This is a genomic window from Pseudoalteromonas sp. ABE4_541 (assembly GCF_056312285.1).
This window is the reverse complement of the sequence record NZ_JBSVEM010000001.1, coordinates 344,831-460,173: the sequence shown is the minus strand read 5'-3', so window position 1 is coordinate 460,173 and position 115,343 is coordinate 344,831. Positions and strand designations below refer to the sequence as shown.

Sequence of the window (115,343 nt, the reverse complement as noted above, 5' to 3'; positions counted from 1 at the left end):
CCTGTTGAAGTAATAACCATGTTTAATGCCGCACTACGACCACGACGCTCAGCTTTGTGGTAGTTGTCGATTAAGTTTTGGTCATTGGTATATGAGTGAACTGTTTCAACGTGACCGTTCTTAATACCGAACTTATCGTTAATCGCTTTTAATACTGGTGTAATTGCGTTAGTTGTACAGCTTGCTGCTGATACAATTTTATCTTCGCTCTTAACATCTTGGTTATTTACACCATAAACGATGTTTTTGATCTCACCTTTTGCTGGTGCAGTAAGTAGTACTTTAGCAGCACCTGTCGATTTAAGGTGTAAACCTAAACCATCTTCATCTTTCCAAATACCGGTATTGTCTACGATAAGCGCATTTTCAATACCATATTTAGTGTAATCCACTTCATCTGGAGAGTTTGAATAGATAACTTGAATGTAGTTACCGTTTGCTTTAATCGCGCTCTTTTCATGGTCAACTGTAATTGAACCGTTGAAAGGACCGTGGATTGAGTCGCGACGAAGCAAGCTTGCGCGTTTTTCTAGGTCACCATCACGGCCACCACGAACAACGATAGCACGTAAGCGTAAATCAGCGTGAGAGCCGCCACGTTCAATAAGTAGGCGCGCTAATAAACGACCGATGCGGCCAAAACCATAAAGAACCACATCGCGAGGCGCTTGACGATCACCTTTATTGATAAGCTCAACGAGTTCTTCGTTTAGGTATTCTTCAATTGAGCGGCCTTCTCCTGCGTTTTTATAAATATAGCCATACGCTAATTTACCCAAATCGATACGTGCAGGCGCAAGATCCATTTTGCTGATCGCTTCTAAGAATGGGAAGCTTTCACGAAGACGAAGTTTACGCTCTTCAAAACGGGCAACCGTTTTGTGTGCTTTGATCACGTCAATGGTGCTTGAGTTAACAAGAGGACGACCGTAAACAGCAATTTCAATACCTGAGTTACGGTACAGACGACCAATAATTGGTTGCATATTTTCTGCATAATCTTGGCGCTCTTGCCAGCTATTTTGATATTCTTGCTCGTGAGATAAGGTCATTTTTTCTGCCTAATAAACAATTTTTTTGAACGGATAGCCCGATTGGGCACGGCTATTCTAATTTAAACCGCAACGATTCTCCACTGTTACTCATCAATTCATTGAGCTAGAATGAATTAATCAATTGTGACCAGAGGTATCGACATGACATTAAGGCAGACTGTTGTCTTATCAGTATTACTATTAGCAGGATGCGACAGTCCACTTACACTCAGTAAAGTGTGTAAAGAAACACCTGGGTTTTGTAGTGATCTAAACCAAGATAGTCACTGTAGAGAGGAGCGTGCTGAGGTGATCATTGCTCGCTACACGGAATACAAAGACCCTTCAGATAACAACAAATACCAGCTTTTAAAGCATTTTGAGCGATATGACAAATGTGTCTCTCGCGCTGCAAAGATTGAACATATCAAACTCAAAGAAAAAACCACGTCTCGAGTTGAAGGCCATATTACTAGCCTCAAAGAAATAAACCGAATATTTCAAGAAACTGTCGACACATCTCATCCAGGATTACTTTACTACCATTGGTCACGAAATAATAATCAAGTAGCGATGAATAAACTGCTTAACATGCAAGACCAAAAAGAAGTTAGAGAAGATCCAGAGATCCAATTATTCCTCGCAACCTTTTATGCAAAAGTAGACGATGAAAAAACGATTAATTTGTTATACCGCGTACTTGAGCTCAACAAACAAGGTGAGCAGCCAAAACCTGAAGTGTATGCCACATTAACCAGTATTTTTTATAAACAAGAAAAGTATAAGCATGCTTATACCTTTGCAAAAGTTGCGCAAATGTCTGGTTTTAAAGACGTGGATATACTACCTATCGAGCATCAAATTACCAGCTCAGGAAAGTCACTCGCACCACTAGATGACTTAGCACAAAAAACCTACGACAGTATTCAAGAAGGAACTTTTATCTCTCCCAGAGAGTTTTAAAACAAAAAAAGGGCAGCTTCCACTGCCCTTAACGGCTTTTAACTTAAAAGTCGGAAAGTTAAAACTGTTACACTTTTGTCTTCAATTCAGTTGTTACTTGAGCCAAACCTACTTCTGAAATACGTGTTGTAATTTCTTTTTGTTTTGCACTTAATAACGAAATACCTTCAGCAACCATATCATATACTTTCCAGCTACCGTCTTTACCTTTTCGAAACTTAAAATGCATATCAATATCCGGCCCAGACACTTCGTCTATTACAACCTTTACGGTTGCAAATTCCGCGTCATTGCCAAATGGTAATTCCTCAAACTTTACTTCTTGTCCCTTATATTGAAGCAGCGCACTGGCATAGGTCGCTACCAAGTAGCTATCTACTGCAGCAATAAAATCAACAGCTTCAGCACGCTGCAAACCTTTAATATGCTTTCCAAGTAATTTAAAAGAGACAAACTTCACATCAATGTGTGGCATTAAACGACTGCGGACAATATTCTTCATCACGTCAGAACTTGCATTGCCTGTCGCATTTACTTCTTTAATATCATTAAATAGCTTATCTCCCACTTGATTGATCAACTGATATGGAGACTCAGCCGCAAATCCAAAAGAAGAAAACAGCAATGCGACTGCTACAAGTAATCTGTTCATAATTAAACGTTCCAAATGTTTGTTTAAGTGCATTTTACGCACTCATTTAATGGTTAAAAAGATACAAAAAAGCACATGTTTAGTGCTTCTATGACATCAATTAAATCCTTACCCCATTACTGGTGTTCATGTTCTCATGTGATTTAGTTAGATAGGTCATAGATCACGCTAGGCATTATATCTGAGCATGCGAAGAACAAATGTTAGGATTTGTAAGGAATAGAGAGAAACTGTGACAATTCATATCTGCCTCAATCTCTCGCACTGTGAAATGATTTTATTAGGGCGTCATGCGCTACTTACATAAACCACTATGTGTCATAGCGCATTTCTTTGAAAGCCTTTGATTTGAATAAAAATCATACCGCAAAGGTCAACATGCCCTAAGCAATTTTAATACTTGAAAAAGTGGTACTACCGTCATTAATACGCTGTCGCAACACATCAGAAATCGTATTGCAATCAAAAGAAAGTATGTCATGCTGCTGAATATGCAATTGACCTTGCTCTAAGCTTTCAATCAATACATTCCCTAAAAATGACATTCTTTGCTGCGCACAGATACTTTTCGCAAGCCAAGCACCAGGTAAGGAAACCACACCAATGTTAGGCGCTTTTTTGAAAAGTAATGCGTCATCAAGTTGAGACAAACCAGAGACACAACTAATACGACCACAAAACTGTAATAAGGAAATTAACAGATTAGTATTTTGCCCTGTACAGTCAATTACACCTTGCACGCCATCATAACCATATTGACGTTGGATTTTCTCCAGCAAACTTTCATCATTGAGCGAAAATACAGCGTCAGCACCTAGCCGCTTAAGTTTGTCGTAATCATCAGCCACACAGCTTGTAAATACCGTCAACCCTTGCTGCTTTGCAAATTGAATTGCCAGCTGGCCTATGCATGTGTGCCCGGCCTCAATAAAGACCGACTCCCCCTCATTCAATTGCAATTTATAGAGTGCAATCAACGCTGTCATACCGGCGCTCGGCACACTGGCAGCCAATGCTGGATCGACATTGTGTGGCAGAACAGTTAAAGCATAATTCGCTACCGCCGCATATTCGCACATAATGCCAGGAGAACTTATATCATTGTGCCACATGACTCTCGTACCAATAGCTGGATGCATTCCTTTTGGCGCATCAACAACGGTACCAACCGCATCAAAACCGAATATGCGTGGATAATGCCAGCAGGGTGTACCTTGCACGGCAAAGCGTTCATCCAACGCTGCTAGCCCAGCATACTCTACTTTTACAAGGACCTGGTTATCGACGATACGTGGCACATCAATCTGTGCTGATTGCAGCTCAAAGTCACGCCCCACACTTGCGAGCATAATTGCATTCATTGTATTCGGTATTGTTATCACACTATTCTCTTTACTTTGCACTGTGAGTGTCCTGAATGCGTTCGATCAGCATTAATGTCTATTTATTACAACATTCATTTCAGGACAGCTCAACTATAAGTTATTCAGATGTCAAAACTGTGATTGACGACGCATCTTCACCTTTGCTTTACATGCTTACGATTCATCCACATATAAAATACAGGCGTAAACAGTAGCCCGAAAAATGTGACACCTAACATGCCAAAGAATACAGCCACCCCCATTGCTTGGCGCATTTCTGCTCCAGCACCAGATGCCAACACGAGAGGTACAACACCGGCGGTGAACGCAATTGAAGTCATCAGAATTGGGCGTAAGCGCAATCGACATGCTTCAACAATAGCAGCAAATGGCGTACTTCCTGTATCGTGCTTTTCTTTGGCAAACTCAACCATCAAGATGGCATTCTTACATGCCAGCGCAACCAGTACGATCAGCGCGATTTGTGTAAAAATGTTGTTGTCTCCACCAATCCACCATATGCCAAGTAACGCTGAAAATATCGTCATTGGTACAATCAAAATGATAGCCAGTGGCAATCTTAAGCTTTCATATTGAGCGGCAAGCACCATAAACACTAATAGCACAACCAACGGGAAAATATACACCATGGTATTACCGGCCAAAATTTGCTGGTATGTCACATCTGTCCATTCGTATTCCATTCCATTTGGCAAATGTTCAGCTAAGATGGCTTCAATCGCTTGTTGCGCCTGATCTGAGCTGAAACCTGGTGCTGGACTGCCATTAAGCTCAGCACTTGGATAACCGTTGTAGTGCATAACCCTATCTGGACCAGTTGTAGGCGTTGCCGTCAACACGGAACCAAGCGGTACCATGTCGCCACGCACATTACGCACTTTCAAAGCCAAAATTTGTTGTGGATCAAGTCGACTTTGTGCCTGTGCTTGTGCGGTTACTTGGTACGTTCTTCCAAACATGTTGAAGTCGTTTACATAAAGTGACCCCATGTACACTTGCAATGCATTAAATACTTCGGTTAATGGAATGCCCTGTAACATCGCTTGTTCACGGTCAATATCGATGTCCATTTGTGGCACTTGAATTCTAAAACTTGAAAACATCCCCGTCAGTGCTGGGTCTTTTCGCGCTTCATTTGTTACCTTTTCCAGTGCATTAAATAGCGCTTCAAATCCCTTATTGCCCCTATCTTCAATTTGTAATTTGAATCCGCCAGTCGTACCAAGACCTTGGATCGGTGGCGGTGGGAACACAGCGACAAATGCTTCATCAATCGCTGTAAAACGTTTGTTGAGCTCCATCGCTATCGCCATTGCAGACTGACTCGGGTCTTGGCGTTTTGTAAAATCTTCTAAAGGCGTAAATACAATGGCTGCATTTGGACTGTTGGTGAAACCATTCACAGACAAACCAGGAAACGATACTGTATTTGCGACACCTGGCACCTGTAAAGCAATTTGCTCCATCTGTCTGGTTACCGCTTCAGTTCTGTCTAAACTCGCGGCATCAGGTAATTGTGCAATAGCAACCAAGTATTGTTTATCTTGCGCTGGAATAAAGCCTCCAGGTACTGAGTCAAACAGCTTCATTGTCGAGCCGATCAAGGCAAGATATAAAAGTCCAACAACAGCAGACATACGAATGAGTTTTTTCACGACCTTTTCGTATCCTTCACTGCTTTTTTCAAATAGTCGATTAAATGGCTGGAACACCCAACGACCAAAGATCTTGTCTAACAACCGCGTCAATCTGTCCGGCTCACTATTGTGAGGCTTCAACAACAACGCGCTTAACGCTGGCGACAAAGTTAATGAGTTAATTGCAGAAATAATTGTTGAAATGGTGATCGTTAATGCAAATTGTTTATAAAACTGGCCTGATAATCCAGTGATAAACGCGGTTGGAATAAATACCGCACACAACACCAAAGCAATCGCAATAATTGGGCCCGTCACCTCATTCATCGCAAGCTTAGTGGCCTCAACAGGACTCAGTCCTTTGCCAATATTGCGCTCAACATTTTCAACAACCACGATGGCATCATCAACTACAATACCGATTGCTAGCACCAAGCCAAATAAAGACAGCGTGTTAATAGAAACACCTAGCCACTGCATAATAGCAAACGTACCAACCAGTGACACTGGCACTGCAATCAGTGGAATAATAGAGGCACGCCAAGTTTGTAAAAACAAGATCACAACAAGCACAACCAATACTATCGCTTCTAACAACGTTTTTATTACGGCATCGATTGAGCCGCGTACAAACACTGTTGGATCATAAACAATATCGTACTCAACACCTTCTGGGAACGAGTCACTTAGTCTTGCCATCGTTGCACGCACTTGCTCAGACAATTCGATAGCATTGGAGCCAGGCCGCTGAAAAATAGGCATTGCCAAGGCTGGTTGACCATCTAACAACGCACGCAAGGCATAATGATCTTGGCCAAGCTCCACACGCGCTACATCTTTCAATCGTGTAATGGCTCCTTGGTCACCAATTTTGATCACCACTTGCTCGAACTCTTCAATACTATCCAAACGCCCATGCACGTTAAGCAGCACCTGGAATTGGGATTCACTTGCCGCAGGCTGAGCACCTAAGCTACCCGCAGCGACTTGCTGATTTTGCTCTCGCAACGCTTTAACAACATCCATTGCCGTTAACTGATTTGAGGCAAGTGCATCAGGATCAAGCCATACGCGCATTGCGTATTTTCCGCCGCCAAACAGCTTCACATCACCGACCCCCGGAAGACGCGCGATCTCATCTTTGACATACAAATCTGCGTAATTAGACAAGTATGTTGTATCGTGACTGTTGGTTGGCGAATATAAATGCACCACCATGGTCAGATCCGGCGATGCTTTTTGAGCGACTACCCCTAGCCTTTGCACTTCTTGAGGCAATCTGGGTAGTGCACTATTCACTCGGTTTTGCACTTGCACTTGCGCGCGGTCTAAATCAGTGCCAAGCGCAAAGGTGACGGTTAACGTCATGCGCCCATCACTGGTTGCCTGCGAAAACATATATAGCATGTTTTCCGTACCATTGATCTCTTGCTCCAAGGGTGTTGCCACAGTTTGCGCTATGACTGTTGGGTTTGCTCCCGGGTAACTAGCAGACACAACCACCGTTGGTGGCACGACTTCGGGGTATTCGCTAACAGGTAATTGAAAAAGACTGATAGCGCCAGCAATCAATATAACCAACGACAACATAGCCGCAAAAATCGGCCTTTTGATAAAAAAGTGAGAAAACGACATCTCTACTCTCCTCGCTCAGCAACTAGCAACTGAGTCGTGTCTTTAGGCATCATAACCAGCAGGTTTTGCTCTGGCTTAACCTCTACCATCTGTGGCGCAATAGGCATACCAGGGCCCACTCTAGCAGGACCATTGACCGCCACTTTGTCTCCGGCACTTAGTCCTGTTTTGATTACACGCATAAGTCCATAACGCTCACCTAGCGTCACCGCTCGATACTGCAATACATCTTGTTCATTGCTGACAAGCACAAACCGATTTTTCAAATCAGTACCAACCGCAGTCTCTGGCACTAAAACATGCTCTTGAATTTCACTGGCTGCAATGCTGATACGCGCAAATGAACCTGGTTTTAGTTTATCGGAAGCTTCAAAAACGGCTCGGACTCTTAACGTGCCCGTTTTTTCGTTAATGCGATTATCTACAAAGTCGACAGCCCCCAGATGACTGAATTGCTTTTCACCTAACAATTGCATCATGACGGCTGTTTGCTTATCACCTTGTAATTGGCTGAACTGTTGATGCCACGTACGTTCATTAATGTCAAAATAGGCATATACAAAGTCATCTGAAACAATATGCGTTAACACACTTTGCCCAGCTTGAACCGTGTTGCCTGTCGTTAACTCTGCACGTGATACAATGCCTGAAATAGGCGCTCTAACTTCGGTATACTCTAGATCTAACTTGGCAGCATCAAGCTTGGCTTGAGTCGCCAGTACATTCGCCTTTAACTGAGCTTGCAATGAGTTTCTTCTTTCAAACTCTTCTTGCGCTATGGACTTACTTTTCAATAAACGTGATGCTCTTTTAGCATCGCTTTGCGCTTGTGCAAGTTCTGCCTTTGCACTTTGTAAACGCGCTTCTAGCTCTGTGACCTTGACGAGAAAAGGTCGTCTATCTAGCGTAAACAAGACCTCTCCGAAAGATACACTCTGGCCCTCTTCAAAGTTCACTTGTGCAATATTGCCAGACACTCTAGGGCGAAGTTGGACTTGTTCAACCGCTTCTAAGCGGCTTGTATATGTATACCGCGCTTGCACAGGGTAGGCTTTTACTTTTGTCACATCGATAGGTTGCTTAAATACTTGTGCCTGTTGCTCAGTTGCTTCTGCATGTGATTCGCTGCAACCACTTAGATGCACAAGACCTCCTACAATAGCTAATACTAATAGTGATTTTTTCATGGTGTTTTCTCTCCTTTCCTTTATGACAGTCAGTTTACAAAAGACAAAGGAGACAAAAAAGCATCGATTTTTAAACTTATTAATGCCACAATGGCACCAATTGGTTTTCGTTGGATACAGGTTATGGACACAAGTACGCGTTTATTGATGTTTTTAGATGTGGTTGAGAGAGGATCATTTGCTAAAGCCGCACAAAATAGAAATATTGACCGTTCAGTTATATCCAAGCAGATCAGTAAGCTAGAAGATGAACTAAGCGTTCGGTTACTCAACCGCACCACACGTTCATTTTCGCTGACTGCCGCTGGTGCAGAAATGGTAAAGAAGGCACAACAATTAAGAAAGCTTCTAAGCGAAACGCAGTTGTTAGCGGAAAACTACCATACAGAACCCAAAGGCCTTTTAAGAATATCCAGTTCCACCATTATAGGCAGAAGGTATGTTCAGCCTGTGGTCAATGAATTCCAAAAGCGTTTTCCTCAAGTGGAAATTGAATTGCGCTTGGAAGACCGCTTAGTTGACATTGTCGGAGAAGGGTATGATCTTGCATTTCGCGTTGGTGAACCAAAAGACTCATCTTTGATAGCACGAAAAATTGCTCGCAATCGACTTATTATGCTTGCAACACCTAGTTTCCTAGATGCCTATGGTAAACCCACAAACATGGAGCAACTGGCTGAGCTTCCCGCAGCAACCTACGCCAGTGATGGTTTGCGTTTTACTGGCATCAACTATTTAGACAGCAACAACGAGCCACGCGAAATCCCTGTTAAAAGTATATTTCGTAGCAATGATGGTGAATTACTCATGATGAAAGTGTTGTCAGATACCGCATTTTGCACCGTTCCCGCTTTTCTCGTGGGCCAAGAAATACAAAATTGCGAGTTAGTTCCTTTACTGACCCATGTAAAATTGGTCGACTATTCAGCTTTATATGCCGTTTACCCACACCGAGATCTGCCGGTTCGAACTAGGCTATTTTTTGATGCGATGCGTGAATACATAGGTAAAGATCTGCCGATATGGGAAAAGAATATTCCAGACTTTGAAAACATGTATGGCTTTACTCCCCCAATTAAGCCCCCATTATTCTAATCTTATTGCACCACCGGACATATTCGCCAATAGAGCCCTTCGATGGGTTCTTTATGTGCTCTAAAATGCGACACAATCTGCACATATCTCTTTTATAATACGCGACGTAGCTGCTTTGCAATAAAGCGTATCTATCAATTACACAGCCATCAGAAATATTAGCAATCGCACTATTTTTCAACTGTAAATTACTATGGCGCTTTTTAAGTTTGTTTATCTAAGTTGTCGTTTCATTTTTATTTCGTTCAAGTACACTTCATAAAAGCAAATATCTAACCTCAGCTGCGGATAAGAGTTTTGATAGCTAGCAATAGAAACATTGCAACTATTTCGACATCCAATGATGATATTTCGCTTAATATCAAGGCATTTTCGCGCAGTAATAGCAGGCTATTACAAGTGGAAATAACGCAGAGAGTGAGCGAAATAGCTTTATTGGGCAAATTCGCTTATGTGCAGCTGAGGTTATCTAATACTGTAAGTCAGCCAATCTTTTATCAGTATTTTTTTAACTCAGACTTAACTAGGCGATTTGACTTAACCCAACTAATACATTCACTCAAAGGCAGCGCCCCACTCACATTGAAACCCTGTATGTAATGACAATTTAAACCACACAAGTAATCTGCAACTCTATCATTATTGACCCCTACCGCAGTGACAATCAATCCCATTTTCTTTGCCATAAACAGCGTTGTTTCTACAATGATTTGTGACTGCTCATTACTCAAACAATGCTCTACAAAAGCCCTGTCAATTTTAATTTGCGACAATGGCAAGTCCTTAAGCGTAGTAAAGGATGAAAAACCGCTGCCAAAATCGTCTACTGCAACAGCAAACCCCATCTCGATGAGCACATCGCAAAGCGCTCTCGTTTTGGGTATATCTTTGGCCATCATCCGCTCAGAAAACTCAAAAAGAATATGCTTCGCTTCCACTTCGGTATGAGTGAGTAGACTGGCAAGTAAATTAACGAGTTCCTTGTTCAAAAAATCACAACAAGACAACTTGATATGTACAATTAAATTCGGTTCACAATTGAGGAGTTTAGGTAGATCTTCAAACACTTGATTAATAACAAAAGTATTTAGCTGGCGATTCAAGTTACTATTTTCCGACTCCGCCACAAATTGCTCTAGAACAATCAAACTTCCACTCTCTTGCGGCCAATGTGCCACAGCTTCAACAGCGTGTACTTCGCCAGAATTGGCTAGAATAATAGGCTGATAAAAAACTTTAAGTGTTTGTTTTTCGATTGATTCTCTTAGTTTTGAAAAGTAATGAAGATCATTACTATTATCTTGATGTATCACCGCATCATAAATAACCAAGGTTTGCCCCGACCGTTTTGCATAGTACATTGCATCATCTGCTTTTTTTAGCATGCTGGTGCAATCCGTATCTGCACTCGTGTCGTAAGTCACAGCGCCTGCGCTATATTCTATATCTACACGTGTATCATCTATCAACAATGATTGTTCCAACGTTTTCATGAGTTGATTATTTTGCTTATAAATTTGACTTTCTGTGTCGCCATCTATGAGCATAATAAACTCATCTCCCCCCATTCTGAATACTGTACTCCCTTCTAATAAAGCTTCTTTAACCCTATTTGAAAAAGCTATAAGTACTTTATCTCCAAACAAGTGCCCCACGGAGTCATTAATTGTTTTAAAATTATTTAAATCAATTAGAAATAGGGTAAATGGCTGTTTACGAGAAATTTTGTCATCGATGCTATCAATGCAATGCTCCCTGTTGCTAAGCTTGGTGAGAAAGTCAGTTTGTGCATGACATCGCTCGTATTCAAGCAACTTAGCAAGTTCCATAAGGCTATTTTTACTAAGGTGATTGATGATTAGAACGAAAACAGAGCCAAAGAAAAGAATACTCGACAGCCCAACGTTCAGTAAGTCTGAGGATTTCACTTCATACAGATATGCACCGAACATACAGTACCCTAGAATAAAGAACACTATCAATGCGAGTAGTACACGCCAGCCCATATGATTTGAGATCTGACAAATTCTATATGCAGAGTAAAGAGAAAAGCATAATCCAACCGCACCTACAAAAACTAGGAGCAATGAAAGCAAGCTCACAGCTTAATTCCATGATGAGAACAATGATCAGAGTATAGTTTAAAATTAGTGGTTATACGTTGACAAGCGAAGCTGCTTGATATGAGGCGGGAGTTGGTATTGTCGAAACCAACTCCCGGCTAGGAACATATTATGGAAAGTTAGGAACACTTTAAGATGGCATACAGCTGATCTTTAAGATGCAATCTTTGTTTTTTCAAAGACTCTAAATATTCATCCGACGTATTTTCTATACCTTCCTCAATACGGATCACTTCGTGATCCACATTATGATAGTCGTCAAATAAACGCGCAAAATGACGATCCTTCATTTTTAACTCGTGAATTTTTTCTTTAAATTCTGGTAACTCTTTAGCAAGACTGTGACGCTCTATAATCATAATTTCATTCCTATTTGTATCGTTGTTAGTGCCTAAATTGGATGAATTTAGAGTACGCCCTTCATTGCTCTGCAATCTTGATCTAGCACAATTTCAAGGAGCTTTTAACACAAAAAAAACCTCACAAGCGTGAGGTTTTTGGGCAAGTATAAAAAATTGAAATCGATTACTTGAGCTTTGCCGTTGATTCGCGCGCGATCAGCTTCGCCTCCAACGTCGTCTGGTAAATATCAGCTTGGTCATCGCCAATTTGGATGATCAGATGCTCTACGGCTTGACGCGTCATTTCTTCAACTGGCTGAGCTATCGTTGTAAGGCCCGGCCAAATATGTCTTGCAATAGGCGCATTATCAAAACCAGCAATAGAGATGTCTTCAGGCACTTTTAGTTGCCTTTGTGTCGCTAACTTAAGTACCGCTGCTGCCATGTAGTCATTTGATGCAAACACTGCGCTTGGTCTTGGCGATAAATCCAAAATTTCTTTCGCACTATCAGCACCTGAATGATAACTAAAATTACCTTCAGCAACCAATGTCGAGTCAACATCAATGTTATGCTCTTTTAGTGCTCGTTGGTAACCATGGAAGCGTTGCTCAGTCGCACTGTGATCTGGGTGACCTTTAATAAAAGCAATACGCGTATGACCTAAGTTAATCAGGTGCTCTGTAATTTCATAAGCTCCTTGCTCATCATTGCTGCGTACGGAGATAGAATCTTCATCATCAATTGCAGAGGCAACGCGCGCGAAATGTATCTTTTTCTTTTTCAAAAAATCTATGAGTTCTTGTGAATCTGAAAAAGGCGGTGTAAGCACCAAACCATCCAGTCGAGACGTCATCAATAGCTGCTCTATATTTTCGATTAACGCGTCACCGCGCAGCTCGCAAGGATGAATGAGTAAATTGTAGTTATGCTTATGACAGGCCTCTAACGCGCCGCTTTGAACCCGAGTGATATAGCTTTTACTGGGGTTATCATACAAGCAACCAATAATAAAGCTGCGATTTCGCGCCAATCCTCGTGCAATTGGATTCGGTGTATAATCGAGCTCTTTGAAAACCTTTAAGACCTTTTCACGCGTGGCAGGGCTTACGTTAGGCTCGTTATTAAGCACACGAGATACCGTTTTTTTAGAAACCCCTGCGTAGGTTGCAACACTATTAATGGTTACTTTTTTCATGCAATTATCTCAAGCCTCTTAACTACCTCGGCGCTCGTGTAAACACGCTGCAGCGCCAATAAGAGGAATATTATCCTGTACAACTAAAGTGACTGGGATCTGCCCTACATACTGTGACATAAGGCCCTTTTCAGTAAAGCGCTCTACAAAGCGACTTGATAATAAGCGATCTGTCATTCTGGGTAAAATACCACCACCAATATAAACGCCACCCAGCGCACCAAAAGTGAGTGCAAGATCACCTGCAACACTGCCCATCCAGTCACAGAAATGAGACAAAGTCGCATCACAAACCTCACACTCCGATGCCATTTGGCTTATCTGAGCTGCATTGAGATCCATCGCTTGATGACCTTTCACATCAGCCATTGCACGATACAAGCGAGCAATACCTGGGCCAGAAAAAACATTTTCTATGGATACATGTTGCAGGTTTTCGCGTAACGCGTGCAACAACTGACGATCTAAAGCTGTGACAGGTGCCAGTGTAATATGGCCAGCTTCACAGCTCATCACTGCACTGCCATTAATATCTCTGGCTAAACACGCAGCTCCGAAGCCCGTACCAGGTCCCATTACAGCAATATTAGCACGTTGCTCGGGTTGTCCAGGTTTCAGTATTAAGTTTTGTTTTTCATCTAAATACGGCGCAGCATAAGCAAAAGCAGCAAAGTCATTAATAACGGCTAAGTCTTCAAAGCGCATTTGCTTCTTCAACTCAGCAATACCAAAGTGCCAACCAAGGTTAGTCAAATACACTTGTTGCGCTTTTATCGGTCCTGCGACGGCTAAACATGCCCGTACAGGTCTCTCCATTGGTAGCTGTTCAAAGTAACGGTTTAAAGCGGCTTCAAAAGATTGGAATTGTGCACTTGGGTAGGTTAACTGGTGCTGTATTTCGAATTGATTAGTGATATTGCAGTAATTGGTAACCACTGCGAAACGCGCATTGGTGCCGCCAATATCGGCCACAACAATGGGAGCAAAATCTTGTTCTTGGTAACTTGTTGTCTGAGTCATGTTGTTTTCTCTTTTATCATCGCGCTTCAATGCGCTTATTTTTATGCTCAGGGCAATTTCGCCTATGCATTTATTTTTGTTATCTACCCAGCTAAATTTGCACGCTAGCCGACGTAAAAAAATGCTGTCCACAGCGTGGACAGCCAATACGTTTTGACAACAAAATGATAAAACGCCCTCATTATGACACCGGTGTCAGAATTCATCAATAAAAAAATGACGATTCAGCCAAAATTGGTTGAAATATTTATTTAGATGCTGACAATAAACACCTCTTATCTCTGTCGAGTACAAAAATGAAACACAAAGGCAAAGCGACTTCATTTGACATTGCACATTACGCAGGTGTCTCGCAATCAACCGTATCACGCGCGTTAAGAAATAGTCCTTTAGTGAACGAAGAAACTCGACGTAAAGTGCACGACGTCGCTGCAAAGTTGAATTATAAAGTCGACAAAAATGCCAGTAACTTACGAACGCAGCAAAGTAGCACACTGGCCTTGTTGCTATTTGAAGACCCAACCACTGATGAATCTCAAATTAATCCGTTTTTCTTGAGCATGCTGGGTAGCATCACACGTGCTTGCTCAAAAGAGGGCTACGATCTGCTGGTTTCATTCCAATCTAGCAGTCAAGATTGGCGCGCGGACTATGAGGACAGTCACAGAGCCGATGGCATTATTTTACTCGGCTACGGTGACTATTTGGATTATCAATCAAAACTACAACAATTACTGGATCAAGATACTAAGTTTGTGTGCTGGGGCGCAAAGGTCGATGGCCGCCCAGATCTGACCGTAAGTTGTGATAATTATGGTGGCGGACAACTTGCGGCAAAACACCTAATCGATAAAAAACGTACAGATTGCGCATTCATTGGTGATGCATCTCACCACAGTCCAGAGTTTTTTGCTCGATACCAAGGTTTTAAAGATACATTCGACCAACATGGACTCACCTTGAGCGAACGCAAAATTGCCAATGCCATCTCCACAGAAGACTCAGGCTATCACGCGACTAAATCTTTGATAGCCAATAATATAAAATTTAACGCCTTATTTGCAGCAAGTGACCTTATTGCTATCGGTGCTATCCGCGCTTTAAAAGAAGCAAATATTGAGGTGCCAAAAGATGTGAATGTGGTGGGTTTTGACAACATTCCCGCAGCAAGTTACGTCTCACCCGCACTGACAACCATCCAGCAAAATACCACGCTTGCTGGGCAAATGCTGGTTCAAAACTTACTCAATTTAATACGTGGAGAGCATGTGGAATCGACCTTATTGCCACCGAACCTTATTGTTCGCCATACCTAAAAGAATGAAGGCGAATATCAAATATCGATATTCGCCATTTATTACTCGTAGTTTTGCTCTAAGAAAACAGACTTTTCAATTTGTTCGAAGATAGAGTTGTAATACGCAGGTTCAACGATCATCTGAGTTTCTAGGATTTCCCCTTCACTATTGAGTCGCTTTGCCACGGCATTAATGCGCACTTTGGTGATACCTTCTCGCTGGGTAACATTCCCTGAGACATCCACAACCAAAGAGTCATCTAAATTGTTGTCGCCAAAAATCCAATTCAATCCAAATGTCAGATAGGTAGCAAGTGCCTTGGTCAGTACTTCACCCTTATTCAATTTAGTTGTTGTGTAGCTCGCCAAGACAACACCTGCGTCAGAATCAGATGCTTTTAAAATAAACTCTCTATCTAACAAAGCATTGATAAGTGCTTTATACACTTCAAGCTCGTTCGTGCTTTGGTATTCTTTGGTCTGCATACTTCTCACTTCAAGCGTCGACATTTGTGGCTTAGTTGAAGCGCAGCCTAGAGCCAAAAGCGTTAACATGCTGAGAATTATCAACTTAATATATTTCATTATCATCGCAACCTAGGCTTAGAACTTACTGCGATGATAGGCAATACTCTCAACATTACTCGCTTGATCAAACTTGATGATCACCGTGAGCGTGTTAGAACTCACTTGGCTAGAACCATATTCTGACGAAATGATGCCACCGCCATGTCCAGAAAAGTAACCCAAAGTGCCGCCCGTTGTTTGATATACTTGCTCTTTTGAAAACTTGTCGTAAACCCAAACTTCATTGCCATTTGGCGCCGTTTTTACGATGTTTGGACTCCCTAATGCAACAACCACATCGGTTGACGGCATGCCTTTTTTGATCTCTTTTTGCACCACGCCCACAGTCAGCTTGTCAACTTTTTCGCCTTGAGTCTGCGTAGACTGACAGCCTGTCATCACGCCACATAAAGCCACTGCTGCAAGTATATTAACGAGTTTAGAGTTCATGCTATTTCCTTTTACTTTAGTTTATAGACAGGGCTCAATACACATTGATCCCCCTTGATTTCCCTGTCCCATTCATTTTAAAACAAACGTGTTACTCATCGTTCCTGATTATAATACATACAAAATAACTGCATTGTCATCACTTTGCTGTGTGTTTGCCTCAATTTTTGCACTGACCCAATTTTACATAGTTTGTAATGCACCGCCCATAACAGCAAAGGTTTTTTGAGACACTCTTAATATGTTGTTTTGTAAATTAAACAATATGAAAAATTCGGGTAGATGACTAGGAGTTGTCAGTATTGAAAGATAAATGAGAAGAACTTTTTGAGAAGTGATTTCTAAGTCAACATCTAAGAATGCTATAGCTCAGTAGGCGATCAACTATCGCCTACTGAATTGGGGTGTATTATTTAAGATCCTGTTCCACAACAGGGTAATGGTCCCACACCTGCTTATCAGCCAAAGAACGCACCAGTTTTACATATTCCGCATGCGTCCACGCTAATGGCGTTGCTGAATTGGTTCCCTCTCCAAACCTATAACCATGTGGATTAACGCCTACATTGTCCCACACCTGCTCAGGGAGCATCATGCCTTCATTAGCAAACAGTTCCATCCCCTTAACATAGGTATTTTGAATATCTTTCACTTTTTTAGCATCGAGTGAGCCACTCAAACTCGCCGCTGCAATTTCATAATGACCGCGCTCCCCAGTGAAGAAAGGCCACACACGCCCGCGCTGACCAGCTGAGTTACTGCCGCCTTGTGCGTAATTATGACCGGTTACTTCATCTTCACCATAGCCGTCGTTACCATAGCGACGATAGCCCGGATAGCTGCCCGTTTCACCTTCAAAAGTAAAACTGTACTTCACGCGCAGATTATCAATCATGCTCTCATCGTCATATTCAGGCAAAGTAGCCAAGATGCTTTGCGCATCTGCACTACGCACGCCATAACGTACTAGCTCTAAAAAGCCACCGTCAACAATGGCTTTTTTATTCATGCCTTCACGGCCGTTATTGCTATTTATTTTGGTATTGCTATTGGGGTTTGTATCTTGGCCAATTCTGAAAAAGTACTGCCCATCTGTTGATTGGCTTTTTGCTTGCTCAGCGAGTACACCTTCGGTTGTGAACATTAAGGCTTCAACTTGACTATCGTATTTCTTTGCTACTTCTAAGTAACGATTAGCCGCCGCCAAATCACCGCTGTGCTTAGCAATATCAGAAGCAGTCACTAAACCTGCAATAATCGCGGCAGTCGTCGACGGAGAAAAGCCATTTTGCTCTTCCCAGCGCTCTTGCTGTGTCGCTAGCGGTGTGATTTGTGTGTCATTCCAGAGAATTTTCGCTTTACCACCATGTACTAGGAAGTTTGCAGCAGGCTTAAGCATTTTTTTATACCAATAGCTAAGCTCATCATCGCTCAGTACGTTTGCTTGGTGTAGTTTCCATGCCAGCATAATTGGCATGGCCGTTTGGTCCAATTGCACCCCTACCCACTCTAGTTCACCGTCCACATGCGTTTTTTGTAAAAACCAACCTGTGTCGCCATTATTGCCCGGTGTAGAATCACTCACTTGTACTTTTTCTAAGTACTCAAATGCTGTTTTTGCAGTGTGATGATCACCCATCGCCATAAATGCCATAGCAACTTGATAAAAATCACGTACCCAAACCGCTTTATAACCCGTTGACCCTTCTATTGCAGGAACCGTGTCGCCCCAAGGATTAGACAAAGAAGCGATAAGCGCACCGGCATAACTCTTATCTTCTTGCGCTTTAAGCACTAAAGCACTGGTGTGAAGTAGCTTGCCTCCATCAGCGCTGAACTGAGTTAATCGTTGCATGGGTGCCAATGAAGCAAGATAGTCTTCCCAGCCAACAACCTCACCCTTACCGTTGTAGTTATCTAATACACGTTGGTAGCCTTTCGCGAGTGTTTGCTTAGCTTGCGTAGCACTTGCTTGGGCAGATTGACCAAAGCTAAGCGCTAAGTCATAACTTGCAGAACCTTCAACTTCGCCAAGTTTACCCAAAAGACTCACGTTACCAGACTGCTCACCAGTTGATGAATAAGCTTTAGCGATTTTTTGGTCTTGCAGCAATGAGAGGATATTATCACTTTGACCAGTAAAACCGACTGATGCTTGTGCAAAGCCACCCGCCAGTTGCATGGTCAGATAATTATCTCCCTCATTTGCTTGTAACCCATCTTGAGTTACTTTTGCAAAATCATTCACACCATTGTTATTAATATATGGGTTTGCAGATACATACGCAGCTAATGGAGTCGACAGGTTGCTACGAATGCTCGCTCGCACAAACAAGCTTTGTCCATCAGGGTCTGTAAATACATGTTTTTCAAGCTCAAATCGGCCTTTTTTGTCTTTACTGATCACCTTATAAGCAAGTGACAAAGGACGACCCTGCGCATCTTTGTGCAGGTAATCAACGGTAATATCGAAACCATCTGAGTTACTTTCAGCCACACTAAACGGCTGACCATTCTCGTCAGTACCCGTGACAACAAACTGCATATCTTTAAGCTGTGCTTGGTGGATCAAGCCAAACATGGTTTCTGTGATCATGCCTTTGGCTATTGAGAACCAAACTTTAGATACCGCACCTGTTTTCGCGCGATCGGAATATTGACCATCCAGATATGCTTCGTACGATGTACCTATGCCCGTTTTGCCCGAGTAAGCCCAAAACGGTTTATCTCCAGGTGCCCCCGGCGCGACTGTATTGCCACCGCTATTTTTGTAACTGGCGCTGCCGCAGCCGACAAGCCCAGCAGTCAATAACGCTAATGTTAATTTATTCATTGATTTCATTATATTCCCCTAAACGTCGGTGGTTTTTACGCGCAACACAGATATGGCAGCAAAAATAAAAGACACACCACCGATGATCAAAGCGTAGATAGGTTGGTTTTCAAAAAGGTGTCGAACAATCAGTCCGAGGATACTGGCCGCTAATAATTGGGGGATAACGATAAAGAAATTAAAAATCCCCATAAATACGCCCATTTTATGAGTTGGCAGTGAGTTGCTCAGCATGGCATAAGGAAGCGATAAGATGGATGCCCATGCAAACCCTACTCCCACCATTGGCAACCATAAAAGTTGTGGGTCAGAAATAAACATAAAGCTGATCAATGCAAGCGCACCAAGCAACAAGTTAATCATGTGCGCCTTAGCAAGACCAATGCGCTTCACCATCATTGGAATTACAACAGCAGCCAACGCAGCAAAGCCGTTATAGGCTGCAAACAGTACCCCCACCCAATCGGCACCATCGTTGTATGCCTTACTCGTTACATCAGTGGTGCCATAATGAAAACTTGTTACCGCCGATGTGGTATAAATCCACATTGCAAACAATGAAAACCAGCTGAAAAATTGTACAACCGCAAGTTGGCGCATCGTGTTTGGCATGGTAAATACGTCGTACATAACCTGATAAAAGCCGCCATGAATGCGCTGAGAATTTTGTAAATACCCCGCAATTAATTGCACAACGGCAAAGCTCAACAATAAGCCCGCCAATAAATACAGCTCTTTTTCTAGTTGCAGAGCTAACACGCTTGCGAGCACGCCACCGCCAAGTACCGCAAAAATCAACGCGCCTTTGGCAAAGTTAATGGTCTTTAAAGTTATGTGGGTTTCATGGTTGTTCTCAGCTTGCCCGTCAAAACTGGCAAGCTCTTGTGGAGTGTACTCTTTGGTTTTTGCAATAGTCCACATAACAGCCAAAAATAGGATAGCGCCGCCATAGTAAAAAGCGTATTTAACCGAATCAGGAATTTGGCCCTCAGCTGCCGTATTGCTAACATCAAACCAATTGGTCATCATCCAAGGTAATGCCGAAGCAACAATGGCACCGATGCCAATGAAAAAGCTTTGCATCGCATAACCCGTTGCACGCTGCTTTTCATTTAGGTTATCTCCCACCAAAGCACGAAACGGTTCCATCGTCACATTGATGGAAGCATCCATGACCCAAAGCACACCCGCAGCAATCCACAGCGTCGGTGAGTTAGGCATGATGAACAATGATAATGTGGTTAAAATCGCACCATAAAAGAAGAACGGACGACGACGCCCCAAACGTCCCCAAGTTTTATCACTCCAATAGCCGATAATTGGCTGTACAATTAAACCCGTTAATGGTGCCGCAACCCATAAAATAGGAATATCATCAACAGATGCACCTAAGGTTTGAAATATTCGACTCACATTGCCGTTTTGTAGCGCAAATCCAAATTGGATCCCCAAGAATCCAAAACACATATTCCAGATCTGCCAAAAGCTTAAATTTGGTTTTTGATGTTGCACGGCTAGTCCTCAAGTAGATAGACCACACTGGCGCGAGGCGCTAACGTGATGGTAATTTGATTGTTTTGCACAGTGTAAGTCGCATGGTTTTCTAGCAAGTCTGTGGCTTGAGCAACATTTTTATCTGACCAACTAGGTGGTAATTTTAACATTACTGTATGCGAATTGGTTGCATCAAAGTTACTAGCAATCACTAGCTTTTGCGCGGCATATTGACGGGCAAAGGTCATTACCCGCTGCTTAGCTTCTGCAACGTCGCTAATAAGTTCAACAGGTAATAAATCGCCTGCAACGATAGCCGGAAGTGTGCTCAAAGACATCAGGTTAACGTAATATTCGCGAAGTAGCTTTTGCTGTTCGTTAAGTTGCCCACCGTCAAACTTGCCACCGTTCATCCATGCTTGATGGGCGGGTACGCCAATATAATCAAAAATGCTCGTACGGCTCGGCTTACCAAAACCGGCATTTTCAGATCCGTCTTCACCCACTGTTTGACCAAAGTACAACATGCTAGGAGATGGGCTGATCAGATGTGACACCACCATGGCCGGTTTACCCATACGTGCGTCTCCCGCAAATTCAGGACTTGCAATGCGCTGCTCGTCGTGATTTTCTAAAAAGTGGAGCATATTAGGGGCAATATCTTGTACGCTATTATGAGTGTCTAACACAGCTTGTGCTGTGCCATTTTGTTGCATTAACGCTTTTAAGCTATCGTAAAAGCCCACTTTGTCATACAAGTAGTCCATTTTACCTAAGTGCACATAGTCACGATATAAACTTGGATTGTAGACTTCAGCCAAAATAAACGCTTCTGGGTTTTTCATCTTGATAGAAGAATTTAAAAAGCTCCAGAATTCCACCGGCACCATCTCTGCCATATCGTAGCGGAAGCCATCAACGCCTTTGTCTAGCCAGTAATTGGTAATGTCTCGAAACTTGTACCAACTGTCAGGTAAGTCATGTTGCTGCCAAAACTCGTAATGAGCACGTGCATCCATTTGCTTATACTCGCTGGGCAGTTTAGGAAAATCAAAGCTACCATCGGGCTTCACGCCATAGTTCACTTTGACCGTTTCGTACCAGTCATTGATGTCTGGTTGTGCTGCACGAGAGCCATTGCCTGTCCATTTGGCGGGTGATTCTGTAAATTTGCCATCCACTTGCGGATGTACTTGTCCGCCCAGAGGGCGGTAATCATCGCTGGTCGGCACTTTAAAATCTTTGCCAACGACATAGTAAAAGTTGTTGTCTCTTGAGTATGTTTTGGATACATCATCATGAGCACCAAAATCAGATACCCCTTGTGGTGCAGCCATAGAGCGGTAGTTACGCGCCACGTGGTTAGGCACAATATCGATAACCACTTTCATGCCAGCATCATGAGTGCGCTTTATCAAGGCTTCAAATTCATGCAAGCGTTGGCTGGGGTCAACCGCCAAATCAGGGTTTACGTTGTAGTAATCTTTAATTGCATAGGGTGAACCTGCACGCCCTTTCACGACATCTGGGTCATCCGCTTCAATACCGAATTTGCTGTAGTCAGTCACCAGTGCATGGTGCAATACACCCGTGTACCACATATGCGTTACACCCAAGGTTTTGAGTTCACTCAGCGCTTTTGGCGTGAAATCGGCAAACTTGCCTACGCCATTTTGTTCAATCGTTCCCCACGGCACATTAGCCGTTTGAGTATTACCAAATAATCGAGTAAAAACCTGATAAACAATGGGTTTGCTTAAAGGCTGGTGATCCGCAGATAAAGTACTTTGCGCTTCTGTTTTGCTGTGTGGCTCTGAGCAGCCCGGCAGCAAAGAAGTTAACGCGGCAAAAACGATCCCCCCGCGTACAAGCTTCGCTACCTTTTTTGATTTGTTATCATTCATTAAACTTGTTGTCACTTATTGTTGTCATAATCGCAGCTTAGCCAGTCTACCTTGGCTAATGGCTAGGGTTGAACTGCTTGCATACGTATTCAAACCCTCTATTCACCTACTGGTAATCAATACGCAGCAAAAGCGCACCATTACGCGGCACTTTAACAGGTCGTGTAATATCTAGCTGCTCGTCTGTCAGAACGCTAAACGATGACTGGGCATCTTTTACAACTTCTTTGTAACGCGCCATATCGACAATTACTTCCTCATTTTGCTTATTAAGCAATACCAAAATGGTTTGACCGTTATAAGTACGAGCGTAACTGTAAATGCCAGAGTAAGGGCTAAAGTGGGTCATCGTGCCACGAGCAATCGCCGGATAAGTTTGCCGTAAATGAGTCAGTTTGCGCACATAATCTTGCATCGACAGCTGCTTTTCAGTCAGTCCCTTCCCTGTAACAGCGTCTTGTTTGTGGGAATTAAAACCACCTGGGAAATCAATTCGAATATCGCCGTGGTCGTTCGAACCCGTATTATCCAATAGCACTTCTGTTCCATAGTAAATCTGAGGAATGCCTCGGGTGGTCAATAATAAAGTCATAGCCAGTTTGGTTTTTTCTAAACTCTGTCCCAACTCTGTATACACGCGGCTCATATCGTGGTTATCTAAAAAGATGAGCAAGTTACTTGGGTCCGGATATAAGAAATCATTCGCCAAAGATTGATACACTCTGATCCAACCCGTGTTCCAACTTTCTTGCTCGTTTAGCGCCTTAATTAAAGATTCTTGCAGTGAAAAGTCCATCACACTAGGCAGGCTGGATGAATAACCATCATGATTAACCTTGCCGCGCTGCCAATAAGACGCAATCGCCGGGTTAGTGCTCCATTCTTCACCCACAATGTTAAAGTTCGGATACTCATTCATAATTCTTTGCGTCCACTGCGCTAAAAATGTTTTATCCGAGTAAGAATAAGTATCCACACGAATGCCACTAAGATCAGCGTACTCTATCCACCAAATAGCGTTTTGTATTAAGTATTTCGCTAGCAAAGGTTGACGTTGATTAAGATCCGGCATAGTTGGCACAAACCAACCATCATTGAATTGTTTTTTATCAAATTCGCTGACGTGGGGGTCTTGAATCGTTTGCCTTGCGTGACTAGTACCACTAAATTCCCCTTCAAAATTCAACCAATCTTTAGTCGGCTTATCTGACACCCACCAATGCTCGCTGCCACTATGGTTAAGTACCATATCCATGATCACCCCAATGCCTTTTTGGGCTGCCAAACGGGTTAACTCCAAATATTCTTCATTGCTACCCATACGCGGATCAATGCGATAAAAATCGGTCATTGCATAGCCATGATAGGAGTAATCCGCCATGTTATTCTCGCGAACGGGGGTTAACCATAATTGGGTGAATCCCATATTTTTGAGGTAATCCAAGCGGTCGATAATCCCTCGAATGTCTCCACCATGACGGCCACCTCGGTATGCTGGGTTGGCTCGTTCTCGCATGCCATCCACACTGTCATTTTCAATATTGCCATTGGCAAATCGGTCTGGGTTGATCAAATAAATGACATCCTGACTTGAAAACCCTTGACGCTGTGCACTGTGCGCTTTGCGCGCCAGTAATGGATATGTAAGCAAAGACTTGTGTGTTTTGTCGGAGAGCTCAAAAACAAGTTCTCCCGCTTTGGTATTGGGCGCAATATTTAAATTTATAAACGCATAGTTTGGGCTGTCACCATACTCTACCCCAACCAGTTGAACGCCTTTATATGGGCGTAAATGAATATGCGCTTGGGCAACTCGCTCTTTGCATACCATGATTTGCAATGTGGGGTGCTCCATACCCACCCACCAGTTTTTTGGCTCTACTTGATATGCATGTGCAACTGAACAAAAATTGATGCTTACAGCAATGAAAAATAAAAATAAAATCTGCACCTTGAGTCTCGTTTATTGGTTATTTGATAAAAATTGTTCATGAGATGGCATCGCTGCCACTGTTTGTTGAATTAACGTATTCAGGCTACTAAATAGCTCACTCCTTTGTTGCTCACTCATCATGTGAACCAGCGGATGAAGTTGCTTGGGTTTAAGTCCTTGCCCAATAAGCACTTGTTGCCATGCAGCTTCTGCAAACAACTCATCATCTTCACGCAACAGCTTGCCCGTTTGCTCAAAAAGCGCGATTTTTTTAGCGAGACTATCTGGGATCTCCATCGCTTTACACTGTCGCCAAAAATCACTGTCATTTCGTTCATTAAGCTTGTAATGCAAGATAATAAAGTCGCGAATCCGTTCAAACTCAGTTTCTGATTGCTGGTTGTAAAGAGACACCTGGCTAGGCTCAATAGCTTGATGAGGAAATAGCTTAACTAAACGTACAATCGCGGTTTGAATTAAATGAATGCTGGTTGACTCTAGTGGCTCTAAAAACCCGCTCGACAAACCAATTGCCACCACGTTTTTATGCCATGGTGTGAGTCTGCGTCCAGTTCTAAACCGGATCTGCTTTGGCTGTGCAAGCGCTTTGCCCGGCAAATTGTTCATTAATAACTGTTTTGCCTGTTCATCGGACATATGCTTGCTCGCATAAACGATGCCATTACCAATGCGATGCTGCAAAGGGATCTGCCACTGCCAACCACTCGCGTGCGCAATTGAACGTGTATAAGGTGCTCGCATGTCATTATCATGTTCGCATGGTACCGCTAACGCGCTATCGCAAGGCAGCCAATGGGACCAATCTTCAAACCCAGTGCTCAGTGCTTTATCAATCAACAGGCCATGCATGCCGGTACAATCTAGAAACAAATCGCCTTGGATTTGCTCACCACTGTCCAGCTCAAGCTTTTGAATGTAACCCGTTTCATAGTCTTTAATAACTTGCTTTACAGTTCCTTGAAGGTGTTTAACACCCATCGCTTTGGCATGACTTGCCAAAAAATGGGCATATAGCCCCGCATCAAAATGATACGCATACGAAATACCAGGCAGATTGGTACCTGGAATGACGTTTAATTTTGCAAACTTATGATTTTTAGCCGCTTGGTAATTGAGAGAATAATCCCAAAAGTCAGCGCCAAAACCCTGTTGTTTGGCGCATAACCAATGATTATGAAACTCACAAAATGGGAAATCTTTGCCTATCGTACCAAAAGCATGCATATAGCAACTATCTTGCTTGCCCCATCCTTCAAACTGAATACCCAGTTTAATGGTCGCTTGCGTAGCATGTATAAAATCGGCTTCGTTGATACCCATTGCGCTATTAAATGGTTGCAGTGGTGGGATTGATGCCTCGCCAACGCCAATCGTTGAGATATCAGGTGATTCTATCAAAGTGATGTTTATCAGCTTGCCCATCAGCTTGGCAAGGAATGATGCACTTATCCAACCTGCGGTTCCTCCGCCCACAATAACCACGTTTTTAACCTGTTCAAAAGACATAACAAAACTCTCTTGCTTTGATACAAAAAAGCCCCTGCTTAAAGAACAAGGGCTTTGGGTTTATTCGCGTGTCAGCGATTAAAATTTATAGCTTAAACCTAGCATGTAAGTACGGCCATAATCTTGGTAGTCACGTACTTGAAGCGCATTATCACCTGATAATGCGGTGAACGGTTCTTCAGTGATATTTTGAATTTGGAAGGTCACAGCAAGACCATCCAGTGACTTAAAGCCACCTTCACCAAAGTCATATCCAAGTTGCGCATCCCAAATAGTTTCACCCAAAATATCAACTTGAACACCACTGAAGCCAACACCATTCACTTCTCCTTTAAAGTCACTACGCTTACGCATGCTGGTACGCGCTTGGAAGCCATGGTTTTCATAGTAAACAGTTAAGCTTTGAATTTTTTCAGATAGACCTGGTAGTTTGTACTCTTTACCGTACTGATCTGTCACATCTTGTTCAACACCTGTATGGCTAGCAATAATACCAAAACCTTCTAAACTATCGTGGAACAAGTTAAATGGTAAAGTCAATGACAGCTCATAGCCCCAAAGGTCGCCCTCACCGCCATTTTCTTTATACTTGCGACTGGCCGTTGTGTTCTCTGGTACTTGACCCGTTTCAGGGTTAACAACACCAGCTAGGTCTTCTTCTACTACGCCTTCAAAAATCCATACGTCTAGATCTTTGTAGAACACCGCCACAGAAAAATAACCTTCGGCACTGAAATAATTCTCGTAAGTTAGATCGAAACCAACCGCTTCTTTTGGCGCTAAGTGTGGGTTACCACCCTCAATTTTCCAATTGTTACCATTGTCATCAGGCTGCTCATTATAACTACGTGATAATGATGAGTTCATCTCGTCCATACGAGGTCTTGATAGCGTTTTAGCGGCACCAAAACGAACTGTTTGTGTCTCATCTACAGCAAGTGATAAATTCAGGCTAGGCAGTACGTGTGAGTAGTCATTTTCAACAGCCGTTGCCGTAAATGACAGTGGATTACCACCATAACCTTGTGCAATAGCACCTCCAGTGTTAATTTTTGTTTTAACGTAACGAACACCCACATTACCCGTTACAGGTAAACCAGCTAGCTCAGCATTAAGATTTGCTTGTACAAAAGCTGCGGTGACTTTCTCTTCCACTTTCCAAGACTTAGTCGCATGATCCGGCTTAGTTAGGCTTTCGGCCAACATGCTAAAGCGTCCATCGGCAACCATGGCACGAGAATCATAAGCGATCATGTCACCCATACCGATGAAATCGAGATTTGCCGTACCAAGGCGGTACTGCTCAGGAACTGTTAGCATGCCAGTATTGTCTGGGTATGAGAAATCACTTAAGGTTAAGAAGTAGCCTTCTGAGACCTTGTTCTTTTCACGTTCACGGTATGACACACCCGCTTCAACGCTTGAAAGAAACTCGTTATCTAGTGCTTGCTTAGCAGCCAACTTTAATGTGTTGAGTTCATCTTCAACAGTAGGCGTGTTTAAGAAGCCATCTTGTAACTGGTTTTCATACTCAGTACCGGTTACACCATACTTATCATTTAATGCCTTACTGCCACCCCAAGATAATGGGCCACCTACTTTAATTAAGTCATAGTCGCTGTAATCAAGTTCATGTGTAAATTGAGCACCGGTGTTACCACCGTTAAATGAATAGCCAATATTATCTGCTATACCTCTGCTATCACCACGGCCAGTGCCTGAGTAGCTTTCTAAGCTCCATACTTTTTTATCGACACTTGAGTGACTCGCGTCAAATTCGAATGTTAATGAATCATTGACATTGTACTTTGCATTAAAACCAAACGCGCTTAGTTCAGCCGAACGTTCTTCATAATCGTTACGTACGACAACACGTTGCCCTTCAGTCAAGGCACTAGTAACAAAACCTGTAGCCTCATCCACTGTTGCATTTTCTTCAGATATTGTACCTTGACCCCAAGCAAATGGAATTTCGATACCGCGAAGAATTTTTTTATCTTTAAAGTCTACATATAACGCATCAAAAACCATCGATAGATCGTCAGTTGGCGCCGCCTCAAACACAAACATGACCGAGTCACGCTCCAGCGTTGAAGAACGAACAAATGGTTTTGCACCACCTAAAATAGAGTATTGCTTACCATTGTCTTTAAATTCATGGTAGCCCCACGCATTCCATCGTTTTTCTTGGTTTGGAGAAGTCATTGTGGTGACAGCTAATGCCACACCTATGGTGTCATCATTAAATTTATCAACATAAGAGAAGGTGCCACGTAAACCGGCATCATCGCCATCTGGGTTTAATTTATCGAAGCTGGTTTTTTCGTACATAGTGTTGAACTGCACGATTCGCTCATCGGTGCTTAATGGCTTGATTGTTTGCATATCAATCACACCAGCAATCCCTTCAGCTTCAAGATTGGCACTAGGTGTTTTATATACGGTTACACCGCTCATGATCTCTGATGGGTAAAGGTCAAACTCTACGCCTCGGTTATCAGAAATTGAAACCTGTTCGCGACCATTGAAAGTTGTTGCACTTTCATCTTCGCTAAAACCACGAACGCTCACTTTACTAGCACGACCATCAAGTCGTTGAGCTGCAAGCCCTGGAAGACGTGCAATTGACTCAGCAATTGAAGAGTCTGGTAATTTACCTATGTCTTCGGCAGAAATTGACTCTACAACCTCTGAAGAAAAACGTTTAGTGTTGATTGACTCAACAACGCTGGCACGAAAGCCTTTAACTTCTATTACTTCTACTTTTTTTGCTTTTTTTGCTGCCGTTTCTTCAGCCGCATAAGCGGTGTTTGATACAACGCCTGCACCAATTAGTGCAAGTGTTAACATACTTGGTTTGAACATAGACATAGTGTTTTATCCCAATTACCCAAATTTATTGCTGGCTCATTTTATATATTCGTTTGATCGCGAACGCTCATTTTGGCCAGTTACTTTTGTTGTCAGGATGCATATTAGCGCTCAGCTAATTTTACAAACAACTTTATGCATACGTATTCAAACTGTAGATGATTCATGTGATTTTACATTTAATTCACAGAAATAACAGGCAAGCATTTGTTTTTAAATTGTTTTTATTGATTTAAAAGAAACATTTTAGATAACAAATATATTGCGTGTTATTTCGCCAAAATTAACGATCGCCCAGCGCTTTAGTTTAACGCCCCCCATTAGAGTGCATGCAACCAATTGGGCAGGTAGAGCCCTTTGGCAATTGGTCTTACCAAAAAATCAGTTGAAATCTCTTATTTCTCGAACAAAAAAACCAATCAGAGCTCCTTAACACACAATTGGTAAACTTTTATTACAGAAAAACTTTCTTTAATTATGTGTCTGATTTGAGATGTAAAACTTGCTATTTAACGTGCATACGTATGCAACCTTTTTACAGTATTTGGGGGATAACGTATGCTTTTTGCCATTATTGCCCAGCTTAGCGCGGTGTAAGCTTAAATCGTTAAGTAAACAGGGTAACAATTGAGCAAAATTTGGAGACGGTACATGGCTCAACAGCACTGGTGGAAAGGCGCGGTGATTTATCAAATCTACCCTCGTAGCTTTCAAGACACAAATGGTGATGGGATTGGTGACATCCCCGGAATTATCAATCGCTTAGACTATATAAAGTCACTTGGCGTTGATGCTATTTGGATTTCACCTTTCTTTAAATCGCCAATGAAAGATTTTGGCTATGACATCAGTGATTATCGAGATATCGATCCGATGTTTGGTAACTTGAGTGACTTTGATGACTTAATTGAGCAAGCGCATCAGCGTGATATTAAAATCATCATCGATCAAGTATTAAGTCATACATCTAATGAACACCAATGGTTTGTCCAAAGCAGAGAAAATAAAACCAACGACAAAGCTGATTGGTATGTGTGGGCTGATGCTAAACCCGATGGGAGTGCACCAAATAACTGGTTATCAATCTTTGGTGGTACTGCATGGCAATGGGAGCCGAGACGCTGCCAATATTATCTACATAACTTTTTAACTGAGCAACCAGACCTTAACTTTCATAACCCCGATGTCAGACGTGCGGTTTTAGATAATGTTGAGTTTTGGTTGAAAAAGGGTGTAGATGGCTTTCGCTTAGATGCAATTAATTTTTGCTATCACGACGCACAGCTTCGCGACAATCCGGCGAAGCCAAAAGAGCTGCGTCAAGGTCGTGGCTTTAGTGAAGATAATCCGTATGCGTTCCAATACCATTACTACAATAATACCCAGCCAGAAAACCTTGCTTTTATGCAGGAAATAAGAGCCCTGCTTGACCGATACCCTGGCACCGTTAGTTTAGGTGAAATATCATCAGAAGACTCGTTACAGACTATGGCTGAATATACGTCTGATGGTAATAAATTGCATATGGGCTACAGCTTTGAACTACTAACCAAAGACTACAGCGCACAATACATTCGAGAAACAGTCAGTACACTTGAGTCAGTAATGACAGAAGGCTGGCCTTGTTGGGCATTTAGTAATCACGATGTAGAACGTGTAGCCAGTCGTTGGAATCCAAATAATGAGCCAGACCCAAAACAAGTAAGCATGCTCACAGCTTTATTAGGCTCACTGCGCGGCAGTAGCTGTATGTATCAAGGCGAAGAGCTTGGTTTAGGAGAGGCCGAAGTTGCTTTTGAAGATTTGCAAGACCCTTATGGCATTACATTTTGGCCTAACTTTAAGGGACGTGATGGCTGCAGAACCCCAATGCCTTGGCAAACTAAACAAGTACATGCAGGTTTTACTGACGGTACACCATGGCTGCCTGTAGAAAGCAGCCACGCGCAACTTGCTGTTGATGCACAACAGCAAATGCAAAATTCTGTGCTAAAGCGTTTCCAACACTTTATGGCTTGGCGCAATACACAGTCAGTTTTGCGCTATGGTGATATTGAGTTCATTGAAACGGCGGAGCCATTCTTGGCGTTTTACCGACGCTATGAGCAGCAGACTTTACTGTGCGTATTCAACTTGAATGAGCAAGCTCAAACCATCGACATGCAAATAGAGTTGAATGGCCAAGCACACACCGAGCTTGAACACCACACGGGTATGGCTAGCAACTCTACTCTTACCCTTCCTGGATACGGCTGTTATTTCATGAGCTTGTAGAACAGCGTATTAGCATGTGGGGAGCGATTCAAGCTCCCTTTTTTGTGTCATACTAATAAGTCCCTCAATCGCAAGCGCCTTCGCGTATAACCAACCTTGATGCACATCTACACCTTGCTTTAACAAATAATCAGCTTGATATGATGTTTCAACGCCTTCGGCTATTAGCTTTTTGTTGAGCTTAGTTGCCATTTCAATGACTGCATTCAGTACGGGGGATTGCAAATTATCTAAGCCAATTGATGCTACAAAACTCTGATCTATTTTAAGTAGGTCAATTGGAAAGCTTTGCAGGTACTGTAAGCCACTATATCCCGTACCAAAGTCATCTACCGCTACTTCAATTCCCCATTGTACAAGCTGCTCAAGCGTTTGCTTAACTTGCGCTTGAGCGAGTACATCACGCTCAGTTAACTCAATTGTTAGCTTACGTATGTGCTTATGCGCATTGTGCAAAGCATTCAAGTAGTCAATGCAACTCAAAAGCTGGCCATTGACGTTAAATGAGACTTTGAGATCTGGATTTTGCGCCAATAGCGGCCTAAGCTCCCTGACTGCTGTTTTCACTTGGTTAATGGATATTTCCACAATTGCACCACTTCGCTCAGCTTCTGGAACAAAATAAGCGGGACTCAGTTCACCTTCTGTAGGGTGCTGCCAGCGGATCAATACTTCTACACCTACCATTTGCTGTGTTTTAGCATCGATTAAAGGTTGATAAACGTTAAAAAGCTGCTGCTTTGCGATCGCGTGCTTAAGCTGAAATTTCAGGCTTAATTGGCGCTGTTCATAGTAAAAGATAAAGTAGCTAAGTAAGGCCCACACGATGAGGTAAAGCACACCTAAAACGCTCAAAGATGAGCCGGCGACATCAAATATATTAGTACTCGTGCTGGCAGCCACAATAGAAAGTTTAGGTAAGGCCTGCATAGGTAGAGCAAATAAGTACTTATGCTCGCCATCATCAAATTTACCCTTGGTCCCTTTTGCGCTATCAATAGGATACACACTTTGCTGCAACGGTAGACTATAACCCCCTTGCAATACAATTGGCACACCTGTTTCACTGTCTACCAGTGCGATAAAATCTAAATGAGTGTATTGTTGAAGGTCGAGTGTATGACGAAGCCAATCGCTCGGTAGCAACACATTTACTTCATACCCATCATGCCTTGTTCTAGCCAAAACAAATGAGGGCATTTCCATAAACTCACTGATCACAAAACCGTGATAACGTAAACCGTCAGCTTTAATGGGTGCAGTTGTCTGTACAGGTTTTTCTAGGGCGCCATAATTATTGCACAGAAGCTGACCTTGACGATTCACAATACCTATTTCACTCATCGCTGGGTTTTTAAAAACCTGCTTACGAAGCTTTAAAACAGTTTCTTTTGGACACCTTACATCAAGTTGTTCAGCCTGACTGAGAAATGCATCAATTTCACTGATCTGTGCATTAAGTTCAAAATGGACTTTTTCGGCTATTGATTGAATATGCTGTTGCTCGGAACTTCTGTGTTGAGCAAATAAGAATACTAGTAAGATCCCGAATATAAAACTACAAGCTAACCAAGCATAAGCCATACACCTCAATTGCTTAGCTAAGAAACGCGCCCTTGGCATGATCTATGTACCTCAGTCAGCCACATTGTGAAAGGCACGATTGTAGAGCAGGTTTGTGACTCATTTATTACAGAAAAGGCCTTGAGTAAAAACCCAAGGCCTTATAAAAGCTTTCAACTTACTGAGAAATTCTAACTTTCTTTGCTAGTACCAACTTCGACGCGAGTCTTCAGTTTCTGGCCTGGGCGGAAAGTTACTACGCGACGCGCAGAGATAGGAATGTCTTCACCTGTTTTAGGGTTACGACCCGGTCTCTCTTTTTTGTCACGGAGATCAAAGTTGCCAAAACCTGAGAGCTTAACTTGCTCTCCTTTTTCAAGCGCTGAGCGGATTTCTTCAAAAAACGCTTCAACTAAGTCTTTGGCATCCTTTTTGTTTATCCCCAATTTTTCAAATAGGTGTTCAGCTATGTCGGCTTTAGTAAGCGCCATATCTAGTCCCTCAACGATGCATTAAATTGTTTGGCTAATTCAGCCACCACGTTGTCTACAACTTGATTGATGTCTTTCTCTTCGAGTGTTCTATCAACCGCTTGTAGTGTAAGAGCAATCGCCAAACTCTTATAATTTGGCTCAATACCTTTGCCCTTATACACATCGAATAAGTTTAGGTCAACTAATTGATTTCCGCCAACTTTCTCAATGCTTTCTAAAATATCGCCTATTTTTACGTCATCTGCAACTAAAATAGCAATATCTCTTCGATTTGATGGAAATTTAGACACACTTACCGCTTCAGGTAGCTTACGTGTGCTTAATGCTTCTACTTCTACTTCAAACACATAAGCCGTGCTGTTCAAACCTAGAGACTTTTGTAATTGTGGATGAATAGCACCAATAAAGCCAACTTTTACATCATCAAAATACACGGCCGCAGATTGACCAGGATGTAGCCCATCACACGCTTGTGCTTTGAAGCTAAATCGCGACTTATCATTTGTTAGCGACAATAGCGCTTCTAAGTCACCTTTTACGTCATAGAAGTCTGCCGCGCGAGACGCAATTGACCAATGCTCATTGTGTGTATTGCCAAAAACAATACCACCAAGAACAGCCACTTGAGATACACCGTTTTCTGCAGATTCATCTTTTAAGAATTTTAAGCCTTGCTCAAACAAACGAATTCGTGATTGCTGGCGGTTTTGGTTATACACAACCGCATTGACTAAACCTGTCATCAAGCTCACACGCATCGCAGACATCTCAACAGAAATTGGATGCGGTAATACAAGTGCATCTGACTCTGGGTGAAGCTGCTTTTGTACTTTAGGGTCAACAAAGCTATAAGTGATTGCTTCTTGATAACCGCGAGCTACAAGCTCGTTGCGCATACGCGATACAGGCACGTTTGCTTCTACGTGCGTGGTCATTTTCAATGCAGCAGTTGGTGCGACATTTGGAATGTTGTTGTAACCAAATACACGCGCAACTTCTTCGATTAGATCTTCTTCAATGCTGATATCGAAACGATAACTAGGAACCTGAGCGTGCCAAGTATCTTCCGCAAAGCTCACAGTTAAACCTAAACGCGTTAGAATATCCGTTACTTTGCTATCTTCAATGTGGTAGCCAATGACTCGATCTAGACGAGCACGACGCAATGTCACAGATTTCTCTTGTGGCAAGTCAGCTTCAGATACAGCTTCAACTACAGGACCTGCTTCACCACCAACAATATCAAGTAATAATGCTGTTGCGCGTTCCATAGCATCGCGTTGCAACTTATAATCAACGCCACGCTCATAGCGATGAGACGCATCAGTGTGTAAGCCATAGCTACGCGCTTGGCCTGCAATCGCCAGTGGTGCAAAGAATGCACTTTCAAGAAGAATATCTTTAGTTCCCTCTTGAACACCCGAAGCCTCACCACCAAAAATACCCGCCATTGCCAACGCTTTGTTGTCATCGGCAATAAGTAATGTCGACGGGTTTAGCTTTGCTGTGTTGCCGTCAAGCAATACCAGCTCTTCACCTTCGTTGGCATTGCGAACTTTAATCCCACCTTCAATGGCATTTAAGTTAAATGCGTGCATTGGGTGACCAAGTTCAAGTAATACGTAGTTGGTCACATCTACAACTGGGTCGATTGAGCGAACGCCAGAGCGACGCAGTTTTTCAACCATCCAAAGCGGCGTAGTCGCATCAAGGTTAATTCCCTTGATAATACGGCCTAGATAACGAGGACACGACTTGCTGTTTACAAGCTCAATTGAAATTTTATCATCAATTGTTGGCTGCACGGCTTCGATTACAGCTTCTGTCACGTCAAGTGAATTGAGTACGCCCACTTCACGCGCTAAGCCTTTAATACCTAAACAATCACTGCGGTTGGCAGTTAAATCAACGTCAATCGTCACATCATCTAACGAGAAATATTCACGGATACACTGTCCGATAGGCGCATCGGCTGGTAGTTCAAGAATACCATCTGAACTTTCCGCCATACCTAATTCTTCAAACGCACATAACATGCCGTGTGAAGGCTGACCACGAAGCTTCGCTTTTTTGATCTTAAAATCGCCAGGCAACACAGCGCCAACTTTAGCAACGGCTACTTTTAAGCCCGAGCGACAGTTTGCTGCGCCACACACGATATCTAAAAGCTCGTCTTCACCAACGTTTACTTTTGTTACACGTAATTTGTCTGCATCAGGGTGTTGACCACACTCAACGACCTCACCGATAACGACGCCAGTGAAGTCACCGGCAACGGCATCTAAACCATCAACTTCTAGACCCGCCATAGAAAGCTGGTCAGAAAGAGCCTCAGTATCAATGGCTGGATTAACCCACTCGCGTAACCACTTTTCACTAAATTTCATATTTACTTCGCTCTTATCTGAATTGGTTTAGGAATTTTAAATCGTTTTCGAAAAATGCACGTAAGTCGTTTACGCCATATCGCAACATGGTTAAACGCTCTACACCCATACCAAAAGCGAAGCCTGTGTACTTTTCAGGATCAATGCCAACTGAGCGAAGTACATTCGGATGCACCATACCGCAACCTAATACTTCTAACCATTTGCCATTCTTGCCTTTTACGTCCACTTCAGCTGAAGGCTCAGTGAATGGGAAGTAAGAAGGACGGAAGCGAATTTCCATGTCTTCTTCAAAAAAGTTACGTAGAAAGTCGTGCAAAATACCTTTAAGCTCAGTAAAGCTTACATCCGTATCAACCATTAAGCCTTCAACTTGATGGAACATTGGTGTATGTGTTTGGTCGTAGTCATTTCGATATACACGACCAGGAGAAATGATACGTAGCGGTGGATTTTCAGCTTCCATAGTACGAATTTGTACACCACTCGTTTGCGTGCGCAGTACTAACTTTGGATTAAAGTAAAAGGTATCGTGATCGGCTCGAGCTGGATGATGCTCAGGAATATTTAACGCGTCAAAGTTGTGGAAATCATCTTCCACTTCAGGGCCAGATTTAACAGCAAAGCCTAACTCACCAAAAAACGATTCAATACGCTCGATAGTGCGCGTTACTGGGTGCACACCACCTACTGGCATAGTGCGCCCCGGTAAAGTGACATCAATGGTTTCTTCTGCAAGTTTTTTATCAAGTGCTTGTTGAGTTAAAAACTCACGCTTGTCGTTAATTGCATCTTGTACTTGGGTTTTAGCTTGGTTGATCACCGCCCCTGCTTCTTTGCGCTCTTCTGGCGCTAGTTTACCTAGGGTTTTAAGTAATCCTGTGATCTCACCTTTTTTACCAAGGTAATTAACTCGGACATCCTCAAGATGCGCTATTTCGCTTGCGCCTGAAACGGCTTCTAGCGCCTGCGCTAAAATATTCTCTAAGTTCATTCTATACCTGATCTTTATGGAGGTAATTTGCTGTGTATTAATCGCTTATGATAACTGAAAGCACGGACTAGATTCTAGCCCTAACTCTGCTCAGTTTGTGATTAGGAGTGAATATTTGTAAAAATAAACCTGTAATCGTATTTTTATGGTCTCACAGGCCTATTTTTAAAGACTGAATTACAGTTTGAGTGTGGTTTTGATAAACGGAATGGTTAATTTTCGCTGTGCTGCCATCGACGCATGATCGAGTTTATCGAGCACATCCAATAATGCACGCATATCACGGCTTAAACGAGTTAATAAGAATCGCGCACACTCATCAGTGAGTTCTAACCCACGCATATTAGCTCTTTTCACCAACGCTTCAGCTTTATCATCATCACTCATCGAGCGGATTTGAAAAGTCGTGCCCCATGCCAAACGGGATTCAAGGTCCGGTAAGTTTATATTTAACATGTTTGGCAGCAAGTCAGCTGTGACAACCAAGCATTTACTCGGCTCGTTAAAACGGTTGAAAAAATTAAATAGCGCCTTTTCCCAATTATCTAGCCCAGCAACTAAGTGCACATCGTCTATACAAACAACGTCTAATGATTCCAAACCATCTAGTACCTCAGGGCCAAAGTCGATTACTTCTCTCAAACTCAGTAAAATAGTTGATAGCCCCATTTCCTGAGCATGAATACAAGTGGCATACAATAAGTGTGATTTCCCTGAGTCGGCAAGCCCGCATAAGTAAGTGTACTGAAAATCACTGGCTATATTTTTTAAAGCAGCCTTTAGATGACTCACTTCGAGAGATTTTGGTCCCCCAAAATAAGAAGCAAATGTTTCATCGTCTGGTAGCGTAACGGGCAAAGCCATTTGTAGTGGTTCGTTACTCATCATTGTCCTACCCAGCTGTAACGCAATCTTGAAGCATCTGCCAGTTGGTAAAATGCGTGAGGATCAACATACACGCTAAACGCTTGCTCTAAATTCAATGCTTTAACCAAGTCAGCCAAGCTAGAGGTGTGATCAATTCGAAAACGTACTTTGTCATCTGCACGAAAGACTACATCCACTCCCGCAACGGTACTCATGCTCGCCAATTGTCTACGTGCTCGTTCAATTTCGGTAAATTTATCAAGGTTATCAACAAGGATAAACGTGCTTTGCGTTACAAGCGTCACATTTGGATCAATCGCGTAATTTTTGGCTAGCGCCGCTGAAAAGTTATTGACCATAGTGATCAGTATTTGCTGCTTATCGCCCACCAATTTATTGACTTCAAACAGCTCTGCATCGGTATAACGCCACTCAAGTTGCCAACTACTGCTACTTTGTTGCTGGAACATACGTGCCGTGATAACCCGTTCAGCATTGTATCGTTCAGAAGCGCGTTCAACAGGTTCAGAAAAGTTACCCCAAACCTCTGCCACACCCACTTTTGACAAGTCATCCAAGTCTAGTAATGGCACAATCACAGGTACTCCCCACTCTGCTGCCGTGTCGTAGATTAATCGCTCAAGCTGCGGATAACTGTCTTGGGTTACGAAGTCTCGACGTAAATTGTCTTCAATGGCGAGCCAAATAGCGATAAGTGGTCGACGGTTGCCCCAAAGTGGCAATCCAGCGTCTTGAATTAACTCTTCAACTTTAGTTGGTTCAAATTTTACACGTATTTTAACGTCTCCTTTTTCGCCATCTAAATACTCGTATTTGAGCATATAATCCGAAATAGAGCGCATTGCTTGTCTTATGAGTCGTGACTCACCACCTTCATATCGACCCGTGAGCTTTTTGATAACGTTACGAAGCGCTTGCTGACTGGCTTTTACACGAGTTGCGCGGCTTTTGTCTGTCACAGATAGCTCACTTTGATACAAGTCTGTGACTTCCACAGCCGTTGCCTGCACAGACCATAACAAACAAAAAATAAACAGTATTCTCAATGCCATAACGAAAGCTATAAAGGAGTTTTGTAATTCGATCCTAAAGCAAAGGCGAACTAAAGCAAAGCATAAAACGGCATATAGCTAGGCCGTGCTGCTCTTTAAGATATGATTTTTTCTCAAATCCAAGGCTTTCAATACTATAAATGCGCTATGACATATGGGGATCTAAATAATCTCAGCTGCACATAAGCGAATTTGCCAAAATGCCAGAATGGCTGCAAAAAAGCACACAGCAAAGATGAGCACGCTCTACTTGAATACGGCAAATTTAATTTGATTCTTACCATTGTTTTTTGCTCGATAAAGCGCATCATCTGCTTGATGTAAAATCGCTTCTGCATTGAACTTTTGCTCATAATTACCGGCAACGCCGATGCTGCACCCACAGCGCACTTGTTCACCGCTGTCCAATTCAATAGGCGCACAAATACGATTTAATATACGTTCACATACTTGAGTCAGCACACCATAATGAAGCGGCTCCATCATAAGTACTACAAATTCATCTCCACCAAGACGTGACACCAGATCATAGGCCCGCACTTCTTGACTTAAACGCTTAGCCACATTTTGAAGCACCAAATCCCCTGCTTTGTGTCCATAAGTGTCGTTAATGGGTTTAAAGTCGTCCAAATCGATATAGAGTACATACACTTCCAAGTGCGCTCGAGCCGATTTGGCCGCAAGTCGAGATAGCTCTTTGAATAGGTATTTGCGATTGGCAAGCCCTGTTAAATTGTCATGTAGTGATTCAAACTCTAACTGTTGCTGCAACTGCTCTCGCTTGGCAACCTCACTTTGAATCTCATCTAGACTCGCTTGAAGCTCTTGAGTTCTCGCTTGCACCCGCTCTTCAAGCTCTTGCTGATATAGTTGCAATGCTCGGTTAGCTTCAACCAAGGCCCGCTGGTTATTAAATGCGTCTAACGCAGACGAAATAACATGACTGATGGTATACAGCACATCAACAACGACGCCAGAATATTCTTGTTCATTGCGATAAGACTGAATAATGAATGCACCTAAAAACGAATTTCTATTCTGCAATGGAAAGCACAACCACTGCTTAGGCATGGTGCCCAATACCTGTAACTCCCCCAAATCTATCAAATTCTGCATGTCCGACTCGCTAAAGTTGCAAGTTTTTTGCTGGCTGAGTGCATAGCCAGTCAAAGTCTTTTCAATTGAATTTAAATTTATATTTTCGAAGTCTTCAGAGGTGATTGCGTCTTTTACATCATGAAAATAAGGAAAACTGACCGTACCATCATGTTCAAATAAAACCACATAAAAGTTATCGGCATAAGTGACTTTTTGCAAAATACAATGAATATCAAGTAAAAAGCGCTGTATTGAATCACTTGTATTAAGACAAGCTACAATGTCTGTGACACTTTCAATAACATTGTTATTTGTGATCGTCGGCACAGTACTCTCTCCTTAATTATTGATCTGGATAATCATGACATAGCTGCTCTGAGTATAGGAGCTAGCCCCCTTATGCGCTAAGGCAAGTGCAAAATTCTTTTGCAAGTGAAAGTGTTGTCATTTGCGCTTAACAAAACGTAAATAAAATGTAATATAAATTAACATCCTTAAATTAGCGGTTTGCTGTGCGTCGTTCTACCTTCATTATTTTACATTCACTTGGTGTTTGCGCTATTGCCATCAGTTTACTTACGGGGTTGCGCATTGCGACTGTTGATAAGCCTTATTTTTTATCAATCAATGCATTATTGCCATCAGGGCAGGTACATCAATGGCATTTGTTTGCTGGCAGCATTATGTGGGTAACGATAGGCTACTATGGTTATCAAAAATGCGTGGCTAAAAGATCGGTTAAAAGCACTCTCTATCATCACTGGGTTACACTGTTTGGTTATATCTCAATTATGTTTGCTGCTGTCAGTGGCACTTTATTGTTTTTTGACCGGCTGCCAGCAAACCTTACCTTTGTTCATTTTTACAGTGCCCTGTCGGTCGTCTTATATCTGTTACTGCATAGTTGGATTTACCTCTTACAGCTAGGCAGAGTGGCAATAAAGCGGGTGCTTAAGCTGCCCATTAAGCAACTCCCTATTGTTCTAATTTTCATTATCGCCATTGTAAGCACGAGTGCATTTTATGCACTGCAATCAACCACACATACACTACAAGTGATGCCCATAGCACAAACTGTTCTTATGGATGTGAATGGCAAGCCTGACGAGCCGCACTGGCAACAAGCTGAGCCAATCTCAATCTTAACCACACATGGAGCAAACTTTGAAAACGGTCAAACTCAAGTAGAGGTGAGAGCGCTCAGTAATCAAGAAGAAACATTTTTTCTATTTAAGTGGGCTGATCCAACTCAGAGCTTAGAGCACTTGCCCCTAGTTAAAACTGAAAACGGTTGGCATGTTAAAGAAAGCGGCTTCTATTATTTTGACGAGCAAAGTTACTACGAAGATAAGTTTGCAGTCATGCTATCGCGCAGCTGTCAGTTTGGTGCCGACAATACCAGCTATTTAGGCAAAACCCCCCTAACCGATAAACCTAGCAATTGGCACGGTAAGGGCTATCACGCCAGCCTAGATGGGAAAATACGAGATTTATGGCATTGGAAAGCAGTACGAACTAACAACATGATACTGGCGGATGACAACTTTATTGGCCCACCAGCAAAAGTACTCAATGGCGCACGTCGATACACAGCTGGTTATCAACCAGATGGTAAAGAAAGTGGCGCATATGTCATGAACTGGCTTTGGTACAGTAAAAATGGGGTAACGCCAAAACGGCTTCCTGAAAAAACTGAGCATGAAAAGTCAACCGTGTTACCTTGGTTTGGCTCCACCCCATATAAGCCAGAGTTAGATAACTACTCTATCGGCACAAAATTAAGCTCGGTGCTCTATCGCTCAAACCGTTTTGAAGGTGACCGAGCACATGTTCGAGCGAAAGGACACTGGCAAGATGGGTTTTGGACTCTAGAGTTAGTCAGAAAAAATAATACCCAGTCTCCGTATGACATCCCTTTAAATAACCGAACCTGTCTTTGGGTTTCAGCATTCGATCATAGCCAAATAGCACATACGCGCCATCAGCGTGCAATTAAGTTAAGGTATTCACTGTGATAAAACGCCTCTTTTGGTCGCTACTACTGTTGATGCTGGTATCAGGGTACGCGTTGTTCTGTGAAGAAACAATCGAGCCTGTGGCACACCCTCGCTTCAGTAAAATAACAGGGCAAGGTAAATTAATAAATCCATGGCAAGGGCCTTGGGCATGTGTGTTTGACCGGAAACTGAATGTGCTTTGGGAAGTAAAAACCGACAGTGAGTCAATTCATGATGCCAATTGGACCTACTCTTGGTTCAACCACCACCAGGGCAAAGAGAACTTTGGCGATTGCTATTTCGAACCCGAGCGCTGTGATACACAGGACTTGATCCGCCGTACCCAACAAGAGCAGCTTTGTGGTCAGTCAAACTGGCGCCTGCCAACCAGTCATGAGCTGGAAAGTTTATTACAAGAGCCAAGTAGACCCGGTCAACCCCACATTGCATACGATTACTTTCCTCATATTAAAAAAGGGGATTACTGGAGTAATGACGCCGAGCTTCCCCTATCAAATCAGTTTAAGCACCTGAAACGAGGTGCCAAAGCAGTCAACTTTCAGACAGGCGATAGTGTCAACCTGCCCTACAGAAATGCTGCTTTTGTCATTCTTGTGAGTCCGCTCACACAAACCCAAACGCAGTTAAGTCGTCGCGCAAATTCAACTCAATAAAATATAGGATCAAGGAAATGAGCACACGTATAGTGAGCCTAGCTATTGGTTTAACACTCACTGCCAGTGCACACGCTGGTAGCCAATATCACAGGCTTATTTGGGATCATAACCCAAGTGCACAAGCCACTATTGGCTTTACGCCAACCAGTGGCAGCAATCATCATGTTAAATTTGGCACATCAACCGATGAACAAAGTTGGTCAACACAAGCTGTGAATGCGTCACACACGTTTTCAAGTAGCTTACAAAGCCAATTTGTGACACTCAAAGGTTTAACCGCAGATACACCCATCTATTACCGTGTTTGCGACAGTGAAGGCTGTGGTCAAAGGTTGTGGTTCAAAACCGCGCCGACAGGCAACCAACCGTTTACGGTCGTTGCTGGCGGTGACACACGAACAGGTTGGACAACGCGTCGAGAAGGGAACAAGTTGATCGCTAAAATTCGTCCTCTTTTCATTATGCACGGTGGTGATTACACCAACGCTAACTCAAGCTCTGAAATGAAGGAGTACTTACAAGACTGGCAACTCACATTTTCCGATGACACCATTGATGGTCAAAGTTACAAACGTATTTATCCGTTTGTTGCGACCCATGGTAATCATGAAGACGACAATTACAAAACCCTTTGCCAAGTGTTTGGTGTTGACTATAACCAAGATGGCCAATGTACCAACTCAGATAGCTATGGCGCATTCAACGTAGGTAGTTTATTGCGTGTATATACGCTAAATAGTCAATATAAAAATAGTGGTTGGTCTAGTTATGCCACCACCATGAACAATTGGCTAGCACAAGACTTACACAGTAATAAAACCGCGACTAAATGGCGCGCAGCTCAGTACCATAAGCCGATGTATCCGCATTATTCTGGTAAATCTGATAACACCATTTTACACACGTGGTGGGCAGACACTTTTTATAATAATGGCATGAACTTAGTGGTTGAGTCTGATACCCATATCAACAAACTCACTCGAGCGCTTGAGCCCTCTTCAAATGGATTTAATGAAACAAGCAACGGCGGTACCGTATATATTGGTGAAGGCAGTTGGGGGGCTCCTGCTCGCTCCGCAAACGATCCAAAATCGTGGACGATTGACTTGGCGAGCATTCAGCAATTTAAAGTACTCTCGGTAAGCCAAGACAACTTGTTAGTACGAACCGCCCAGTTTGACAGCACAGCAGGCCAACTAACGCGAGAACAACGTGCCAGCGATCCACTCATATTACCCGCAAATATTAACTGGTGGCATGCCAATACCATTGGCGAAGTGCTTACACTCAAACAAGCTGCCAACCAATTGAGTGTGATTGATAGCGGTCCAATTGACGAGCCAGAAGCCATCGTATTAACGAACAATCAAGCACTCAGTGGCCTAGCTGCAAGTAAGAGTAAAGAGACACACTATGTATTGGATGTCCCTGAGAATGCTTCTAATCTTACGTTTACAACCTCTGGTGGTTCTGGCGACGTCGACATGTACGTGCGCTTTGCTCAGTTGGCAACGCAACAAGCCTATGACTGTCGTCCATATGAGAATGGCAATAACGAAAGTTGCCCAATCAATACTGCCCAATTTGGTCAGTACTATGTCATGTTGCACGCTTATGAAGCTTATTCAAACGTCAGTCTGCTTGCAAGATTTGATGTTGGTGGAGTACCCGTTAATCAGCAACAGTGGCCTGATCAAAGCGCCAGTAAAAATGATTGGTTATATTACACCTTTGAAGTACCTAGCAACATGAGCAAACTAACAGTAACGAGTGCTTCAGGTACTGGGGATGCCGATCTTTATGTACGCTTTGGCAACAAACCCACATCCTCGGACTATGAATGTCGTCCTTATGAAGATGGTAATGACGAAGTATGTAGTATTACCGCACCTTCGCAGGGAGTTTGGCACATTGGCTTGAAAGCATATCGAAACTTCTCTGGCGTATTACTGAGCGCCAAATCAGAGTAAAGCACTGGCAACATCGAGTTACCTCTTGTTATCTCTCGAAAAGACCATACTAAGTAGAGACGATAATAAGGGGTTTTTTATGGAATTTTTACATACGATGGTGCGCGTTAAAGATTTAGACGCGTCTCTACATTTTTATTGTGACTTACTTGGCCTAGTTGAAGTGAAGCGCTATGACAGTGAACAAGGTCGGTTTTCTCTCATTTATTTAGCCGCCCCCGGACAACTCGAAGAAGCTAAAACAACTTTTAAACCAACTATCGAACTCACTTACAATTGGGACTCTGAAGAATACACGGGTGGAAGAAATTTTGGCCACCTCGCATTTTCAGTAGATGATATTTATGCAGCTTGTGACAGGTTACAACAAGCTGGTGTAACAATTAATCGACCCCCTCGCTGTGGCCATATGGCATTTGTAAAATCACCCGATGGAATATCTATCGAGCTACTGCAAAAAGACAAAGCGCTTGACCCAAAAGAGCCATGGATGTCGATGGAGAACACTGGCAGTTGGTAATCACAACATGATCAACACCAGCGCGCTGCTTCGCTCATTTTATCGTTAATATGACATTCTCGGATTAGTTATGAGAGTTAATATTTAAGTTCAAGAAGGTGAAGCAGCCAATCTATTTCGTCAATCACATGTTGCATTTTTATCTTTGCAAACATTAATCGGCTAAAGTACTAATCGACTTTTCACAATAATACAAATCTTTAGTTTAACGAGCATAGTGTTCTAAAAGATGATTTGATGTTGCTCTGTTTATTACTACTGAGCCAATTCAACAATAATAATCCCCTCTACTCCTACTATAATTTATTACACAAAAGAACCGTTCATTATTTAAACGGATTTATTGACAGGTTGTTTTTTATATGTAAATGTTCGATTTCATCATAAGGAGACCATGTAATGAAACTAAAACAAAAAATGAAATTGAATAAAAAGAAAATCAAACACTTATCAAAGGATGTTAGTCTACTCCCAAAGATCCTGACTCCTAATGTACTTGGCGGTAAGAACGTGGTGTGCCCTGAATCAGACCCAGATTTAGGTTGTTAGTGCCCTAGCTATGGGCTGGCTCTTAAGAAACTCGAAAGTGAGCTCTGTTATTGAGCAAATGGTTATAGTAGTAGGAATCAAAAACAGAGCTCAGATACACTTTTGGGTGCCGATAAAGAACACTGAAAGTTGATAATCACGACATAATCAACGTTAGCGTGCTGCTTCTCTCATTTTGTCGTTAATATGATGCTCGCGGATTAGCTGTGAGAGATCATATTTAAATTCAGGAAGGTGAAGTAGCCGATCTATTTCATCAATCACATGTTGCATTTTTTTCGGTGCAAACATAGCTCTGCTATAGTGCTCATGAACTTTTTTTTGAATAATACAAATATTTAGCCCAATGGGCGTTGTGTTCGACAAGGTAATTTGTTGTTGCTCTATTTATTACTGCTAAAGTCAATACGCTGTTTAACAACCATTTCAACAAGCTGAAGCTCAGAGCCTGTTTCAACAAAAGTTGCCAGTTCAGCCTCTATAACTGGAACTATCCGCCAATAATAATATCCCCTTATCCCCCCTATAATTTTATTATATAAAGATGCCTGACCTTGGTATTCAAATGGCTTACTAACATTAGAAACAAAATCATTCGTGTCTTCCAAGAAAGGCTTAGACCAGGAAAATTTTTGTTGCAACTTATCGTCAAACCAAGATGGATTTGCTTCCATAACAACGCCATCCAAAGTTTCATGCTCAATATTTTTATTCAACCGTTTTCTAGGTATGTATCTAACAAAAAACTCAAACTCACTTTGATAACTATTGATTAGATTGATTACACCAAAATATGAACCAATCTCCGATTCCAAACTAATAATGTACGGTGGTTTTAGCTGGTACACATATACTGGCAATGGTGTTTTTGCCAGTAGAGGATAAGTGAAAAGAATGCCAAAGCAAGCATGATTCGGTAAGTAAAGAGTCGGGCCATATTATTCTTCACCTCTTCAAAACATAACCTCGGTTTTGAATAAGCAAGTCCATCAAATCAAATTGAACAACAAACCACTTATCCAAATGCGAGGTCACTAAAAAGCTTTCTTGTAAATAATTGTACAATTCTATAAACGTAAATTATCAATCTTCATGTAAAGGAAAAGCTGCTTTTCAAAGCTTTAAAATTAGGGACTATCCACATCCACCGTCATTATAGCTCACCTTAAGAGATGCCGCCTCGCTGACGCCAAATACTTTCAAATAACCCCAGTATTGTGACTGAGCTGTCAAACTTATACATTCCTCATTTCCTGGGTTGTCAGAGCGCGCATCAACATTGTTACCATCGGGCCAACCTTGATTACTGTATTCCAACGTTAAATCGCCTGTGCCGTTTGCAGCCTCTATGCGAATAGCGTCTTGTGCACTGACATTTTCAAGCGAGAACCACATGACTGACTCATCACCTAAACAAATAAGCTCTCCATCTAGAGCACGCCCACCAGTTTTCGCTGCTTGTGTTTTACAAGCATCTGGCAAGGTTGCGATAGGCGCATCATAGTTAGCAACTAGAGAAACGTTGTTGAATGTATTGTAGGCACGCAACATGACGTAGTATCTGCCAGCTTGTGGTGATGCAAAATCACACTGCTCACTGTTACCGTTTTTATAAGGTCGGCAATCAAAATCTTCTAAGGTAGGTGCTTTATTAAAACTGACGTACAGATCGGCATCTCCGTCACCGCCCGAAGTGACAAAACTTAAGTTTTGAGCTCCTTCAACAACATCGAGCACAAACATTTTTTGCTCATCTTGTTGCGCTGAAACGCTTACGGCCTGACCTCGATATAATTTCGTTTCTCCTTGTGTCGCTTCAACACTTGCGGTCGTTGTAGCCGTTGCAATTGCACCGTGTGAATCAGTCACCGTGAGTGTTACAGTGTAGTTACCCGGCACGCTGTAACTATGTGTAGGGTTTGCAAGACTGCTATTATTACCATCTCCAAAATCCCACGCATATTGACTAATGGGGCCTTCTGCATCGCTACTACCTTGACTGGAAAATGAAATAGCTTCTTGAGCTTGGCCTGTATATGGTCCATTAATTTGCACAACTGGTGGCATATTCTCTCCCGATGCCAAATCTTGAGTCCACTGAGTAAACTCCGCATCATATTGCGATTGCCAACCGTCTAGTAGCGTTCGGTATCCATTCCAATCACCAACTCGTGTTTTAGCGAGCATGTTATTGACGGCATCATTATGGCGTTCAAACATAAAACGCACGCCCAAATAACCCCAGCGATAGATCCTATCTTGATCAAAGCCATCGTAAGTTGTTGCGAAAATTTGCTCTAGGTTATATACCGAACCATCTTTGATGGTATCAATGGCTTTTTGATTATCATCTTGATTCGCTATGTATTCAGCAACACCTTCAGACCACCATACAATTGCTTTCGTTGGCGCGTTAAAATCACCGTATAAATCAAAGCGGCCATCCAAATAATGCACATATTCATGTTCAAGGTTCCAAACATAGTGTTCGCCTTTTGCGTAGCTCGCCTCATAAGCGACAAAATTAGCTTGATTGCCTACTTTACTTGGGTCACCTTCTAAATACATACCACCATTGTTAGTGTCTATTTTAAAGATGGCTTTTGCATACTTTTTGTAATCGTTACTACTATTAAAAATATTAACTTGTAGGAAAGTATTGTTGTCATCTGCTACAGGTGTTTGGTTCGTAGCAAGGCGATTATGAAAGCGTGTTTCCTCTGCTGCCATGGTGTCACAAGCCGAAGACAATTGCGTTGCAGTCATCTCTTGCGCACGAATTTTTATGGTGTTGCTACATTGATGGGTTTGAGAAAGCACCTGTAGCGTTAAATTTTCTTCAAAATTACAAATGTTGAACTCGCTGCAATCAGCATAATAGGTTGCGACATCAGCCGCATTTAGCCATAGCCCATCACCATAACCATAGCTTTTATAGGTAGAGAAAAGCTGTTTTAAGCCATTGGTTACAATTGAATCAATATCACTCGCGCCATGTTGTTTAAGACGAGCAAGTTCACCAGATGCATTAATAATGAGGAATTCAGAGTCCGAATCAATCATCCAACTTTTTTGCGTAAATGCCACTAAGGCATTAGCCAACGCAGTGTCTTTTTTGATCAGAGGAACATATTCATCATTCCACTGACCGCGAAATAGAATTGTAAAAATACCGTTCACTGCATTACGCATATTGCGGTTGCTAGCATAGCTTTGATCAAAATTCTCTAGCCAATGGCGCACCACACCTAAATACCGATGCTGTAGCTCGGCACTGTCCATGGTCGTGATCACTTCTTGTAGCACTTTGCCATGCTCGTTGTTGTTGTCATAAAAATGCGCATTATTTACGAACGCATCAATTGCGCCTTGCACCTTAGTACGTAACGTGTCACTAAACGTCACCGCATCGTTATAAAATTCAACGTAATAACCCGCACGAATAAACAAAAACAGCGTCGTCAAATCGTTGCTACCTGCCCCGCTATAGCTTTGTGCAAGTGTTCGAGCTTCATCAACTACAGTGGCCATTTTATCGTTAGTAAACGTACTAACTTGGATTTGGCTACCCGCCGAAAACAACTCGTTTACACAACTACTGCCCTGAGCTTTAATTTGTGAAATAAGCTGAGTACCTGTTGCGTTTGCGATCGCATTCAAATCACAACTCACAGTTGCATCAGCTTGCACGCTTTGCTGCAACTTAGTTTTAGGATTAATATTAGCCAGTAGACCATAGTCAGAAGCATTAGCTGGCGCACGCTCATCACGCTTAGCATGTTCGTGTCCATGAAAAATATGCTCTACCTGATGATGAGACTCAGGCTGTAAAAGAGAAAATGTTTTTTGATGAGAAGCAAATGCGACATGGCTCAAACTCGAACCCAAAATGGGTAGAGCTACAATAATTGTTTTAAGTTTCATAATGTACCTTTTGTGTTGTATCCCGCCCATACGTCATGGACACTAAAAGTATTAACATCAAATACACAATGTATACAATATATTTTATATAACTTTAACGCATAGCCACCATAACAAACTCATATATGTAGGAATAACAACGAGTAAAAAAACTGACTGATTTTGCTTAAGTCTTTGAAGCCCATAATTAACCGCAAGATGGGCAAATGTTTTGATGCAGACCATGCTTTGTAAGTTGGCCTTAACTTCGGTCAAATGATGATATTTCGAACAGTATCAGGCGTTTTTGCGTGTTAATAACAGGCTATTACCACGTAAAAGCGACGTTGAGATTGGGCAAAGTCACTTATCCGAAGTTGAGGTTAATTAAATAAGCGTTTGGTGATAACTGCTGTGGATTATATCAATTAGTTGACAGTACAGCTGATAATAGAAAGGTCTCTTAAATCCGTTTGGCTGGCCAATGGGTCGCCAGACAAATGTACAAAGTTTGCCAACTCTCCTTCGCAGATCTTGCCTCCTGTACAACCAAGATGCTCTGCACTTGCACACGTAATACCATGTAACGACTGTACTTTGGATAAGCGCTGCTCAGGTAACAACACTCGAGTATGCCTCATGGATAGACCCGGTAAGTGATCTGTAATACGTTTACTCGCCTGCTCTGCGACTCTCAATGGGCTCAAGGGTTGAGTAGGATAGTCACAATACAGACAAATATTATACCCAGCATTGAGTAATGATTGGCATGGCTGCAGTTGAAATTGTCCGCTACGTAATTGAACCCCCTCATATCCATCCGTGCTTACTTCACTCACACTCATCGCAATCGATTTTTTATTTGCGCTTTGGTTTGGAATATAACTATCCAATTCAGAAAATAGCTTCAACTCTTCAGACACCTCAAATTTTGATTCTATTAAATTGATGTGTGGATTGGTCTGCATAAATTGCTTAAGCAGCTTTTTTGAAAATGGATGTGAATCTGCAACACCGAGATGCGTGATACCTTGGCGATTTGCTCGCTTAACAATTTGATGCATTTGCGTATAGACATTAAGTAATTGAGTTCTCAATTGAGAAACAGGCAGTGAAGCACTTAGCCATATAAGTTGCTCATCAAATAAACCTTGTTGGCTATGTAACAATTGCCTAAATTCATCCTCACTCGTAAATGGATTAGCAGTACAGGAATTCAAACATTGATACACTGCCCTCATTGCAGGTTCATTGAGATAAGCGACAGCCCTATTATCGTCTAATACAACTATGGGCCGAGCAATTTTTAGCTGGTTAATAAGCGTGAAGGTGCTCACTTTTTCACTTCTATCATAATCGGCTAATAGCACTTCACTGAGTCCATACGCTAACAACCAATTGTCAGGCTCAATCCCTTTGTCCAAATAAAGGAGTGCACGGGCGATATAACTATAACCATAATGGGGCATCATTTTTTGCCACGAACAGTCAAACCCAAACGGACCTAGGTGCGTCCATTGCGAAAAAATTGCACTCAACACTAGCTGAATATTTGGCTCTATAAACCCTGGACAGACAGAATGATATTTACTCAAATATTGAAAGCGAGCGGAGATATTCTGTTGCTTTACATATCGACAAACTTGCTCAACCGATCCTTGGATAACGACCTTGCCATCACTAATCAACATCGCGTCAACCACTTTAGTTGTGGGCAAGAACTGCGTGTATATTTTACCAATGATCACATTGTGTTTTGAAGAACACGGACCCGCAACGTCTTCAACTGGCGTAACATTGCCAAAAGGTATTTCTGCCAGCCTATCAAGTAAGCTGTCATAAAAAATATGTTCAAAAGAAAAACAACAGTGACTGGGGCATTGTCCGTTCATTGTATGCTTCCAAAAAACCAATCCATACAAAGGTAGTCAAAAACCCCAATATTTCGATTACAGCAAATTACAGTGTCGTAATATCAAAACTTATCTGGTTCTTATAAAGCACGAGTTCACTTAACCGGTAATTTGATATCTGCAAACAAAGCATCTACATCATCTTGATTTCTAAGTAGGCTTGCTCTTTCCACAAGGTCTTTCGTCAAGTGAGGAGCAAAGCGCTCGATAAAATCGTACATATAGCCGCGTAAGAAGCTACCTTTTCTAAAACCAATTTTGGTCGTACTTGCCTCGAAAAGGTGGCTGGCGTCAATACAGACAAGATCCTGATCAGTTACACGATCAATCGCCATAGACGCTAAAACACCAACCCCTAAACCAAGACGTACATAGGTTTTTATTACATCCGCATCAGTGGCAGTAAAGACAATGTGAGGCTCTAACCCATGGGCATTAAACGCTTTATCTAACTCTGAGCGACCAGTAAAACCAAATACGTAGGTGATCAGTGGATATTGCGCAACATCTTGGACTGTTAAATTATTAACTTTTTGAGCTAATGGGTGATCTTTAGCAACAACAATACTTCGGTTCCAGTGATAGCATGGCAGCATCACCAAATCAGAATATAAGTGAAGTGCTTCAGTGGCGATTGCAAAGTCAGCATCACCACGAGCAGCCGCATCTGATATTTGTTGTGGAGTCCCTTGATGCATATGCAAAGATACTGCGGGATATTTATTCATAAAGCCCTGAATGACACCCGGCAGGGCATATCTGGCTTGTGTATGCGTCGTCGCGATATTCAGTTTGCCTTGATCTGGTAGCGTATGTTCATTTGCAACCGCTTTAATGCCTTCAACTTTAGACAGTATTTCTCGTGCAATATTTATAATTTCATTGCCAGCATTGGTGACGTGAGTCAAATGCTTACCACTTCGCCCAAAAATTTGCACACCCAGCTCATCTTCGAGCATTCTAACTTGTTTAGAAATACCAGGTTGGGAGGTATATAGGCTTTCTGCAGTCGCCGATACATTCAAATTGTGATTTAAAACTTCTACAATATATCTAAGTTGTTGTAATTTCATAGCTTAATTTTTCTTATTAGTTTTAACTTGGCATTGAGCACGACACGCTAGTAGAGTAATAACCTTGCGACAAAGCCGAACTCTTTAAGGCTAGCATAATTACTTGAAACGAGATAGCACTAGCCATACATCCTTGTTTAACGGATAAATTATTGTTTTGGTCTATAATAATAAATGCTTAAGTTTAAATTATTTTTCATCCATATGAACGGAAAGCTGTTCAGATTGCAATTAATTGATGTAAGATGAAATTTATCTTTCTAGTCGTGATCAAAGAGAAGTTAATTTATGTTTGTTTCTATCATTATTATGTTGATTGTTGCGTTGATCGTCATTGCAGTTTGGGTCAGTGCAGTACAGCAACATAAGGAGAAACAAGAAGCTGAACGTAGAAAAGAACTAGCAAAACATAAAAAAATCATTGAAGAATCAGAAGATATTATCGTTAACAGCTGTAACATTCCTATGTCAGAGCTGATTTTACGCGTTTTGCAAAGGCGCGTACTAGATTCCTTATCTACCATGGTCGAGCTATCTCCTACCAACAAAGAACTGAAGAACCGCTTGAACGAAGCCAAAGAAAGGCTTAACACGCCAATTGATCCAGATGCACAAAATGATGCATTAAGCCTTCCCGAAGCAGATAAACAACTCATTGCCCTAGTTCAAGGTATTAAAAGACTCAGACAGGTGCTGCGCTCAGAGCACTCCAAAGGCAAAGTTGATACGCAAATGTTTGTGAGTGAAGATAGAAGACTAGAAAAGCTACAACTACGTATTAACGTGGAAAGCCAAATTAAAAGAGGTGTGTCAGCTCGTACCGCCAATATGGTGGGGTCTGCTAGACAGTACTTCGAGAAAGCCTATGCAACAGTGAGTGCCGTAACTTATAGTGATGATTATGTCACCGAGAAAAAGGCACAATTGACAACCTATTTGGACGAAATTAGCACTGAACTTAAAGCATCTAACGCATCATCAGTAAAACAAAAGAAAGAGCAAGAACAAGACGACCTAGACGTACTGTTCGCACCGAAGAAAAAGTGGTAACCACCACTTTTACTCGGGCTTGATCTTTAAGGTAAAATTTTCAAATCAAAGGCTTTCAATATCCCACATGCGCGATAGCACATCGTCATCTATGTGGGTAACGCATGACGCCGCAATGGAAGCCTTTGGTAGCAAAGCTCAACACGCCCTACTCTAAGGCAAACTTAATTACAAATAATGCAGTTAGTACCCATACACTTGCAGAAACCTCATGGCCTTTCTGGCACATAATTTTAACTGCGGTATACGCGATAAAGCCCAGAGCAATACCGTGTGCAATTGAGAATGTAAGTGGTGTCATTAATAAAACGACACTTACCGGAATTGCATCACTCATATCATCCCAATTAACGAGTTTTAAGTTCTGTAACATCAGCACGGCTACATACAATATAGCCCCAGCTGTAGCGTACGCAGGTACCATTTTTGCCAAAGGTGCAAAGAACATCATCAACAAAAAGCAAACGCCAACGGTCACGGCTGTTAAACCTGTTTTACCACCTACTGAAACACCCGAGACTGATTCAATGTAAGAGGTTGTCGTTGAAGTGCCTAACATTGACCCAGCTATCGTTGCCGTACTATCAGCTGAGAGTGCACGGCCCAATCGCGGCATTTTTCCACTCTCATCTGCCATACCCGCTTTTTGAGTGACCGCAACTAAAGTACCAGACGTATCAAATAAGTCGACAAATAAGAATGCAAAAACGACACTGAGCATCGAAAGTTCCATGGCCGACGCAATATCAAGCTGCATAACGGTCGGTGCAATACTCGGTGGAGCCGATATAACACCTTGATAATTAACAAGCCCAGCACCCCAAGCAATTAATGTGACCACAAAGATACTAATTAAAACACCACTTTTAACATCTCGATACATTAGTGCTGCGATAATAAAGAAACTTAAAATTGCAAGCAAAGGCCCCGCTTGCGTAATATCTCCAAGCTGGACTAAAGTCGCAGGACTAGACACAATGATCCCCGCATTTTTAAGCGCGATTAATGCTAAAAAAGCGCCAATGCCCGTCGCAATCGCCTGCTTTAACACCAAGGGTATAGCCTGTATAACCCATTCACGTATTCTAAAAATGCTTAATAATAAAAATATACAGCCTGATAAAAATACCGCCCCCAAAGCTGATTGCCAACTATGGCCCATACCAAGTACAACTCCATAGGTAAAAAAGGCATTCAAACCCATACCTGGAGCAAGTGCTAGTGGATAATTGGCTACAAACCCCATAATAAAACAGCCAATCGCCGCAGCGATACAAGTCGCAACAAATGCGGCCCCTAAGTCGATGCCCGCTTGGGCTAGCATCGGCGGGTTGACAAATATGATATAAACCATCGTCACAAACGTTGTAAGCCCAGCAATAATCTCCGTTTTTATCGTGGAGCCGTTCTGATTGACTTTAAATAAGCGCTCAAACATAGAAAAGGTATTTAAATTAGAAACAAGTTGTTGGATTTTAACATAAATCATTGGTCTAACCGGACAAAATAGTTAGAATTCGTCTAAACTTGCAAATGGGTATGTCACAACGGTTACACTATGGAACGCAATCCTTCAGAAAATTCAACAAATCAGGATTTAGAGCAGCAATTGCTCAACGTGCTGGACTTTGTAACAGCACCACCCAATAGCGAGGATAAATTTCCAGATGAGAATGATCCTCAACAAGCGTTTAAAAAAGGGCTGTATTATTTGAAGGAAGAGGCGTTTCCTTTAGCTGCCAAATGGTTAAGGTTAGCGGCCATGTCAGGTAACCAAAAAGCACAGTTTTATATTGGACTGCTGTTCGTCAAGGGTCAAGGCGTGCCTCAAAGCCCCTTTCATGCTATGGCTTGGTTGGTACTTGCTCAAAGTCAGGGTATGGACGCAGCCACAGCAATGATCGAACAACTCAAGCCTCACCTAACAACCAAGCGTATCAAAGATGCGCAATGTTATGCCGCCACACTTTACGAGCAAATTCATCACCTCACGATGATCCAAGAAAAACTCTAGCTCCTCTTTAACTTTCAAGAACATGGATGTTTCTACAACTTCATTTTTTATGTCTTCAGTATTTTTTGTATAAAAAAGTATCAATATTTGCTTGCATCTAAACACTGTATAAACTACTGTATACAAATACTGTATATAACACCAGTGAGTTGATTATGTTACAAGCAAGTTCTGTTTTTGGTATTTCTGCAAGCTCCTCTCACACAGTTGAGGCAACAAGTGCATTTAATTGTGTTATTACTGAAGATGATATCAGTGCGAGTCTCGCACTATTAAAAATCATTCATCAGTGTAATCAAAAGAAAGGATGGACTTTACTCATTGCGCCTGACAACGTACCTAATAAAGCAATGATGGACAGCTGCTCAATTGACTCAAGTAAACTTTTGGTGATTAGGAAAAAGCATATTGTAGATTTGAACTATGTCTTAAGATCTGCGTTAAACAATGGAAACTTTGCCGCAGTGATAACTTGGACCGATGTTATAGAGCCAATTTCGCTTAAAGCTCTGAACTTACCAAGCTCAAACACAGATATTTTTTGCTTTAGCAAAAATGCACCTCAAGAAACGTGTACAATAGATTCATTGATATCTTAAAACAAAAACCTAATGTGTTATTGCTCCCTTCCAGAACCATTTGAACAATGTTGTGCGCCGTTTATCAATGGCACACAACGCCCTGCAACCGCCGAACAACTCATGCGTTCAAGATACAGTGCGTATTGCGTAAAAAATGCAGAGTATATTCGCACAACTTATGCAAGCTCACAGCAGCAGTATCATAGTATTGAAGACATTTTACTCTTTGCTCAGTCGGTACAGTTTATTAAATTAGAGATAATGAGCACTTCTGAAACGCTTGATGACAGTTACGTCGAGTTTAAAGCGACTTATATTGCAGATAATAAAGTTTGCATGCTGCATGAAAAGTCGCGTTTTATAACAGAGTCCGAGCACTGGAAATATCTAGATGGTGATATCTACCCAACCCCTGAACTCAAACTGGGTAGAAATGACAATTGCCCTTGTGGTAGCGGGAAAAAGTTTAAGAAATGCCACAGTAATTAGAGGGTGTTGAACTTTGAGGTATGACTATTGTTCAAATCAAAGGTTTTCAGTACCACAAACGCACGATGACATATAGTCATCAATGTGAGTAACTAGGCGGCGAAGCTTCTGCTTTGCCAAATAACCGAACAACTGCTGCAACACACTCAGCCACGAACAACGCGTCCTAATTTAACCTCAGCTGTGGATAAGAGTTTTGATAGCTCACAATAAATATGTTACAACCTCTTCAATCTAAAATAATGATATTTTGCTCAACACCAAGGTATTTCCGCTTGTTATTGCGCGCTGTTAAAAGTGAAAATAACGAAGAGAGTGAGCGAAATTGCTTTATTGGGCAAACTCGCTTATGTACAGCTGAGGTTAATTTATGCACTGAGTTGCAGTGCACTTTGCACTTCACCACTGGCAAGCTGATCATAAAAGCCCGCCGCGTTCATAGCGGGTTTTTCATTCACTGTGTCACCACTTTTAACTGACTCATAGCGTTTTCTTACCGAGAGCTCACAGTTGTCTACCACAACTAAAGGTACATGCTTTTTATCATTTCGTATCGCAAGAGGTTCAGGTGACAAACAATCATTTAGGCGCAGACTGGCCATACTACCTTCGCTGAGTATGCGCGCATTACTTTGGCCAATTAACATATCAAATTGTTCTGGCGCGAGTTCACGCTGAGGACCAATTTGTAATTCTTTTTTTAAGGCCTGCTCAGATAAATCAGCTTCTTGAAGTGGCGATTCCGGCAGGTGAAATTGGCTAAAGTCTAATGCATCTTGAGAAAGCATTGCCAATAGCATCGAAAAGTCAGCTCGACGTTGCTCAGTCACGCTTACAGAAAGCGACGTGCCAAGCTGATCTTCTCTGGTCAATACTGCATCAAGTTGCATATAGTTTCACCGATTAATTACGAATCTTCGTTTTTATCGGCATTTTTCAAATTTTCTTTAGCACTTTTCTTTACTTAATAAAAAACTTTGTTATTATCACCGCCGTTGTTTAGGAGGGGTTCCCGAGCGGCCAAAGGGATCAGACTGTAAATCTGACGGCACTGCCTTCGCTGGTTCGAATCCAGCCCCCTCCACCACAAACAACAAATACAATTTGGAGGGGTTCCCGAGCGGCCAAAGGGATCAGACTGTAAATCTGACGGCACTGCCTTCGCTGGTTCGAATCCAGCCCCCTCCACCAAATTGTATACTCCCATAAAAGAGGAGGGGTTCCCGAGCGGCCAAAGGGATCAGACTGTAAATCTGACGGCACTGCCTTCGCTGGTTCGAATCCAGCCCCCTCCACCACTTTTATCTATGTCTTATCAATAAATAGCTGCTTACCAAACTTTTTAAACCAAAGAACTGCTTCTCGATAATTATGATAGTGATAAGACACCAGCTGCCAGAACGCTTTATTGTGCGCTAGTATATGGCGGTGAGCTAATTCATGAACAACGACATAATCGATCATCGCTTGTGGTGCTCCTGCTAAAAGTACATTAAACGTCAACTCACCGCGGCTAGAGCAACTTCCCCATCGGCTCTTGTACTCCTTGTATTTTACGCTTTTGATTCCCGTATTCATTACTTTGCACAAATATGGAAGTCGACCCTCAATATACAGTTGCGTTTCATCGCTGAGTAGTTGGATCAATTGCTTTCTTAAAGCTGCAATATTGTCAATTTGCTTAACAAATACAGTTTGTGTTTCGTGCTCTACCCTTGACACTTCATTCGCGTTCGCAACCAATCTGTATGCTTGGCCAAATACCATTAATTCATTCGCATCCCAAGGTACTTGAGGCTGTACACCTGATTCTAGTTTGCGTTTTTGCTGAGTAACCCAAGCTTGCTTCGTTTCAAGCCAACGCTCAACTTCACTCATGCACGCACTATGTGGCACATAAACTTTGACTCCAGTATCCGTGACTTTTAGCGCCACGGTTTTACGCTTTTTACTCAACTGCAATTGATATTCAAACATCTTCATTTTTAAAATAATTTTGTCATGACCATTCTACCTCGCCAAATAGCTGCTAATCTATAAAATAAATGACTAAGGAGATCAGTAAGCTATGGCCGACAAACCCTGCTGTCAGTATCAATCACCCGATGGGCACCAATGCAAAGAAATTGATATGGGCTCAGGCCTATGCTTTTGGCACGATGCAAAATTTGATAAAAGTGGTTTAGAGTTAACACAAAAACTCGAGCGTTACGCAAAACGTGGCGGGCTACTTCAAGGTTTAGAACTGAAACGAGCCAACTTAGAAGGCCTTAACCTCGTTAAATTTGGTGACCACAATGGTTACGACTTGTCATACAGTAACTTCTACCGAGCCAACCTCCAAGGTGCCCACTTATTCAATAACACCTTTCGAAATGCATCTCTCATGAAAGCAGACCTTAGAGACGCCAATTTACATTGCTGTCATCTAGAGGGAACTAATTTGCTCGGTATAAAGCTCAATAACACACGCATGGATAACCTATTTCTCGGTGACAAGCTGCTTCAGGAGCAACAAGGACTTTCAGCCCTGAAAGAAAAACGAGTAGAAGATGCGAACGACCTCTTTTTACAATCTGAAGAAATATATCGATCCTTGAGGAAAGGAGCTGAACAACAAGGTTTGTTCGAAATGGCTGGCAAATACACTTACCAAGAACTTCGTATGCGTCACCAGCAATACCCGAAGTATTCACAAAGGCGGTGGGTATCAAGCTTTATCAATTTACTGTGTGGATATGGTGAAAAACCCGAAAACGTCATTCGCTTCAGTCTCAGCATGATCGTATTGTGCGCACTGCTCTATTTCATATTTGGCGTGACGTACAACGAGCAGTTACTGCAACTCGATTTTTCACAATCTGCTGCAGAAAACATAAGTGCATTACTTAATAGTTTCTACTTTAGCGTTGTCACATTCACAACGCTTGGTTATGGAGACATAACCCCAATCGGCATTTCACGATTTATCGCGGCCATCGAGGCATTTACAGGTAGTTTTTCTCTCGCGTTATTCGTTGTGGTCTTTGTTAAGCGAATGACACGTTAATTCACAACTTAGCCTGAGATCTCTATTTTAAGCTGGTTCAAAAAAGCCTTCATAAACTCAGTGCGTTTATACGCTTCTTGTTTCGCGGATTCCGTATGCATTTGCTCCGCGATATGAAGTAGCTTAATAAAAAAGTGATCAAGTGTGTAACGCATATCATCAGCTTCTCTATTTTGACAAAATGGATCATCTGGATGATATAAATGTCGAGCGATTGCTCCGCCAACTTTCATACAGCGGCTAACCCCTATCGCCCCGAGCGCATCCATCCGATCAGCATCTTGCACAATTTTGGCTTCCAATGTTTCAGGTGTTACATTCGCGCTGAAGCTATGGGCGACAATGGCATGATGTATCGCATCTAGTTTCGACACATCATAATTTATCGATTTTAAGAAAGTAACTGCTTTATCCGCAGCCATTTTCGAGGCACGAGCTCTATCGGGATGATTTTTTGCAACCGCCACACAGTCATGTAACCATGCAGCTGGTAACACAACAGCTAAATCAGCTTGCTCTTGCTCGGCTAGTTGTTTTGCCGTTTTCACGACTCTTTCTATGTGTGTAAGATCATGTGCAGTGTCAGCAAAAACACTATTGATCATAAAACTTTTACATGCCTGTTCAATATCTTGCATCATATTCTCTTGTATTTTTAGCCACTCTCAGTGACGCGAAAAATGAGATTTTATCTGTATTTTCACACTAAAATAATTCAGTGTGAGTAGTTACTATCACCTAAATGGGCCGATTATTCCTTTGTTACGATTGTATGTTGGCATGGCCTTCACTAAAATGGCAAGCATTCAATTTTGTAAGGAATTCTTATGTCTTGTGCCCTATATTTACAGCCTGGTCGAGAAAAGTCATTAAAACGTAAGCACCCATGGATTTTCTCTAAAGCAATCAAAAAAATAAAGGGCAAGCCTGCCTTAGGTGATACTGTCACTGTCTACACCCATGATGGAGAATTTTTGGCGACTGCCGCCTATAGTCCAGACTCGCAAATTCGCGCGAGAGTTTGGAGCTTTGATCAAAGTGAGCAAATTGACGTTTCATTTTTTCAAAAACGATTACGCCGAGCACTCGATGCACGACAACATGTTATTGCTGAAGGTGGACTCACTGGATATAGGCTATGCGCCGCAGAATCTGACGGCTTACCCGGCATCACCATAGATAAGTTCGATAACTATCTAGTTTGTCAATTACTCAGCGCTGGTGCTGAACGCCATAAATGTGATTTGCTCATGGCATTACGTGAGCTATTCCCCGATTGTTTTATCTACGAGCGTTCTGATGTTGATGTCCGCAAAAAGGAAGGGTTAGAAAAAACCAAAGGTGCCTTATGGGGCGATGCACCATTATCGTCTGTTATCATTGAAGAGAATGGCCTAAAACTAGAAGTTGATATTATCAATGGACATAAAACTGGTTTTTACCTTGATCAAAGAGATAGTCGCGCAGCGCTTGAGCGCTTTGTAAAGGATAAAGAAGTTCTAAATTGCTTCTGTTATACAGGTACCTTCGGCTTATATGCGCTGCGTGGCGGCTGCGAAAAGGTGATCAATGTTGACGTATCACAACCTGCTTTAGATACAGCTAAACGTAATGTTGAGCATAATAACCTAGACCTATCAAAAGCTGAGTTCGTTAAGCAAGATGTATTCAAATTATTACGCCAATACCGCGATGAAGGCCGATTATTTGACACTATCGTGATGGACCCGCCTAAGTTTGCAGAAAGTAAGGCTCAGCTAAATGGCGCGTGTAGAGGATATAAAGACATCAACATGATTGCGATGCAAATCTTAAAACCAGGCGGTACTTTATTAACATTCTCATGTTCAGGTTTAATGGAACAAAATCTATTCCAAAAAGTCGTCGCTGATGCAGCCCTAGATGCAGGGAAAGACTTGCTGATCGTTGAGCGCCTGAATCAAGCTGCTGATCACCCAATATCAGGCAACTACCCTGAAGGCTTTTACTTAAAAGGGCTCATTTGTAAGGTTTATTAAATTGCAGTTACTCTGTGGCTTTATAAAAGTCACAGAGTAAAATCAGTTATGCGAACAGCAACAGAAAAAATGAGCATAACAAGCAGCTCTGAGCTTACTTCGGTAAAATATAAATACATGGGCCATACAATGTCCCCCTTTAGAGTCTGTATGGCCTACATGATAGAATTTAGTTGAATTGAGTTATTTCAAGCCCCAGAGTGTACTGGTCTTCTTGTTCATTAGAGCAGCGAATAACCTTAGCATGTGCATTCAAAGGAGGGATGGCAGCGCTGGTTGAATCAATATGCACTTCCATCATTGTATTAGGTTCAACGGGTTCTTGGACTTCTATAGATAAGCCTGTTGCACTTAAATCATGACACACCCCTTCAAGTCGCTGCCCTGACTCTATTACTGTCAGTTGTGCTTTCGTATCAACTAACATGCGCATAAATCGACGTTTGTCTTCATGCAACATAACTTCCCCCTATACCATAGTCTTTAATTTTTCTAATAAGGATTGAATGGTAAAAGGTTTGACAACATAGGCATCGCAACCAGCTTCGTAGCCTGCTTGTTGTTCTTGCTCTGACTCCAAACCAGATACCATCACAACAGGAATATCTTTGGTTTCTGGCGTATTTTTTAGCATCCGACACGTATCGTAACCATCCAAGCCTGGCATACAAACATCTAGCAAAATTGCATCTGGTTTATGCGCGATGGCATTTGAAAGACAGCTTTTCCCCGAATCCGCATAGCTAAGTTCAAAGGCGCCAGAAAGCGCCATGCTAAGCATTTCGTAGTTAAAATACTCGTCATCTACCACTAATACGTGTGGTGTAGTATTCCCTGTTCGCTGAGCGGACATAGTCGATGTCACTTCCTTTACAAGATCCAAAAATAGTTCCTCTTAATAAGGTAATTGGCTTAGTACAAATTGCAAGCAAATTGAACAATTATTCGCTCTCTTTTAGCGCGTTCATCACCCGTTTTGCCGATATTGGATAAGGCGTACCAAGGGTTTGCGCAAACAAAGATACGCGTAGCTCTTGCTGCATCCAAAATATAGACTGTATATTATCCGGTATTGGCAGCCCTTTTGGAATGCGCGAAATCGCTTTTTGATAAGCCTCTGCCACTTTTTCTAGATCTAAAACGCATAATCTATCTCTATTTGGGTCTACTGGGAGCTTTTCTAAGCGTTTTTCTATCGCTTTCATATATCGCAGCAGGTCGGGCAACTTATCTGCACCATGCGCGCTAACAAACCCTTTAAAAATGAGTGACTCTAACTGAGACTTAATATCACCGTGTGCGGTGATCATAGTTAAGTCAACACGGCCTTTCATACGTTTGTTAATACCATGAGCAACACTCAACACTTGTTCAACTTGAGTCGCGATCGACACGACAGTATCCCCAAGCTCTCCGCGCACTTGCTCCTTTGCTAACTCAAAAGTTTGTTCGTCTCTTACGTCTGGATACTGAGAGAGTAACTGATCAACACCCGCAGCAATACAATCGTCAATTAGGTCTTGCACTTTACCAAATGGGTTAAAATACAAACCTAATTTAGACTTGTTGGGTAAGTTCTGCTGCAAATACTTTATCGGCGATGGTACATTGAGCAGTACCAGTCGACGCAATCCCTTTTTATGCTGTGCAAACGCTTTAACTTCGCTATCAAAGAGCTCAATTGCCGTACTGTTTTTCTTATCTACTAAAGCAGGAAACGCTTTAATTTCATAATTACCCTGTTTTTTCGTGTACTCACTTGGTAAGTCACCAAACTGCCACTGAGTAATTTCAGTTTGCTCAATCCCATCCTCAGCAACTTGAGATAGTGTATCTGATACTTTGCCTTGTAGTTGATCTTTAAGCTTTTGCAATTCAAAGCCGTGGGCCAGTGCCACGTTATCATCCCCCACAACTTGAAACTGTATTTTCAAGTGCGTATCCAGCGCATTCAGATCCCAGTCTTCTGGTTTAACTTTAACACCTGTCATGCGTAATAAACGCGTGCTTAGTGCTTCAATAAGCGAACCTTGCATTGGCTCTACCGCAGCCAGAACAGCGTCGGCATAGTTGGGGGCTGGCACGAAGTTACGTCTTAAGTTCTTCGGCAAGCTCTTGATCAAACCACATATAAGTTCATGACGGAACGCTGGAATATGCCAATCAAACCCTTGTTCAGTTACTTGATTTAATAATGCTAATGGAATATTCACCGTTACCCCATCAATGGCTTGCCCAGGCTCAAAGTGGTATTCAAGAGGTAACATGATATTCCCTTGATGCCAAACATCCGGGTAGTCAAATTCGGTAATTTGATCCGCGCCATGTTGCATCAAGAATGACTTTTCCATGTGCAAAAAGCGCTTGTCTTTTTGCTTTTGTTTTTTCCACCAATGATTAAAACCAGCTCGAGTGCAAACATCTTGTGGAATACGTTCATCATAAAACTCAAACAACGTTTGCTCATCCACCAAAATGTCGCGCCGACGAGCTTTTTGTTCTAGCACATGAATATCATCAATTAATGACTGATTATGTTGCAAAAAGCCTTCATTTTGACCAAGTTGCTGCGCAACCAACGCCTCCTTGATGAATAACTCTCGACACAATTTTGGCTCAATTTGTGAGTACACCGTGCGCTTACGCGCCACGATAATAAGCCCAAATAATGTCTGCTGTTCAAAAGCAATGATACAACCAGGCTTTTTCTCCCAATGTGGTTCACTAAAGCTTCTTTTAACAACGTGTTGTGCTAACGGCGCGACCCAGTTCACATCAATTTTTGCGTTCATTCGCGCATAAAGCTTACTCGTTTCAACCAGCTCAGCTGACATTAACCATTTAGGACTTTTCTTAAATAAACTGGAACCAGGAAAAATATGGAATAAGCTATTGCGAGCACCTTTGTAATGCTTATTTTCGTCTTTTGCGCCTATGTGGCTCAGCATACCGCTTAGTAAAGCTTGGTGAACATTGTCCAGTTCGGCCTGGTTGTCACTCAACTTCATGCCCATTTCTTCACAGATAGTTGTCACCTGATAGACAATATCTTGCCACTCTCGCACACGCATATAAGCTAAAAAGTCTTTTTGGCAAAGCTTTCTAAATTGCGCTCTAGACAATTCTTCTTGTTGTTGCTCAATGTAGTACCACAAGTTTAAGAATGCGACAAAGTCTGAATCTGGGTGTTCAAAACGCGCGTGTTTTTCATCAGCGGCTGCACGCTTTTCTTGTGGTCGCTCACGAGGATCTTGAATTGAAAGCGCAGCGACAATGACAATAACTTCTCTAAGCGCTCCTAGCTTGTCAGCGGTAAAAACCATTTTTGCGAGTCGTGGATCAATCGGCAAACGACTTAATGTACGTCCAGATGGCGTTAATTTAGTGGCATGACGCCGTTTGCTTGGATAAACAGCTTCAAGCTCTTCAAGTAGCGCAATACCATCATTTATATTTCTATTGTCTGGTGCTTGAACAAATGGAAATTGAGTAATATCACCCAGACCTAAACCCAACATTTGCAAAATTACCGATGCTAAGTTGGTGCGTAAAATTTCAGGGTCGGTAAACTCCGGACGTGATAAAAAGTCTTCTTCTGAATACAAACGAATACAAATGCCCGCTTCAACACGTCCACATCGACCTTTTCGCTGATTAGCGCTGGCTTGTGAAACTGCCTCAATAGGCAAACGTTGTACTTTGGTTCGATAGCTATAGCGACTGATCCGAGCAGTTCCTGGATCAATCACATAGCGTATGCCCGGCACGGTTAAAGACGTTTCTGCAACATTGGTTGACAAGACTATACGCCGCTGACTATGTGGCGCAAAGATTCTGTTCTGCTCAGCATTCGACAGGCGCGCATACAAAGGGAGTATTTCAACCCCTTTTAAATTGCGTTTAGACAGCGCGTCAGCAGTGTCACGAATTTCCCGCTCACCATTCATAAAGATCAGAATATCGCCAGGCCCCTCATCGCACAGCTCATCAACTGCATCAAAAATCCCTTGAAGCTGATCGCCTTGTGCCTCACTGTCATTACTCTGCGTATCTAATACGGGTCGATAGCGCACTTCTACAGGGTATGTACGTCCAGATACTTCAATGATAGGCGCATTATTAAAATGCTTAGAGAATCGTTCTGGATCAATCGTTGCAGAGGTGATGATAACCTTTAGATCTGGGCGCTTCGGCAATAAGTTTTTCAAGTAACCCAAAATAAAATCAATGTTTAAACTGCGCTCATGCGCCTCATCGATAATAATGGTGTCATATTGGTTTAGATATCTGTCTTGCTGGATTTCTGCTAACAAAATACCATCTGTCATTAGCTTTACGTAGGTGTTATCAGAGACCTGGTCGCTAAAGCGGATCTTAAAGCCCACTTGTTCACCCAATGAACACTCAATTTCTTCAGCAATGCGATTGGCAACACTTCTAGCTGCCAAACGTCTTGGTTGTGTATGACCGATATATCCATCTATACCTCGGCCTAACTCCAAACAAATTTTTGGTAACTGTGTGGTTTTACCAGAACCAGTTTCACCCGCAACAATAACTACCTGATTGTTGGCTATTGCTTGTTTTATTTCATCTTTCTTTTGGCTAACAGGGAGTTGTTCTGGGTAGGAAACCTTGGGCAATTGCTCTGTGCGAGTCACTTTAAGCGATTGACTCTTTACAATGGCACTTTCAATACTCGCAACTACTTTACGCTGTTTTTCTGAATCTTCGATTTTGTTCGCGCCGTGCAAGCGCTTTTTTAAAATAAACTGGTCTTTCTTTAAACAAGATTTTAGCTCAGCAAACAGTGGTCCTACACTCACTACACAACACCTATTTATAATTCATCAGATCCGGCGTAGTGTATCAAAAACCGCTTACTGAGCCTATGCTGTAGTGAAGAATATCAAACGATTTAGGAACTATTTAGTATTTGTCGCTATACAAAACGATGACCTGACAAATAAGTATCATGCAAGTGTTTATCTAATGCGAGTAACACATTCGCTCGACTTATCACACCAAGCAACCGCCCATCTTCATCCACAACGGGATATAATTTTGGTTTATTCACCGTCATTCTATCAGCGATTTGTACAACACTATCATTTGGGCCTACACATACCGGCTCGGCATTCATTACATCTCCCACAACACTGTGCGACTCATTCTGATAAGTTGCCTCAAGCATTTTACGAAGGCAGTCCTGCTCAGATAAAAAACCTACAACCTGTTTGTTACTGTCTATAACAGGTCCGCCCGATTGACCGCTCTGTAATAATTTTTCAACCGCAGACTCTACTCGCATATCTACATTAAAAGTCACCGGACGGTGATTAAGATAATCTGCCACTTTGATTGATTGCATAGTTATTTTGCTCCATATAAAAACGCCAGCAACTTAACTATAGCTGGCGCGCATGGAATTGCCTGTTTTTCAATCCTTTTTGAAGATCCCAACGTACGCTTTTTGCCCCTGTGATTTGCTTGCGCGATACATTCCTTTCGTATTGAATGGCATGCTGATATGTCCTTGGTTATCAATAATAATGACTCCACCTGTACCACCAATAGGCGCCAACACCTGGTGTATCACTTCGTTTCCAGCTTGTTCAATTGTTTTGTTTTGATATTGCACCCGAGCGCAAATATCACTAGCGACACTATAGCGAATAAAATACTCACCATGGCCAGTCGCAGATACTGCACATGAGCGATTATCCGCGAATGTCCCGGCACCAATGATAGGAGAATCTCCAATACGACCAAAACGCTTGGCAGTCATTCCACCTGTTGAAGTGCCAGCGGCTAGATTGCCTTGTTTATCCAGCGCAACAGCGCCCACTGTACCCATTTTATATTCTGATGGCAGCGCTTGATGCAATGCTTGGTATGCTCGCTTACTCTCTTTTGCATTGAGCTTCTGCTTAGCTTTTTGTAATGCCTCAAAGCGATGTGGCGTGTCAAAGTAGTCATTTTCAATCAGCAGCACCCCTTGGCGCTTAGCAAACTCCTCCGCGCCTTCTCCACTCAACATGACATGTACTGAGTCGGTCATCACCTGACGAGCCAAATTAATTGGATTTTTAATGTGCTTTACACCCGCAACGGCGCCTGCTTGTCTATTCCGCCCATCCATAATTGATGCATCCAATTCATGCTTACCGTCAAAAGTGTACACAGCGCCTTTTCCTGCATTAAAAAACTCTGAGTCTTCCAAAATATTAATTGCGGTTGTAACAGCGTCTAGGCTCTCGCCACCGGCATCCAATACTTTGTAACCGGCTTCAACCGCTTCTAATAATTTAGCTCGGTATGCGGCTTCTTGCTTTGCTGTAAATTTGCTTTGCTCTATTGTCCCTGCACCACCATGGATTGCGATAGCAATTGGCTTTGAACCCGCAAAGACATTTATGCTCATAAGAGACAACGCAGTCATGGATAAGTAAAGTAATGAGTTAAGTTTCATTTTAATCCCCTTTTTATATTAACTTGCGGGGAATAGATCAGACTTGCAATAAAAATCGACCAAATGCTAGGGCACAAAAAAAGCACCCGCAGGTGCTTTTTAAATCTAAGCTTTTATTAAGCTGAGCGCTTTGCTTTTAAACGTGCTAAACGCGCTACTTGGTGCGTTGATGTTAAGAACGCAAAGATTGGCGCCAGGTAACCACGCTTACGAAGCTCTAGGTATTCTTCGTCGCTTAGTTCATTTAGCTTGCGCTCGTCTATTAGGTAAATACCATTGATGTCTTTTTTCTCGCCTTGGATTTCAACAGTCAGTGTTTGTTGAACAAGTAGTTCTTTATCTGCAAGGTACTGAGTAAATGTTTCAGTTACACGAGAAAACTCGATGAAGTTAACTAGCGCTTCTTTACGACGAGCTAGATACTCAGTTTCTTTACCGTCTTCAAATAGTGCGTTACCAGTTTCTTCACCTACTAGCGGGCTTGCTTCATCAATCACAATACCGTACTGATCTTCTTCTGGGTGCTTGATCAAGCCAAACGGGTAACGAGTTACTGCAAGTGGTGCAAAACCAGCTGTCCATTTACCTTCTTCAACGAATAGGTTTTCGCCCGGCGCCAGGCCAAACATAGCAACAGCTTGAAACTGACCTGTTTCGTTATTTTTTACAAACGCCATTGGGAACTCAGTTGCTACACGAGCGAATTCGTGAGCTACAACTGGAATTAAGTGCTGTGTTTTAAGAAATTCAACGTTGATGCCGTTTTGTACTTTGAAGTTGGCATGTTTCTCGTTGTGTAGAGGCTGCACTTGTTGCTCCGCCATAATACTACTCCATTCATTTTTGTAATCATTACTTGTGTGGCCCTAAGGCTAAAGGTTTTGGGTCCAAATTGGAAGTTAAATCTTTTATGCTGTGCCGCTTCAAATGTCATTGCATTTTTACAAGTCGCCGTTCTGTTTTTGCAATTTTTGTTACATCGTTATAATAATTTCTTTCATGTCGATTACTTAGTTACTTTTAACCACCATCGTTGAAGAAAAGTTTCTGCCAGCAATATTAACGCGAAACATTTCAATTGCGCCGCGTTTTTGCATAGTGACAAACACGCTTTTACCATCTTCTCCGCCAAAAGCTAAATTGGTTGGATGCTGACCTTTGAGTTGAATTTCTTTAAGTAATTTGCCTTGTGGAGACACGATAGCAATTGTTCCAGCCCCATATCGCGCAATATATAAGTTCCCTAGTTTGTCAGTCCGCATACCGTCTAAGCCAAAATCCTTAAATTCAATGAGCAGCTGTTTATTAGATATTTGGCCTTTTTCATCAAGACGATAACGCCACACCTTCCGTTGTACACTTTCATTAACATACAGTGATTTATTATCCGGACTCACCGCAACACCATTAGTGGTGCCCATGTTTGCTTCAAGCAAATGCGTGCTGCCATCACTATCAATGCGCCACAAATTGCCCGTACTGGTTTGCCAATTGGGATCGCTGGCAAACAAAATACCGTTATCCATAATAGCTAAGTCATTAGGCTGATTCATGTTGTTATTGTGAGCATAAACACTGAGGTGTTTAGAAGCATCAATATCTTTTTTAAGTCCGGCGGCAGATATGCGCAGCACATTATGATTAACATAATCGGCGATAAACATATTACCTAGTTTATCAAAGCGAATGCCGTTGCCCACAGAACCATTGGGCAAGGTTAATAGCTTGGTTGCTTTGCCTTTTCCTGCAACCAATCCAATGGTGCCTTGTAGGCCATAATTAACCGCAAACAGCCTACCTTTCGCATCCACAGCTGGCCCTTCTACACCTTGTGTAAACACCCCATCTTCTATCCAATCTTGTGTTTGCACATGAGTATGTTGGGCGGCAACATTGCTCGCAACTAATAGCAAGGCAGCTAATTGTAATTTCATGGTATTCCTTATTTGCATGCTAAATATAAATCTCGTAACGGATAAATCGCCGCAATGACAGTTTCATCTTTCAGCTTTTGTAAATTCAACAAATCATATTGGGATATTGTCTGTTCGGTATGATTTTGACACCCAAACAAGACTTTTCGACCAAGTTCCACAAATCCGAGCAACTTGCCCACGGTTTTTACTTCATCGTGTAGCAAAGGACTTTTTGCTAATAAGTGATTGTTTTCTTGCAGCACCTGTTGCCAATGGACGAGCCGCTCAGCTATCACTAAGAGCTGCGTATCATCACCGTTAATATATTGCTGTACACTATTCCCCAGAGCGCGCACTACCGCGCTTTCCACAGTCAAAAAATCAACAAAAGAGTTCAATGGCGCTTGTTGATGGTATTCACTCTTAAGATATTTAATATGATGGCGAGTGTAGTAATGACTCGGTTCTACCATTTGCGCCATTGTATTGAGCAGCTCAATTGTGGCTATCCGCTCTTTTTCACTGAGATCTTTACTGATCAAGCGGTTAAAGCCTTGTTGTTGTTGAGTTTGATGCACCAACCTCACTACCCTATGAGCATAGATATCCATTTTTTCTAACCGAGCGTACATACTCTGTGTGTTGATAAGCGATTTACTAGACCATAAGCGTTCAGCAATGGCATATGTCCTTGGCCAAATGCGTAAGTCAATATTGTCTTCGGTGACCATTTCACTCCAAATAGTTGCTTCTGCACCTAAAATAAGGGCTTCTTGCGCCTTGGTAAGCGAAGGTGAAAAGCTAACCGATTGTAGATGCTCTGAACTTGTAAACTCAACAGGATAACGGCTATTGCCAATCAACACCCAACCACCGCTGTGCTCAAGATCAAACTCAAATTTAAGCGGTCCCATCCAACTATCCATGGTCACCACCAAGCGCGCGCTCACATCATCTTTTGAATTTTCAAGGCGTGCTACTCGGTGATGGTTGTTATTCAACTTAATCAGCACTTGCTGACCAAACGTAAGTAATTCGCCTTTCACGTCGCTCCCTTTAAGGCGCTTTATTTGAAAAGCTTGACGCAACTTTTGTGGCTGAGATAAGTTCACTTTTTGCAGAGCTTTTTGTGGGTCGTTGCGATAGTGATAGTGTGTATATTGCGGCTGATCGATATAAAATCCCGTTGATAACGCGCCTTTGTAGCCACTTTTCGCTGCGTTATACAAAGAATCATGACCACGCCAAGATTGTACGACCACATTTTTGGGTAAATTCGGGTGTAATATTTCATCCCAACCCATCATGATCCTATCGTACTTATTCACAATTCTTTGCAGTCGTGCATTGAAGTAGCTTTGTAATTCCTGACCATTACTGAGCTCTTGCTCTGCCATCAGTTTTTGAATGTCTTTACTTTCAAGCCACTGCTGTGGGTCAACTTCATCACCGCCAATATGTAGATATCTATCTGGAAAAAGTGCTGTCATTTGTGCAAATAACTTATCAATAAAGTCATACACTTTGGGATCAGCAATATTCAGCAATGGCTTAAATACGCCCCAATGACGTTGCATCGTGTATGTGCGTTGCTCGGTGATTAACTCGGGATATGCAACCGCTATCGCACTGGCATGACCCGGCATACCAAACTCAGGCACCACTCTGATCCCAAGCAGTGCTGCATAGTGAACAACGTCCTTAACTTGCTGCTGGCTGTAAAACTGTCCATCAGAAGCACGCTCCGTCAATTCTGGAAATGCCTGACTCTCAATCCGCCAGCCTTGATCGTCGGTCAGATGCCAGTGCAATACATTGAGTTTGGCAGACGCCATACCATCCAACTGGCGTTTGACCGTTTCAACCGATATGAAGTGACGCACACTATCTAAAAGCAATCCACGCCACACAAAGCGAGGGCTGTCAATGATATTTGCATGTGGAAAAACAACTCGATGATTTTTACCACGTGACGCTAATTGCGACAGTGTAGTTAAGGCATGTTGCGCACCAAAAACAGAATGAGCACGGATCACAATACCACTGCCCGAAATGTTCAGCTGATAACGCTCGTCATCCCCAAACTGAGGCACTAGTAACGTTTGCTCTTTAGACTCAACCACTATAGTAAGGTGCGCTGGTTTTTCATCAGCCACAAACCATGACGTTTTTTTGCCTGTGATACGCGTGAAATGCATCGCTAACTTGTCTAACTGAAACTGAGTCCGTTGCCCAGAAAAGCCTTCAATCGACACGTTCAGCGCCCTCGATAGTTGTAACTTACCAGCTTGCAACTGAACTGACTGAGGCATAGGCATGAGCGGCAATTCGCACATTGCGGTGCAGCTCACCAACAAGCTTATCAAACAAATCACAGATTGACAGAGCGTACTACGCACAAGTAGCCTCCTGATCACTAAGCCTTGGCAACTGGTGAGAGTCAATCAAAGCGCCATGATGTTGGATCACTATAGCTGCCACTTTATGGGCAAATTGTGCGGCTTGCATCTTTGCTTCAATCGTCTGTGAACCACAGCTCAACCACTTAGCAATAAACCCAGCCGCAAAAGCGTCACCAGCAGCACAAGTATCAACAATAGCGCACGGATCAAGTGATTCAGCTTCAACAAGAATATGTTCTTTATCGTTTGCACGTTTGACAATGCAAGGCAAAGCACCTTGACGGATCACCAACAATTGATCAGTGTGAGAACGATAACGAGCGAGTACTTCTTCTATCGTTTGTGTGCCGTGAATAGCAAACTCATCGTCAAGCGTTAGAAATGCTATATCAGCCAGTGTCATCACGGCTTGATATACGCTTTGAGGCTGCCTATCACGCCATAGAGTGGGACGATAATTGTTGTCGAAAAAAATAATGCCTCCCCGTTTTTTAAAGGTGCTCAGTAAATGCAATAAATGGCTAAGTTGCGCATCACACAAAATTGCTAAACTGATCCCTGACAGGTAAATCGTATCAACCGTTTTATGCGTCAATGCCAAAGTTAAAGATTCATTGATATTGAAATACTCGCGAGCAGCACTTTGCGCACGCTCAAATCTAAAGCTGCGCTCTCCACTCTTTGACACTGTGATCCAATACTGCCCCATGGTTTTGTGTTCAAGCCGCTCGACAAATTGCTCCCCTATTTGCGCTTCTTTCATGACATGTGCAAACCGCTGACTGTGACGATCGCAACCAATGGCAGTTGCATAGTGCAAGTTTATTGTTTGTAAGTGAGTTTGTTTTATGAGCGATGCTAGATACCACGCCGTATTAAATGTATCGCCCCCAAAATGTCGACTTCCATCTGCACGATGTTCCAGCATACATTCGCCAAAAAATACCATTGTTCGAATAAATGGCCTCATGACACCACCTGCTCTTGCTGTGCTGCTGCGGCTTTATTTTTTGTCAGTACGCTGACGACAATACCTAACAACACAGTGCCACAAAGTGTTGGAATAATGGGGTTACCAAAGTAACTTAGCCAAACGCTGTTAGCACTGACAGCTAGAGCTGTAAAGCTGCCAGCAAATAGGGTTGCCAAGCTCCCCTGCCATGTGTACCCAGGCCAAAATCGGCCCAATAAGCCCATCACACATAACCCAGCTAGCACCACTGACACCATTTTTGTGATGTAACTGATAATGTCATTAGCTAGCAGCGCCAACATCAGTGCAATAAATACCGTCATTAACATCGCTAATCGAGATACTAACAGCTGCTTGTCTACTGCAATCTCGTTTTGCGTACACCGTTTATAAATGTCATTGATAAGCACACTCACACCCGCGATTGCATCTGAGCTTGCGCTGGATAAAGTCGCTGAAATCCCCGCCAACAGGATAAAACTCCCTAAAGTCACTGGAAGCATGTTGAGGGCTATGTAGGGAAATGCATAAGCGGAGTTTTCTAAATCGCCATTGATTAAATAAGCGCAAATACCTATCACGGCGGGGATCAATGAAAACCCTAAATACAGCACGCCAGAAATAGCAAACGACAGCCGAATGCTCTTTACACTTTGCGCAGAATAAATGCGCTGCCGAAATGAGGGCGTTGCAAGCACCCCGACGAGAATCGCCAATGACAGTGAAATTGCGGGAAGTAAACCAATGCTTTGATATGACAGCCAACCGCGCTCACTGGCAACTTTATTACTGCTTATGACCTGCCAACCACCAATAAAATCAACAGCGAAATAAGCCATCAGTAAAAAGCCTACAAACAAGATAATGGCTTGGACTGCATCAGTCCAGACCACCGCTGAGTAGCCGCCTAATGATACATACACAGCCAATCCAATACCAATGAACAGTTTGGCGCTACTCTCATCTATGCCTGTCAACCAAGATAGATACATGCCACCTCCTATCAAGTGAGCCCCTAGCCAACCTATACTGGCAACATAAATGACCACAGCCACTACCTTATGCACACTACTGTTGTTACCCACATAACTTGCCAGTTCTTCACTCATTGTCGCAAATGCTTGCGCACGAGCTGGGGCAAACAACCAAGCGAGCAATAGAATGCCCATAGCACCACCGATACCATACAGCGTCCCTGCCCACGAATGCTGATATGCAAAACCAACCGCCCCCATTGATGAGCCTGTCCCCACCATGGTTGCGACTGTGGTGCCTAAAGTAAGTACTAAGGGCACCTGACGTCCGGCCAATAGGAAGTCATCACTGGAGCGTTGCCAACGAGATACCAACCAGCTGATGACTACCATCACGCACAAATAAACCAAAAATGCGAACAAAAACATCCCCTGACTCTGTGACATATCCCCTCCTCAAATTGCCGTTATTTTGAAGCTCAATCGCCCTTGTAGCAGGTCACGTCAACCTCAACTTTGCAATCAACAACCAAGTCGGCAACCATACAAATTCGCGCAGGAGGGTGTGCACCAAATATTTCAGCAAACACTTTATTGAACGATTGAAAATATCGCGCATCAGTGAGTATCACCGACACATGAGTGACATGCTCAAGCCCATAGCCTGCCTCTTTCATAATGGCTATACAGTTGTTGATGGCTAATCGAGACTGCTCAACGATACCGGCTTCTACCACCTCACCATCGCGCATCGGTGTTTGCCCAGAAACCTTAAGCCAGCCACCTGCCTCTACAGCTTTTGCAAAAGGTAAATGCTGTCCACCTGTGCCCGTGCCACCTTCGGCACCAATTCTTTTTATTGCCATACTAGTCTCTCGTTATTTTTATTTGTTGTTGGATATTGGTTAGAAACTTTCCAGCTCGTCCATAGTCAACTATTGACTCAATATTGGCACCTGCAACATAGCTGAGCTTGCCATTTACCCACACCCGCTCAATGCCCTCTGCGGGCTGTTTAGGTTGACTATACGTGGCTGTATCGCAAACCCTTTTAGGGTCAAACAGAACAAGATCGGCATAATTACCCTCTTTGATCTCACCGCGCTTGTGTAGTTGGAATTGCCGCGCTGGCAACGCTGTCATTTTATGGATAGCTAGTGCTAAAGGCAGTGTTTGTTCCGATTGGCTGTAATGCCCTAGGACTCTGGGAAAAGTCCCCCACAACCTTGGGTGTGGATGAGGATCGCAAGGCAATCCATCAGAGCCAATCATACTATATTCATAACGTAAGAATTGTTTCACGTCCTCTTCTAACATGCAGTGATAAACAGCCCCTGCAGGCTGAAGTTTTTTGGCCGTATCAAACAATGACAACTGCCATTTTGAAGCAATATCTTGCAACGTATTTTTCGCCATTTCAGGGTGAGGTTCAGACCAAGTAATATATATTTCAGTGTCCGGTGTTACTTGGTTTAGATCTAAAGTACTCGAGCTTGCAGAATACGGATAACAATCGCAGCCAATGCTTTGGTGTCTACGCTGTTTTTCAAAATGTGCGATAACCTCAGGCGCTCTGCCCCAGTTATCTCTTCCAGCACACTTAATGTGAGAAATAACCAAAGGAATATCTGCGTGCTTAGCAGTAGAAAATGCTTCGTCCATCGCATCTAGAATACCGCCAAATTCGGTACGCAAATGCGTGGTATAAATACCACCAAAAGGCTTAACCACTTGCGCGAGCGTATTGACTTCATCCATGCTTGACGCTTTGGCATTGTAGTAAGCAAGTCCAGAGCTTAAGCCCAACGCGCCTTGCTCCATTGCCAGCTCCAACATCGCCTTCATTCTCGTTATTTCATTTTGGTTAGCAGGTTGTGTTAAATCTGCGACCACTTGGGCCCGTAAGCTGGTATGGCCAATCAACATTGCCAAATTCACACTGGGCGCAGCGTGTGAAAAAGCACTCCGATAGTGTGCTAATTCTTGGTATCTTAACTGGCTTTTTGTACCAAGAAGGTTGATTGGGTCAACAGGTTCAATGTCTTTGCAATAAGGTGCAGCACTGATCCCACAATTACCTGCAATAACCGTTGTCACCCCCTGACTTACCTTGCTGAGCATATGGGGATTGCGGAGCACCTCCAGATCATCATGAGTGTGCACGTCGATAAACCCTGGGGCCAATACCAGTCCAGTTGCATCGACACGGTTTGCTGCACTCAATTGGCTACAGTCGCCCACAGCAACAATTTGGTCTTTATCAATCGCCACATCCATTATGTTTGCATGTGCCATTGGCCATTGATAAATGGCGGCATTTTTTATAATGAAATCAACGTCCATGATCTTCAAAATGATTAATCTCCCAAAGGAAAGCGTGTATCTGCCGGCGGTGTGTTATTACTTTCGTTACGATGTTGATCCAGTCGCATTTTTAAGCGCCTTAGCTTTTCTTTTGAGCGCTTTTGATTACGTACGGCTACCTCGCTAGAAAGGATATCGACCGCAGCCATCATCGCATAACGTGCTGCACTGGGTTTGAAAATGTAATCACTTTCTTGAGTTTTAATGGGAAGGTGAAAATCAGCGATATCAGCCAGCGCACTATCGGGGCATATAGACACAATTTGTGCGCCATATTCTTTTGCTATGCGAGCGGCTTCCATCACGTCAGGAGAAACGCCACTCAATGATAAGCAGATCACAACATCATTTTTATTGACCGTCGCTGCCGCCATTCGCATCATCATGGGATCTGAATGCGCGTTACTTAATACATCGAGGCGAAATAAACGATTTTGACATTCTTGCGCCATCATACTGCTGCCGCCTCCCACACCGAACACCAAACAGTGTCGAGTATCACAAATAGCATCAGCGGCTAGCTCAACCACTTGCTCTTCAATCAAGCCAACATTTATCGCGAGGATCTCTTGAATAGAAGCGTATACATGGGAGAGTTTCTCTTTATCGACAAACTCTGGATTGGTAAAACGCTCACCAATGGCCGCCGATTGAGTCAGTTGAAACTTTAGATCTCGGACATTGTCACACCCTAAAGTACGCGCCAGCCTCGTGATACTGGCGTGACTCACCTGGGCTTTTTCAGCTAGCTCACTAATGGATGCGCTTGCAGCGAAAGTTAATTCACTGATGATGAGTCTGGCCACCTTTTCTTCTGCCGGACTAAAGTGCCCTAACCCTTCTTTAATTTTACTAATAATATCCAAGCCTTTGCCTCTATTAAAAATGTGTCGTAATGGTTTTAGAGATCACCCAGTCTTTCTCAACTACGCCAATTTGTTTCCATTTATCAAACGTTAAACACGGGTGAGAAGTAGAAAAACAGAGCATATCACCCACTTTGAATGCACAACTATTTGGGAACCGCAACATCGCATGCTGGTCCATGATTTTCTCAAGATAAACATTGCCTTGTAATTTCTGAAGTTGCCTACAGCTTTTATCATAATGCCATTCAGGTTTTGGTAAACCTGCGTCAAATGCCACATCGCGCTTGCCCATACCCACAATAGCACGGCCCGCTTCAGGAACTGACATCACGTATGCCCAGATGAACAAACTAGACACCAACTCCCCGCGCACATCACACGCTATTTCACTGCGCTTGAGTATGGCTTGCTACGCATCTTGGTAAATGCCAGTGTCATGAATAAGATAGCAACCGGGACGAATAACCAATTTAAATTGCGTTTGCTTGGCGCTTTGTTTCATCATTTGAGTAACAACATCGTACCAAGCTGAACCCGCCCCCGTGATAATTGGTTGCGTGTTTGAGAACGCCCCTTGCTGATGCAATTGCTCAGCGCGTGTCATCACTTCACCTACAAATTGGGCAACGCGTTGCTGTGCATTGTCCCCACCGATCACGCCTTCATAAAATCCAAGGCCCATCACTTGTAAAGATGGATAGGCTTGGCATGCTTGGAGTAATGCTTGTAACTCACCCTCTGTTCGAACACCACATCGCCCCGAAAATACCCCGACTTCCAGTAACACATTAAGCTTTACATCCTGCTTGTCAAAAAACGACCCCAGCGCATGAACGTTGTCTATCGAGTCAACAAAGCAATAAAACTCCAATGGTCTTGTTTTAAGTAAAGTCGCCACCAATTCAAAGTGGAAGTTTCCAACTAATTGATTGGCTAAAATCACGCGTTCTACGCCTGCTTCAACCGCACTTATCAATTGTGGCACGGTCGCAAGGGTAATTGCCCAAGCCCCCATATCGAGTTGATATTGAAACAACTCTGTCGACATAGTCGTTTTACCATGAGGTGCAAGTAACACATTGTTATGCTTTGCAAACTGTGCCATCCACTGAGCATTTTGTGTAAGCGCTTCTTGGCGCACTACTGCTGCGGGTAAACTGACTTGCTCAGCAAGAATATCCCACCCAGAGTGCTGTAACTTTAGTGTATCTCCAGAGCCTTTGAGAAACTCGCTCATGACTATGTACTCCTTCATTTAAAACACAGCAAATAGACACTATTTTTGGAAAAACTAGCCAGCACACGTTGTTTGCAATGCACCGGCTGAGCTTAGTTAGAAGGTTGCTCGCACACTGAGCGCAAAACGTCTATCCGTTGTAAAGTTAAGAGCTTGCGTTCTAGTTCCAGCTTGGTTCATTTGATATTCAGTCTGAGTTTCTGTATCGAGCAAGTTGCTGGCTTCGAAACCGACTTTCCAGTGGTCATTGATGGTGTAGTAAATACTCGCATCCATCATGCCAGAGGCTTTTGCATAAGCTGGCACATACTCTTCAGACTCCCGCAATGTGAGTAAGTATTCTGAACGCCATGTGTAAGCCAACCTAAATGAAATGGCTTCATATTCATACATACCAATCACGTTGAAGTTTTTATCTGAATAGCCTTGTAATGGTAAACCACTAAACACGCGAAAGGTGTTACGGTTATCGTTGATTGGATTACCATTTTCATCAAACCCAAGTGTGCCTGCAGACACTTCATTCGGGTCCTCAAGACCATCTTGGTCAATATAGGTAAAGTTAAACTGTAAACCCAACCCACGCCATGCGCCTGGTAGCATGTCGTAAAACTGTGAGTATGAGAACTCAGCGCCACGTATAGTCCCCGAGCCGGTATTATCCGGACCATAAGCAGAAATATCATATTTTTCACTGCCATAAGTCACGTCTAAATCAAAAGATTTATCACGGATGATATTATCGAGCTTTTTGTGGAATAAACCGACGGTAATATAACCTGCGTCAGCAAAATACCACTCGGTACTCAAATCAAGGTTGGTTGCTTCTTCCGGCTCAATAAATGGATTACCCGATAATGCGGTCAGCTCAATGCTGTCTAAGCCAACCACTGGGTTAGTTTCTTCATCATAATCGGCGCCTGGAGTTTGCAGACGTCTAACATAATCTAAGCTGATGATATTGATATTTCTGGCATCAACCAGGCTTGGATAATACAGCGCCTGTGACGCCCCAAAACGCACCACAACATCGTCTAAAACGCCCAAACTCACATTGAAACTAGGCAATATAGTGGAGTAATCAGTGCCATCTACCGTACTGAGTTCAGACTTACCACCTGCGATATCATAGTAACGTTTGTATTCGGCTAACTGCATAACATTGTTTAACGAGCTACCCGCTTCACCACGCTTACTTTCTGGTGGCTGAACCAAGGCACCAGTGGACTCTAGTTGGTAATTCACGTAACGTAAACCTAGATTACCGACCAAAGGCATGCCTTGCCATTCAAAGTCAAAATCGCCTCGGACATAAAACTCGGTGCGCTTTTCATTGATTGAACTGATATTAAAGGCAGCAAAAGGCCCATCAACTCTGTGTGGCTTGTCTTCATAAGGTACGTAAGTGCCTGTACACACACCGCCATTTTCAGCACTACGCGTCGCATTATGCCACCCATCTTTACAGCCTTGGCGTAACGATTGCGCATAGTTTCTCACTAAATCCATTTTCGGAAACAAAAAGTTATTGACGCTTCCTTGCAATACATCGCCATGATAGTAATTAGAAAAGTCGACGCGTTCGAACAACTCAGGTCGATTGACAGCCGCAGCTGCGTTTCTATCCTCTTGAACCCAAGGGGTACCAATGGCAGACCAGCCTTCGTAGGCAGTGTCCCTTACCGTCAGGTCCTTATCCGAGATATAGGCGCCTGCACTGACGCTGGTAAAACTGCCATCCAATTCATATTTCAAATCAAGTTTAAAACTGTCGGACTCTGCGCTGTTACGCTCTACTTGCTCCATGCCGCTACCAAGAAATACGTTTGGAACCAGGCCATTCCAGTCTTCATTAGGAGACCAGCCTGCGGTGAGAATATTATCACTTAAAAACTTCACCGTTGGACGCTCACCACGCATGTCTAAGAAGTAAGGTGAAACCACATGAACGTGGTTGCCTCGCGTTTGACCGGACATGCTATAGTTTTCAACTTTTTTATCGGAACTCACATGCTGATAGTCAAAATCAACAGTCAGCCTATCAACAGGCTTAATGGTTAGCTTAAAAGACGAATCATCAACGGTATTCTCGTTGTAATTCCATCGACTACGGTAGAAAAATGGTGTTTCTGGTGACACACCAAGCGCAATACCAGACGTAACAAAGCCATTTTCAGTTGTGAGCGGATAGCCATTTTCGGCATCATCCACCCAGTTTTGTGAAGAGCCCATAAAGCCTTTAAAGCCTTGTGCGGCTTGACCGATTTGACGCTCATTCCACTGTAAAGACGCTTTAGAGTGAATATGCTCAAGCGTTGCAACAATCGTTTCGTCATCATTCGCCCATTGTAAAGATGACGTTAAGCCAGTACGTTTACGGTCGTTCGTCGCCGTACTCATATGAATCGCCACAGGCACATGCCATACACTGCCCTCTGGCTGCCCTGGTAAAGCGGGGCCATCTACAGGCGACGAAGGATCGACCCCTGTAATGCCACCCCATTGATCCAAGGTAGGAACAAAAGAATCACCACGAGAGTGGAAGTTACCTAAACCAACCCCATCTCCACGAGTTTGATATTCTGATTCTGATACGGCAATTAAAAAGCCGAACTTACCAACGTTAGTCTGCCAATCATCTGAAAAAAGTGCAGAAAATGACGGCGTCACTTCTTCTCTGAAGTCACCGTAATTAGCCTTCGCATTCAATGAAATTAAGCGTTCATCCGAATCAAATGGTTTGCGAGTGATGAGGTTCACCGTACCAGAGATACCACCTGAGATCAGATCCGCGGTTTGGTTTTTAACAACTTCAACAGAGCCAAGTAACTCTGCCGGAAAATCTTCGTAGCTTAAACCACCTGATGGATTAGCACTGAATGCATCACGCCCGTTTACTTCTGAGCGCACGCGATCCAAACCACGCACGAGCACGCCCGTCCCTTCATCGGCATAGTGCTTTGGGTCGTCTGATGAAGCAAACCGCTCTATGGTGACCCCTGGCACCCTTTGCAGTGCCTCTGTGACCGATTTATCGGGTAATGCACCAATGTCTGATGCGGTAATAACGTCTTTTACGGTATCAGCATAACGCTTAATATTTTGTGCGCTATTTATGCTGCCTCGTATACCCGTTACTTCTATTATCTCAACTTTTTCTTCACTCTTCCCAGAATTGACACCGCTGTCATTTTTAACCGTTTCTTGCGCGGCAAGTAAGAGAGGACAAAACCCCATAATCGCTGAGGATATTGCGACACTTAATTTGCTTCTCGGTGATTTTTGTACAATGTTATCGGTCACATTTTTAGACATGTTCGTTCCCTTATTCTTATATTCAACCCAGTTGATGCATTATCAAAAGTACAAATGTATATCTCTTTTATTCATCGTGGCCAGTAATGTACACCCACAAGTAACCATCTATGTTACTTAATAACAAAATAACAATATCCTTTTTGTTACTTTCTAACACAGCAGTGTAAAAAGCAAACACTTTTTGGTGAAAAATCACTCTAACCTCAAAATAGTGCACTGCCATAATGTAATACTCATAAATTTAAGAGTGACGAATAGAAAAAGAATTCACAATGGAGTTGTCTCTATTTAATCTCATCTGCGGCTGGGCGTTTTCACGAAGCAATAGCACGCTATTACAAAATAAAATAACGAAAAAAGTGAGCGAAATAGCTTTACTGAACAAGTTCACTAATGTGCAGCTTAGGTTTAAGCTATTGAAAAATAACGTACCAATAAGCACGTACCCACTTTAGCGGTTATTGAATACCGCTCCCATGACTATTTTACTTTTGTGATAACTCGCAAAACAATAGTGAATCTTTTCGGGCCTGTTCAGCACTCGTTTTAGTGAATAAATTTCAACCATAAGAGATCTTTAGAATTTTTCATTTTTATTAAATTCATTAAGTTAGCTGATTTCACCTGCTTTTTAAGCTATTTACATCTTGAATTATACGAATAATCTATTGATTTAAACTTGTTCACATTTTATACATAAAGTGTCCAATTTCGGGGCAAAAAAATAGCCTTCAGCCAAATTAAGGAAAGTAGTATGAAAACATGGCGGTCAGGGATTAGCGTTATTATTCCAACATACAATCGGAGTTTACTGCTTAATCTCACTCTGAACAGCTTAGTGAGACAAACTCTCAATAGAGATTTATTTGAGGTCATTGTCGTCGATGATGGCTCCAGCGATAACACCTCTGAGGTGGTCCAATCTTTCGCAAACAGTTTGAACATTGAGTATTTTTACCAAGAAGACTTGGGCTTTAGAGTAGCAAGAGCCCGAAACTTAGGGATCGCATCAGCTAATTTTGAGCATACTCTGTTTATCGACTCAGGGGTTTTAATTGCGCCTAACTGCCTGCGAAGCCATCTTACTTTTTTCGAAACCCGCCATATTGATGTACAAATTGGCCTTTGTTACGGGTTTGAAGAACATAAAATATCCGACGTACAAAACTGTCAGCAAAAGCTATGCGATCCTAATATTTTTTCCGACAGTCGGTTTCTTGAGCAATATAAAGATTGCCGCGATACTTTTTTAGCGCCCAGAGATTATTCCCTTGATCAGGTTTGCGAACCTTGGTTAATTTTTTGGACCTGCCATGCATCTTGCAAAACCGAAGCATTACATGCAATTGGTGGCTTCGATGAAACGTTCAACAGCTGGGGAGGAGAAGATGTCGAACTGGCACTTCGACTGCAAAATAGCGGGCAAGAATTTGCAATTAATGCATCAGCAAAAGCAATCCATTATCCCCATAACAAAGATCAAAATGCCATCCGACGCAGTGCAAAAAAGAATATTGAATACATTCATAACAAACATTGCACCGTAGCGACATTGCTGCTTAATCAGGGGCTAGCTTGGACAGATATTCTCACATCGCATACTCAACCAACCCCATGTGATTCTCCTTCGTTACTTCACCAGCCGCACAACGTACCTCAAGCGCAATAACTCAGCCGAACTAATTATTGGAAAAATAAAATGAAAAAAGCAGATCTAACTAAACATACACTTTCAAACCAAAATGACATCGCTGTCATAGGGGTAGCTTGCAGACTTCCAGGCGAAAATAATAACCCCACTGCATTTCATGAGTTTTTACTCGAAGGTGGGAACGGCATCTCAGAAATCCCCAAGGCGCGCTGGAACATCGACGCCTATTACAATAGCGACAAAAGTGCTCAAGGAAAAATGTACGTCAAAAATGGGGGATTTTTGTCGGGTCTAGATAAGTTCGATGCCACCTTTTTTGGCATTTCACCCAAAGAAGCCCCCTATATTGATCCGCAACATCGCTGGCTGTTAGAAGTGAGTTATGAAGCAATTGAAAACGCAGGGTTAGATATTAACCAACTCAAAGGCAGTGACACAGGTGTATTTGTTGGCCAGTTTATGCATGACTTTGAACAGCTGCAAACAGACGCAAATGCACATGCACAGATAAGTAGCCACTCGGCAACTGGCTCCTCTATGACTTTAACTGCAAATCGACTCTCATATTGCTACGATTTTCATGGACCTAGCTTAACTCTAGATACGGCATGCTCATCTTCGTTGGTTGCATTGGATTTGGCTTGTAAAGCAATTCAAAATGGCGACAGCCAAATAGCACTGGCTGGCGGTGTTAATTTACTATTGCGTCCAGAAATGACCATGTCGATTTGCAAAGCCTCCATGCTCTCACCCGATGGCCTATGTAAAAGCTTTGATAGCAGCGCGAATGGTTATGTGCGCAGTGAAGGTGTCGCAGTTGCTGTACTCAAGTCGTTATCTAAAGCAATGGAAGATAACGACCCAATCCTTGCAGTGATCAAAGCCAGTGGTACAAACCAGGATGGTCATACGAGTGGCATCACTGTACCGAATGGGCAAGCTCAGCAAAGATTACTAAGCAAGACATTGTCTATTGCAGGGCTAACTGGCGCTGATATTGACTACGCGGAAGCACATGGCACAGGGACTGCGGTCGGCGATCCAATAGAAGTCAACGCTCTTGGTAATGCGCTTGGTAAGCACGCTCAACGCACAACTCACAATCCGTGCTTTATTGGTTCGGTAAAAAGTAATATCGGCCATACAGAACCAACGGCTGGATTAGCAGGCCTAATTAAAACCATTAACGCGATGAACAATGGCGTGATCCCTAAGAATATCCATTGCCACAAACTCAATCCAGCCATTGATGAGCATGCGCTCAATATCAAGATAGTCACTGAAAACACCCCATGGCCAGATAAACCCGGCAAGCCACGCAGAGCCATTGTCAACTCGTTTGGGTTTGGCGGTACCAATGCTAATGTTGTCATTGAACAGGCCCCCAAAAGAGCCTCCATTGTGTCAACAAAAAAGTCACTGATGCAGCTTGTCATAAGTGCAAAGTCTGAAAAGGCTTTGAAGGAATCTGCCAATTTATATTTAAAGCAAGCCAAACAATTAAATGAAGAACAGCTTAACGATTTTTGTGTAAATGCAGCATTATTGCGTACAGCTCATAGACACCGCCTGACAGTAACAGCACACAGTGCATCAAACCTAATTCAACAACTTGAAGACTACACTGCTGAGCTCTCCAATAAAGCCACTAGATATAGTCAAGCACAGCATAATGGCTCAACCCCCATCGCCTTTGTTTTTTCAGGTATGGGCACAACCTGGCCACAAATGGGTCTTAAGCTATATGAAAGCGACGATGTTTTCAGACATCAAATTGACAATATTGATCTTGAGCTTAAAAAATATGTGGATTGGTCTTTACGAGATGTGTTGGCAAAAACTTCAGATCAAATCCATGAAACTCAGTATGCACAACCTGCTATTTTTGCGATTCAAGTTGCGCTTTATGAATCCCTTATAGCTCAAGGTGTGCGAGTCAATGCCATCGTTGGGCACAGTGCGGGAGAAGTTGCAGCGAGTTATTGTGCGGGTGTTTATAACTTTGCTGACGCCGTAAAAATTATTTACCACCGTAGCCAATTACAGCAAACCACCAGCGGTGAAGGAAAGATGCTCGCAGTCGGCATTGATGAAACCAAAGCAAAAACACTGTGTGAGCAATATGAAGGTCTAGTATCTATCGCGGCAATCAATAGCGAAACAGCTGTCACACTTTCAGGTGATGAACAAAGTCTAGAGCACATTGCACAACAACTGGATGACACTGGACATTTTGCTAAGTTTTTGAATGTTGACGTGCCCTATCACAGCCCCGCGATGGAAAAGCTAAAAGAGCCGCTCATACAAGCGCTTTGGGATATCGAGCCACAAGCACCGACGATCCCCTTTTACTCCACCGTTACAGGACAAACTGCACAATGGCAAAATTGGCGCGGTGAATATTGGGCCGACAATGTTCGTGAGCCTGTTTATTTCTATCAAGCCATTGAACAAATATTAACAGATGGCATTGAATGCTTTGTTGAGGTTGCACCTCATTCTGTGCTGTCACATTCAATCAAACAGATCTCAACAAGCCCTTCAACGTTTACTACGCACACCCTATCAAGAGCACAAGATGATCAGATCCAATTGGCTGCTTGTGTTGCATCACTGACTACTGCGGGATTGCTAGATGTAAGATCTGCGCTGGGTTTCAGTGATTGTTCGCCCAATCATGCCATTGCGCTACCAAATTACGCGTGGCAACATGATACATACTGGCTTGAGAATCCAGATGTACAGCTAACTCGAATCGAAAACAAGCAGAAAAAAGACGCCTATTTCGATGCAGTTGTGCCGATGCTAGGCCAACAATTAATCAGTCAACAGCCTGTTTGGCAAAGCAAGTTTGACTTGGCCGAAAACGCTTTCCTATTAGGGCACCAAGTTGGTGAGGATATCATTTACCCGGGTGCCTGCTACATTGAATCGGCCTTACAGATTGCTCAATTACAATGGCCTGAACACGCAATCGAACTAAGGGATATTGAGTTCTTACGGCCGCTGTATCTCGAGGCAACTGCCAATATTTTAGAAACGCGCTTTGACCAGCACACTCAACAATTGACCATCCATGCACTCCAAAGTGACAATTGGCATTTACAAGCCAAGTGCCAAATGGCTGAAAAACCGAGTATTGCCCTGGCAGGTAAACCTTTGCAGCAGGCTAAATTAGAGTTTTCTGAGCAACGAGATCAAACAAAGTTCTACCAACAATGCCATCACTTGGCGATGAACTATCAAGGACAATTCCAAAGTGTAATGCAATGCTGGAAAGATGAACGCACTGTTTTGGTTGAATTAAAAGGTCAAGAAAATACCGATTACATATTAGATCCAACGCTCTTAGATGGCGCTTTTCAAAGCTTTTTCCAACTTGTCGAGCACTCTTATTTACCCGTTAAAATAGCCTCCGTATGCCTACATAAAACGCCTGCAATGCATTGTTTTGCCAAATTAACGGTTGAATACATTAATCCGTTGTCGAGCAAAGGTGATATTGACATATTTAATCTTGATGGCGATCTGTGTGTACAGATCCAAGGTATTGAGCTGCGCAGTAACTCTGCTAAACGTTATGATTCAAACAAAGAGTTAAAATATCACTATACATGGGCCAATCTTGACGTGGTTAATGCCCAACATGATGCGCAAAGCAACTCAACCACCCTTTTACTTAGTGCTGGGCATGCACTGCAAAAACTAGATAATTTGCCCGGAATTATCACCTCTTTGCCGTTTGCTTCTTCAGAGCTATCTAATGCACTTGTTGCGCACACAGCAAACACACAAAGAGTCATCTTAGATTTGCGAGCATTGAGTGATGCCTCACTCGACATTGCGTCAATGTCTATTGAGCAACAGGCCTTCATTCAACCGCTGCAGATTCTGCAAGCGTTGCAAGCTCAACAGTGGCAAAACCCTCTTGAGGTTGTGATTGTCACACAAGGTGCCTATGCGCCAGCACAAAGCACAATTAATCCCATGCAAACCGCGCTTTGGGGCTTAGGCCGAGTTTTTGCGTCCGAAAACCAGCAGTTTAATACTGTTTTACTCGATTTGGACAATGCGCAAAGCTCACTTGATGTGTTTAATACTTTGCTACAACAACCGCAAATACTCGATGCTGAAATCGCGATCCATCACGGCCAAGCATACTCTCACCAGTTAAGAGCACTCGATACTTTTGATTGCCTAGATAACGCTCTTTACCCAGTGATACCTGCGCATCCCAATCATTATCAGTGGCAATTCATAGATGAACAATGGCTGGCGATTAAACAACCTGTGTCATCGCACCATGACCTTGCACAAGTTCATTATATTGCCACGTCATCACAAGTGCTTTCAGGTCAGCTGACACCAGCACTGTACTTATTAACAGATAACCAGAATAAGCCGCTGCTTGGCGTGGCATATGAAGGCATAACCAGCCACCTAAATATCGATATTCCGTTAATAGCAATCGCCAACGCCCAAGTTGACTGGCTATCAACCAATATCTCCTGTGTACACAACACCCTCGCATTACAGCTCGCCATCGAAGCCATGGCATCTCAATCGGCGGTTACATTTTACGCGCCAAATACCAAAGCAGACTTTGCAGCTATCGAGCTTCTTAAATCTGCTGGATTAGTTGTTCGTACTATTAACGAAGCGCAACTCACACAATTTGATGGCCTTGTTGAAACCCTTGTATGGTGCAGTAACACAGCCCCTGCGCCATCGTTAGCAAAAAAACTGCAATACGGCGCTTGCGTGCTTAGCTTAAAGCCATCTTTAAGTACCGCACATTTGCCCGAACACTGTTCAGTGATAAAGCCAACCATCACAATGGCGACCCAATTAAGTACCAATGAGCTGGCCGATAAATTAACTCATATTGTCGATACACTCATGCAGCATAACAGAGGCAATGCGCATCTCGAGCAGATGATATCGATGCCAAACACGCCAGCGTATGACTTGCAGGGCGTTGTAACAATCGCAATGACTTCAACACCGAATCATTTGTACCAACGTCATAACAACACCCCACACTTTGAGAATGCCAGTTTCTTAGTGACAGGCGGGCAAGGCGGTATCGGACTCGAGGTCGTACAATGGCTGGCCAAGCAGGGAGCGAGTCAGGTCTTTGTGACAGGCCGAAGTGCACTCAGTGAACAGCTTGGTAAAGTGATAGCGGATGCACAACAATATCAGTGCGCAGTAGAGTACCTTCAGGCAGATGTGAGTCAACGTGATGACGTATCCCGACTTATCGCTCATATCCAGAAAACACCATACCCATTGAAAGGCATTTTCCACGCTGCAGGTGTACTCAAAGATGCAACTTTCAGCCAGCAAAGCGCTGAGCATATGACGACGGTGTTGGCACCAAAAGTGAACGGAGCCTGGTATCTCCACCAAGCAACACTAGAGTGCGAGCTTGACTACTTTGTGTGTTTTTCGTCTATTGCTGCGATGGTTGGCTGGGCAGGACAGGCAAACTATGCAACCGCTAACGCATTTATGGATGGTTTGTGCGCCGCTAGAAAACAACGAGGGCTCAATGCAACAAGTCTTAACTGGGGTCCTTGGTTAGAGGCTGGTATGGCTGCACAACTTGAAGAGCAAGAGCGCTTGCAAATGGAGCGTGCAGGTATGTACGCATTGTCCTCAAGAGAAGGTATCACAGAGCTTGAACATGCGCTTTCAAGTGCGACTGCTCAGATAGGCATATTTAAAGTGGATTGGGAAAATGCCAAGTTAGTTGGTGCTCAACCGAATGCAGGCAGTGTATACACCCTCCTATTGCCTGAACAATCCGCCAACACCGAAAACCCACTCAAGTCACAACTTGCAACGGCTTCATCTTCACAAAGAAACAGTTTATTAGTCAATGCAGTTAAAGCTGAGTTAGCAGGTGTACTTGGTTTAAACGACCCTGAGCATATCGACGCAAATACCAGTGTCTTTGACTACGGCCTGAATTCACTAATGGCTATTGATCTCAAGCAACGTTTGCAGGCTCTTTGCGACAACCCTCTGCCCGCATCACTGGTAATGAAGCATGACTCGGTCACTAAGTTAGCCGATTACATTGGTGCACTTTACGCCGATATTGGGCAATCAATTGACCAAGTGTCTAATGAACAAGTTATCACGGTGGCACTATGAGCATTGAGCATTTAATTTCCCAGTGTCAGCGACAAGGTATTTCTTTCTCGCTCAACGACAATGACCAACTTAACTTGCATGCCAAAGTTCAGCCCTGTGCTGAACTTGTGGCTGAACTAAAACAGCGCAAAGCTGAGCTAATCACCTATCTGCAGCAGCATAAACTTCGTCAACTTGAAAACTCATTGTCTCAGTCCATTGACACATCACCGTTATCATTCTCCAAAGGTGAGGTGTCATTTCAACAGCAACGCATGTGGTTAATAGACACCTTAAGAGACGGTGCTATTGAATATCATCTTGCTCGAAGCTTTACGATGAAAGGCTCGCTAGACCTAGCTGCGTTCCAAACTGCGTTGACTCACGTTATTGAACAAAACGAGATATTAAAAACAGTTTACAATAAACAAGGTAGTACCTTGTTCCAAAAAATATTACCTCACTTCGAGTTGCCATTGAGCCTAGTAGACCACACTACGCAACTCGCCTTAACCAATAAAGATACAACGCAGAAAATAAAGCAGTTTATAGAGAAGCCTTTTAACTTAAGTTGCGAATTACCAGTTCGACTATGTCTTCAAACATACTCGCCAACGCATCATGAACTTACCATCACGATACACCACATTGCTGCGGACGGCTGGTCTATCGCTTTATTTTGCCAGCAAGTGGCGCTGCACTATGCAGCCCAAGTAAAGCAAATAGCGGTACCGCCGAAGCATAACACACTGAGATATATTGATTTTGCACGTTGGCAAAGAGATATACTCAATGAACAAAACCTGTCGTTACTTTGTCAGTGGTGGCAAAAAACACTCGCAGATTGCCAGCCTAACGTGACCTTTGCGCTCGACTATCCAAGAGCACAACAAACGGCTGTATCCGCGGGACTATACATCAGTCATATAGACAGCCCCCTTAATGACAAAATTAATCGCTTTGCAAAACGACTTGGCACCACCCCATTCACCATTATCTATGGTGCATTTAGCATTTTATTGGCATTTCATAGTAATGAAACAGATACGCTGATAGGCACCCCCGTCGCCAATAGGGAGCATGAACAAACAAGCGAGCTCATTGGCTTTGTCGCTAACACGGTATTGTTAAGACACAAAGTGGACTATGCGCAAAGTTTTAACGATTGCATAGCTAAGCTCAAACACATAATGGGCGATGCCTTTGCCCATTCACAATTACCATTTGAAGTTTTACTAGACAGTCTTGACGTACCCAGACACCCTAATCAACCGCCTTTGATCAACGTATTTTTAGCCATGCATAATATGAAAGCGATTGTGCCAGAGCTACAAGGGCTTGATATTACACCATCTTCTCACCAGCATCGGCTGGCAAAATTCGATTTAACACTCGATATCTACGCACAAAGTGATGGCTTAACTCTTGAGTGGGAATATGCCGCAGAACTCTTCGAGCCGGAAAGTATTGAAAGGCTTGCTGAGTCATTTGAACACTTGCTAGAGCAACTCATTGCACATTCAAAAAGCTCGATGCAATCACTTCACTTCCTACCTGACAATCAGTTAGAGCAGTTAATGAGTTATGGACACGGCTGCGTCAGAGACTATTCGTATTTGAACACTCTACCAGCGGCACTGGGCGCCGTTTTTTGTAACGCCCATGATGGCATAGCAACTGAGGATGCACACAGTGCACTTGATTATCATCAGCTGGCCCAATTAGTTGAGCAATATAGCCAAGCTATTTTGGCACAAAAGTTAGCTAACAATAGCATTATCGGAGTATGTTGCGCACGCAGCAACCACATGCTGGCCATGATGATCGCAATATGGAACAGTGGCCATGCCTACTTGCCACTCGACCCTAATTATCCTCAAGCAAGATTAGTTTATATGCTTGAGGATACGAATGCACCGCTGTTGCTCTGCGATAAAGAAAACTACCATTTTGCTTGCCAACTGCACAAGAATGTCCTTTCGTGTGACACTTTACGTGCCATTGACTCCTATACTTTTGCTAAAGTTAAACCTCAGCATCCTGCCTATATCATCTACACCTCTGGCTCAACAGGTAAACCCAAAGGCGTATTAATTAGCCATGCGTCATTGCTCAACTTTGTCGCATCAATGACGGACACTCTCAATTTGAATGCTCAAACACGGGCATTGGCACTCACGTCAATTTCTTTTGATATTCATATCTTAGAGCTTTTTGCACCTCTGCTGAGTCAAGGTTACGTGTACATCGCTACGTCAGAGCAGAGTAAAGATCCCCAACAATTACAACAGGTGATTACAGAGCAGCAGCTAAATCTAGTCCAAGCAACGCCTACAACTTGGAATATGCTGCACCGATATCAGGTGAGGCTCAATCCAAATACTCAAGCACTCAGTGGTGGCGAACCTTTAAACACCGAATTACTCGATTACTTTTTTTCGCAGCCAACGATGCTTTGGAACATGTATGGACCAACGGAAACCACCGTCTGGTCGTCAGTAGCAAGGTTAAGCCACACTGACAATATCCACCTTGGTAAGCCCATCGACAATACTCAGTTTTATATTGTTAACAGTCAGAACCAACTTTTACCCAAAGGCACAGCTGGGGAATTATTAATAGCAGGCGAAGGGCTCGCTTTGGATTATCACAATCGTGATGATGAAACACAGCTCAAGTTTATTCAGTTGTCACTGCCTACGAATGAAGTCGTTCGTGCTTATAAAACTGGCGATTTAGTCAAACTAAATCATCAAGGGCAGTTAATTTGCTTAGGGCGAATTGATCAACAAATCAAACTCCATGGTTTTAGGATAGAAATATCCGAAATTGAATCGGTGCTTATGCAACATGAAGCCGTACAAGCCGTCGCAGTGGTTCTAAATAAAGTCGGTCAGCTTGTCGCCTTTGTGGTTTCCGATACGTATTCTGATCAACTTGTTACTCAATTAAACACTCTGCTTAATAAGCACCTACCCGCTTATATGCGACCTCAGCATATTCTCGAAGTAGACTCTTTGCCAAAAACACCTAATGACAAAATAGATCGTAATAAACTAGCAGCACACGCCTTATCAACCCAATCGCAGCCAAAATCAGCTCAACAATTACACGCCTATTCACAAGAAATTGTGGCACTTTGGCAAAAACATTTGCAAAAGTCAGACATCGACCCGCACACCTCATTTTTTGATCAAGGTGGCAATTCTATCCAATTTATTGATCTCCTCTCGTCAGTAACGCATGTGACAGGCAAGTCTCTGGTGATCAAAACATTGCTCGCCGATCCAACACTGGCGCATATGCATGCGCTGCTCAATCAAAGTAAGCCAACTATGCGCTGTGAAATAGATTTAACCCAACCTATTTCGCACCATGCAAGCTGGCAGCATGACGCCATTTATCTGCCCAGCCTACCCAACCGGAAACTGTTTTTATCATTTGGTGGCAAACATAATCTTTGGCTTGTTAATCATACTATTGTTCTTAATGACAGTGACGAACAACTGGGCTTTGAACTTATTCGTCATGCGGTATTCATACTGCTTGCCCACCACCCTGCTCTTAGAACTGGTTTTGAGCCAGACAGTTACAAAGAATACATCGATGATTTAGAGTCTTTGACCCGTCGACAAATATGCTTTGATTTATCCGAACTATCTGAGCATAGCGACATCTGTGGTTTTATTGAGCAAGAAGTACTTTCCATGCGACTCAATTCGGGTTTAGTTAGACTGTTTTATATCAAGCGCGAACAGCGCGTTTTTCTGACTTTGTCATTGCACCACGCCGTATTTGATGGTTTCAGTATGAGCGTAATTACTCGAAACTTTACTCGAATAGTTAAAGCGCTCGTCACTAAGTCCCACTCGGTTTCACTCAGTGTGGACAATTACGTCACTTTTGTTAGAGAGTTTGCGCGTTACTTTCAACGACCATTACATGCAAACAATCAGAGCAACTGGCAAGCGGATCTAGACTTTTGGAATCACAGTGCCCAGCTTCAAGCACCAAGGATGTTTAACGAACAACGGGCACTTGCGGCAAATATCCCCTGTAATTTGCAAAGCCAACGGAGTGCGATTCCTGCGCACATTACACAGCGAATCGCATCACTATGTGCAGATAACCCCAATATCCAACAATCAGATATACATACCGCGGCGATTGCTCGGGCGCTGCAACAGACATTTTCATTAGAGAACATCAGTTTAGAGTTATCACAATTTAATCGTTTCAATAAAGAGATTGAAGTTGATACCAACATGTCTGTTGGATATTTAGTTTCTCGAGTTGTCATTTCAATTGATACTGAGACTCTCAAATCGCAACATCAAACCGCGTCCTTCATCGCTCAATTTCTCAAAGAAGCGCCTCACAATGCGATTGGTTATCATGCGCTAGAAGCCCTCAATCAAGACCCTCAGCTGCAAGCTTTGCTGCAACCAATACACACACCTGATTTTAGTTACAACTATCAAGGGGAACTGAACGCCAATGCCCAATCAGAGCTTATTGCCACGTCATTAAACGAACAAGAAATGGCACTAAAGCAAGCAATTCCAGATGTGCAAAATGATCATGACTTAAGCAGTCCCCATTCCATGTATCTATCAACCTATTTTGAGAATGCTCAGCAACACCTCTACGTTGGCTGCAGTAAACAACTAATTGAAAAACAAAAAGTTACTGAACTAATAGAGAACTACATAAAAAATTTAGAAGGAATAACACGATGAAATACCTGTACTTAATATTCTTACTGGTCAGCTCGTCTGTATTTGCCAGTGTTTCACACTCAAGCTTTGATTTCCCTAGCTACTATTCGTCAGATGTATTTCATCAAAAGCTAGGCGTTAGTAAGGCGATGTACGACGATATGTTGCCCTTATATACTCAACTTCAGCAAAATAAAGCAGGCAGAACATTTGATGATGTATTAAGTATCAGCTACATGGAATCGCCCGTTTATCAACCTATTGTTATGCTTGCAGCAATTCGTCACTTGAGTGTTTCGTTATTAGTCAAAGATGAGGTGACACCTGGCACTTTAGAACACAGTATTCTCGCCCTTTATTTTCTGGAGCGCTTATCTTTAGTTGCAGCAGATCCTACCTGGGCACAAGATTCACGACAAAAATTAGGACGAATTCTTAATCAAGCACTTAGCTACTCATCTTTACATGTCGATGAATCTTTAAATAGCCACATTCAATTTCATTATGCATTTAACAAAGCACCAGAGCTTGCGATACCAGCTGGTATTGCTTTGCTAGAAAGCCTCATTCAAGACCCGGGTAACGTAATGACCTATGCTTTGGTGACTGCATCTAGATTATGGCTCGGCGGCGAGGTGGATTATGACGACCCGAGCACGTTAAACTATTTTATTCTCACAAGTTTTTACAGTAATAGAGCACTGGCACTCTCTCATGAGCTAGAAATGCAATTTGTCGCCAATCCAACTAATAAAAAAACCATGCGACTCGCCTCACTACTCGGTGGCTGGAACACCTTGCCTAGACGTTGGCTCGCAAAGCTTCACCAAGATAAACAAAGCCAATGGCTCATTGAGCAAGAACAAACCGAATGGTTTAACGTCAATCCAGGATTTCATTCCATTACTTTCTCATCAAGCTATTTTAGCGATTCGGAATACTTCGCAACAGGCTTCAATAACATGATGCAAGGACTTGCAGCGTGTAATCAAGATCTCTCTTTCAGAAGTTGCTCTGATAATCCAAGGTTTTCATTCAACCGTTTAGTATTCATCACTAGCCTTATTGATTACGCAATCAAAGCGGGCGATTTCACCACAGCAACCAACATCTTGAGTGTTAAATACTGGCCTGAATTTCATTTTTCACAGTGGCAGATTGGCCACAAGGCATTTGAACTGCGCGAACAGAATATGGTGGAGTTAAATGCGCGTTGGAACAACGATGATCCAACTGATGATGAACCATTCATCACTACCACTAAAAGGCAATGGGGAGACTACACAATGACCTGCCAAACATGCCATCAACAACAAGGCCGAGAATGGACCCAAGAGCAAGAAGATGAGGCGAGTAAACCACTACCAAGCGTCAGTGTCATCGGTCAGTGGCCCAAAGTGACAACAAGCTGGACATCAAGTGCTCAAGCACTGATTAACTGCGCCCAAACTGCTCACTGGAACAGTCACGCTGTTTACCAAGTCAATCAGCAAGTGCAGTACCAGCATGCACTCTACAAAGCCAAGTGGTGGACAAAATCCGAGCGACCAAACGCGTCTAATGAGTTTGATGTTTGGCAGTTTATTGGCTTTTGCCATGCAGGAAGCGTGCAATAACTCATGAAAGAACTATTCATAAACTATGAGTTTAAACTTCATTGGGTTGGCATGTTGCTAACCCAAATTGGCGCTTACTTTACCTTAATTGCCTTACCCTGGTTAACGCTTGAAGTATCACAAGATAATCCAATTTTACTGGCACTTGTCATGGCATGCTTTGGCGTGCCACACAGTATATTTATTCTTATAGGTGGCGTGTTTAGTGACAAATTAACACCTCTGATGGTGATCCGAATTGGTCGACTAGGCTTTGCAACATGTACCTTGGCTTTCGCAACCTCGTTATTGCTATGGATGCCCAATACCCTGTTGCTCATCCTATTTGCTATTTCGGCAGGCAGCTTTTCAGCACTGTGTTTTCCCGCAAATCAGTCCATTATTCCCCATATTGTGCCTAACTCCAGCATTTTGGCCGCTAACGTGCTGACTATGGGCGGCAATTTTGTTATTCAATCCATTGCCCCTGTGCTAGTTGGACTCTGTTTACTGTGGGCAAAATCTCTTATAACAAACGTCATGCCAGAGCAAATCACACACCACCACTTAACATTCGCCTTTTTTGTCGATGCACTTTTGGTGCTACTCGCGACAGCGTGCGCTATGTTAATGCGCCCACAAACAGTAATAGAACATACACGTGAAAAACTACTTCGCAAACTTCATCAATCCATTATCGATAGCTTTAAGTACACCTTTGAGCACCCCAATCTGCGGGTCATTGTCAGCTATCTCATGCTGGTTTCAATTTTAATTTATGGCCCTCTCGTTATTTTTATTCCCTATATTGCCAAAGTACATCTAGCGACTAATGAAGCCGGACTAAGCTACTTGTTTGCAAGTCAAGGAGTAGGAACTTTTATAGGTGCAATATTAGTGACAGTGCTCAAGCCAAAAATGCGCTATTTAGGCATTTATATATTGGCGCTCGATTTTATTGCTGCTGTTGCCTTTATCTACTTAGGGTTTCAAACAAATCAAGTCTTTATATGTCTGCTATTAATCATACTGGGCTGCACTACCGGCTTTGCGATTGTGGCTGGTACAACTTGGTATCAGCTACATGTGCCTCTGAATAAGCTCTCCAGTGCGATTAGTATCGTCTTGTTTTCAGTCCATGGCTTAGTGCCTATTTCGTCCATTGTGATGGGTACTTTATTAGATCTAACAAGCATAAAAATAGCCACCTCTATTTTAGGTGGGCTTGCAGTAGCGGCTTGCTTAACTGGTTTGTGTACTAAAAACATACGAAATATGGGCAATGCGCCTGATGCGAACAACAATGAAACTCAGCAACTCATAAGGGCGTCCAATGGCAAAGTTTGTTAATCATTTCTTTCCCTCTTATTCAGCGCAAGCTATTGAAGCACTCATTGATTCAGGTGTGGCATTTTCCTGTACACCACAACTGCTCGGCACACCACGCTTCGCCTATGTTGAAATATACGAAAACACTATGGACACACCACCCAGTGTTAATTTAGCTGCCTTCCAAGGTGCAATATCAATCGGTAAGAATGCGTTTTTGGACTCTAGCAGCGCTGCTGCTTTTCCGAGCGATTTGGTGAAGTTCACAGTGGTAAAACGCCCAAACCAACACTGCGGTAAAATCATTATAGGCGATAACGCTTGTTTACAAGGCACCGCCATTGTCAGTTATGACATGGTCACCATAGGCGACAACGCACTTTTTGGCCCTAATGTCGTGATTATGGACTGTGACGGGCATACTTTAACAAATAGAGACAGTCATGATGAAGTTAGTCGCTTAATAACCAAACCCGTTACCATTGGCAACAATGTTTGGATTGGTTACGGCGCGATTATCAACAAAGGTGTCTCAATTGGTGACAATGCGGTCATTGGTGCTGGCAGTGTGGTGCATAAAGATATTCCTAGCAATACGGTATATGCGGGTAATCCAGCTAAATTTATAAAGTATGTAAATTCAACCGAGGTTGACTAGCAAAAAGATATGTTTAAATAAAAACGTAGAATTTCTTCAAAGAAATTTAACCAAAATATGAATAGGGCTAATGAATATATTAGCCCTATTCCTTCTGTACGAAATATTATAGGTGCCCTTACACTGTAAATTTGCTAACATTATTAAAGAAAAATGTGTAAGACAAAACGCCTATAACAATTCAAAAAATCACTCGCTAACAAATCTATCACATGGCAATCACATGAAAGAATTAACAACGCACGAAAATTTAAAAATAAATAAACTACAAATTCCTGAGACTGATAAGCATGTGTATATCATAGACAACTTTTTGGATGGCTTGGGAAGTATTTTAAATTTTGCTTATAATATTGCATATTTCAACCCGATGTTTGCAGATCGTTCATTTTACCCTGGTATTCGAGACAATATGCCTATGCCGTATCTCAGGGTTCTAGAGAAGTTTTTCTCAGAGAATATCTTAGCGGATCTGCCAGGGGAATATGATAAGGTGACTTTTCACAGAAGCTTATTGTCTCTGGTAACCTGCCCGCCAGATAAGCTTATAAATGAACAAAAAGTGCCACACATTGACACGTTTGATAGTAAGCACTTTGCTTTTGTTCACTATTTATCTGAACAAGATTTGGGGGGAACAAGTATATATAAGTATAAACCAGCTGAACTCATTGAATTTAAAGAAGAGCATGCGCCACACTTAAAATACATGATGGAAGATATAAATAGGTTTAAAGACGAACACTCAGGTTATATAAATAAAAGCACCAGCATTTTTGAACAAGTGTTAAAAATCAACCCAAAACAAAATAGACTCGTAATTTACCCTGGAAATATATTACACAGTGCGAATATAGTGTTAGAAAATGACTATAGTCGAGACCCTAAAAAGGGAAGATTATCGATATCTTCATTTGCGACAATCTCAAAGTAGCTTGCTACCAATATAATTTATCAAAATGACTAGCGAGTAGTTTCTCCGCTAGTCCAAATTGCTAGATAGATTGGAGACCATATTTTTTTATCTTATCTAACAGTGCCCTATGTTTTGGTAGTTTATCTCTCAAATAGCTATCGTAACCCTCTCTTCGTTCAAAGTGCATTTTTATATCAGAGTCAGATAAAGCAATTTTTTCATGCGCGCTCGTTTTATAATCCATTCCATATAAGACAAATAAAAAGTTTTCCAGAAAAAACACTTCAAATTGACTAAAAAAATCGTCTTTAACCGGAATAAAGTCTTCCCAGAGGGTAAGGCGAGCTTTGAGACTCTCAGGGATCGAAGCATTTTCTCTATTGTCGATCCAAAACGCAGAGTCTGTACGATCTGAAATACAATAATGCAACTTAATAAAATCGACTACTCGTTCCCAAGCGTATTGCATAGATTGGTTAAATCGCTGCTCCAGATAATCGATTTGTGACAAAGTCTTGGGGAAACGCTGAGTGAGAAACTTCGCACAAAAATCCGTTAACAAAATTGAAGTGGCTTCCAAAGGCTCCAAAAAACCTTGTGCTAAGCCCAGTGCAACACAATTCTTATGCCAAAACTTTTCTCGAAACCCCACTTTCATTGGAATTTGTCGATATGCTACTTGCCCCCTTTTGTGCCCCAAATACTTATCAAACTTAGTCGCGGCTTCATCGTCAGACATATGCTTACTTGAATAAACAAAGCCAACTCCCCGCCGACTAGACAATGCAATGTCCCAAATCCAGCCCGCTTGATGCGCAGTAGCGATTGTATAAGGAGGGATTTCATCATCTGGTTCAGTGGGAACCTGAACAACTAAAGCTCTATCAACAAGCAATGTATCTGAAACACTCTTAAAAGGGACCTTCAGTGTTTTGTCGATCAATAAAGAGTTAAAGCCTGAACAATCAATGTAAAAGTCGAAGTGAAGTTCACCAAACTTATCTGTGATTAAGGAGGTGATCGCCCCTTCTTCATTACAATTAACTGTCAATACGTTCGCGTCGATATGCTCCACAGCATATTTTTGTTTTGCATTTCTCGCCAAAAGCTGTGCAAATTTAGCGGCATTTAAATGATAAGCATAGGCCAAATCCGACTGATACTCTGGTGTTGTAATATCTTTTGGCGCAAGAGCTAATTCGCAAACTTGATGCTGCGCAGATAAATAATCGGCATAGTGTTTAACCTGATCACCTCTATTTAGCCATAACTTGGTGAGCTCTTTGGCTTGCGTTGCATGAGGCACATCAAATAAGTGATGGAAATAGTTAGCCTCGCCATGAGTCTTCTTATCCATCCAATTCACAAATTTAATTGATTGTTTAAAAGTCGCGTCGCATTCACGTATAAACTCAGATTCACTGATACCAAAACTCATTAACGTATGCCTAATATCAGGTACTGTTCCCTCTCCAACACCTATTGGCGGCACATCCGACGACTCGATGAGTGTGACTGACACATCACCTTGTGCTGCCATGGCTTTACCTAAATGATTTGCTGCCAACCATCCAGCTGTACCACCTCCGACTATCACAACTTTCTTAATATCCATAAAAACACCTAATGGCTATCTTAAATGCACAATTTAACGATTTTTATATTAATAAAAAAGCCCAGCAATAGCTGGGCTTTTTTTATTTTTTTCTATTAGAAACGAACCGCTACACCCACTTTGTAACGTGCTTCACCTTCAAAACTCCATACAGGGAAGTCATTTAGTAAGTCAGGATTTGGTAACGTTGTAGAGCTGTGGTTGTTACCAAGCTGGATACTGTCTTCTTCAGTTAAGTTAATACCTTCGAAAGTAACATCCAAGTAATCAGTCACGGAGTAAGTCGCGCTGAAGTCAAGTTGACCATATGACTTATGCTCACGGTTACCGTACCAGCCTGGTGCTTCACGAATAATAAACTCTGAACGCCAGTTATAAGCTAGACGAGCTGAGAAGTTATCTTGCTCATAGAAACCAACTAAGTTGTAGGTATTCTTTGATGAATCTGAGAAAACGCCCACTCTATCAGGGTAGTTTTCAGCCGGCGCTTCGGTATCTGCATAAGTGTAGTTGAATGAGTAACCGAATCCGTTATCAAATGCGTCTTGGATCTGGAATTCAATACCTTCGATTGAACCACCACTACCGTTAGTAGACTTACTCACTGTCCAACAGTCATAAACGCCAGCACCACAAGGCGGATCACCCGCATCAGGGTTGTCTTTATAAACTGGAATTTCGATACCAATTTGCTGATTCGTTTGCTGTTGAGTAGAAATAAATGAGCTTACTTCTTTGGTGTAGTAAGTTAAGCTAACTAGACCATCCGCACTGAAATACCATTCAACACCGATATCTGCTTGGAATGCCTTGAACGGGCTTAGGCCAACATTACCAGATTGAAGTACTTCGTTTAATGGACGGTTATCGGTGTAACCAGCCAAGCTGCGAGTTGCGAACAAATCAGCATAGTTTGGACGAGAAATTACTTGTGCAGCAGATGTACGTAAAATCACATCTTCAGTCACATCAATCGCCATGTTAAAGCTAGGTAAAAACTCGCTATAATCTGCTTTGTCAGTTGTTAATGTAGTTGCGTATTGACCTGTTGCACTTAAGTCGTAGTAATCTGACTCAATATCTGTCGCGATGTAGCGTAGACCAACGTTACCGCGGATGCTATCACCACTAAATTCGGCCATAGCATAAAGCGCTGTGTTCTCTTCTTCAACGGTACCATATGCCTGTGGACGCTGTGTATAGCCTTCTGTCATCGCTAAAGAATCAGCGATCATCAGATCCATATTTGGCTCTGGAAGAACAAAACCACCGCCAGCTGAAACTGTACCTGGGTAGTATTCAGATGCGCTTCTCATTGGACGAAGATCGGCATTGACGTTTGCACCATTACCATCTTGCGTTACTTTGTGATCAGCATAACGGAAACCCGTTTTAATCGCTGTGATAACACCTAAATCTAATGGGATTTCAAAATCTAGGTTGAAGTAAGTTTCTTCATCCATATCAGGATTGAACTCTGGCGCCCAAGTTTGTGGACCAATCGTGCCAGGTAAAATGCTCGCATTGTAGCTCTTGTTAGCAATATTGTAGTTAACAACATCACCAGTCATATCAATCGTGCCAGTGAAATCAGCAGTGTTGTTTGAATACTCACCGAAGTTTGCCGTTGTTACAGCACTTTCAGCGTCGGTTTTACCAATGCGACCCGAGAAAGTGAAGCTTTCTGCATTATATTTCCAATCAAAATCGACTGTGTCTGATTCCATACTTGCTTTACGTACCCAAGTTTGGAAGAACGCAGGGCCAACACCATTGCCAGCATTGGTAACGTTCGCATACACACAGTTACCTGACGCATTTCTCTTATCACAAGAGCCTTCACCAGGGAAAATGATAATTTGCGTGTTAGCATTATTTGCGCCTAGCTCAAGGCTAGTTACATTCAAGCCAAAGATTAATGAATCATTAGGTTGATATTGGAAAGCAGCATAAAGCGCTGTTCTATCACGCTCCTGCTGGAACGTAGTTGGTGCCATAGCGCCACTCCAACCACCTGAAGATTCAATACCATTTCGTTGATAATCAATTTCAGATTTAGCACCAGAAATCAAAACACCAAACGTTTCTTCTTCATTTTTCCAGCTATATAAGCCAGAAACTTCAGGATCTGTTTTTTCTGATACTGTGCCGTAGTCGCCTTTAATGCTACCAAATGCAGTGTTCGCATCTAAATCAAGAGGCTTACGAGTTTTAACAATAACTGTACCACCGATACCACCTTCAACAATGTTCGCTTGAGAAGATTTGTATACTTCTAAGCCGCCAACAAGTTCTGAAGGTAATAATGAGTAGTTGAAGCTTCTATCAACTGCTTGCTGATCGAACCAACTTGTAGATGCAATTGAATGACCGTCTAGCAAGGTGCGTGTTAATTGTGCTGATGCACCTCGAATTGAAACCTGCTGACCTTGACCAAATTGACGAGATACGCTCACACCTGAGATACGTGCCAAAGATTCGCCCACATCTCCATCTGGAAACTTACCAACATCTTCAGCAGTTACTACGTCAACAACGGAGTTTGCGAAACGTTTTCCGTTGATGTTTTCTTTATTTGAAGCACGAATACCGCGAACTTCAATTACTTCAACATTTTCATTGGCTTGATTATTATCAGCAGCAACTGCAACGCCAGACACACCTGCACTTAGTACAAGACCGACATTAACTGCTAGTAAGCTTTTCTTAAAATTATTAGCTAACACAGGATTCCCCTTGAATCATTTTGTTGGAATTTTGTATCACTTCTGCCCAGTGATGATGACAACGCTGTCATCTAATAACAAACCATACACCGTAAATTACAAATTCGCTACATGTTTTTTGCTGAATTAATCAAAAAATATTCAACAATAAATATAAGCTATTGAATTTACGTAAGTCTTAATCTCTAACTTTATGATTTGTTACAAAATCTGGTGAGAATATAACATAAAAAGCCCAATTTAGAAGCCAAAAAGGGAACTCTAATATGAAAATCAATTATGAAGAACGCTCTGTTATAACTTTTTGAAATATTTATATTGGTTTCGAAAAACTTTGGCAGAAGTATTCAAGGGTATATATTTCAAAAATGACAACGCTGTCATTATAGATTTTCAAGCTACGGATGTCCAGCATGCGAGCTATTAATTCGCCCAGTTTAAGTGTTAAAGGTGACGTTTTTATTGAGCTTCAGAGCGTTGAGGAAATTAATTTGGAAAATAGAAGTTATTTATCAGTAGAAAGTCAAAATACCAAGTAAGTCATCAAGAAATGACTCACTCGGTACTTAATACATGAATCTGTTATGGGCACCAATAAACAGTAAGATCAATATCGGGGTGATTCAAAACGGCTCTGAGCGGAATTTCGAATTCAGATCCTGCCTGCTTGGCTATCTCATAAACTGCGCGCTTTTCTTCACCACCGATAAGCAAAATGACCTGACGAGAATTCGCAATGCCATTTAATGTGAGCGTCATACGCTCAGTAATACTGCCTGTCACTTCACTTTGTTTAGCATTGATCGCACAAACTGAATTAGATGATGTTAAGCCAAACTCCAACCCTTCAGCATGGGGGAATAGTGACGCGGTATGACCATCAGGACCCATACCAAGTATTGTAATATCCGACTTTCCTAATGCTTGATATTGCGATTCACAATCACCCTGCCCTTCCACTGCACTGGATGCAGAATTTTTCATGGTGACAAAACGTGCTTTTTCGGCATGGTTTTGTAGCAAAGTAGATTTAATAAATGCTTCGTTCGATTTTTCGTGGGTTGCATCAACCCAACGCTCGTCCACCATGGCAACCGACACTTTTTCCCAATCAAACGGTAAATTTGATAGGTGTCGATAAGCTGGCGCAGGAGAGGAACCACCTGATACCATCATAACTGCGCGTCCGTTTTGCTCAATACCTTGAACCAAACCTGCTTCAATTTTACTTGCAAGCGCGTTTGTCATCGCCTCTTTAGAGTCAAAAAAATGTTCTGTTAATTGAGCCATTATGCTTGCTCCCCAACGTTGAACCACGCATGGTTATTTTCTTGCAACAGTTCATCTGCGTCTTCTGGACCCCAGGAACCAGCTCGATATAACGACGGAATTCCTTTTTTCTGCCATCGCTCGATAATTGGGTCAATCCATTGCCAAGCCTGACGCACTTCGTCACGATGGATAAACAGCGCAGGGTTATTCGCCGCAGCATCAAGCATTAATCGCTTGTACGCATCAGAATGGAAACTCGAGCCGTATTGTTCGCTTAATTCAATATTCAGCGTAACCGGCTGCAACTCCATGTTTAAATTATCCATACGTTTCGACATCAAGGTTAATTGAATGGTTTCTTCTGGCTGTAAACGGATCACCAAGCGGTTTGGTTGAATTGGACCAACAGACTCATCGTAAACATTGTGAGATACGGACTTGTACTCAACAACAATCTCCGCACAGCGCTTTTTCATGCGTTTACCCGTTCTGAGATAAAAAGGTACCCCAGCCCAACGCCAGTTATCGATGTGTGCACGAATAGCGACAAAAGTTTCGGTTTTGCTTGAACCTTCACCCAATTCTTCCAAATACCCTGGAACAAGTTTGCCATTTAAATCGCCCGGTACGTACTGACCGCGCACTATGTTAGCATCAACTTGCTCATCAACAAGAGGACGCAAGGCTTCAAGTACCTTGAGCTTTTCAGCACGAATACTATTTGCGTTTAGTTTATGAGGTGACTCCATGGCAACCAAGCATAAAAGCTGCAATAAGTGATTTTGCACCATATCTCTCAGTGCACCCGCTTTGTCATAAAAGCCAGCTCGCGACTCTAACCCAACCGTCTCAGAGATACTTATCTGAATGTTATCGATAGATTTTGCATCCCAAAGATTTTCAAACAGTGCATTTGAAAAGCGCAGTGCCATTAAGTTTTGAACTGTTTCTTTACCGAGATAATGGTCGATGCGGAAGATTTGTTCTTCCGAGAAATACTCAGCAATTTTGGCGTTTATCTCTTCAGCTGATTCACCGCAGTAGCCAATTGGCTTTTCCACAACAACTCGTGATGTCGCCGTGATCAAATTTTTTGTCGATAAGATCTCACAACAAGTACCATAAACTGCAGGCGGAAGTGACAAGTAAAACACACGAGATTTATCTAGCGCATCTTGTTCTAAAATTGTACGTAACTCATCCCAATAAGCATCAGGTTCTGTAACGTTAATGACCACTGGTACCAAAAACTCGGCGAACGCCTTCCAATCGCGTAGGTTAAACTCCCCATCCCCTAAAAATGACTTCAGGGCTTGCTGTGCTGTTTCGACGTATTCTTGTTTTTTACTTTCTTCTCGAACAGTTGGCAGAATACGAGAGCCTTCAGGTAAGTTGCCTTCTTGATATGCGCGATACATTGCAGGTAACAACTTGCGTAATGCTAAATCACCGCCCCCACCAAAAATAACAATATCAAAAGGATTAAGCATAAATTACTCTCTACTGGTTAAGCGCGTCATAACAGCCCTTGTTCGATGACTACGCATTGATTTATTTGAGTCTGGTGTAACCTATGCCTTAGCGTACCAGACTAACCGCTAATTAACGGTGTTGAATTCGATTGTAACAGTTCAACTATTAAAATTGATGGTGAATAAACACCGTGATGAAAATAACAGGTAAAGGCACAGTGCGATATAATAAATGAGCCTTAGGGGCACTGTAATTCCTCTCACAAAAATACAGGCCCTAAGAACTCCAGCGCTACCCGTTCAAAGGTATTTTTTCACTTAGAAGTGAACTGGTTGTCACATAAAGATGACGAAACTATTTATCTATTATTCTTGTAGTAATCAATCAAGCCTGCGGTTGAACTATCATGTTCAAAACTAACGTTCGGCTCAGTTAATTCTTTTTCAATTTTTGAAGCTAACCCTTTGCCAAGCTCAACACCCCATTGATCAAAAGAACAAATCTCCAACACAATACCTTGGCAGAAGATTTTATGCTCATACAAAGCAACCAATCTGCCAACAGCCTTGGCGTCTACCACATCTAATATCATGGATGTGGTTGGGCGATTACCTTGGTGAATTTTGTGCGCCAAAAGGGTTTCAATTTCGGCTTCTGGCTTGCCTTTAGCCGATAAATCAGCTCTTACCTGTTGTTCATCAACACCTGCCATCATAGCTTCGGTTTGTGCAAAGAAATTTGATAACAAAATATCGTGATGTGCACCCACACTCACCTGAGGCTTAAGTGATGCAATAAAATCAGCTGGCACAATATTATTACCTTGGTGTAAATATTGGTAAAACGCATGTTGACCGTTTATCCCTGTCATACCCCAAATAAGTGGTACTGTCGTGTATGGTACCGGAGTACCATCAAAAGCAACATGTTTACCATTGCTTTCCATTTCACCTTGCTGCAGATAAGCTGGTAACATATGTAATGCTTGATCATAAGGTAAAATAGCTTGTGCTGTATGTCCTAAAAAGCTTGTATTCCAAACACTTAATAATGCCATAATAAGTGGGATATTACGCTCAAAAGGAGCTGTTCTAAAATGCTCATCAATTTCAAAAGCGCCTTCAAGGACTTCAACAAACTTATCGTAGCCAAGGTACAACGCGATTGGTAAACCAATCGCACTCCACAAAGAGAAACGACCGCCAACCCAATCCCACATGGTAAAGACATTTTCATCAGCAATACCAAACGCACGAGTTTTCTCTAAATTGGTACTCACTGCAACAAAATGCTTGGCAATCTCACTTTCACTGTGTGCGTGCTCTAAAAACCACGAAACCGCTGAACGAGCATTAGTCATAGTCTCTGATGTGGTAAAGGTTTTTGATGAAATCACAAATAAAGTTGTTTCTGGATCAAGCTGCGCTAGCACACCTGCTAGCTGAACACCGTCAACATTTGAAACGTAGTGCACATTTAAAGTGTCATCGGCATAGCTTGTTAGTGCCTCAGTCACCATTTGCGGACCTAAGTTTGAGCCACCTACACCAATCGCTACAACATCTTTTACCGCCTTATCTGTATATCCAACCCATTGGCCGCTGCGAACTTTATCAGAAAACACTTTAATTTTTTCCAATTCCGCATTCACCAATGGCATTACATCTACACCATCGACAATAATAGGCTTATTATTTCTGTTACGAAGCGCGACATGAAGCACCGCTCTGTCTTCAGTGAAATTGATCTTTTCTCCACTGAACATTTTCTCCCGCCACGCGCTCAGTTCTGTTTGCTCTGCTAGAGCAATGAGTTGAGAAAATGCTTGGTCATCAATTAGTTGTTTTGAGTAGTCAAATAAAAGCCCTGGTATTTGACAAGAAAACTTAGCAAAACGCTGTGCGTCTTGTGCAAACAAGTTCTTTAAATGCTGCTGCTTTAATTCACTTGCTGATTGCTCTAAAGCCTGCCAACTACTTAAATCACTACGGCAACTCATACCCATTCCCCTAACAAAAGCGCGTTAAACGAGCCGTTAACCGGCTGTTTTTAGTCGCGAAAGATTATCGACAGCAATTACCATATGCCAGAATGACAACGCTGTCAATTTTCTTCTATCCAATTTTATAATGTGGATAATAACGCAATTTTAGACTTTTGACACCGGTATCATTCATTTATTTATGATATTTCTACTGCTATTTTTCATTCAGATTAGATAGACTAAGCAGCTCACATGATCATTTAATGAATTTCGCATAGCTAGATGGATTGGCCTTTGGATGGTGAGATTTGTTTTGCACTCATTAAAGTTTATGTCAGTCTGGCTATGTGTAGTATAGTTATTCTGCTTTATCGCACGAATAAAGAAGTATTTATTCTTGTTGAAGCCCGATATCGATGCCTCAACAAAGTAAAATCAAACATCAAATTTAACGGGCTTTAGGCTACGGAAACAAAAGAACAATAACATGAAAGTCACCATTAATGATGTCGCTAAGTTAGCCGGTGTTTCAATGAAAACCGTCTCTCGGGTGATCAATAAAGAACCTTCGGTCAGAAAAAAGACCTATGACTTGGTAATGAGTGCAGTTAATGAGTTGAACTATCAGCCTAATATTGCTGCAAGGAATTTAGCTGGTACGTCCTCATTTGCCATCGGGCTTGTCTACGATAACCCAAACGCTTATTACGTAATTGATATGCAAAACGGTGTATTATCGCGCTGTAAAGATGAAGGTTATGAGTTGGTTATTCATCCATGCAGTTATCTTGATGATAATATGCAAGAAGAATTCATAACCATGATTAAGCGTTCTCGTTTAGCTGGCCTTGTGTTGACCCCTCCGCTTTCAGAACAGCAAAGCATTATAGATATGTTGGATGAAATGAAAGTTCAGTACGTTCGCTTATTATCTGGTCGCGAAAATGATGTGCCAGAGCGTAAAAACTGTATTTTGGTTAATGACTATGCTGCTGCATATGAAATTACTCAACATCTCATTTCTCTAGGACATAAGCGCATTGCTTTTGTACTTGGGGATAAAGAACACAAATCAACTTCGGAACGTTTGGCAGGTTATCAACAAGCTCTCCGCGATCATAATATCGAGCCATCGGAAGAACTATTATACGAGGGAAGCTATTCTTTCGAGTCAGGTGTCAAGGGCGCAAAAGCGTTGTTAGCAAATGGTAATCCACGCAAAATTAGTGCAATCTTAGGTGGTAACGATGAGGTCGCCGCGGGTGCTTTGTTTGCTGCACGCTTAATGAATATCGATATTCCGAGCGAATTATCAATTACAGGGTTTGAAGATTCACCATTCTCTCGCCAAACTTGGCCAAAACTCACCACTGCACACCAAGCCAATGATGTCATTTCTGAACATGCCGCAAGATTGCTGTTTAGTAAAACTCGCGGCTCTAGAAAGCAGGATAAAGACATTCAAACCACATTTACGCCAAGCCTAGTAGTACGAGAAAGTACGGGGCCCGCAAAGTAAAAAGCAATTAAGGCACTGCCCGTGCCTTAACTTTACTCACTCACGATATGTTTATCCATCATCTCGTTGGTTAGACCAGGCGTTAGCCAGTGCTTTTACCAAAGATGCTAATGGAATCGCGAAAAATACCCCCCAGAAGCCCCATAAGCCTCCAAAGAACAACACCGCAACAATGATATAGACTGGATTTAAATCAACTGCTTCTGAAAATAACAGCGGCACTAACACATTGCCATCAAGGGCTTGAATAACCCCATAGACTATCACCACAGTCCAAAATTGCGCTTCAATACCAAATTGAAACATTGCGACCGCTGCAACGGGGATCGTGACAAGCGCAGCACCAACAAACGGAATGAGCACGGACAATCCTACGAGCGCTCCAAGCAAAGCTGCATAGCGTAAATCCAAAACAGAAAATGCGATAAAACTGGCAGAGCCAACAATCCCTATTTCAAACACTTTGCCACGAATATAATTCATAATTTGATGGTCCATTTCAGACCACACTTGGCTGATCAATCGCCGCTCTTTAGGAATTAAACCAGAAATTCCCTTCGTTAAAATCACTTTGTCTTTTAACATAAAGAATACCAGTAAGGGCACTAAGATAAGGTAAATCAGCCAAGCCACCACATCTTTCAAAGAAGTTAATGACATTGAAACAACAAACTGTCCAATTTCAAGCGCTTTGGCTTCCACGCTAGTAACCAAAGTTTGCACTTGATTGGCGGAAATAAGTGCCGGGTAATCCTCTGGTAGATGCAACAGAAACGCTTTCCCCTGCTCTATCATGTATGGGCTTTCTTGTAACAGGTTACTGAGCTGCTGCCAAAGTACTGGCACAATGCCCAGCATCAAAGCCAAGCATAAACCAACAAACAATAAAATAACCAGGGTAGTAGCTAGGGTACGATTTGGCACCATTTTTTGCAAACGAGACACAGGCCAGTCAAGCAAATAGGCTATCACCAAGGCGACTAAAACCGGCATTACAAATGGACCTAAGAAATACAATAAAGCCACTGATGCTATCAGCATTAATAACAAAGTGACCGAGTGAGGATCTGAAAATTTATTTTGGTACCAAGCTTTTACAATTTCAAACATTGCTTATGTGAACCTCTATTGATGGCTCTGCGCCGTCATTTTTTTTAAAAGAATAACTATGCTGACTGAGATATCGAACTATATCACCAATGTCTTGTTGTTTGAGATAAAAAAAATGAATACTTGAATTGATTTGCTCCGCTTTTTTCAACTGCCACTTAAATTGAACAAACAACTGCGGGCATTGGTAAGGTGATAAATTAAACTCAATTATTTTCTTTTGCATTGACTTTTTTCTAGGTATCTAATTGCAATATTTTTCACGATTCTAGCACCTCATACAAGTAACTTAAAAGCGCACAACTGTGGCCTGATAGAGTACAATGGTTTATCCTTTTACGATAAATAATGTTGGAGAGTAGCTCGTTATGCCCCATGCGAACAATAAGGCCATATTACCTGCCAATCCTACGCTAAAAGAAATAAATTGGTACAAAAAGCAGATCAATTGGGGGGAGTTACCACCATTTTATCATATGGTCGCTTCGTCTATTAGTGAAACCGAGGGAATTTTGCATCACGGTTTTGATAACGCAGTGAAACGAGTGCTAAATAAACGTAACTGGAACTTAGAGTTACTGAATGGCTATGAAGACAATGTCGGCGCTATTCACTGTGAAGACAAACCAAGACTCGCGCTCAATCAAGTGTTTACGGAGCGAGGATTTGAGTTATGGGCGTTCCCATACGCAAAAGACACCAAAGTAGATAAGTACGTTAAAGATAATCGTTTCTTAGAATTTTATGTGTGGGATCCACATAGTATGAAACACTTGGTTCGTATTAACCAATTACATAAATTTATCGGCTTTTACTTTGACAGAGGAGATGCTGCAGATAAAGCATTAATACTCCACGCCCATAAAGTCGTTCACAAAGTTATCAGTTTTTTACAAGCTGAATTGAACATTGTTTCAGTTGGTGGTGTCACAATTAAAGATTTTTATTTAATGTGTGAAAAAGACGCCCGAATATGCGGTGATGAGATTGACATCGCACGCATTATGCTCGGTGAAGGTTTAAAAAAGGAATAGTATGAGATTGACCCCTGTAGTCCGTGGGGCATTGTGCTTAGCGATGTTGATCGCAAGCCAGACTAGCCATGGACAAAGTGCCCTAAAATTGCCAGACCTTGGCACTTCAGCCCTACAAGCGCTCCCCATAGAAAAAGAACAGGCCATCGGTGAAGTGATGATGATGCAGATCCGAAGCCAGTCGCCCATTATTCAAGACCCCGTTTTGGATGAATATCTTACGTCATTAGGTAATAAACTCGTTGCCAATGCCAACGACGTACGTTTTCCTTTTTCATTTTTTTGGATAAATAACCAAGCATTAAATGCTTTTGCGTTTTACGGCGGGCATGTTGGTGTTCACACAGGCTTACTAGCAGAAGCTGATAACGAAAGTCAATTGGCATCCGTATTAGGCCACGAAATTGCACACGTTACGCAGCGTCATTTGGCTAGGCGAATTCAGCAAGCACAAGATAATAGTGCGATGACTTTAGCGGGGATGATCGCAGGTATCTTAACGACCGTAGTCGCACCAGATGCAGGTATGGCGATACTCGCAGCTAACTCTACGCAAGCTCAATTAAGCCAATTAACGCATAGCCGACAAGCTGAGCAAGAGGCCGATCGCTTTGGGATGCAAACTCTTTATGAAGCCGGTTTCGACCCAACGCAATCCAGTGCGTTTTTATCTAAATTAGCAGCGCAGATCCGTTACCAAACAAAGCCACCCGCCTTCTTACTCACTCACCCATTGCCTGAGTCTAGGGTATCTGATGTGAGGCTTAGGGCTCAACAATACGCTGCAAGGTATGTACCTGTAAGCCTTAAATTTGAATTGGCAAAAAGTAGAGTGCTGGCACGTTATCAGTACTCCAGTGAAGATGCACAAGCATTTTTTGAAAGCCAATTACGACTCAAAGCAACAGAGATGAATAAACAAGCGCTGGAATACGGCTTGGCTTTGAGTTTGCTGGATCAAGGTAAGTTAGACCAATCACAATCTCTATTGGAAAAGTTGTTAAAGCAAGATGACAACAATCTTTTCTACCTAGATGCCTACACCGACTTACTGATTGCACAAAAGCAGCCTCAACAAGCAGCCAAAATGCTGCAAATTAAACATGAGTTTAGGCCTAACAACCAAGTGCTGACGCTTAATTTCGCCAATGCCGCGATCAAAGCAAACCAATTAGATTTAGCCGAACGTACATTAAGGCTCTTTCTACTCGAAAAGCCCAAGCATGCACTAGCTAAAGAGTTACTCAGCGATGTTTATAAAAAACAAGGAGACAAAGCAGCATATCATGAGATGAGAGCCAGTGTGCTCGCTTTATATGGAGCTTATATAAAAGCCGCCGATGAAATTCAGCGGGCTTTAAATCATGTCGAAGAAAAAGAAAAAATCAAAGAAACTCGCTTGAAGGCGTTACTAAGTCAATACCGCCAAATGCAAAAAGAGTTAGCAAAGCTTTAAGTCGCCTTCTTGATACATTAAAATAGTCAGAAAAACGAATAGGACTTGATATGTCAGTTACAATTTATCATAACCCTCGCTGCTCGAAATCGCGCGAAACCCTTGCTTTACTCGAAGAAAACGGGGTTACTCCAGAGGTTGTTGAATACCTAAAAACACCTATCAATCTTCAACAACTCGAAACATTATTAGCACAATTGGGCTTTAATTCTGCGCACCAATTAGTGCGCAGTAAAGAAACAGTGTTCAAAGAACTCGGATTGAGTAAAGACAGTGATGAGGCGACGCTTCGTCAAGCTATGATTGACAATCCAAAACTGATCGAGCGCCCTATCGTTGTTAACGGACAAAAAGCAGCATTAGGTCGTCCACCTGAATCTGTATTGTCAATTCTTTAATGATTAGCGTCGTTGTTCTTTACCATTCTAGCCATGGCTCAGTGGAAGCGATGGCTCATGAAATTAGCGATGCACTAGAATTCAGTGGTGCGGTCGTTAAACTTCGTACCTTCGAAAAAAAACAGCCGCATGATCAAGTGATCTGTAAACAAGATCTCATTGACTGCGATGCGCTCGCTTTTGGCTCCCCAACCCGATTCGGTATGATGGCTGCACAAGCGAAAACATTTTGGGAAACCACCAGCGACCTTTGGTTAAAAGGCCAGTTAATTGATAAACCAGCGTGCGTATTTTCATCTTCGAGTAGTATGCATGGTGGTAACGAAGCCACACTTCTTAACCTCTCCTTACCTTTATTGCATCATGGTATGATGTTACTAGGTGTTCCCTATGATGTGCCCGAACTACTGGAAACAAATACTGGGGGCACCCCCTATGGTGCAACACATGTTGCAGGTGCACATAATTCTAATGTGTTGAGCGAATGTGAAAAGAAAATTTGCCGCGCGGTCGGTATCAGATTATTTAATATTGCTAGTAAGTTAAAATGACTAAACCAACGAAACAACCGATCACTGTTACTTATCAACGCCTAGCTATTTTTGGCTACGTCGGGCTACTTATTCTGATGCCAACATGGCTTTTTTGGCTGGCCCCTAGGGAAGGATATAGTACGGGCTTTGTGTTCACTGTTTACATACTCCCCTTATTGCTACCGTTAAAAGGGGTAATACAAGATAAACCATACACTTACGCTTGGGCTAACTTCATCGTGATGATTTATTTTATTCATAGCTTAAGCTTGCTTTGGGTATCTCCTGAAGAGCTGCTGTGGGTCTCTCTGGAATTATTGTTTGCCACCTGTATGTTCATAGGGTGTACTTATTATGCTCGTCATCGTGGCCAAGAGCTTGGATTAAAGATCCGTAAGCTAAAAGACGAACTCGCTGAAGAAAAAGCTGCGCACCAGGACGGTAATAAGAAATAGGCTAAAGTTAAAGCTGAGGAAGCTCAGCTTTAACTTCTTATAAATGCGCTTAAAACTAATAGTGCAAACAGTACTTGCGCACTCACGCTAAACCAACTTAATGCCATCAAACCTTTCAGTGACCAAGGGTGAGGTAAAGTAGGGTAAAGTTGCCCTTTTCTTACCATGCGTGCAAAACCAAATAACATCAGGCCCAGTGCAGTAGCCCCCCAAACAACCATAGATTTATCTTCAATTTGCTCACTAAAAAATAATACAAATTGTAGGGGTAGTAGCAAGCTAACTAGCGCATATAATACATGAACCTGTTTTATCTTTAGGATTTTTGCACTTTCCGACAATTCCTTAATCCCTCTTTGTTCGAGCGTTTTTTTCGCAACTAAGGCAGACTGTTTAAGCGCTAAGCGATAAGGTGTTTGTCCGGTTTCATCAACTTTATGAGCTTCAACTCCGTTGTCTAGTACTAAATTTATCATCGTAGCTAAGTTTGACTGAACAGCGAAATGTAAAAAGGTTTGCCCCTTCGCGTCAGTATC

84 protein-coding genes and 3 tRNA genes (2 of these 87 running past the window's edge) are annotated in these 115,343 nt (G+C 42.4%); 31 read left to right on the top strand and 56 right to left on the bottom strand.

What is annotated here, in order from left to right; translation table 11 throughout:
- Positions 1-1,052: the 5' portion of a glyceraldehyde-3-phosphate dehydrogenase gene (locus tag ACW689_RS02165; protein WP_476288118.1), read on the bottom strand. It extends 394 nt beyond the left edge of the window; the window shows 1,052 of its 1,446 coding nt (coding positions 1-1,052); its start codon is at positions 1,050-1,052; the stop codon falls past the left edge of the window.
- 144 nt (positions 1,053-1,196) lie between these two features.
- Here ACW689_RS02165 and ACW689_RS02160 point away from each other — a divergent pair, with 144 nt between their 5' ends.
- Positions 1,197-1,997: a DUF2989 domain-containing protein gene (locus ACW689_RS02160; RefSeq protein WP_476288116.1), complete on the top strand. Its 801-nt coding sequence runs from the start codon at positions 1,197-1,199 to the stop codon at positions 1,995-1,997.
- A gap of 67 nt (positions 1,998-2,064) precedes the next feature.
- On the opposite strand, the gene ACW689_RS02155 is transcribed toward ACW689_RS02160, so the two are convergent.
- The 4 genes from ACW689_RS02155 to ACW689_RS02140 form a co-directional block, all read right to left on the bottom strand.
- On the bottom strand, positions 2,065-2,649 hold the full coding sequence (locus ACW689_RS02155; RefSeq protein ID WP_476288114.1) for an MlaC/ttg2D family ABC transporter substrate-binding protein: 585 nt from the start codon (positions 2,647-2,649) through the stop codon (positions 2,065-2,067).
- 383 nt (positions 2,650-3,032) lie between these two features.
- Positions 3,033-4,031, bottom strand: coding sequence for a zinc-binding dehydrogenase (locus tag ACW689_RS02150; protein WP_476288112.1), 999 nt, complete (start codon positions 4,029-4,031; stop codon positions 3,033-3,035).
- 137 nt (positions 4,032-4,168) lie between these two features.
- Positions 4,169-7,306 (bottom strand): efflux RND transporter permease subunit, encoded by a 3,138-nt coding sequence (locus tag ACW689_RS02145; protein WP_476288110.1) that lies wholly within the window; start codon positions 7,304-7,306, stop codon positions 4,169-4,171.
- A 2-nt stretch (positions 7,307-7,308) separates the two neighbouring features.
- Positions 7,309-8,493: an efflux RND transporter periplasmic adaptor subunit gene (locus ACW689_RS02140; RefSeq protein ID WP_476288108.1), complete on the bottom strand. Its 1,185-nt coding sequence runs from the start codon at positions 8,491-8,493 to the stop codon at positions 7,309-7,311.
- Positions 8,494-8,616: 123 nt separating this feature from the next.
- Here ACW689_RS02140 and ACW689_RS02135 point away from each other — a divergent pair, with 123 nt between their 5' ends.
- A complete protein-coding gene (locus ACW689_RS02135) occupies positions 8,617-9,588 on the top strand; it encodes a LysR family transcriptional regulator (RefSeq protein ID WP_476288106.1) in 972 nt (323 codons plus the stop codon).
- Positions 9,589-10,085: 497 nt separating this feature from the next.
- On the opposite strand, the gene ACW689_RS02130 is transcribed toward ACW689_RS02135, so the two are convergent.
- The 4 genes from ACW689_RS02130 to glk form a co-directional block, all read right to left on the bottom strand.
- Positions 10,086-11,690 (bottom strand): putative bifunctional diguanylate cyclase/phosphodiesterase, encoded by a 1,605-nt coding sequence (locus tag ACW689_RS02130; RefSeq protein ID WP_476288104.1) that lies wholly within the window; start codon positions 11,688-11,690, stop codon positions 10,086-10,088.
- 140 nt (positions 11,691-11,830) lie between these two features.
- Positions 11,831-12,070 (bottom strand): HP1242/YdcH family protein, encoded by a 240-nt coding sequence (locus ACW689_RS02125; protein ID WP_476288102.1) that lies wholly within the window; start codon positions 12,068-12,070, stop codon positions 11,831-11,833.
- Positions 12,071-12,236: 166 nt separating this feature from the next.
- The gene (locus tag ACW689_RS02120) at positions 12,237-13,250 is read right to left on the bottom strand and encodes a LacI family DNA-binding transcriptional regulator (protein WP_476288100.1); all 1,014 of its coding nucleotides are present in this window, start codon (positions 13,248-13,250) and stop codon (positions 12,237-12,239) included.
- A gap of 18 nt (positions 13,251-13,268) precedes the next feature.
- Complete coding sequence (gene glk / locus ACW689_RS02115) at positions 13,269-14,270, bottom strand: glucokinase (protein ID WP_476288098.1); 1,002 nt, start codon at positions 14,268-14,270, stop codon at positions 13,269-13,271.
- 296 nt (positions 14,271-14,566) lie between these two features.
- On the opposite strand from glk, the gene ACW689_RS02110 reads away from it, so the two are divergent.
- Positions 14,567-15,586 carry a LacI family DNA-binding transcriptional regulator gene (locus ACW689_RS02110; protein ID WP_476288096.1) on the top strand — a complete coding sequence of 340 codons (1,020 nt, stop codon included), beginning with the start codon at positions 14,567-14,569 and terminating at the stop codon, positions 15,584-15,586.
- A gap of 41 nt (positions 15,587-15,627) precedes the next feature.
- Here ACW689_RS02110 and ACW689_RS02105 read toward each other — a convergent pair whose 3' ends face one another.
- From ACW689_RS02105 to ACW689_RS02070, 8 genes are all read right to left on the bottom strand, one after another.
- Positions 15,628-16,053, bottom strand: a complete 426-nt coding sequence (locus tag ACW689_RS02105) for a hypothetical protein (RefSeq protein WP_476288094.1) — start codon at positions 16,051-16,053, stop codon at positions 15,628-15,630.
- 117 nt (positions 16,054-16,170) lie between these two features.
- Positions 16,171-16,584, bottom strand: a complete 414-nt coding sequence (locus ACW689_RS02100; RefSeq protein ID WP_476288092.1) for a hypothetical protein — start codon at positions 16,582-16,584, stop codon at positions 16,171-16,173.
- Positions 16,585-16,993: 409 nt separating this feature from the next.
- A complete protein-coding gene (locus ACW689_RS02095) occupies positions 16,994-19,426 on the bottom strand; it encodes a glycoside hydrolase family 15 protein (RefSeq protein ID WP_476288090.1) in 2,433 nt (810 codons plus the stop codon).
- 9 nt (positions 19,427-19,435) lie between these two features.
- Complete coding sequence (locus ACW689_RS02090) at positions 19,436-20,884, bottom strand: MFS transporter (RefSeq protein WP_476288312.1); 1,449 nt, start codon at positions 20,882-20,884, stop codon at positions 19,436-19,438.
- A gap of 47 nt (positions 20,885-20,931) precedes the next feature.
- Positions 20,932-22,815 (bottom strand): alpha-amylase family protein, encoded by a 1,884-nt coding sequence (locus ACW689_RS02085; RefSeq protein WP_476288088.1) that lies wholly within the window; start codon positions 22,813-22,815, stop codon positions 20,932-20,934.
- Between the two features lie 106 nt (positions 22,816-22,921).
- The gene (locus ACW689_RS02080; RefSeq protein ID WP_476288086.1) at positions 22,922-24,766 is read right to left on the bottom strand and encodes a glycoside hydrolase family 13 protein; all 1,845 of its coding nucleotides are present in this window, start codon (positions 24,764-24,766) and stop codon (positions 22,922-22,924) included.
- Positions 24,767-24,778: 12 nt separating this feature from the next.
- Entirely contained in the window at positions 24,779-26,275 is a 1,497-nt protein-coding gene (locus ACW689_RS02075) for a tryptophan halogenase family protein (protein WP_476288084.1), read from the bottom strand.
- Between the two features lie 78 nt (positions 26,276-26,353).
- Positions 26,354-29,146, bottom strand: a complete 2,793-nt coding sequence (locus tag ACW689_RS02070) for a TonB-dependent receptor (RefSeq protein WP_476288082.1) — start codon at positions 29,144-29,146, stop codon at positions 26,354-26,356.
- 651 nt (positions 29,147-29,797) lie between these two features.
- On the opposite strand from ACW689_RS02070, the gene ACW689_RS02065 reads away from it, so the two are divergent.
- Positions 29,798-31,420: an alpha-glucosidase family protein gene (locus ACW689_RS02065; protein WP_476288080.1), complete on the top strand. Its 1,623-nt coding sequence runs from the start codon at positions 29,798-29,800 to the stop codon at positions 31,418-31,420.
- A gap of 9 nt (positions 31,421-31,429) precedes the next feature.
- On the opposite strand, the gene ACW689_RS02060 is transcribed toward ACW689_RS02065, so the two are convergent.
- From ACW689_RS02060 to ACW689_RS02030, 7 genes are all read right to left on the bottom strand, one after another.
- A complete protein-coding gene (locus tag ACW689_RS02060; RefSeq protein ID WP_476288078.1) occupies positions 31,430-33,043 on the bottom strand; it encodes an EAL domain-containing protein in 1,614 nt (537 codons plus the stop codon).
- A gap of 131 nt (positions 33,044-33,174) precedes the next feature.
- Positions 33,175-33,474, bottom strand: coding sequence for an integration host factor subunit alpha (gene ihfA / locus ACW689_RS02055; RefSeq protein WP_010362644.1), 300 nt, complete (start codon positions 33,472-33,474; stop codon positions 33,175-33,177).
- A 2-nt stretch (positions 33,475-33,476) separates the two neighbouring features.
- The gene (pheT, locus tag ACW689_RS02050; protein ID WP_476288075.1) at positions 33,477-35,864 is read right to left on the bottom strand and encodes a phenylalanine--tRNA ligase subunit beta; all 2,388 of its coding nucleotides are present in this window, start codon (positions 35,862-35,864) and stop codon (positions 33,477-33,479) included.
- 13 nt (positions 35,865-35,877) lie between these two features.
- Positions 35,878-36,858 (bottom strand): phenylalanine--tRNA ligase subunit alpha, encoded by a 981-nt coding sequence (pheS, locus tag ACW689_RS02045; protein ID WP_476288073.1) that lies wholly within the window; start codon positions 36,856-36,858, stop codon positions 35,878-35,880.
- Between the two features lie 177 nt (positions 36,859-37,035).
- Entirely contained in the window at positions 37,036-37,746 is a 711-nt protein-coding gene (gene hda, locus ACW689_RS02040) for a DnaA inactivator Hda (RefSeq protein ID WP_476288071.1), read from the bottom strand.
- The gene (locus ACW689_RS02035) at positions 37,743-38,798 is read right to left on the bottom strand and encodes a DUF2066 domain-containing protein (RefSeq protein ID WP_476288069.1); all 1,056 of its coding nucleotides are present in this window, start codon (positions 38,796-38,798) and stop codon (positions 37,743-37,745) included. Before ACW689_RS02035 ends, hda begins: the two co-directional genes overlap by 4 nt.
- A 246-nt stretch (positions 38,799-39,044) precedes the next feature.
- Positions 39,045-40,223, bottom strand: a complete 1,179-nt coding sequence (locus tag ACW689_RS02030) for a GAF domain-containing protein (protein ID WP_476288067.1) — start codon at positions 40,221-40,223, stop codon at positions 39,045-39,047.
- 185 nt (positions 40,224-40,408) lie between these two features.
- Between ACW689_RS02030 and ACW689_RS02025 the strand changes: the two genes are divergently transcribed.
- The 5 genes from ACW689_RS02025 to ACW689_RS02005 all read left to right on the top strand — a co-directional run bounded on the left by ACW689_RS02025 (position 40,409) and on the right by ACW689_RS02005 (position 45,609).
- A complete protein-coding gene (locus ACW689_RS02025; protein ID WP_476288065.1) occupies positions 40,409-41,911 on the top strand; it encodes an ethylbenzene dehydrogenase-related protein in 1,503 nt (500 codons plus the stop codon).
- Entirely contained in the window at positions 41,908-42,567 is a 660-nt protein-coding gene (locus ACW689_RS02020) for an Lcl C-terminal domain-containing protein (protein ID WP_476288063.1), read from the top strand. Before ACW689_RS02025 ends, ACW689_RS02020 begins: the two co-directional genes overlap by 4 nt.
- A 17-nt stretch (positions 42,568-42,584) precedes the next feature.
- Positions 42,585-44,540 (top strand): pre-peptidase C-terminal domain-containing protein, encoded by a 1,956-nt coding sequence (locus tag ACW689_RS02015; RefSeq protein ID WP_476288061.1) that lies wholly within the window; start codon positions 42,585-42,587, stop codon positions 44,538-44,540.
- Positions 44,541-44,619: 79 nt separating this feature from the next.
- The gene (gene gloA / locus ACW689_RS02010) at positions 44,620-45,060 is read left to right on the top strand and encodes a lactoylglutathione lyase (RefSeq protein ID WP_476288059.1); all 441 of its coding nucleotides are present in this window, start codon (positions 44,620-44,622) and stop codon (positions 45,058-45,060) included.
- Between the two features lie 399 nt (positions 45,061-45,459).
- Positions 45,460-45,609 carry a hypothetical protein gene (locus ACW689_RS02005; RefSeq protein ID WP_476288057.1) on the top strand — a complete coding sequence of 50 codons (150 nt, stop codon included), beginning with the start codon at positions 45,460-45,462 and terminating at the stop codon, positions 45,607-45,609.
- A gap of 153 nt (positions 45,610-45,762) precedes the next feature.
- Here ACW689_RS02005 and ACW689_RS02000 read toward each other — a convergent pair whose 3' ends face one another.
- From ACW689_RS02000 to cysB, 5 genes are all read right to left on the bottom strand, one after another.
- The gene (locus ACW689_RS02000; RefSeq protein WP_476288055.1) at positions 45,763-45,900 is read right to left on the bottom strand and encodes a hypothetical protein; all 138 of its coding nucleotides are present in this window, start codon (positions 45,898-45,900) and stop codon (positions 45,763-45,765) included.
- A 92-nt stretch (positions 45,901-45,992) separates the two neighbouring features.
- A complete protein-coding gene (locus tag ACW689_RS01995) occupies positions 45,993-46,283 on the bottom strand; it encodes a hypothetical protein (RefSeq protein WP_476288053.1) in 291 nt (96 codons plus the stop codon).
- Positions 46,284-46,743: 460 nt separating this feature from the next.
- A complete protein-coding gene (locus tag ACW689_RS01990) occupies positions 46,744-49,533 on the bottom strand; it encodes a collagenase (RefSeq protein ID WP_476288052.1) in 2,790 nt (929 codons plus the stop codon).
- Between the two features lie 407 nt (positions 49,534-49,940).
- Complete coding sequence (locus ACW689_RS01985) at positions 49,941-51,404, bottom strand: amidohydrolase family protein (RefSeq protein ID WP_476288050.1); 1,464 nt, start codon at positions 51,402-51,404, stop codon at positions 49,941-49,943.
- A 116-nt stretch (positions 51,405-51,520) separates the two neighbouring features.
- Positions 51,521-52,498: an HTH-type transcriptional regulator CysB gene (gene cysB, locus ACW689_RS01980; RefSeq protein ID WP_476288048.1), complete on the bottom strand. Its 978-nt coding sequence runs from the start codon at positions 52,496-52,498 to the stop codon at positions 51,521-51,523.
- A 288-nt stretch (positions 52,499-52,786) separates the two neighbouring features.
- Here cysB and ACW689_RS01975 point away from each other — a divergent pair, with 288 nt between their 5' ends.
- On the top strand, positions 52,787-53,548 hold the full coding sequence (locus ACW689_RS01975; RefSeq protein WP_476288046.1) for a hypothetical protein: 762 nt from the start codon (positions 52,787-52,789) through the stop codon (positions 53,546-53,548).
- Positions 53,549-53,696: 148 nt separating this feature from the next.
- Here the strand turns inward: ACW689_RS01975 and ACW689_RS01970 are convergent, their stop codons facing one another.
- Positions 53,697-54,986, bottom strand: coding sequence for an NCS2 family permease (locus ACW689_RS01970; protein WP_476288310.1), 1,290 nt, complete (start codon positions 54,984-54,986; stop codon positions 53,697-53,699).
- A 120-nt stretch (positions 54,987-55,106) separates the two neighbouring features.
- Between ACW689_RS01970 and ACW689_RS01965 the strand changes: the two genes are divergently transcribed.
- From ACW689_RS01965 to ACW689_RS01955, 3 genes are all read left to right on the top strand, one after another.
- Entirely contained in the window at positions 55,107-55,562 is a 456-nt protein-coding gene (locus tag ACW689_RS01965) for a tetratricopeptide repeat protein (protein ID WP_476288044.1), read from the top strand.
- A 155-nt stretch (positions 55,563-55,717) separates the two neighbouring features.
- Positions 55,718-56,161 carry a SulA-like leucine-rich domain-containing protein gene (locus tag ACW689_RS01960; RefSeq protein ID WP_476288042.1) on the top strand — a complete coding sequence of 148 codons (444 nt, stop codon included), beginning with the start codon at positions 55,718-55,720 and terminating at the stop codon, positions 56,159-56,161.
- A gap of 12 nt (positions 56,162-56,173) precedes the next feature.
- Positions 56,174-56,632 (top strand): YchJ family protein, encoded by a 459-nt coding sequence (locus ACW689_RS01955; RefSeq protein WP_476288040.1) that lies wholly within the window; start codon positions 56,174-56,176, stop codon positions 56,630-56,632.
- Between the two features lie 368 nt (positions 56,633-57,000).
- Here the strand turns inward: ACW689_RS01955 and ACW689_RS01950 are convergent, their stop codons facing one another.
- Complete coding sequence (locus ACW689_RS01950; protein WP_476288038.1) at positions 57,001-57,522, bottom strand: VC2046/SO_2500 family protein; 522 nt, start codon at positions 57,520-57,522, stop codon at positions 57,001-57,003.
- A gap of 112 nt (positions 57,523-57,634) precedes the next feature.
- Here ACW689_RS01950 and ACW689_RS01945 point away from each other — a divergent pair.
- The 3 genes from ACW689_RS01945 to ACW689_RS01935 all read left to right on the top strand — a co-directional run bounded on the left by ACW689_RS01945 (position 57,635) and on the right by ACW689_RS01935 (position 57,930).
- A tRNA-Tyr gene (locus ACW689_RS01945) sits at positions 57,635-57,719 on the top strand.
- 19 nt (positions 57,720-57,738) lie between these two features.
- A tRNA-Tyr gene (locus tag ACW689_RS01940) sits at positions 57,739-57,823 on the top strand.
- A 22-nt stretch (positions 57,824-57,845) separates the two neighbouring features.
- Positions 57,846-57,930: transfer RNA gene (locus tag ACW689_RS01935), tRNA-Tyr, on the top strand.
- A 7-nt stretch (positions 57,931-57,937) separates the two neighbouring features.
- Here ACW689_RS01935 and ACW689_RS01930 read toward each other — a convergent pair.
- Positions 57,938-58,609, bottom strand: coding sequence for a M48 family metallopeptidase (locus ACW689_RS01930; RefSeq protein WP_476288036.1), 672 nt, complete (start codon positions 58,607-58,609; stop codon positions 57,938-57,940).
- A gap of 91 nt (positions 58,610-58,700) precedes the next feature.
- Between ACW689_RS01930 and ACW689_RS01925 the strand changes: the two genes are divergently transcribed.
- The gene (locus tag ACW689_RS01925; RefSeq protein WP_476288034.1) at positions 58,701-59,681 is read left to right on the top strand and encodes an ion channel; all 981 of its coding nucleotides are present in this window, start codon (positions 58,701-58,703) and stop codon (positions 59,679-59,681) included.
- Between the two features lie 8 nt (positions 59,682-59,689).
- Here ACW689_RS01925 and ACW689_RS01920 read toward each other — a convergent pair whose 3' ends face one another.
- Complete coding sequence (locus ACW689_RS01920; RefSeq protein WP_476288308.1) at positions 59,690-60,319, bottom strand: HD domain-containing protein; 630 nt, start codon at positions 60,317-60,319, stop codon at positions 59,690-59,692.
- Between the two features lie 189 nt (positions 60,320-60,508).
- On the opposite strand from ACW689_RS01920, the gene ACW689_RS01915 reads away from it, so the two are divergent.
- The gene (locus ACW689_RS01915) at positions 60,509-61,699 is read left to right on the top strand and encodes a class I SAM-dependent methyltransferase (protein ID WP_476288032.1); all 1,191 of its coding nucleotides are present in this window, start codon (positions 60,509-60,511) and stop codon (positions 61,697-61,699) included.
- Positions 61,700-61,868: 169 nt separating this feature from the next.
- Here ACW689_RS01915 and ACW689_RS01910 read toward each other — a convergent pair whose 3' ends face one another.
- From ACW689_RS01910 to ACW689_RS01835, 16 genes are all read right to left on the bottom strand, one after another.
- Complete coding sequence (locus ACW689_RS01910) at positions 61,869-62,159, bottom strand: PilZ domain-containing protein (protein WP_476288030.1); 291 nt, start codon at positions 62,157-62,159, stop codon at positions 61,869-61,871.
- A 9-nt stretch (positions 62,160-62,168) separates the two neighbouring features.
- Positions 62,169-62,552 (bottom strand): response regulator, encoded by a 384-nt coding sequence (locus ACW689_RS01905; protein ID WP_476288306.1) that lies wholly within the window; start codon positions 62,550-62,552, stop codon positions 62,169-62,171.
- Positions 62,553-62,640: 88 nt separating this feature from the next.
- Entirely contained in the window at positions 62,641-66,525 is a 3,885-nt protein-coding gene (hrpA, locus tag ACW689_RS01900; protein ID WP_476288028.1) for an ATP-dependent RNA helicase HrpA, read from the bottom strand.
- A gap of 116 nt (positions 66,526-66,641) precedes the next feature.
- The gene (locus ACW689_RS01895) at positions 66,642-67,070 is read right to left on the bottom strand and encodes a CBS domain-containing protein (protein ID WP_476288026.1); all 429 of its coding nucleotides are present in this window, start codon (positions 67,068-67,070) and stop codon (positions 66,642-66,644) included.
- A 69-nt stretch (positions 67,071-67,139) separates the two neighbouring features.
- Positions 67,140-68,171, bottom strand: coding sequence for an isoaspartyl peptidase/L-asparaginase family protein (locus tag ACW689_RS01890; RefSeq protein ID WP_476288024.1), 1,032 nt, complete (start codon positions 68,169-68,171; stop codon positions 67,140-67,142).
- A 116-nt stretch (positions 68,172-68,287) separates the two neighbouring features.
- Entirely contained in the window at positions 68,288-68,995 is a 708-nt protein-coding gene (locus ACW689_RS01885; RefSeq protein WP_476288022.1) for a SapC family protein, read from the bottom strand.
- A gap of 186 nt (positions 68,996-69,181) precedes the next feature.
- Positions 69,182-70,105 (bottom strand): SMP-30/gluconolactonase/LRE family protein, encoded by a 924-nt coding sequence (locus ACW689_RS01880; RefSeq protein ID WP_476288020.1) that lies wholly within the window; start codon positions 70,103-70,105, stop codon positions 69,182-69,184.
- 8 nt (positions 70,106-70,113) lie between these two features.
- On the bottom strand, positions 70,114-72,486 hold the full coding sequence (locus tag ACW689_RS01875) for a beta-N-acetylhexosaminidase (RefSeq protein WP_476288018.1): 2,373 nt from the start codon (positions 72,484-72,486) through the stop codon (positions 70,114-70,116).
- Entirely contained in the window at positions 72,479-73,417 is a 939-nt protein-coding gene (locus ACW689_RS01870; protein ID WP_476288016.1) for a PfkB family carbohydrate kinase, read from the bottom strand. Before ACW689_RS01870 ends, ACW689_RS01875 begins: the two co-directional genes overlap by 8 nt.
- Before the next feature lie 38 nt (positions 73,418-73,455).
- Positions 73,456-74,883 carry a sodium:solute symporter family protein gene (locus ACW689_RS01865; protein WP_476288014.1) on the bottom strand — a complete coding sequence of 476 codons (1,428 nt, stop codon included), beginning with the start codon at positions 74,881-74,883 and terminating at the stop codon, positions 73,456-73,458.
- A 32-nt stretch (positions 74,884-74,915) separates the two neighbouring features.
- Positions 74,916-75,302, bottom strand: a complete 387-nt coding sequence (locus tag ACW689_RS01860) for a RidA family protein (protein ID WP_476288012.1) — start codon at positions 75,300-75,302, stop codon at positions 74,916-74,918.
- Between the two features lies 1 nt (position 75,303).
- Positions 75,304-76,779 carry an N-acyl-D-amino-acid deacylase family protein gene (locus ACW689_RS01855; protein WP_476288304.1) on the bottom strand — a complete coding sequence of 492 codons (1,476 nt, stop codon included), beginning with the start codon at positions 76,777-76,779 and terminating at the stop codon, positions 75,304-75,306.
- 14 nt (positions 76,780-76,793) lie between these two features.
- Positions 76,794-77,666 (bottom strand): MurR/RpiR family transcriptional regulator, encoded by an 873-nt coding sequence (locus tag ACW689_RS01850; RefSeq protein ID WP_476288010.1) that lies wholly within the window; start codon positions 77,664-77,666, stop codon positions 76,794-76,796.
- Between the two features lie 13 nt (positions 77,667-77,679).
- A complete protein-coding gene (locus ACW689_RS01845) occupies positions 77,680-78,027 on the bottom strand; it encodes a hypothetical protein (protein WP_476288008.1) in 348 nt (115 codons plus the stop codon).
- A gap of 51 nt (positions 78,028-78,078) precedes the next feature.
- Positions 78,079-78,906, bottom strand: a complete 828-nt coding sequence (locus ACW689_RS01840) for an alanine racemase (RefSeq protein ID WP_476288006.1) — start codon at positions 78,904-78,906, stop codon at positions 78,079-78,081.
- 96 nt (positions 78,907-79,002) lie between these two features.
- Positions 79,003-82,221, bottom strand: a complete 3,219-nt coding sequence (locus tag ACW689_RS01835; RefSeq protein ID WP_476288004.1) for a TonB-dependent receptor — start codon at positions 82,219-82,221, stop codon at positions 79,003-79,005.
- A gap of 757 nt (positions 82,222-82,978) precedes the next feature.
- Here ACW689_RS01835 and ACW689_RS01830 point away from each other — a divergent pair.
- From ACW689_RS01830 to ACW689_RS01800, 7 genes are all read left to right on the top strand, one after another.
- Complete coding sequence (locus tag ACW689_RS01830; protein WP_476288002.1) at positions 82,979-83,893, top strand: glycosyltransferase; 915 nt, start codon at positions 82,979-82,981, stop codon at positions 83,891-83,893.
- Between the two features lie 30 nt (positions 83,894-83,923).
- Entirely contained in the window at positions 83,924-90,037 is a 6,114-nt protein-coding gene (locus ACW689_RS01825; RefSeq protein WP_476288000.1) for a type I polyketide synthase, read from the top strand.
- Entirely contained in the window at positions 90,034-94,755 is a 4,722-nt protein-coding gene (locus ACW689_RS01820) for a non-ribosomal peptide synthetase (protein ID WP_476287998.1), read from the top strand. Before ACW689_RS01825 ends, ACW689_RS01820 begins: the two co-directional genes overlap by 4 nt.
- Positions 94,752-96,350, top strand: coding sequence for a carbohydrate-binding protein (locus ACW689_RS01815; RefSeq protein ID WP_476287996.1), 1,599 nt, complete (start codon positions 94,752-94,754; stop codon positions 96,348-96,350). The genes ACW689_RS01820 and ACW689_RS01815 overlap by 4 nt, the downstream gene beginning before the upstream one ends.
- Positions 96,351-96,353: 3 nt before the next feature.
- Positions 96,354-97,679, top strand: a complete 1,326-nt coding sequence (locus tag ACW689_RS01810) for an MFS transporter (protein ID WP_476287994.1) — start codon at positions 96,354-96,356, stop codon at positions 97,677-97,679.
- The gene (locus ACW689_RS01805; protein WP_476287992.1) at positions 97,663-98,316 is read left to right on the top strand and encodes an acyltransferase; all 654 of its coding nucleotides are present in this window, start codon (positions 97,663-97,665) and stop codon (positions 98,314-98,316) included. The genes ACW689_RS01810 and ACW689_RS01805 overlap by 17 nt, the downstream gene beginning before the upstream one ends.
- A gap of 223 nt (positions 98,317-98,539) precedes the next feature.
- Positions 98,540-99,250, top strand: a complete 711-nt coding sequence (locus ACW689_RS01800) for a DUF6445 family protein (protein ID WP_476287990.1) — start codon at positions 98,540-98,542, stop codon at positions 99,248-99,250.
- A gap of 61 nt (positions 99,251-99,311) precedes the next feature.
- On the opposite strand, the gene ACW689_RS01795 is transcribed toward ACW689_RS01800, so the two are convergent.
- The 5 genes from ACW689_RS01795 to pgi form a co-directional block, all read right to left on the bottom strand.
- Complete coding sequence (locus ACW689_RS01795) at positions 99,312-100,847, bottom strand: tryptophan halogenase family protein (RefSeq protein WP_476287988.1); 1,536 nt, start codon at positions 100,845-100,847, stop codon at positions 99,312-99,314.
- Positions 100,848-100,942: 95 nt separating this feature from the next.
- Positions 100,943-103,573: a TonB-dependent receptor gene (locus ACW689_RS01790; RefSeq protein WP_476287986.1), complete on the bottom strand. Its 2,631-nt coding sequence runs from the start codon at positions 103,571-103,573 to the stop codon at positions 100,943-100,945.
- Positions 103,574-104,155: 582 nt separating this feature from the next.
- A complete protein-coding gene (gene pgl / locus ACW689_RS01785; RefSeq protein WP_476287984.1) occupies positions 104,156-104,863 on the bottom strand; it encodes a 6-phosphogluconolactonase in 708 nt (235 codons plus the stop codon).
- A complete protein-coding gene (zwf, locus tag ACW689_RS01780; protein WP_476287982.1) occupies positions 104,863-106,335 on the bottom strand; it encodes a glucose-6-phosphate dehydrogenase in 1,473 nt (490 codons plus the stop codon). The genes pgl and zwf overlap by 1 nt, the downstream gene beginning before the upstream one ends.
- 341 nt (positions 106,336-106,676) lie before the next feature.
- Positions 106,677-108,317: a glucose-6-phosphate isomerase gene (pgi, locus tag ACW689_RS01775; protein ID WP_476287980.1), complete on the bottom strand. Its 1,641-nt coding sequence runs from the start codon at positions 108,315-108,317 to the stop codon at positions 106,677-106,679.
- Positions 108,318-108,789: 472 nt separating this feature from the next.
- Here pgi and ACW689_RS01770 point away from each other — a divergent pair, with 472 nt between their 5' ends.
- Positions 108,790-109,821: a LacI family DNA-binding transcriptional regulator gene (locus tag ACW689_RS01770; RefSeq protein ID WP_476287978.1), complete on the top strand. Its 1,032-nt coding sequence runs from the start codon at positions 108,790-108,792 to the stop codon at positions 109,819-109,821.
- 51 nt (positions 109,822-109,872) lie between these two features.
- Here ACW689_RS01770 and ACW689_RS01765 read toward each other — a convergent pair whose 3' ends face one another.
- A complete protein-coding gene (locus ACW689_RS01765; RefSeq protein WP_476287976.1) occupies positions 109,873-110,931 on the bottom strand; it encodes an AI-2E family transporter in 1,059 nt (352 codons plus the stop codon).
- 368 nt (positions 110,932-111,299) lie between these two features.
- Here ACW689_RS01765 and ACW689_RS01760 point away from each other — a divergent pair, with 368 nt between their 5' ends.
- From ACW689_RS01760 to ACW689_RS01740, 5 genes are read left to right on the top strand one after another with little or no spacing between them, the layout of a single operon-like run.
- Positions 111,300-111,965, top strand: coding sequence for a hypothetical protein (locus ACW689_RS01760; protein WP_476287974.1), 666 nt, complete (start codon positions 111,300-111,302; stop codon positions 111,963-111,965).
- Between the two features lies 1 nt (position 111,966).
- Positions 111,967-113,421 carry a beta-barrel assembly-enhancing protease gene (bepA, locus tag ACW689_RS01755; RefSeq protein WP_476287972.1) on the top strand — a complete coding sequence of 485 codons (1,455 nt, stop codon included), beginning with the start codon at positions 111,967-111,969 and terminating at the stop codon, positions 113,419-113,421.
- A 50-nt stretch (positions 113,422-113,471) separates the two neighbouring features.
- A complete protein-coding gene (arsC, locus tag ACW689_RS01750; protein WP_476287970.1) occupies positions 113,472-113,819 on the top strand; it encodes an arsenate reductase (glutaredoxin) in 348 nt (115 codons plus the stop codon).
- Positions 113,819-114,370, top strand: coding sequence for an NAD(P)H:quinone oxidoreductase (wrbA, locus tag ACW689_RS01745; protein ID WP_476287968.1), 552 nt, complete (start codon positions 113,819-113,821; stop codon positions 114,368-114,370). Before arsC ends, wrbA begins: the two co-directional genes overlap by 1 nt.
- A complete protein-coding gene (locus ACW689_RS01740) occupies positions 114,367-114,807 on the top strand; it encodes a DUF2069 domain-containing protein (protein WP_476287966.1) in 441 nt (146 codons plus the stop codon). The genes wrbA and ACW689_RS01740 overlap by 4 nt, the downstream gene beginning before the upstream one ends.
- Positions 114,808-114,836: 29 nt before the next feature.
- Here the strand turns inward: ACW689_RS01740 and ACW689_RS01735 are convergent, their stop codons facing one another.
- Positions 114,837-115,343, bottom strand: the 3' portion of a protein-coding gene (locus ACW689_RS01735; RefSeq protein ID WP_476287964.1) for an ankyrin repeat domain-containing protein. Its footprint extends 825 nt past the window's final position; 507 of the gene's 1,332 nt are visible here — the last part of the coding sequence; its start codon lies beyond the right edge, outside the window — the gene reads right to left on this strand; the stop codon is at positions 114,837-114,839.

Coding starts and splice junctions, on each gene's coding strand:
- ACW689_RS02160 (WP_476288116.1), top strand. CDS start 1,197: ATGACATTAAGGCAGACTGTTGTCTTATCAGTATTACTATTAGCAGGA.
- ACW689_RS02155 (WP_476288114.1), bottom strand. CDS start 2,649: ATGAACAGATTACTTGTAGCAGTCGCATTGCTGTTTTCTTCTTTTGGA.
- ACW689_RS02145 (WP_476288110.1), bottom strand. CDS start 7,306: ATGTCGTTTTCTCACTTTTTTATCAAAAGGCCGATTTTTGCGGCTATG.
- ACW689_RS02140 (WP_476288108.1), bottom strand. CDS start 8,493: ATGAAAAAATCACTATTAGTATTAGCTATTGTAGGAGGTCTTGTGCAT.
- ACW689_RS02135 (WP_476288106.1), top strand. CDS start 8,617: ATGGACACAAGTACGCGTTTATTGATGTTTTTAGATGTGGTTGAGAGA.
- ACW689_RS02125 (WP_476288102.1), bottom strand. CDS start 12,070: ATGATTATAGAGCGTCACAGTCTTGCTAAAGAGTTACCAGAATTTAAA.
- ACW689_RS02120 (WP_476288100.1), bottom strand. CDS start 13,250: ATGAAAAAAGTAACCATTAATAGTGTTGCAACCTACGCAGGGGTTTCT.
- glk (WP_476288098.1), bottom strand. CDS start 14,270: ATGACTCAGACAACAAGTTACCAAGAACAAGATTTTGCTCCCATTGTT.
- ACW689_RS02110 (WP_476288096.1), top strand. CDS start 14,567: ATGAAACACAAAGGCAAAGCGACTTCATTTGACATTGCACATTACGCA.
- ACW689_RS02105 (WP_476288094.1), bottom strand. CDS start 16,053: ATGCAGACCAAAGAATACCAAAGCACGAACGAGCTTGAAGTGTATAAA.
- ACW689_RS02100 (WP_476288092.1), bottom strand. CDS start 16,584: ATGAACTCTAAACTCGTTAATATACTTGCAGCAGTGGCTTTATGTGGC.
- ACW689_RS02095 (WP_476288090.1), bottom strand. CDS start 19,426: ATGAAATCAATGAATAAATTAACATTAGCGTTATTGACTGCTGGGCTT.
- ACW689_RS02090 (WP_476288312.1), bottom strand. CDS start 20,884: ATGTGTTTTGGATTCTTGGGGATCCAATTTGGATTTGCGCTACAAAAC.
- ACW689_RS02085 (WP_476288088.1), bottom strand. CDS start 22,815: ATGAATGATAACAAATCAAAAAAGGTAGCGAAGCTTGTACGCGGGGGG.
- ACW689_RS02075 (WP_476288084.1), bottom strand. CDS start 26,275: ATGTCTTTTGAACAGGTTAAAAACGTGGTTATTGTGGGCGGAGGAACC.
- ACW689_RS02070 (WP_476288082.1), bottom strand. CDS start 29,146: ATGTCTATGTTCAAACCAAGTATGTTAACACTTGCACTAATTGGTGCA.
- ACW689_RS02065 (WP_476288080.1), top strand. CDS start 29,798: ATGGCTCAACAGCACTGGTGGAAAGGCGCGGTGATTTATCAAATCTAC.
- ACW689_RS02060 (WP_476288078.1), bottom strand. CDS start 33,043: ATGCCAAGGGCGCGTTTCTTAGCTAAGCAATTGAGGTGTATGGCTTAT.
- ihfA (WP_010362644.1), bottom strand. CDS start 33,474: ATGGCGCTTACTAAAGCCGACATAGCTGAACACCTATTTGAAAAATTG.
- pheT (WP_476288075.1), bottom strand. CDS start 35,864: ATGAAATTTAGTGAAAAGTGGTTACGCGAGTGGGTTAATCCAGCCATT.
- pheS (WP_476288073.1), bottom strand. CDS start 36,858: ATGAACTTAGAGAATATTTTAGCGCAGGCGCTAGAAGCCGTTTCAGGC.
- hda (WP_476288071.1), bottom strand. CDS start 37,746: ATGATGAGTAACGAACCACTACAAATGGCTTTGCCCGTTACGCTACCA.
- ACW689_RS02035 (WP_476288069.1), bottom strand. CDS start 38,798: ATGGCATTGAGAATACTGTTTATTTTTTGTTTGTTATGGTCTGTGCAG.
- ACW689_RS02015 (WP_476288061.1), top strand. CDS start 42,585: ATGAGCACACGTATAGTGAGCCTAGCTATTGGTTTAACACTCACTGCC.
- gloA (WP_476288059.1), top strand. CDS start 44,620: ATGGAATTTTTACATACGATGGTGCGCGTTAAAGATTTAGACGCGTCT.
- ACW689_RS02005 (WP_476288057.1), top strand. CDS start 45,460: ATGAAACTAAAACAAAAAATGAAATTGAATAAAAAGAAAATCAAACAC.
- ACW689_RS02000 (WP_476288055.1), bottom strand. CDS start 45,900: ATGTTTGCACCGAAAAAAATGCAACATGTGATTGATGAAATAGATCGG.
- ACW689_RS01995 (WP_476288053.1), bottom strand. CDS start 46,283: ATGGAAGCAAATCCATCTTGGTTTGACGATAAGTTGCAACAAAAATTT.
- ACW689_RS01990 (WP_476288052.1), bottom strand. CDS start 49,533: ATGAAACTTAAAACAATTATTGTAGCTCTACCCATTTTGGGTTCGAGT.
- ACW689_RS01985 (WP_476288050.1), bottom strand. CDS start 51,404: ATGAACGGACAATGCCCCAGTCACTGTTGTTTTTCTTTTGAACATATT.
- cysB (WP_476288048.1), bottom strand. CDS start 52,498: ATGAAATTACAACAACTTAGATATATTGTAGAAGTTTTAAATCACAAT.
- ACW689_RS01975 (WP_476288046.1), top strand. CDS start 52,787: ATGTTTGTTTCTATCATTATTATGTTGATTGTTGCGTTGATCGTCATT.
- ACW689_RS01970 (WP_476288310.1), bottom strand. CDS start 54,986: ATGTTTGAGCGCTTATTTAAAGTCAATCAGAACGGCTCCACGATAAAA.
- ACW689_RS01965 (WP_476288044.1), top strand. CDS start 55,107: ATGGAACGCAATCCTTCAGAAAATTCAACAAATCAGGATTTAGAGCAG.
- ACW689_RS01960 (WP_476288042.1), top strand. CDS start 55,718: ATGTTACAAGCAAGTTCTGTTTTTGGTATTTCTGCAAGCTCCTCTCAC.
- ACW689_RS01955 (WP_476288040.1), top strand. CDS start 56,174: ATGTGTTATTGCTCCCTTCCAGAACCATTTGAACAATGTTGTGCGCCG.
- ACW689_RS01950 (WP_476288038.1), bottom strand. CDS start 57,522: ATGCAACTTGATGCAGTATTGACCAGAGAAGATCAGCTTGGCACGTCG.
- ACW689_RS01930 (WP_476288036.1), bottom strand. CDS start 58,609: ATGTTTGAATATCAATTGCAGTTGAGTAAAAAGCGTAAAACCGTGGCG.
- ACW689_RS01925 (WP_476288034.1), top strand. CDS start 58,701: ATGGCCGACAAACCCTGCTGTCAGTATCAATCACCCGATGGGCACCAA.
- ACW689_RS01920 (WP_476288308.1), bottom strand. CDS start 60,319: ATGCAAGATATTGAACAGGCATGTAAAAGTTTTATGATCAATAGTGTT.
- ACW689_RS01915 (WP_476288032.1), top strand. CDS start 60,509: ATGTCTTGTGCCCTATATTTACAGCCTGGTCGAGAAAAGTCATTAAAA.
- ACW689_RS01910 (WP_476288030.1), bottom strand. CDS start 62,159: ATGTTGCATGAAGACAAACGTCGATTTATGCGCATGTTAGTTGATACG.
- ACW689_RS01905 (WP_476288306.1), bottom strand. CDS start 62,552: ATGTCCGCTCAGCGAACAGGGAATACTACACCACACGTATTAGTGGTA.
- ACW689_RS01895 (WP_476288026.1), bottom strand. CDS start 67,070: ATGCAATCAATCAAAGTGGCAGATTATCTTAATCACCGTCCGGTGACT.
- ACW689_RS01890 (WP_476288024.1), bottom strand. CDS start 68,171: ATGAAACTTAACTCATTACTTTACTTATCCATGACTGCGTTGTCTCTT.
- ACW689_RS01885 (WP_476288022.1), bottom strand. CDS start 68,995: ATGGCGGAGCAACAAGTGCAGCCTCTACACAACGAGAAACATGCCAAC.
- ACW689_RS01880 (WP_476288020.1), bottom strand. CDS start 70,105: ATGAAATTACAATTAGCTGCCTTGCTATTAGTTGCGAGCAATGTTGCC.
- ACW689_RS01870 (WP_476288016.1), bottom strand. CDS start 73,417: ATGCTGGAACATCGTGCAGATGGAAGTCGACATTTTGGGGGCGATACA.
- ACW689_RS01865 (WP_476288014.1), bottom strand. CDS start 74,883: ATGTCACAGAGTCAGGGGATGTTTTTGTTCGCATTTTTGGTTTATTTG.
- ACW689_RS01860 (WP_476288012.1), bottom strand. CDS start 75,302: ATGGCAATAAAAAGAATTGGTGCCGAAGGTGGCACGGGCACAGGTGGA.
- ACW689_RS01855 (WP_476288304.1), bottom strand. CDS start 76,779: ATGGACGTTGATTTCATTATAAAAAATGCCGCCATTTATCAATGGCCA.
- ACW689_RS01840 (WP_476288006.1), bottom strand. CDS start 78,906: ATGAGCGAGTTTCTCAAAGGCTCTGGAGATACACTAAAGTTACAGCAC.
- ACW689_RS01835 (WP_476288004.1), bottom strand. CDS start 82,221: ATGTCTAAAAATGTGACCGATAACATTGTACAAAAATCACCGAGAAGC.
- ACW689_RS01830 (WP_476288002.1), top strand. CDS start 82,979: ATGAAAACATGGCGGTCAGGGATTAGCGTTATTATTCCAACATACAAT.
- ACW689_RS01825 (WP_476288000.1), top strand. CDS start 83,924: ATGAAAAAAGCAGATCTAACTAAACATACACTTTCAAACCAAAATGAC.
- ACW689_RS01820 (WP_476287998.1), top strand. CDS start 90,034: ATGAGCATTGAGCATTTAATTTCCCAGTGTCAGCGACAAGGTATTTCT.
- ACW689_RS01815 (WP_476287996.1), top strand. CDS start 94,752: ATGAAATACCTGTACTTAATATTCTTACTGGTCAGCTCGTCTGTATTT.
- ACW689_RS01810 (WP_476287994.1), top strand. CDS start 96,354: ATGAAAGAACTATTCATAAACTATGAGTTTAAACTTCATTGGGTTGGC.
- ACW689_RS01805 (WP_476287992.1), top strand. CDS start 97,663: ATGGCAAAGTTTGTTAATCATTTCTTTCCCTCTTATTCAGCGCAAGCT.
- ACW689_RS01800 (WP_476287990.1), top strand. CDS start 98,540: ATGAAAGAATTAACAACGCACGAAAATTTAAAAATAAATAAACTACAA.
- ACW689_RS01795 (WP_476287988.1), bottom strand. CDS start 100,847: ATGGATATTAAGAAAGTTGTGATAGTCGGAGGTGGTACAGCTGGATGG.
- pgl (WP_476287984.1), bottom strand. CDS start 104,863: ATGGCTCAATTAACAGAACATTTTTTTGACTCTAAAGAGGCGATGACA.
- zwf (WP_476287982.1), bottom strand. CDS start 106,335: ATGCTTAATCCTTTTGATATTGTTATTTTTGGTGGGGGCGGTGATTTA.
- pgi (WP_476287980.1), bottom strand. CDS start 108,317: ATGAGTTGCCGTAGTGATTTAAGTAGTTGGCAGGCTTTAGAGCAATCA.
- ACW689_RS01770 (WP_476287978.1), top strand. CDS start 108,790: ATGAAAGTCACCATTAATGATGTCGCTAAGTTAGCCGGTGTTTCAATG.
- ACW689_RS01765 (WP_476287976.1), bottom strand. CDS start 110,931: ATGTTTGAAATTGTAAAAGCTTGGTACCAAAATAAATTTTCAGATCCT.
- ACW689_RS01760 (WP_476287974.1), top strand. CDS start 111,300: ATGCCCCATGCGAACAATAAGGCCATATTACCTGCCAATCCTACGCTA.
- bepA (WP_476287972.1), top strand. CDS start 111,967: ATGAGATTGACCCCTGTAGTCCGTGGGGCATTGTGCTTAGCGATGTTG.
- arsC (WP_476287970.1), top strand. CDS start 113,472: ATGTCAGTTACAATTTATCATAACCCTCGCTGCTCGAAATCGCGCGAA.
- wrbA (WP_476287968.1), top strand. CDS start 113,819: ATGATTAGCGTCGTTGTTCTTTACCATTCTAGCCATGGCTCAGTGGAA.
- ACW689_RS01740 (WP_476287966.1), top strand. CDS start 114,367: ATGACTAAACCAACGAAACAACCGATCACTGTTACTTATCAACGCCTA.